Source organism: Burkholderia ubonensis, from assembly GCF_001718695.1.
Lineage (GTDB): Bacteria > Pseudomonadota > Gammaproteobacteria > Burkholderiales > Burkholderiaceae > Burkholderia > Burkholderia ubonensis_B.
The window spans coordinates 1,425,678-1,536,452 of record NZ_CP013420.1 but is presented as its reverse complement, the minus strand read 5'-3'; the positions used below and the strand labels follow the sequence as shown (position 1 = coordinate 1,536,452).

The following is a 110,775-nucleotide window of genomic DNA, read 5'->3' as shown; positions in this document are numbered from 1 at the left end:
CGCCTGCAGCGCCTGACCGGCCTCGAGCAGGACAAGATCATCGGTGAATACCGCGACGTGATGGCGCAGATCGCAGACCTGCTGGATATCCTGTCCCGACCCGAGCGGATCACGGTGATGATCGGCGAGGAGCTGACCGCCGTGAAGGCCGAATTCGGCGACGCGCGCCGCTCGAAGATCGAGCTGAACGCGACCGAGCTGAACACCGAAGACCTGATCACCCCGCAGGACATGGTCGTCACGATGTCCCATTCGGGCTACGTGAAGTCGCAGCCGCTGTCCGAGTACCGCGCGCAGAAGCGCGGCGGCCGAGGCAAGCAGGCGACGCAGATGAAGGAAGACGACTGGATCGAGACGCTCTTTATCGCGAACACGCACGACTACATGCTGTGCTTCTCGAACCGCGGCCGCGTGTACTGGGTCAAGGTCTACGAGGTGCCGCAGGGCTCGCGCAATTCGCGCGGCCGCCCGATCGTCAACATGTTCCCGCTGCAGGACGGCGAGAAGATCAACGTCGTGCTGCCGGTCAAGGAATTCTCGGCCGACAAGTTCGTGTTCATGGCGACGTCGCTCGGCACCGTGAAGAAGACGCCGCTCGAGGCGTTCAGCCGCCCGATGAAGAAGGGCATCATCGCGGTCGGCCTCGACGACGGTGATTACCTGATCGGCGCGTCGATCACCGACGGCGCGCACGACGTGATGCTGTTCTCCGACGCCGGCAAGGCGGTGCGCTTCGACGAGAACGACGTGCGTCCGATGGGCCGCGAGGCGCGCGGGGTGCGCGGGATGCAGCTCGAGGACGGCCAGCAGGTCATCGCGATGCTGGTCGCGGGCAGCGAGGAGCAGTCGGTGCTCACCGCGACCGAGAACGGCTACGGCAAGCGCACCCCGATCACCGAGTACACGCGTCACGGCCGCGGCACGAAGGGCATGATCGCGATCCAGACGTCCGAGCGCAACGGCAAGGTGGTCGCCGCGACGCTCGTCGACGCCGAGGACCAGATCATGCTGATCACCACGGCCGGCGTCCTGATTCGCACGCGCGTTTCGGAGATTCGCGAAATGGGGCGCGCCACGCAAGGTGTTACACTCATCAGCCTCGACGAGGGTACGAAGCTCTCCGGCCTGCAGCAGATCGCGGAAGCCGAAGATGGCGACGGCGAGGCCGACGAGGCGTCGGACGGCGAAGCCTGACCAAGGATGTGACTCTCGAGCGGCCGCAGGCAGGCGCGCAACGCGAACAAGCGCGCCGCGTGCGGCGAAGTACCCATTCATATTTCCAAGAAGGGAGTGATGATGCAAAAGCAATTCAAGCGACTGGTCCTGCTGGCTGCACTGGTGCCGACGTTCGCGATGGCGCAATCGCTGTCGAACCCCGCGCCGGCTCCGGCGGCAGCTGCGCCGATCGACGCCGACAAGAAGGCTGCGATCAAGGACCTGCTCGACGCGATCGACGCGCCGAAGCTCGTGTCGGCAATCGGCAACAGCGCTGAAATGCAGGCGAAGCAACTGGTGCCGGCGATCCTGTCGGACGCGCTGTCGGAAAACAAGACGCTGAACGACAAGCAGAAGCAGGCTGCGGTCCCGACGCTGCAGAAGAACGCGGTGCCGAAGCTGGTCGACGGCGCGGGCAAGGTGTTCTCGACGCAGGCGTTCAACAACGACGCGATGCAGGCTCAGTACGACGCGTACGCGAAGTACTACAGCACGTCGGAGATCAAGGACCTGACGACGTTCTACAAGAGCACGACGGGCCGCAAGTTCATCCAGGTGCAGGATCAGGTCGGCCGCGACGTGGTCAACGGCCTGATGCAGAAGTACATGCCGCAAGCGATCCAGGCGACGCGCGCGCAGGCTGACAAGGAAGTTTCCGCAGTCAAGCCGGGCAAGTAAGCCGTCGCGGTCCGCCCCCGGCCGCGCGGCCGGGTTTGGCGGGAGCCTGACGACAGTGCGATAATGGCCGTTTGCGCGTGAGCGCAAGCGGCCATTCCTTTTCTGGCGCGGTTCCTTTGCCGGCGGCGAGCCGGCCGCGTCCCTCCCGAGGTTTTCACGATGCGCGTCTTTAATTTCTCCGCCGGCCCCGCGGCGATGCCCGAGGAAGTGCTGCGGCAAGCCGCCGACGAAATGCTCGACTGGCATGGCAGCGGCATGAGCGTGATGGAGATGAGCCATCGCGGCAAGGAATTCATGTCGATCCACGAAACGGCGCTCGCCGACCTGCGCGAGCTGCTCGACGTGCCGGCGAGCCACCGGATCCTGTTCCTGCAGGGCGGCGGCATCGCGGAAAACGCCGTCGTGCCGATGAACCTGCTCGGGTCGCGCAAGACGGCCGATTTCGTGGTGACGGGCTCGTGGTCGCAAAAGTCGTTCAGCGAGGCGAAGAAGTACGGCACGCCGCATCTCGCCGCGACCGGCAAGACCGACGCCGGCTACACGCGCGCGCCGGCCCGTGCCGAATGGCAGCTGTCGGACGATCCCGCCTACGTGCACCTGTGCACGAACGAGACGATCGACGGCGTCGAGACGTTCGAGATTCCGGATCTCGGCGACGTGCCGCTCGTCGCGGACGTGTCGTCGCACATCCTGTCGCGCCCGATGGACGTCGCGAAGTACGGCGTGCTGTTCGGCGGCGCGCAGAAGAACATCGGGATGGCGGGCGTCACGCTCGTGATCGTTCGCGAGGACCTGCTCGATCGCGCGCTGTCGATCTGTCCGTCCGCATTCGAATGGAAGACGGTCGCCGCGAACAACTCGCTGTACAACACGCCGCCGACCTACGCGATCTACATCGCGGGCCTCGTGTTCCAGTGGCTGAAGCGGCAGGGCGGCCTGAAGGCGATCGAGGCCCGCAACATCGAGAAGGCGAAGCTGCTCTACGACACGATCGACGCGAGCAGCTTCTATTTGAACAAGGTCGAGCCGGCGGCGCGTTCGCGGATGAACGTGCCCTTTTTCCTGGCCGACGAAACGCGCAACGAAGACTTCCTTGCCGGCGCAAAGGCGCGCGGGCTGCTGCAGCTGAAGGGCCACAAGTCCGTCGGCGGCATGCGGGCGTCGATCTACAACGCGGTGCCGCTCGAGGGCGTGAAGGCGCTCGTCGAGTATATGAAGGATTTCGAGCAGCACCGCGCCTGACGGCGCCGGTGCTGGTCAACAGCACGGCAAAACGCATGGACGACGAACTGAATTCCCGCCTGAAACCGCTGCGCGACCGCATCGATGCGATCGATGCGCAGCTGATCGAGCTCCTGAACCAGCGCGCCGCGGTGGCGCTCGAGGTAGGCGAGGTCAAGAAGCACTTCAACGCGCCGGTGTTCCGGCCGGAACGCGAGCTGCAGGTGATCAACCGCCTGCAGGACATGAGCGCGGGGCCGCTTGCGAGCGAGCACATCAGCGCGATCTGGCGCGAGATCATGGCCGCGAGCCGCGCGCTCGAGCAGACGATCCACGTCGCGTTCCTCGGGCCGGTCGGCACGTACAGCGAACAGGCGATGTTCGAGTATTTCGGCCAGTCGATCGAAGGACTGCCGTGCCCGTCGATCGACGAGGTGTTCCGCTCGGTCGAGGCGGGCGCCGCGGCGTTCGGCGTCGCGCCGGTCGAGAATTCGACCGAGGGCGCGGTGTCGCGCACGCTCGACCTGCTGCTGCAGACGCAGCTGCTGATCAGCGGTGAACTCGCGCTGCCGATCCACCACAACCTGCTCACGCAGAACGGCACGCTCGACGGCGTGAAGCGCGTGTGCGCGCACGCGCAGGCGCTGGCCCAGTGCCAGCAATGGCTGTCGGCGAACGCGCCGCAACTCGAGCGGCAGGCGGTCGCGAGCAATGCCGAGGCGGCGCGCCTCGCGGCGGCCGATCCGACGGTTGCAGCGATTGCCGGCGACCGCGCGGCCGCGCATTACGGCCTGCAGATCGCGTTCTCGCTGATCCAGGACGATCCGCACAACCGCACCCGTTTCGTGATCGTCGGCAAGCAGCCGGCGGGGCCGAGCGGCCACGACCAGACCTCGCTGATCGTGTCGGTGAAGAACGAGCCGGGCGCGGTGTTCAAGCTGCTCGAGCCGCTCGCGCGGCACGGCGTGTCGATGACCCGCTTCGAGTCGCGCCCGGCGCGCGTCGGCACGTGGGAGTACTACTTCTACATCGACATCGAAGGGCACCGGGACGACGCGTCGGTCACGGCCGCGCTCTCGGAACTCGGCCGGAAGGCCGCGTTCCTGAAGATTCTCGGTTCGTATCCGCGCGCGCGCTGACGCGGCGCGCGTCGCGGTCGTGCCGGCGCGCATCGCGCCGGAGTGGGCAAGGCAGGCCGGTCGGCGCTGCCGAAGGCGGGGCGGAGGACGACGTTCGGCGCATCGCGCCGGCCGCCGGTCCGCCCGGAATCTGGACTCTCGCGTAGCGCGGCATCGGCCGCCACGCGCAACTTGGCTCTTGTCGTGTCAGGCTTTGCATTCAACAAACTGGTCATCTTCGGCGTCGGCCTGATCGGCGGATCGCTGGCCCGTGCGCTGCGCGAGCGCGCGCCGGGCGGCGCGGGCGAGATCGTCGGCGTCGGTCGCTCGCCGGCGTCGGTCGAGCGGGCGGTGTCGCTCGGCGTGATCGATCGCGCCGCGGCGCTCGACGACGATGCGCAATTGCGCGACGCGCTCGCCGGCGCCGATCTGGTGCTGCTGGCCGCGCCGGTCGCGCAGACGGGCCCGCTGCTCGCGCGCATCGCGCCGTGGCTCGACGATGCGACGATCGTCACCGACGCGGGCAGCACCAAATCGGACGTGGTGGCCGCCGCGCGCGACGCGCTCGGTGCGCGCCTCGCGCAGTTCGTGCCCGGGCATCCGATCGCCGGGCGGGAATCGAGCGGCGTCGAGGCGGCGCTGCCGGACCTGTACGTCGGCCGCAACGTCGTGCTGTGCCCGCTGCCGGAAAATCCGGCGGCGTCGGTCGCGCGGATCGACGCGATGTGGCGAGCGACCGGCGCCGACGTGCGGACGATGAGCGCGCAGCAGCACGATCGCGTGTTCGCGTCGGTGAGCCATCTGCCGCACGTGCTGTCGTTCGCGCTCGTCGAGCAGATCCTCGGCGAGGCGGACGCGGAACTGAAATTCTCGTATGCGGCGGGCGGGTTCCGCGATTTCACGCGCATCGCCGCATCGAGCCCCGAAATGTGGCGCGACATCTGCGTCGCGAACCGCGCCGCGCTGCTCGACGAGCTCGACGGCTACACGCGCGTGCTCGAACGGCTGCGGGCCGCGATCGACGCCGGCGACGGCGCGGCGCTCGAAACCGTGTTCGCGCGTTCGCGCGCCGCGCGCTCGGCGTGGCAGGAGCGCGGCGGCAAGCACGCGCCCGGCGAGCCGGCCCCCGGACAGCCAGCCCAAACGATCAGGAAATAACAGGAAGCTCCCATGGAATATCTCGATCTCGGCCCGTACTCCAGCGCATCGGGCACCGTGCGCCTGCCCGGCTCGAAGAGCATCTCGAATCGCGTGCTGCTGCTCGCGGCGCTCGCCGAAAGCGAAACGACGATCACCAATCTGCTCGATTCCGACGACACGCGCGTGATGCTCGATGCGCTCGGCAAGCTCGGCGTACGGCTCGCGCGCGACGGCGACACCTGCGTCGTCACCGGCACGCGCGGCGCGTTTACCGCGAGGACGGCCGACCTGTTCCTCGGCAACGCGGGCACTGCGGTGCGGCCGCTCACGGCGGCGCTGGCGGTCAACGGCGGCGACTATCGCGTGCACGGCGTGCCGCGCATGCACGAGCGGCCGATCGGCGATCTCGTCGACGGCCTGCGGCAGATCGGCGCGCAGATCGACTACGAGCAGAACGAAGGCTTCCCGCCGCTGCGCATCAAACCGGCGTCGATCAAGGTCGACGCGCCGATCGTCGTGCGCGGCGACGTGTCGAGCCAGTTCCTGACCGCGCTGCTGATGACGCTGCCGCTCGTGAAGGCGCCGGACGGCCGGATCGTCGTCGAGGTCGACGGCGAACTGATCTCGAAGCCGTACATCGAGATCACGATCAAGCTGATGGCGCGCTTCGGCGTGAGCGTCGAGCGCGACGGCTGGCAGCGCTTCGTCGTGCCGGCCGGCGTCCGCTACAAGTCGCCGGGACGGATCATGGTCGAGGGCGACGCGTCGTCGGCGTCGTACTTCCTCGCGGCCGGCGTGCTCGGCGGCGGCCCGCTGCGCGTCGAGGGCGTGGGGCGCGCGAGCATCCAGGGCGATGTCGGTTTCGCCAATGCGCTGATGCAGATGGGCGCGAACGTGACGATGGGCGACGACTGGATCGAGGTGCGCGGCATCGGCCACGACCACGGCAAGCTCGAAGCGATCGACATGGATTTCAACCTGATTCCCGACGCGGCGATGACGATCGCGGTCGCGGCGCTGTTCGCCGACGGCCCGAGCACGCTGCGCAACATCGCGAGCTGGCGCGTGAAGGAGACGGATCGCATCGCGGCGATGGCGACCGAGCTGCGCAAGGTCGGCGCGACCGTCGAGGAAGGGCCGGACTACCTGGTCGTCACGCCGCCGGAAAAGCTCACGCCGAACGCGGCGATCGACACGTACGACGATCACCGGATGGCGATGTGCTTCTCGCTCGTGAGCCTGGGCGGCGTGCCGGTGCGCATCAACGATCCGAAGTGCGTCGGCAAGACGTTCCCCGACTATTTCGACCGCTTCACCGCGCTCGCGAAAGCCTGACCCCGTACTTCCGATGAAATCCAACCGACCCTTTCACCCGACCCCGGTCATCACGATCGACGGCCCGACCGCTTCCGGCAAGGGCACCGTCGCGGCGCTCGTCGCCGCCCACCTCGGCTTTCACCTGCTCGACAGCGGCGCGCTGTACCGTCTCGCCGCGCTGGCGAGCATGCGCTACGACATCGCGGCCGAGGACGTCGACGCGCTCGTGAAACTGATCGACGATCTTCATATCACGTTCCGCGAAGGCTGCGCGCAGCTCGACGGCGCGGACGTGTCGAACGACATTCGCGCGGAAGCGGTCGGCAATCGCGCGTCCGCGATTGCCGTGCACGCGCCGGTGCGCACCGCACTCGTTGCCCGCCAGCGCGCGTTCCGCAAGACGCCGGGCCTCGTCGCGGACGGCCGCGACATGGGCACGGTGATCTTCCCGGACGCCGTGCTGAAGGTGTTCCTGACGGCCAGCGTGGAGGCGCGCGCGGCCAGACGGCATAAGCAATTGATGCAAAAAGGTTTTTCTGCTAATATTGATGACTTGCTCCGGGATCTCCGTGAGCGCGACGCGCGCGACAGCAATCGCGCGGCCGCGCCGCTGAAGCCCGCGGCAGATGCCAAGCTGCTCGATACGTCGGCGCTTTCGATCGACCAGGCGGTCGATCAGGTGCTGCAGTGGTACCGGGCGCTCGGCCAGCCCGCCTGAAAGGGCGGGTGTGCGGCAGTAGGTGCTCCGCGCGTGAGCGTGGAGCGTGTGTTGAACCCTTAACCCCGTGTGGCTTTCGCTCTGGCCCTCGTAGCCGACCATTCCGGCCGGCGCGGCCCTACGATCCACGCACAATCCGATTTTTATGTCCGACCTGCAAACCTCCAACCCGAATACCGAATCCTTTGCGGCTCTGTTCGAAGAGTCGCTGACCCGCCAAGACATGCGCGCCGGCGAAGTGATCTCCGCCGAAGTCGTGCGCGTCGACCACAACTTCGTGGTCGTCAATGCAGGCCTGAAGTCCGAGGCTTACATTCCGATCGAGGAATTCCTGAACGATCAGGGCGAGGTTGAGGTGCAGGCGGGCGATTTCGTGTCCGTCGCGATCGACGCGCTCGAAAACGGCTACGGCGACACGATCCTGTCGCGCGACAAGGCGAAGCGCCTTGCATCGTGGCTGTCGCTGGAAAAGGCACTCGACAACAACGAACTCGTCACCGGCACGATCACCGGCAAGGTGAAGGGCGGCATGACCGTGATGGTCAACGGCATCCGCGCGTTCCTGCCGGGTTCGCTGGTCGACACCCGTCCGGTCAAGGACACGACCCCGTACGAAGGCAAGACGCTCGAATTCCGCGTCATCAAGCTCGACCGCAAGCGCAACAACGTCGTGCTGTCGCGCCGCGCAGTGATCGAAGCGACCCAGGGCGAAGAGCGCGCGAAGCTGCTCGAGACGCTGAAGGAAGGCGCGATCGTCAACGGCGTGGTCAAGAACATCACCGACTACGGCGCGTTCGTGGACCTCGGCGGCATCGACGGCCTGCTGCACATCACCGACATCGCATGGCGCCGCGTGCGTCACCCGAGCGAAGTCCTGTCGGTTGGCCAGGAAGTCACCGCGAAGATCCTCAAGTTCGACCAGGAGAAGAACCGCGTCTCGCTGGGCATCAAGCAGCTGGGCGACGATCCGTGGGAAGGCATCTCGCGCCGCTACCCGTCGGGCACCCGCCTGTTCGGCAAGGTCACGAACATCACCGACTACGGCGCATTCGTCGAAGTGGAATCGGGCATCGAAGGCCTGGTCCACGTGTCGGAAATGGACTGGACGAACAAGAACGTCGCTCCGTCGAAGGTTGTCCAGCTGGGCGACGAAGTCGAAGTCATGGTCCTCGAGATCGACGAAGACCGTCGTCGTATCAGCCTCGGCATGAAGCAGTGCAAGCCGAATCCGTGGGATGACTTCAGCCGCAACTTCAAGAAGGGCGACAAGATCACGGGCGCGATCAAGTCGATCACCGACTTCGGCGTGTTCATCGGTCTGCCGGGCGGCATCGACGGCCTGGTCCACCTGTCGGACCTGTCGTGGAGCGAAGCTGGCGAAGAAGCGGTTCGCAAGTACAAGAAGGGCGACGAAGTCGAGGCAATCGTGCTCGGCATCGACGTCGAGAAGGAGCGCATTTCGCTCGGCATCAAGCAGCTCGAAGGCGACCCGTTCAGCAACTACGTTGCAATGAACGACAAGGGCTCGATCGTTGACGGCGTGGTGAAGTCGGTCGACGCGAAGGGCGCGGTCATCACGCTGACGGGCGACATCGAAGGCTACCTGCGTGCGTCGGAAATCTCGCAGGATCGCGTCGAAGATGCACGCAACGTGCTGAAGGAAGGCGACAAGGTCAACGCGATGGTGATCAACATCGATCGCAAGTCGCGCGGCATCAACCTGTCGATCAAGGCGAAGGATTCGGCCGAGCAGCAGGAAGCGATCCGCGGCCTGCAAGCCGACACCAGCTCTGCCGCGACGGGCACGACCAACCTCGGCGCGCTGCTGAAGGCCAAGCTCGACGGCCAGAACCAGTAAGCCTTACGAGGTCTGCTGAAGTATGACCAAATCCGAGTTGGTCGCGCAGCTGGCATCGCGATTTCCGCAACTTGTCCTCAAGGATGCGGATTTCGCGGTGAAAACGATGCTCGATGCGATGTCCGATGCTCTGTCCAAAGGGCATCGCATCGAAATTCGGGGTTTCGGCAGCTTCGGTCTCAACCGTCGCCCGGCCCGCGTCGGTCGCAACCCGAAGTCGGGGGAAAAAGTGCAGGTGCCCGAGAAGTTCGTGCCGCACTTCAAGCCCGGCAAGGAATTGCGCGAACGCGTCGACGGCCGTGCAGGTGAGCCGCTGAAGGCCGACGAGCCGGACGACGATCGCTGAACGTCGCCCGGCCCGCCCGGAACCCATCCGGCAAAGGCTGAAGAAGAGCGCCCCTTGCGGGCGCTTTTTTTATTTTTGCGGCACGTGTCCGATGCGCGCGGGTTCGTGCATGCATCGGATGCGCTGACGCAGAAACGCATCCTTTACAATACGGGTCGATTCGGCGCGGCGAAGGGGAGTCGCGCGCGCCGCGGCGAAATCTCAATCATCGAGAGGGCTTCATGAAATTTATCGTCTGGCTGATCCGGGTATTGGTGTTCGTGCTGTTGCTGGTGCTCGCGCTGGCCAATACGCAAACCGCGACGCTGAATTTCCTCGCCGGCTACGCATGGCAAGCTCCGCTGATCCTGATCGGCCTCGCGTTCTTCGGCGTCGGGCTGATTGCCGGCCTGCTGTCCGCGGTGCCCGCGATCTTCCGCATGCGCGTCGAGAACGGGCGCCTGAAGCGCGATCTGCGCGCGGCGCGCGAAACTCCGGCCGTCATCGACCAACCGCCGATGCCGCCGGTCATTTAACGACCTTTCAAGCCGCGCGAAGGCTGCGCGGTTTTCGTTTCCGCTTCGATATTTCGCATGGATCTGGATTTCTGGTGGTTGCTCGCGATTCCGGTCGCATTCGCACTCGGCTGGGCGGCGTCACGCTATGACCTGAAGAGTCTCCTGTCGGAGAGCGCGAACCTGCCGCGCTCGTATTTCCGCGGCCTGAATTTTCTGCTGAACGAACAACCCGACAAGGCGATCGACGCGTTCATCGAGGTCGCGAAGCTCGACCCCGAAACGGTCGAGCTGCACTTCGCGCTCGGCAACCTGTTCCGCCGTCGCGGCGAAACGGATCGCGCGATTCGCGTGCACCAGAACCTGCTGAGCCGCACCGACCTGCCCGTCAACGAACGCGACCACGCGCTGTACGAGCTCGGCCAGGACTTCCTGAAGGCCGGCCTGCTCGATCGCGCGGAAGAAACCTTCCACATGCTGGTCGAAGGCGACCGTGCACTCGGCGCGCAGCGTGCGCTCCTGACGATCTACGAGATCGAGAAGGACTGGAACAAGTCGATCGAAACCGCGAAGCGCATCGAGTCGATGGGCGCGGGTTCTCTCGGCACCGAGATCGCGCAGTTCCACTGCGAGCTCGCGCAGGAGGCGCTGCAACGCAAGAACGCGGCGGCTGCCACGGAGCAGCTGCGGCTCGCGCTGGCCGCGAATCCGCAGAACGTCCGCGCGACGATCCTGTCCGGCGACGCCGCGGCGGCGGCCGGCGACCATGCGGCCGCGATCGACCACTGGAAACGCGTCGAGTCGCAGAACCCGGCCTACCTGCCGCTCGTCGCGGACAAGCTGATGAAGGCTTATGTCGCGCTCGACCGGGCCGGCGAGGGCGCCGAGCTGCTGATGGACTATGTCGACCGCTACCCGTCGAACGACCTGCTCGACACGGCGTACCAGCACATCGCCGGACTGCGCGGCCAGGATGCCGCGCACCTGCTCGCGCGCACGCAGATGGAAAAGTCGCCGAACCTGTCGGGCATGCTGCACCTGCTCGACGCGCAGATCGCGACGGCCGACGAAGCGCGCCGTAAGGAACTTGAAATGATGCGTGCGCTGATCAAGCAGCGCACCAAGAATCTGCCACGGTATACGTGCCAGAATTGCGGTTTCCGGGCGCGGCTCTTCTACTGGCAATGCCCCGGATGCAGCGGCTGGGAAACCTATGCGCCGCGTCGCGTCGAACCCGCCGTGCCGAACTGATCGAGGCCGGCTGGGCGAAACGCGATGCGGACGCCGCCGGGCGCGGCCCGGCGGCCAAGTTAGTCAATCACCGGGAACCATCACCGGAACATCTATGAAAATCACCATCATCGGCACCGGTTACGTCGGTCTCGTCACGGGTTCCTGCCTGGCTGAGATCGGCCACGACGTCTTCTGCCTCGACGTCGATCCGCGCAAGATCGACATCCTGAACAACGGCGGCATGCCGATTCACGAACCCGGCCTGCTGGACATCATCGCCCGCAACCGCGCGGCCGGGCGCCTGCGCTTCTCGACCGACGTCGAGGCGAGCGTCGCGCACGGCGAGATCCAGTTCATCGCGGTCGGCACGCCGCCCGACGAGGACGGCTCGGCCGACCTGCAATACGTGCTCGAAGCGGCGCGCAACATCGGTCGCCACATGACCGGCTTCAAGGTGATCGTCGACAAGTCGACCGTGCCGGTCGGCACCGCGCAGCGCGTGCGCGGCGTGGTCGACGAGGCGCTGGCCGCACGCGGCCTGGCGGGCAGCGTCGCGCACCGGTTCTCGGTCGTGTCGAATCCCGAATTCCTGAAGGAAGGCGCGGCGGTCGAGGACTTCATGCGTCCGGATCGGATCATCATCGGCGTCGACGGCGACGAGACGGGCGAGATCGCGCGCGAGAAGATGAAGAAGCTCTACGCGCCGTTCAACCGCAACCACGAGCGCACGATCTATATGGACGTGCGTTCGGCGGAATTCGCGAAGTACGCGGCGAACGCGATGCTCGCGACGCGCATCTCGTTCATGAACGAGATGTCGAACCTGGCCGACAAGGTCGGCGCCGACATCGAGGCCGTGCGCCGCGGGATCGGCTCCGATCCGCGCATCGGCTATCACTTCCTGTATGCGGGCGTCGGCTACGGCGGCTCGTGCTTCCCGAAGGACGTGCAGGCGCTGATCCGCACCGCGAGCGAAAACGGCCAGCCGCTGCGCATTCTCGAGGCAGTCGAGGAGGCGAACCACGCGCAGAAGGCCGTGCTGCTCGGCAAGATCGAGCACCGCTTCGGCGCGGATCTGACCGGCCGCGAGTTCGCGGTCTGGGGCCTCGCGTTCAAGCCGAACACCGACGACATGCGCGAGGCGCCGAGCCGCCGCCTGATCGCCGAGCTGCTCGAGCGCGGCGCGACGGTGCGCGCATACGATCCGGTCGCGATCGACGAGGCGCGCCGCGTGTTCGCGCTGGATCTCGGCGCGGGTTCGGACGCGCTGTCGCGCCTGCACTTCGTCGACACGCAGGACGTGGCGGTGACGGGCGCGGACGCGCTCGTGATCGTGACCGAATGGAAGGAATTCAGGAGCCCCGACTTCAACCGGCTCAAGGCGGAGCTGAAGGCGCCGGTGATTTTCGACGGCCGCAACCTGTACGAGCCGGAAGCGATGGCCGAGCTCGGCATCGATTACTACGCGATCGGACGCCCCCATGTCGACCCCCAGGCTGGCTCCCGTGGATGATCCGACGATGAGCGCCCCGCGCGAAGCGGCCCCGGTGCCGCGCGAACAACTGGCGGGCTCGCGCGTGCTGGTCGTCGGCGACGTGATGCTCGATCGCTACTGGTTCGGCAACGTCGACCGCATTTCGCCCGAGGCGCCGGTGCCGGTCGTGCACGTGCAGCGCCAGGAAGAGCGGCTCGGCGGCGCGGCGAACGTCGCGCGCAACGCGGTGACGCTCGGCGGCCAGGCGGGGCTCCTGTGCGTGGTCGGCTGCGACGAGCCGGGCGAGCGGATCGTCGAGCTGCTCGGCACGAGCGGCGTGACGCCGCATCTCGAGCGCGACCCGTCGTTGCCGACGACGATCAAGCTGCGCGTGCTCGCACGCCAGCAGCAGCTGCTGCGCGTCGATTTCGAGGCGACGCCGACCCACGAGGTGCTGCTGGCGGGTCTCGCGCGTTTCGACGCGCTGCTGCCGCAGCACGACGTGATCCTGATGTCGGATTACGCGAAGGGCGGCCTCACGCACGTGACGACGATGATCGCGAAGGCGCGCGCGGCCGGCAAGCCCGTGCTCGTCGATCCGAAAGGCGACGACTGGGAGCGGTATCGCGGCGCATCGCTGATCACGCCGAACCGTGCCGAGCTGCGCGAGGTCGTCGGGCAATGGAAGTCGGAAGACGACCTGCGCGACCGGGTCGCGAAGCTGCGTGCGTCGCTGGGCATCGACGCGCTCCTGCTCACGCGTTCGGAGGAGGGCATGACGCTGTTCTCCGACGCAGGCGAGCTGCACGCGCCGGCGCTGGCGCGCGAAGTGTTCGACGTGTCCGGCGCGGGCGATACGGTGATCGCGACGGTCGCGACGATGCTCGGCGCGGGCGTGCCGCTCGTCGACGCGGTCGTGCTGGCAAATCGCGCGGCGGGGATCGTGGTCGGCAAGCTGGGTACGGCCACGGTCGACTACGACGAACTGTTTCATTGAGCGCGGGCGGCGCGGTGCGACGAACGCGCGGCGTGCGGCCTCATTTCTCTTTTCAGGCAGGACGATCATGACCCTCATCGTCACCGGCGCAGCCGGTTTCATCGGCGCGAACCTCGTCAAGGCGCTCAACGAGCGCGGCGAGACGCGCATCATCGCGGTCGACAATCTGACGCGCGCCGACAAGTTCCGGAATCTCGTCGATTGCGAGATCGACGACTATCTCGACAAGACCGAATTCGTCGAGCGCTTCGCGCGCGGCGACTTCGGCAAGGTGCGCGCGGTGTTCCACGAAGGCGCGTGTTCCGACACGATGGAACACGACGGCCGCTACATGATGGACAACAACTTCCGCTACAGCCGCGCGGTGCTCGACGCGTGCCTCGCACAGGGCGCGCAGTTCCTGTACGCGTCGTCGGCGGCGACCTACGGCGGCTCGACGCGCTTCGTCGAGGAGCGCGAGGTCGAGGCGCCGCTCAACGTCTACGGCTATTCGAAGTTCCTGTTCGACCAGGTGGTCCGCCGCGTGCTGCCGAGCGCGAAGAGCCAGATCGCCGGCTTCCGCTACTTCAACGTGTACGGCCCGCGCGAGACGCACAAGGGCCGCATGGCGTCGGTCGCGTTCCACAACTTCAACCAGTTCCGCGCGGAAGGCAAGGTCAAGCTGTTCGGCGAATACAACGGCTACGCGCCGGGCGAGCAGACGCGCGACTTCGTGTCGGTCGAGGACGTCGCGAAGGTCAACCTGTTCTTCTTCGATCATCCGGAGAAGTCGGGCATCTTCAACCTCGGCACGGGCCGCGCGCAGCCGTTCAACGACGTCGCGACGTCGGTGGTCAACACGCTGCGTGCGCTCGACAACCTGCCGCCGCTGACGCTCGCGCAGCAGGTCGAGCAGGGCCTGATCGAATACGTGCCGTTCCCGGACGCGCTGCGCGGCAAGTACCAGTGCTACACGCAGGCGGACCAGACGAAGCTGCGCGCGGCCGGCTACGATGCGCCGTTCCTGACGGTGCAGGAAGGCGTCGACCGCTACGTACGTTGGCTGTCCGGCCAGGTTTAAGCCGGCGCGTCGAATCCTTAGACTGGGTCTCACGGTCGGCGGCCGCCGGCCGTTTTTACCTTGGAGATCCGGAACATGATCAAGCAATGGTTCGCTGCGGCGGCCCTGCTCGGCGCGATCGCGTCGGCGTGGGCGGCTGTCGACGTCAATACCGCGGGCGAGGATGTGCTCATCGGCATCAAGGGCATCGGGCCCGCGAGAGCCAAGGCGATCCTCGACGAACGCAGCGCGCACGGTCCGTTCAAGAACGCCGACGACCTCGCGGCGCGCGTGAAGGGCATGGGCGGTCACACGGTCGAGCGGCTGCAGCGCGAAGGGCTGACGGTCGGCGCGGCCGGCGCAGGCGCCGCACCTGCGGCCGCCAAGCCTGCGGCCGCGCCGGCGACGACGCCGGCCAAACCGGCCGCGGCGCGCACCGCCCAGAAATAGCGCACCCGCGGCCGGGTTCGCGACGAGCTACGTGAAGCGGCTCCTTCAGGCCGTCATTGCGACGGCTTCCCGCGGCATGCCGCGGGTTTTTTGCGTGGACGTTCCGCCTGCGCGCCCATGCCGTCCCGGTGCCGGTATCCATCGCTGCAATGGGGGTAGGCGGCGCGCGCTTCTGCGCTGGTTTAAAATCCACCGATTGATCGGCCTCGCATTCACGATACCTCCATGGCTTACAAAACTATCGAAGACACGATCGGCAACACGCCGCTGGTGCAACTGGTCCGCCTGCCGGACGACGAGATTCGCGCGCGCAACAACGTGATTCTCGCGAAGCTGGAAGGCAACAACCCGGCGGGGTCCGTGAAGGACCGCCCGGCGCTGTCGATGATCCGCAAGGCCGAGGCGCGCAACCGCATCAAGCCGGGCGATACGCTGATCGAGGCGACGAGCGGCAACACGGGCATCGCGCTCGCGATGGCCGCGGCGATCCGCGGCTACAAGATGGTGCTGATCATGCCGGAGGACCTGTCGGTCGAACGCCGCCAGAGCATGGCGGCCTATGGCGCGGAAATCATCCTCACGCCGGTCAAGGGCGGGATGGAGCTGGCGCGCGATCTCGCGGAGCAGATGCAGCGCGAAGGCAAGGGCGTGATCCTCGACCAGTTCGCGAACATCGACAACCCGCTCGCGCACTATGAAGCGACGGGCCCGGAAATCTGGCGCGACACCGAAGGCCGCATCACGCACTTCGTGTCGGCGATGGGCACGACCGGCACGATCATGGGCGTGTCGCAGTATCTGAAGGAGCAGAACCCGAAGATCGAGATCGTCGGCGCGCAACCGGAAGAGGGCTCGCGCATCCCGGGCATCCGCAAGTGGCCGGAAGCCTATCTGCCGAAGATTTTCGATCGCAGCCGCGTCGACCGCGTCGAGAGCGTGGGCCAGGCGGCGTCCGAAGCGATGGCGCGCAAGCTTGCGGCCGTCGAAGGCATCTTCGCCGGCATTTCGTCGGGCGGCGCGTGCGAGGTCGCGATGCGCATCGCGCGCCAGGTCGAGAACGCGACGATCGTGTTCATCATCTGCGACCGCGGCGACCGCTATCTGTCGACGGGCGTATTTCCCGCGTAAGCGAGACCCGACGCATCAAACGAAGAAGCCCCGCGATTGCGGGGCTTCTTGCTGATGGCCGGAGCGCTTACTGCGCGGCCTGCGGCGGGTTCGCGGCGGCGGGCCTGAGCGCGCCGGTCGCTTCCATCTGCGCCTTCACGCTCTCGCCGAGTTGGTAGACCGCGAGCGCATAGAAGAAGCTGCGGTTGTAGCGCGTCAGCACGTAGAAATTCTTGAGGCCGAGCAGGTATTCGGTCGCGCGTCCCGGCGACGGCAGATCAACCACGGTGACCGGCGTGTCCGCCTCGGCGGCGATGTCGATCGACGGCTCGTTGAGCGTCAGGCCCGCGCGCAACAACTGCGACAGCGTCCAGTGCGGTTCCGGCTGCCCGTCCGCGGCGGCCTGCGCGATGCCCTGGCTGCCGATGTCGGGCGCGATCTGCCAGACCACCGGGCGATTGTTTTCCCAGCCGTGCTGCTTCAGGTAGTTCGCGACGCTGCCGATCGCGTCGGCCGGGCTGTTGCGCAGGTCGACGTGGCCGTTGCCTTCGTAGTCGACCGCGTATTCGCGGATGCTGCTCGGCAGGAACTGCGGGATGCCGATCGCGCCCGTGTACGAGCCGAGCACGGTCGTCGGGTCGAGCTGGCTGTCGCGCGTCCAGACGAGGAAGTCCTCGAGGTTCTTGCGGAACGTCGCCTGGCGGCTGTCGCGATTCGGCGTGTCCGGATAATCGAAGGTGAGTGTCGTCAGCGCGTCGAGCACGCGGAAGTTGCCCATGTAGCGGCCGTAGATCGTCTCGACGCCGATGATGCCGACGATCACCTCCGGCGGCACGCCGAATTCCTCGGATGCGCGCTGCAGCGTCGCCATGTTCGCTTTCCAGAACTTCACGCCCGCGTTGATGCGGATCGGCTCGATGAAGCGCGAGCGATACACGCGCCAGTTCTTCACCGTCGGCGACGGCGCGGGCTTCACGAGCTTGACCGCGGTCGCCGAGTAGCTCACGCGCCCGAACAGCGCGCGCAGGCTGGCCGGATCGAAGTCGTGGCGGCTCGCGATCTCGTCGATGAATGCATCGACCTGCGCGTTGTTCGCATAACGCTGCGGGACGATCTCTTCCTCGAAGGTCTGGCCTTGCGGCGTCGGCTGTTGCGGCTGGGCCTGCGCGACACGCGTGCCGGCGGACGCCGCCGGTTGCGTTTGCGCGCCGGCCGGCGCGGCGGACAGCGCGGCGGCGAGGGCGATGGCAACGAGTGGGAGGCGAACGCGGTACGGCGCGGAGAAGGGTGCGGCAGGCTTCTTGTAATTCATGACGAACCGGGGCGGACAAGGCAGTGTGTTCGGCGCAGTATACCCGACGCATCCGCCGCGCCGGGGTGAACCGGCGCCCCGTTGTGGTAAGTTAGCGGCGAATTCGCGACAGACGATGGACCTCATTGATGGAGACCTGCGGCGCGCATGCGCCGCGGACGACGCTTATGGCAACCGCCTTCTTTACGCACCCCGACTGCATGCTGCACGAGATGGGGGAATGGCATCCGGAGTGTCCGGCACGCCTGTCGGCGATCCAGGACCAGCTGATCGCGAGCCGCATCGACGACCTGATCGCGCACGAGACCGCGCCGTTCGCGAGCGAAGTGGCGCTCGCGCGCGTGCACACGCAGGCGCATATCGACTACATCCGCGGCATGGCGCCGGCCGACGGCTATGCCGAGATCGATCCCGACACGCTGATGAATCGCAATACGTGGCGCGCGGCGCTGCGCGCGGCCGGCGCCGCGATCGCGGCGACCGACGCGGTGATCGAGGGGCGCTACGGCAATGCGTTCTGCAGCGTGCGACCGCCCGGCCATCACGCGGAGCCGGCGCGCGCGATGGGCTTCTGCTTTTTCAACAACGTCGCGATCGCGGCGCGGCATGCGCTCGACGTGCACGGCCTCGAGCGCGTCGCGATCGTCGACTTCGACGTGCATCACGGCAACGGCACCGAAGCCGCGTTCGCGAACGACGCGCGCGTGCTGATGTGCAGCTTCTTCCAGCACCCGCTGTATCCGTTCTCGGGCACCGAGCATCAGGCGCCGAACATGGTCAACCTGCCGATGCCGGCGCGCAGCAACGGGATGGCGATCCGCGAGGCGGTCGACATGTTCTGGCTGCCGCGCCTCGATGCGTTCAAGCCGCAGATGCTGTTCGTGTCCGCGGGCTTCGACGCGCATCGCGAGGACGACATCGGCGGCCTCGGTCTCGTCGAGGCGGACTTCGAATGGCTGACCGCGCAGATCGTCGAGATCGCGCGCCGTCACGCGCAGGGCCGCATCGTCAGCTGCCTCGAGGGCGGCTACAACCTGTCCGCGCTCGGGCGCAGCGTCGTCGCGCACCTGCGCGTGCTGGCCGGCATCTGACGCCGCGGGCGTCCGGTCAGCGCAGCGGCGCGCGCGCGTGCAGCCACGCGATCAGCGCGTCGATCACCCGGTCGCGCTCGAGGTCGTTCATCGTTTCGTGAAAGCCCCCTTCGTAGAGGGTGAGCGTGCGGTCGGGCGAGCCGACGCGCGCGCCGAATGCGCGGCTGCCGTCCGGCTCGGCCAGCTTGTCCTCGGTGCCGTGGTAGACGAGCACCGGCACGCGCAGCGCGCCACGGCCCTGTTCGATGCGCGCCATCGCGTCGAGGATTTCCGCGCCGGTGCGTGCGGGCACCGCGCCGTGATGCACGAGCGGATCGGCGCGATTGGCCGCGACGACGGCCGGATCGCGCGACAGCAGCGCCGCATCGATGCGGATCGCAGGGAAGGTCGGCCACACGCGGCTGATGAAGCGGCTCACCGCAAGCATCCAGCGCGGCACGTCGCGGCCCGGCGCGAGCGCCGGGCTCGACAGCACGAGGCCCGCGAACGCGCGCCCGCGCGCCGCCGCGCGCTCGATCGCATACAGCGCCGCGACGGCGCCGCCCATGCTGTGCCCCATCAGGAACAGCGGCGCGCCGCTTCGCGCGGCTTCGTCGACGAGCGCGTCGGCATCGTTCAGGTAGCCGTCGAACCGTTCGACCCACGCGCGCTTGCCGGGCGACTGGCCATGCCCGCGCAGGTCGACCGCCAGCACGTCGATGCCGGCCGCGTTCAGGCGCGCCGCGAGCGCGTCGTAGCGCCCCGCATGCTCGGCGAGGCCGTGCACGAGCGCGACCGTCGCGCGCGGCGCAGCGGCGCCGTCGCCGGCCGGCCAGCGGTACGACGCCAGCTCCAGCCCGTCGACGGTGCGCAGCCGCCCCATCCGCAGCGCGCGCGTGGCGGGCGACCCGGATGACGCAGCGGCGGGTGCGGAGGCCGGGGTGGTGGTGGCGGTCATCTGGCGTGTCTCCTTCGATCGTTTGTCGTCGCGCTCCCGATCATAGGCGCCGCGCCGCCGCCGCGCGCCAGCGCTTTCCTCTAATTTCGTCTGGTTATGAAAAGATCGGAATCGATTATTAAGGGGAATGAGGGGTTTGCGGTAAAATCGCCGGTTATTCCGGATCCATCGGCGGCCGACTGGGCGGGCCTGCTCCCCAGCCGTCCGCCGTTTTGTTTACATGATCGAATTACGCAATCTGTCGCAGCGCTTCCCCGGCCCGAACGGCTGGGTCGAGGCGCTGCACAACGTCAACCTGACGATTCCCAAGGGCGAGGTGTTCGGCATCATCGGCCGCAGCGGCGCGGGCAAGAGCACGCTCGTGCGCACCATCAACCTGCTGACCCGGCCGACCGAAGGCAACGTCGTCGTCGGCGGGCGGGACCTCACGCTGCTGCCCACGCGCGACCTGCGCGAGGCGCGGCGCGAGATCGGCATGATCTTCCAGCACTTCAACCTGCTGTCGTCGCGCACGGTGTTCGACAACGTCGCGCTGCCGCTCGAGCTGGCCGGCGCGAGCCGCGCCGACATCGAGGCTGCGGTGCTGCCGCTGCTCGACCTCGTCGGGCTGTCCGCGCAGAAGGACCGCTACCCGGCGCAGATCAGCGGTGGCCAGAAGCAGCGCGTCGGCATTGCACGCGCGCTTGCGAGCCAGCCGAAAGTGCTGCTGTCCGACGAGGCGACGTCGGCGCTGGACCCCGAGACGACGCGTTCGATCCTCGACCTGCTGAAGCGCATCAATCGCGAGCTGGGTCTGACCATCGTGCTGATCACGCACCAGATGGAAGTGATCAAGCAGGTGTGCGATCGCGTCGCGGTGCTCGACGCCGGGCGCGTGGTCGAGGAAGGCCGGGTCATCGACGTGTTCCTGCAGCCGCGCCACGAAGTGACGCGCGCGCTGATCGGCGACGTGATCGCGCAGGAGCTGCCGCCCGCGCTGAAGGCGCGCGTCGCCGAGCGCCTCAAGACGGGCAGCGGCCATCTGCTGCGCCTCGCGTTCACGGGGTCGGGCGTCGACCAGCCGATCCTGTCGGAGACGATCCGCCGCTACGAGCTCGATTTCAACATCCTGCACGGCCAGATCGACGAGATCCAGGGCCAGGCGTTCGGTTCGCTCGCGGTGCTCGCGGGCGGCGAGCCGGGCAAGGTCGGACAGGCGCTCGCGTTCCTGCGCGAGCAAGGCGTGGTGGTGGAGGAGCTTTCGTATGTTGAGTGAAATGTTCGACATGTTCGTGCAGTCGTTCTGGGAGACGCTGATCATGGTCGGCATCTCGGGCGTGGTCGGCGCGCTCGTCGGGCTGCCGCTCGGCGTGCTGCTGTACCTGACCGATCGTCAGGGCGTGCTGCAGAACCTCTCGGTGAACCGCGTGCTCGGCGGCTTCGTGAACGCGGTGCGCTCGACGCCGTTCATCATCCTGCTGGTCGCGGTGATCCCGTTCACGCGGCTCGTCACGGGCTCGTCGATCGGCACCGCGGCGGCGGTCGTGCCGCTGACGCTCGCGGCCGCGCCTTTCATCGCGCGCCTCGTCGAGACCGCGCTGCGCGAGGTGGACCGCGGGCTGATCGAGGCCGCGCAGTCGATGGGCGCGACGACGTCGCAGATCGTGTTCAAGGTGCTGCTGCCGGAATCGCTGCCGGGCATCGTCGCGGGGCTGACGATCACGTTCGTGTCGCTGGTCGGCTATTCGGCGATGGCGGGCGCGATCGGCGGCGGCGGGCTCGGCGATCTCGGGATCCGCTACGGCTACCAGCGCTACCTGCCGGAAGTGATGTGGACGGTGGTCGCGATCCTGATCGTGTTCGTGCAGATCGTGCAGTCGTTCGGCGACTGGCTCGTGCGACGGCTCAGCCACAAGTAAAAAGAAAGCGACATCCGACGTGTTTGGGGGAATGACGATGCAACGACGGTTCATGCTGAAGTTCGCGGCGGCGCTCGGCGCGGCCGCGCTGTTCGCGGGTGCGCAGGCTCGCGCCGAGACCATCAAGGTCGGCGTGACGGGCGGCCCGCACGCGCAGGTGATGGAGGTGGTGAAGAAGGTCGCGGCGAAGGGGGCGGCCTCGACATCCGGATCATCGAATTCTCCGACTATGTGCAGCCGAACGCGGCGCTTGCCGCCGGCGACCTCGACGCGAACAGCTACCAGCACGCGCCGTACCTCGACGCGCAGGTGAAGGATCGCGGCTACAAGCTGATCAAGGTCGCGGAGACGGTGACGTTCCCGATGGGCATCTACTCGAAGCGCGTGAAAACGCTCGCCGAGCTGAAGCCCGGCGCGCGCGTCGCGATCCCGAACGACCCGACCAACGGCGGCCGCGCGCTGCTGTTGCTGCAGAAGCAGGGCCTGCTGAAGCTGCGCGCGGATGCGGGGCTGAAGGCGACGCCGCTCGACATCGTCGACAATCCGAAGAAGCTGAAGATCGTCGAACTGGATGCCGCGCAGATTCCGCGTTCGCTCGGCGACGTCGACGCAGCCGCGATCAACACGAACTTCGCAATGGAAGCGGGGTTGAAACCGCAACAGGACGCGATCGCGATCGAAGGGCCGAACGGTCCGTACGCGAACATCATCGCGATTCGCGACGCGGATCGGAGCAAGCCATGGGTCGCGAAGCTCGTCGCGGCCTATCATTCGCCCGAGGTGAAGCAGTTCATCGAGGGCAAATTCGGCGGCGCGGTGATCGCCGCCTGGTAACGCGTGGCGGACGGGACGCCCGGCGGTGATTAGAGGCCGTGATCGAAAACCCGGGCTTTGCGTCCGGGTTTTTTCTCTTTTAAAATAGAACGACCGTTCGCTATTGTCGGCCCACCGCGGAGGAGCAGTATCCTCGATAGCCACGATGGAAGGATCCGCTTGGCCGCGCAGTCACGAGGCCTCGCTATAAAATGGTCTCTGGTCGTATTCGTAACTTTGGAGCGTGTGCATGAAAATCCTGGTGCCAGTGAAAAGAGTGGTCGATTACAACGTGAAGGTCCGCGTGAAGTCGGACAACACGGGCGTCGACATTGCGAACGTGAAGATGTCGATGAACCCGTTCGACGAAATCGCCGTTGAAGAGGCGGTGCGCCTGAAGGAAGCGGGCGTGGCGACGGAAATCGTCGCGGTGTCGGTCGGCGTTGCGCAGGCGCAGGAAACGCTGCGCACGGCGCTGGCGATCGGCGCGGACCGCGCGATCCTCGTCGAGTCGAACGACAGCGTCGAGCCGCTCGCCGTCGCGAAGATCCTGAAGGCGCTGGTCGACAAGGAGCAGCCGCAACTGGTGATCCTCGGCAAGCAGGCGATCGACGACGATTCGAACCAGACCGGCCAGATGCTCGCTGCGCTCGCGGGCCTGCCGCAGGCGACGTTCGCGTCGAAGGTGACGATCGCCGACGGCCGTGCGACGGTCGCGCGCGAAGTCGACGGCGGCGCGGAAACGCTGTCGCTGACGCTGCCGGCGGTGGTCACGACCGACCTGCGCCTGAACGAGCCTCGCTACGTGACGCTGCCGAACATCATGAAGGCGAAGAAGAAGCCGCTGGAAACGGTCAAGCCGGAAGACCTCGGCGTGGACGTGACGCCGCGTCTGAAGACGCTGAAGGTGGCCGAGCCGCCGAAGCGCGCGGCCGGCGTGAAGGTGCCGGACGTGAAGACGCTGGTCGAGAAGCTGAAGACCGAAGCCAAGGTGCTGTAAGAGGGAGCGCAAGGAAATGACGATTCTGGTGATTGCAGAACACGACAACGCGTCGATCAAGGCCGCGACGCTGAACACGGTGGCGGCGGCGCAGAAGATCGGCGGCGACATTCACGTGCTGGTCGCGGGCCACAACGCGCAGGGCGCGGCGGACGCAGCAGCGAAGATCGCGGGTGTGTCGAAGGTGCTGCTGGCCGACGCGCCGCAGCTGGCCGAAGGCCTCGCGGAAAACGTCGAGGCGACGGCGCTGAACATCGCGAAGGATTACTCGCACATCCTCGCGCCGGCGACCGCCTACGGCAAGAACATCGCGCCGCGCATCGCCGCGAAGCTGGACGTCGCGCAGATCTCGGACATCACGGCGGTCGATTCGGCCGACACGTTCGAGCGCCCGATCTACGCGGGCAACGCGATCGCGACGGTGCAGTCGAGCGACCCGATCAAGGTGATCACGGTGCGTGCGACGGGCTTCGATCCGGTTGCGGCGGAAGGCGGCAGCGCGGCGGTCGAGAAGATCGACGCGGCAGCGGACGCCGGCAAGTCGCAATTCGTCAGCCGTGAAGTGACGAAGCTGGACCGTCCGGAGCTGACGTCGGCCAGCATCATCGTGTCGGGCGGCCGCGGCCTGGGCAGCGGCGAGAACTACACGAAGGTGCTGGAGCCGCTGGCCGACAAGCTGCAAGCGGCACTCGGCGCATCGCGCGCCGCAGTGGATGCCGGCTACGTGCCGAACGACTACCAGGTCGGCCAGACCGGCAAGATCGTCGCGCCGCAGCTGTACATCGCGGTCGGCATCTCGGGCGCGATCCAGCATCTGGCGGGCATGAAGGATTCGAAGGTGATCGTCGCGATCAACAAGGATCCGGAAGCGCCGATCTTCAGCGTCGCAGACTACGGTCTCGTCGGCGATCTGTTCACGCTCGTGCCGGAGCTCGTGAGCGCGCTGGGCTGATGCTGCGCGCCGCTGCGGCGGTGTGCATGTTCGAAGAGGGGGCGCGATGAGCGCCCCTTTTTTGTTGTGGTGTCGCTCGAGACGAGCGGCTGTCGTTGGCCGGGCATGGTCGCGATCGTACGGTGCCGTGTGGAACGGATCGTCGCGCACGCGCGATTGGCGGCGGCGACGCGCTCGACGGGCGACGAGCGCATGCGCCGGTTGGCTGTAGCCTCGTGGCGGGTCGCCGCTCGCACCGCCATTTTCGCTCGCCGAAACGAGAAAGGCGCCCGAGGGCGCCTTTCTTGCCGATGCAGCGGACCCGTATCGCCACGGGCCGTTCCGGCTTACGCGTAAGCGGGTCGCGGCTGGCCTGCCACGTCCTTCAGGTAACGGTGCACCGACAGGTCGTCCGCCTGGATCGCAGGCTTCTTGCCGGAAATCAGGTCGGCGAGCAGTTGGCCGGAGCCGCACGACATCGTCCAGCCGAGCGTGCCGTGACCGGTGTTCAGGAACAGGTTCGACACCGGCGTGCGACCGACGATCGGCGTGCCGTCCGGCGTCATCGGGCGCAGGCCGGTCCAGAACGTCGCCTTCGACGTATCGCCGCCGCCCGGGAACAGGTCGTTCACGCACATTTCGAGCGTTTCGCGGCGCGCGTCGCGCAGGTGCTTGTCGAAGCCGACGATTTCCGCCATCCCGCCGACGCGGATGCGCTGGTCGAAACGCGTGATTGCGATCTTGTACGTCTCGTCGAGCACCGTCGACACCGGCGCTGCCGCTTCGTCGACGATCGGCGCGGTGATCGAATAGCCCTTGAGCGGATACACCGGAATCTTCATCAGGTTCGCGATGAAGCGGGTCGAGTGCGAGCCGAGCGCGACGACATAAGCGTCAGCGCGCACCATCTCGCCGCCGCACTGCACGCCGGCGATCTTGCCGCCGGCGACCGCGAGCGCGTCGATCGGCGTGTTGTAGCGGAACTTGACGCCGAGCCCTTCGGCGAGCGCGGCGAGGCGCGTCGTGAACAGCTGGCAGTCGCCGGTTTCGTCGCCCGGCAGGCGCAGGCCGCCCGTCAGCTTGTGCGACACCGCGGCAAGCGCCGGCTCGGCGTTCTTCAGCTCGGCCGGCGACAGCAGTTCGAACGGCACGTTGGCGTCCTGCAGCACCGCGATGTCCTTCGCCGCGCCGTCGAGCTGCTGCTGCGTGCGGAACAGTTGCAGCGTGCCGCCCGTGCGGCCTTCGTACTCGATGCCCGTGTCGGCGCGCAGCGCCTGGATGCAATCGCGGCTGTATTCGGCGAGACGAACCATGCGGCCCTTGTTCACTGCGTAGCGCTCGGCCGTGCAGTTGCGCAGCATCTGCCACATCCATTGCAGCTGGAAGCGGGTGCCGTCGAGGCGGATCGCGAGCGGCGCGTGCTTCTCGAACATCCACTTGACCGCCTTCAGCGGCACGCCGGGCGCGGCCCACGGCGCCGCGTAGCCGGGCGAGATCTGGCCCGCGTTCGCGAAGCTCGTGTCGAGCGCCGGGCCGGCCTCCCGGTCGATCACCGTGACTTCATGACCGGCGCGCGCGAGGTAATACGCGCTTGCCACGCCCACTACACCGCTGCCGAGAACGACGACTCGCATAGCTGCTCCAGATGGAAGGACCAGTTCGAGGCCGGATGCACCCGCGGCTCCGTGTAACCTCTAGCTGATCTAGTTTTTTGCGCTATGGTATTGTCGAATGTGCAGTTTTTGTTATCGTATTTTTCGGCTTTTCAGCATAAACAAATGAGAACGCAACGCCAACCGGTGCGCACGCTCGACAAGCTCGACCGGCGCATCCTCAAACTGCTCCAGAACGACGGCCGGATGGCGATGAAGGATCTCGCCGAGCAGGTCGGACTGACCGTCACGCCGTGCATCGAGCGCGTGCGGCGCATGGAGCGCGACGGCGTGATCACCGGCTATCATGCGCGGGTCGATCCGGCCCAGCTCGGCGCGGCGCTGCTCGTGTTCGTCGAGATCACGCTCGGTCACAAGGGCGGCAACATGTTCGAGCAGTTCCGCCGGGAGGTGATGAAGATCGACGAGGTGCTCGAGTGCCATCTCGTGTCCGGTGATTTCGACTACCTGATCAAGGCGCGGATCGGCGAGATGGCCGACTACCGCAAGCTGCTCGGCGACATCCTGCTGCAGCTGCCGGGCGCGGTGCAGTCGAAGAGCTATGTCGTGATGGAGGAAATCAAGGAGACGCTGACGATTTCGGTCGACGAATAGATTGCCTGTCTCGCCTCCCTCGTTTCGCCCTTGTCTCGCTCTTGGCACGCTGCACTCAATACTGTATAAATATACAGTATTGAGTGCAGGTGACTGGGTGAGGCGATGGACGATCGATCCGATAATGAATTTCCGGTTGCGCCGCCCATGCCTCGCAAGGGGCGCGGGGCGGTCGACAACCTGCAGGGGCGGTACGAGATGGCGCTTCGCGAGGCGGTCGACGACGGCTGGACGCATGAGGCGGACGACGCCGATTTGCCGGCCCCGCTGCGCACGCAGGTATTCGAGGAGCGGGCGCGCAGCATCCTCACACGCAACCAGTCGCCCGACATTCCGTTCAGCGTGTCGCTCAATCCGTATCGCGGCTGCGAGCATGGCTGCATCTATTGCTTCGCGCGGCCGACTCACAGCTATCTCGGCCTGTCGCCGGGGCTCGATTTCGAGAGCCGCATCTATGCGAAGGTCAACGCGGCCGAACTGCTCGAGCGCGAGATTTCCAGAAAGCGCTACGTGCCGGAGCCGATCGCGCTCGGCGTCAATACCGATGCATACCAGCCGGTCGAGCGGGACCTGCGCATCACGCGCAGCGTGATTCAGGTCATGCACGATCACGGGCTGCCGTTCGCCGCGATCACCAAATCGTCGCTGATCGAGCGCGATCTCGACCTGCTGGCGCCGATGGCGGCGCGCGGGCAGGTGATGGCGGCGGTCACGATCACGACGCTCGACGCGGAACTTGCGCGCACGCTCGAGCCGCGCGCTGCGACGCCGGCCCGCCGGTTGCGCACGATCCGCGCGCTGCGCGACGCGGGGGTGCCGGTCGGCGTGAGCATCGCGCCGGTGATTCCGTTCGTTACCGAGCCGGACCTGGAGCGGGTGCTCGAAGCGTGCGCGGAAGCGGGCGCGACGCACGCGAGCTACATCATCCTGCGGCTGCCCTGGGAAGTTGCGCCGCTGTTCAGGAACTGGCTGACCGCACATTTCCCGGATCGTGCGGAGCGCGTGATGAACCGCGTGCGCGACATGCGCGGCGGCAAGGACTACGACTCGGATTTCGGCAAGCGGATGAAGGGCGAAGGGATCTGGGCGGATCTGCTGAAGCAGCGCTTTCGTCAGGCGGTCAAGCGGCTTGGGCTGAACGAACGTGCGAACGGCATTCTCGATCTGTCGCAGTTTGGAGGGGGCGGCCATCCGCGGGGCGGCCATCCGCGGGGCGGCCTTCCGGGGCCGGAGGTGGGAAGGGCGGCCGCCCCTCGATCATCAAACGCCCGTTCGCGCGATGACACGCAGTTGAGTCTCTTCTAGTTCCCGGCGCGCCGTCGAATAGGGCGCGACGCCGCCGGCGCAGCGGGCACCCGGCGCGTCGCTCCCGTGTATTTATTGCGAGATCTGCTTGGCCGCTTCGACCTGCGACTCGAAATACGTCTGGAACGAGAGCGCGAGCGCCGTCATCAGCAGGAACGCGCCGATCAGCAGCGAGAAGATCACGACGAAGATCACCGTCCAGCCTGAGCGGCTGTGCCTGCCGGTGTCCGCATTGAATTGCGCATCCCATTTTTCATCCGGACGCAAGCCGTAGACGAGGGCCGCGAGGAAGGCCGCCAGCAGCGAAATCGCGCCGGGCAGCGCCAGCCACCAGCCGAGGCCGGCGGTGCGCTGGGTCGCAGCGAGCAGCAGGAAGCCGGGAATGCCGACGATCGTCGCGAGCAGATGCGCCCAGCCATAGACGTCCCGAAAGCCGTACAGATAGAAGCGATGCGCGCCGATCGAGCCGAACAGGAACGCGAGGGCGGCGGTAAGCGTCTTGGAGCGGAAGCGGCGGATCGGGGCGGTGCTGCTGCTGGACATGGATGGGCGGGCGTAATGTCGTTGGAATGGGGCGTTGGAATGGACCGCCGCAGACGCGGCGCGGGCGTGCAGCCCGGCACGCATTCTACGATGCGGTGGTGGAGGCGGTCACCCCTGCTCTGCGTCAAGGTGCCGCATAGGTGATGCGGTAGATCGCACCCGCGTAGTCGTCGCTGACGAGCAGCGAGCCGTCGGGCAGCGCCAGCACGTCGGCCGGGCGGCCCCATACGGTGCCGTCGGGCCGCAGCCAGCCGGTCACGAACGGCGTTTGCTGCGCGTGGCTGCCGTCGGCGGACGCCACGACGCGCATCACGCGATAACCGACCTTGGTGCGGCGGTTCCACGAGCCGTGTTCGGCGATGAAGATGTTGTTGCGGTACGCGGCCGGAAACATCGAACCGGTGTAGAAGCGCATGCCGAGCGAGGCGACATGCGCGCCGAGCTTCAGCACGGGGCCCGTGTAGCGGCGGCACGCGTCATGGCTGCCGTACTCGGGGTCGGGCGTGTCGCCGCCGTGGCAATAGGGGAAGCCGAAGTCGAGGCCCGCGTGCGGCGCGCGGTTGAGCTTGTCGTCCGGCACGTCGTCGCCCATCCAGTCGCGGCCGTTGTCGGTGAACCACAGCTCGCCCGTGTCCGGATGCCACGCGAATCCGACCGTATTGCGCACGCCGCGCGCGACTACCTCCCGGTGACTGCCGTCCGGATTCATGCGCGCGATGACCGCGAACCGGTTGCGGTCGGCGAGGCATACGTTGCATGGTGCGCCGGTCGGCACGTACAGCCTGCCGTCCGGCCCGAACGCGATGAATTTCCAGCCGTGATGGTGCTCGGCCGGCAGCGCATCGGTGACGACCACATGCTTCGGCGGCGCGGCAAGCTGGTCGTCGATGCGGTCGAGGCGCACAATGCGCGATACGGCCGACACGTACAATGCGCCGTCCCGGTAGGCGACGCCGACCGGCATGTCGAGCCCGGACGCGATCACGTAATGCGCGCTGATCTGGCCCTCCCTCATCACGAGCGCGTGCACGCGGCCTTCGCGGGTGCCGACATACAGGATGCCGCGCGGCGACCAAGCCATTTCCCGTGCAGTCGGCACGGCATCAGTGAGCAGCGACACGTGGAAACCGGGCGGCACGACGAGTTCGCTCACCGGCAGGCCGGCGGCGAACGTCGTTGCGGAGGCGAGACAGGCGACGCCGGCAACGAGCGCCGCGACGCGGCGCTGCGCGCGGCGCGCCACGGCGCGAAGCGGCGGCATGGCGGCGGCGGACGGTCCTGGACAGGCCGATTGTATGCCCGGCGGTCGGGCGTTCGCGGATTTTTTGCGCGTAAGTGTTTGTTGTGCCTCTGGTTTCCAGCTATAATCGCACGTTTCAGTAGTTTCGAACCCGGTTTTCCCGAAGGATTTCATATGGTTATCATCCGTCTGGCTCGCGGCGGCTCGAAGAAGCGCCCGTTCTACAACATCGTCGCTACCGATTCGCGCAACCGTCGTGACGGCCGCTTCATCGAGCGCGTCGGCTTCTACAACCCGGTCGCTACGAAGGGCGAATCGCTGCGTATCGCTCAGGATCGCCTGACGTACTGGCAAGGCGTTGGCGCGCAACTGTCGCCGACCGTCGAGCGTCTCGTGAAGCAAGCGCAGAAGGCGCAGCCGGCTGCCTAACATGGCGCGGTGTGCCGGTCGTGCCGGCTGCGAGGTGCATTGATGGCGGGTCACGATTCCGGTAACGCGAAGCGCGGGCGAGCGTCGTTCGGCGCATTCGTCCGCAAGCCGGTCGAGCGCGGTACTGCCGCGAACGCCGGCACGGCTGCCGAGCAGGGCAGCCTCGAAGCGGTGCAAGCCTGGCCCGATGACGCCGTCGAGGTCGGAGCGGTGGTCGATGCCTACGGCCTGAAGGGCTGGGTCAAGGTGATGACCCACGCCGACGCCGGTCGCGGCGGCGACGCGCTGCTCAACGCGCGCCGCTGGTGGCTGGAAAAAGGTGCGGAGCGGCATGCCGTCCGCATCACGCAGGCGAAGACGCACGGCGACACGGTCGTCGCGCATCTCGCCGGTCTGGGCGATCGCGATGCCGCGCTGGCTTTGCGCGGCTTTCGCGTGTCCGTGCGCCGGGAAGATTTTCCGGCGCTGGACGCAGACGAGTTCTACTGGGTCGACCTGATCGGTCTCGACGTCGTCAACGAGCAATCGGTGGCGCTCGGGAAAGTGATCGGGATGATCGACAACGGCGCGCATTCGATCATGCGCATCGAATATCCGGCGACCGGGAAAGACGGCCAGCCGGCGCCTGCCGAGCGGCTGATCCCGTTCGTTGGCGTGTACGTCAAAACGGTCGATCAGGCGGCGCGTCGCATCGTCGTCGACTGGGAAGCCGATTACTAAATGAACCAGGTCACGGAGAGCGCGGTGCAGTTCGATGTCGTCACGCTCTTTCCCGAAATGTTCCGTGCGCTGACCGACTGGGGCATTACCAGCCGGGCCGTGAAGCAGGGCAGTTTCGGGTTGCGTACCTGGAACCCGCGTGACTTCACGACGAACAACTACCGCACGGTCGACGATCGGCCGTACGGCGGCGGTCCGGGCATGGTGATGCTGGCGAAGCCGCTCGAGGCTGCGATCGGCGCCGCGAAGGCGGCGCAGGCGGAGCAGGGCGTCGCGAGCCCGCGCGTGGTGATGATGTCGCCGCAGGGCGCGCCGCTCACGCATGAACGCGTCGTGCGGATGGCGCAGGAGCCGGGCGTCATCGTGCTGTGCGGCCGCTACGAAGCGATCGACCAGCGCCTGCTCGACCGCTGCGTCGACGAGGAAATCAGCCTCGGCGATTTCGTGCTGTCGGGCGGCGAGCTGCCGGCGATGGCGATGATGGATGCGGTCGTGCGCCTGCTGCCCGGCGTGCTGAACGATGCGCAGTCGGCCGTGCAGGACAGCTTCGTCGGCGGCCTGCTCGATTGCCCGCATTACACGCGGCCCGAGGAATACGAGGGCGTGCGGGTGCCGGACGTGCTGCTCGGCGGCCATCATGCCGAGATCGAGCGCTGGCGGCGCCAGGAAGCATTGAGGAATACGTGGCTGAAGCGTCCGGACCTGATCGACCGGGCGCGTCGCGACAAGTTGCTGAGCCGTGCCGACGAGGCGTGGCTCGCGAATCTCGCACGCGAAGCGAAGAACGCCTCCTGAGGCGGCTCTGGCGGGCGGGAATTGGCGGTGCCGTGCATGCGTGCGCGGCGCCTGATGTGAATCCATCCTCTATCGGGGCCGGGCCTGGAAACGGGCGGGCGCAAACGCCGACAAGATGGTTTTAGGAGTCAGTGATGAATCTGATTGCAAAGCTTGAGCAGGAAGAAATCGAGCGCGCGCTCGCAGGCAAGACGATCCCCGAATTCGCCCCGGGCGACACGGTGATCGTGAACGTGAACGTGGTTGAAGGTAACCGCAAGCGCGTTCAGGCTTACGAAGGCGTCGTGATCGCGAAGCGCAACCGTGGCCTCAACTCGGCGTTCATCGTCCGCAAGATCTCGTCGGGCGAAGGCGTTGAGCGTACGTTCCAGACCTACTCGCCGCTGCTGGCGAGCATCGTCGTGAAGCGTCGCGGCGACGTGCGTCGCGCGAAGCTGTACTACCTGCGCGAGCGTTCGGGCAAGTCGGCTCGAATCAAGGAAAAGCTGGTGTCGAAGGATCGCACCGCAGCTGTCCAGGCGTAAGAGCTGTAAGGAAAAAGCACCCACCCGGGTGCTTTTTTCATTCTGGCGCGACAATATGCTCGATACGACACGCGAACCCGAGAGTCCCATTGAATCGCCGCCTCATCATCGATCCCGAAGTGCTGCCGGTCGAAGGCACCGGCACCGGCTTGCCGTCCATCGATTCACGGTTGCTGACGCCGTCCGGCCTGCGCGAACGATTCGCGCGTACGCTCGAATGGAGCGTCGAGCCGGGCGAGGCGCGGCTGCAGGAAGGCGTCGATCCGCGCAGCGCGGCCGTGCTCGTGCCGCTCGTCGTCCGTGAAGCCGGCCTGACCGTGCTGCTCACGCAGCGTGCCGATCACCTGAACGATCATGCCGGACAGGTCAGCTTTCCCGGCGGCCGGCGCGAGCCGTTCGACCGTGACGCGACCGCGACGGCGTTGCGCGAGGCGAAGGAGGAGATCGGGCTCGCCGGCGAGCAGGTCGAGATCCTCGGCGCGCTGCCGGACTACCTGACGGGCACCGGCTTTTGCGTGACGCCGGTCGTCGGCCTCGTGCATCCACCCTTCACGGTGCAGGCGGATACGTTCGAAGTCGCGGAGATCTTCGAGGTGCCGCTCGCGTTCCTGATGAATCCGGCGAACCATCAGATCCGCACATTCCGTTGGGACGGCGGAGAGCGTCGTTTTTTTGCGATGCCTTATCCGCGCGGCGACGGGGGCGGGGATTACTTCATCTGGGGCGCAACTGCCGGCATGTTGCGCAATCTGTACCGCTTCTTGGCTGCGCACTGAGCGCGGGCGTCGTTCCGCGCGCGCGGCCGGCTGCTGGCCGCAGGCGTCGGCAGCCATGCCCGGCTTACGCTGTGCTATCGTTATGCAAAAAATGACATAACCCGAAGACGGCGCTACGCATGACTTTCTTTTCGGTTCTTCTCGCCCTCATCATCGAACAGGTCCGCGCGTTGTCGCCGAGCAATCCGGTGTTCGCCCTGTTTCAGTTTCATGCGGAAACCGTCGCGCATGGCCTCGACGCGGGCAAGCAGAAGCACGGCATCCTTGCCTGGCTCGCGGTCGTGCTGCCGTGGGTGCTGGTCGTCGCGCTGATCTATTTTCTGCTGTACAAGGTGAGCTTCGTGCTCGCGTTCCTGTGGAACGTCGCCGTCGTGTATTTCACGCTCGGCTTCCGCCAGTTCAGCCATTACTTCACCGATATTCATCTCGCGCTCAACAACGACGACGTGCCGCGCGCGCGCGAAATCCTGCACGAGTGGACGGGCATCGACACGGTCGACATGCCGGTCGGCGAGATCGTCCGCCATACGCTGATCCATGCGGTCGTCGCGTCGCATCGCCACGTGTTCGGCGTGTTCTTCTGGTACGTGCTGCCGGTCGGCCCGGCAGGCGCGGTGCTGTATCGCATTTCCGAATACCTGGCGCGCAGCTGGTCGACGCCGGCCGACGACCGCACCGCCGCCTTCTCGACGTTCGCACAACGTGCGTTCTTCGTGATCGACTGGGTGCCTTCGCGGCTGACTGCGCTGGGCTTCGCGATCGTCGGCAACTTCGAGGATGCGATCTACGCGTGGCGCAACCACACGCGCCAGTGGCCCGACCCGAACGACGGCGTGCTGCTGGCGGCGGGCAGCGGGGCGCTCGGCGCGCGGCTGGCCGGGCCGCTCGCCGAGCCGTCGAGCCTCGACGCGCTGGCGGTCGGTGACAGCGGCCCGTTGACGGTGGGCGACGATTGCACGCCGCGCACGCTGCAGTCGGCGGTCGGCCTCGTGTGGCGCGCGGTGATTCTGTGGATGATCCTGCTGCTGATGCTGACGATCGCGGTCTGGGTGTCCTGACGCAGGGCCCGGAACGGAGCGCAAAAGGCCGGCTCGACGCCGGCCTTTTTGCTGTGCGTCAGCCGTCGCGCGGCTCGCGCATGGCGCCGCAACGCCAGCAGGCGGTGAATTGCGCTTCGAGCGACTCGCCGCACTGCGGGCAACGCCAGGGCGTCGCGCCGGCGGCCGGCCCGCGCGATGCGGCGTCGAGCAGGCGCCGCGCAAGCGCTTCGTCGCGTTCGTCGTCGAGCCAGACTTCGGGCGCGCACGCATCGGCCGGCAGGCCGCCGAGCGCGCCCGTCGCATAGCGGTTGTGCAGCTCGCAGCCGACGCCGGCCCCCTCGAGGACGTTGGCCCAATGCTGCGCGGTCGCAAGATCCGGCGCCTTGAAACGCATCATCGCTCCTGTGGGTGATGGCCGGGCAACGGGCATTGCGCAGGGAAGGGCGGCTCGGCCGCGCAACGCGCCCCCGTGCGCGCCGGCCGGACGTCAACGCACGACCTGGCTTGCCTCGTGCACCAGTTGTGCGTACAACGCGTGCCGCGACGGCGCGATGCGGCCGTCGGCGACCGCTTCCAGGATCGCGCAGCCCGGCTCGTGCAGATGATGACAATTATAGAAACGGCAGTCCGCGAGCAGCGGGCGGAATTCCGGGAACGCGCGCTCGAGGCGCCCTTCCGTCAGATGATAGAGGCCGAATTCCTGGAAGCCCGGCGAATCGATCAGCGCGCCGTCGCTGCCGGGCAGCGGGTAGAGCCGCGTGAACGTCGTCGTGTGCCGGCCGCTGTTCAGTGCCGCGGAGATCTCGCGCGTCGCGGCTTCGGCGTCGGGCACGAGCAGGTTCACGAGCGTCGACTTGCCCATCCCCGACTGGCCGAGCAGGATCGTCGAATGGCCCGCCAGATGCGGCATCAGCTGCGCGCGCGCATCGTCGGGCGCACCCTTGACCGACAGCTCCAGCACGTCGTAGCCGAGCGCGCGATACGGCGCGAGCCGCTCGCGGGCGACCGGCAGCGCTGCCTCGACGTCGATCTTGTTCAGCACGACGAGCGGCTTCAGGTCGTTTGCCTCGGCGGCGATCAGCGCACGCCCGAGCAGGTCCTCGCTGAAATAGGGCTCGGTCGCGAGCACGATCAGCAGCTGGTCGAGGTTGGCCGCGAACAGCTTCGACTTGAACTGGTCGGAGCGGTACAGCAGATTGCGGCGCTCGCCGATCTCGACGATCACGCCCTGGTCGGCGGACGTGCGCTCGTAGGCGATGCGGTCGCCGACCGCGACGTCGCTTTTCTTGCCGCGCGGGAAGCACTGCAGCATCGGGCCGCCTTCGTCGGGCGCGACGATGTAGTGGCGGCCGTGCGCCGCGATCACGCGGCCTTCGGCGCGTGCCGCGCCCGGGGCGCGCGGGGCCGGCTTGCGGGGAGAGGTCGGCCGGCTCATGCGCGCTGCAGCAGCCGGTCGATCCGCTGCGACGCGGGCGGGTGCGAATAGTAGAAGGCCGTGTAGACCGGGTCGGGCGTCAGCGTCGACGCGTTGTCCTCGTACAGCTTCACGAGCGCGCTGACGAGATCCTGCGCGTCGGTCTGGCTGGCGGCGAACGCGTCCGCCTCGAATTCGTGCTTGCGCGACGTGAGGCTGCCGATCGGCGTCGCGAAGAACAGGAACACGGGGATCGCGAGGAAGAACAGCACGAGCGCCGCGCCGGCGTTGCTGGAGTCGAGCGACGGCGTGACGCCGAGCCCCGTATAGAACCACACGCGCTGCGCGAGCCAGCCGAGCAGCGCGAGCAGCGCGAGGCTCAGCACGAACGACACGAGCATGCGCTTCATCACGTGGCGGCGCTTGAAATGGCCGAGCTCGTGCGCGAGCACGGCCTCGATCTCCTCGCCGGACAGCCGCGCGAGCAGCGTGTCGAAGAACACGATCCGCTTGGACGCGCCGAAGCCGGTGAAGTATGCGTTGCCGTGCGCGGACCGGCGGCTGCCGTCCATCACGAACAGGCCCTTTGCCGCAAAGCCGCAGCGCTTCATCAGCGACTCGATGCGCTCGCGCAGCGCGTCGTCCTTCAGCGGTTCGAACTTGTTGAAGAGCGGGGCGATGAAGCTCGGGTAGATCAGCAGCACGAGCATCTGGAACGCGACCCAGACGATCCACGTCCACAGCCACCACAGGCTGCCGGCCTGGTTCATCAGCCACAGCACGACGAACAGCAGCGGCAGGCCGAGCGCGGCGCCGAGCAGCACGTTCTTCAGCATGTCGGTGAAGAACAGGCGCTTGGCCATCCGGTTGAAGCCGAAGCGCTGCTCGATGCCGAACTGGCGGTAATACTCGAACGGCACGTCGACCACGCTCGTGATCGCGAACACCGCCGCGACGAGCGCGACCTGCTGCCCGTAGCCGCGGCCGAGCCAGCCGGACAGCAGCGCATCGAGCGCGCCGACGCCGCCGAGCAGCGTGAGGCCGACCAGCACGGCCGCGCTGACGACGATCTCGAGCATCGTCAGCCGGGTGCGCTCGACCGTGTAGTCGGCCGCGCGCTGGTGTGCGGACAGCGGGATGGTCGCGCTGAAGCGGGCAGGGACGCGGTTGCGGTGCGCGGCGACGAAGCGGACCTGCCGCGACGCGAGCCACAGCTTGGTGACGACCATCGCGAGCACGGCGAGCGCGAACAGCAGGGTGAACGAAAAAGGTGACATCGAAGGCGCCAAAGGGTTCTATGCGAGAATTATATGTTCTTGCGGACCGGGCCCGCTGACGCGAAACCCGCCGCCGGGGCGGCGCCGTGCGCCGCCCGCCATTTTCCAGGATGACTCATGACCGATACCCCCGCTTCCGCCAGCCAGCCCGAACTCGTGCGCAACGAGTTGAACCTCGTCTGGCTCGACATGGAAATGACGGGCCTCGACCCGGATAACGACCGCATCATCGAGATCGCGGTCGTCGTGACCAATTCGACGCTCGAGATCGCGGTCGAAGGCCCGGTGTTCGCGATCCACCAGAGCGACGCGACGCTCGCGAAGATGGACGACTGGAACAAGAACACGCACGGCCGCTCGGGCCTGATCGATCGCGTGCGTGCATCGACCGTGACCGAAGCGGACGCCGCCGCGCAGCTCCAGGCGTTCCTCGCGCAGTACGTATCGCCCGGCAAGTCGCCGATGTGCGGCAACTCGATCTGCCAGGACCGCCGCTTCATGGCGCGCTGGATGCCGGACCTCGAGCGCTTCTTCCACTACCGCAACCTCGACGTCAGCACGCTCAAGGAGCTGTGCCGCCGCTGGCAGCCGGCGATCTACAAGGGCTTCCAGAAGCGCGCGATGCATACGGCGCTGGCCGACATCCACGAGTCGATCGACGAGCTGAAGTACTACCGCGAGCATTTCCTGATCCCGGCCACGCCGGCGCCGGCCGGCGAATCCGCGCCGGCCGCCTGAGCGGGCCGGCACTCTGCGCCGCGTCAGCGCGGCGCGCGCTGCGCGCTCTTCGGCCGGAACGCCGCGACCACCGCGGCGTTCGTCTCGATGTACGGGCCGCCGATCAGGTCGATGCAGTAGGGCACCGCGGCGAAGATGCCGGGCACGGTGGGCCGGCCGTCCGCGTCGCGCAGCCCTTCGAGGGTTTCCTTGATCGATTTCGGCTGGCCCGGCAGGTTGATGATCAGCGCCGCGTGGTCGGCTGTCTCGCGGATGACCGCGACCTGCCGCGACAGGATCGCGGTCGGCACGAAATTCAGGCTGATCTGCCGCATCTGTTCGCCGAATCCCGGCATTTCCTTCGTCGCCACCGCGAGCGTCGCCTCGGGCGTCACGTCGCGGCGCGCCGGGCCGGTGCCGCCCGTCGTCAGCACGAGGTCGCAGCCGGCCGTGTCGACCAGCTCGACGAGCGTCGCGGAGATCGTCGCGGCGTCGTCCTGGATCAGCCGGGTCTCCGCGCGCCACGGCGAGCTCAGCGCGGCGGCGAGCCAGTCCTGCAGCGCCGGAATGCCCTTGTCCTCGTAGACGCCCGTGCTCGCGCGGTCGCTGATCGACACGAGGCCGACCACCAGCTCGTCGGGATGGTTACGCTTCGTCGCCATGATCCTCTCCGGCGGACTCGTCTTCCTCGTCGTCCGCGTCGGGCGCGCCGCTCGCGATCTTGATCCACTGGAACAGCTCGCGGAAGTAGCGCGGCGGCTTGTTCTGCTGCGCCTCCCTGCGGGCGTTGCGGATCAGCGTGCGGCCTTCCTGCACGTCGGCGTCCGGATGCTGGCGCACGAATTCGGTCAGCGCGGCGTCGTCGGCCAGCAGCTGCTCGCGGGTGCGTTCGATCCAGTGCAGGCGGGCCGTCGCGGCCTTGTTCACGCCGCGCTGCGCGTCGAGCGCGGTGCGCAGCGCCGCCGTCTCGTCGTCGGTCAGCGAGCGCATCACGCGGCCGACGTACTGGAGCTGGCGGCGCTTGCCTTCGTGATCGGTGATGCGGCGCGCTTCGCGCACCGCATCACCGAGGTCTTCGGGCATCGGCATGCGCTTGAGCGCATCCTTCGGCAGGTCGACGAGCGCCTGGCCGAGTTCCTGCAGCGCGTGCATTTCGCGCTTCAACTGGGATTTGCTGGGGCGATCGTAGCCGTGGCCGGCGTCGTCGTCGGCGTGCTCGATCGGCTGAATACGGGTTTTGCGTGTCATGGGCGGCATTGTATCGCGCCGCGGCCGCCCCAAGCTTCTCCATTACGGTGTCCCGGCCCCCACGCTCACTGCGTTCGCTGCCCCCCGAGGGGGCGATCGGTGCGCTTGGGGCGGCCCGGCGCACACTGCACACTGATATGATCGCGGCATACGACATTTTGAACACGCGGGCCGCGAGCCCGCCACCGGATAAAACGAAGATGGCTGCCAATCTCGACACGCAAGCGCGCTATTTCCCGCATACGCAGGATCAGCTGAAAGAAATCGCCTCGGACATCCTCCGGCACGCGAAGGCGCTCGGCGCGTCGGACGCCGCGACCGAAATCTCCGAAGGCGACGGCCTGTCGGTGTCGGTGCGCCGCGGCGAGGTCGAGACGATCGAGCACAATCGCGACAAGATGGTCGGCGTGACCGTGTTCATCGGCAAGAAGCGCGGCAATGCGAGCACGTCGGACTTCTCGCCGGCCGCGATCAAGGATACCGTCGCCGCCGCGTACAACATCGCGCGCTTCACCGCCGAGGACGACGCGGCCGGGCTCGCCGAGGCCGAGCTGCTCGAGACGGCGCCGCGTGACCTCGACCTCTATCACCCGTGGGAGCTGTCCGCCGACGACGCGGTCGAGATTGCCCGCCGCGCGGAAGACGCCGCGTTCGCGGTCAGTCCGCAGATCCGCAATTCGGAAGGCGCGAGCGTGTCCGCGCAGCATTCGCAGTTCGTGCTCGCGACGTCGCGCGGCTTCCTCGCCGGCTACCCGTATTCGCGCCATTACATCGCCTGCGCGCCGATCGCGGGCAGCGGCCGCCACATGCAGCGCGACGACTGGTACACGTCGAAGCGCAGCGCGGCCGACCTCGCGGCGCCGGAAGCGGTCGGGCGCTACGCGGCCGAGCGCGCGCTCGCGCGGATGGGCGCGCGCCGCCTCGACACCCGCAAGGTGCCGGTGCTGTTCGAGGCGCCGCTCGCGGCCGGGCTGCTCGGCGCGTTCGTGCAGGCGGTGAGCGGCGGCGCGCTGTACCGCAAGACCTCGTTCCTCGTCGACAGCCTCGGCAAGCCGGTGTTCGCGCCGCACGTGCAGATCGTCGAGGACCCGCACGTGCCGCGCGCGATGGGCAGCGCGCCGTTCGACGAAGAAGGCGTGCGCACGCGCGCGCGCAGCGTCGTCAAGGATGGCGTCGTCGAGGGCTATTTCCTGTCGACCTACTCGGCGCGCAAGCTCGGCACGCAGACGACCGGCAACGCCGGCGGCTCGCACAACCTCGCGCTGCGCAGCAGCAACACGCAGTCGGGCGACGATTTCGACGCGATGCTGAAGAAGCTCGGCACGGGCCTGTTGCTGACCGAGCTGATGGGGCAGGGCGTGAACTACGTGACGGGCGACTATTCGCGCGGCGCGGCGGGGTTCTGGGTCGAGAACGGCGTGATCCAGTACCCGGTCGAGGAGATCACGGTCGCGAGCACGCTGCAGGAGATGTTCCGGCACATCGTCGCGATCGGCGCGGATTCGATCGTGCGCGGCACGAAGGAAACCGGCTCGGTGCTGATCGAGCAGATGACGATCGCCGGGCAGTAGGCGGCGCGGCGTCGGCCGCGACCAAATGAAAAGCCCGACCGGCGCGCATGCACCGGTCGGGCTTTTTGTCGTGTGCCGCGCGTCAGTCGCGCTTGCGCGCGTAGACGACGAACGCGTAGCCGAACGTGTTCGGCGCGGCGGCCTGGTGCGGATCGCGCGACACCTCCTGCCACTGCGCGGGATCGGGGGCGGGGAACGACGCGTCGCCGTCGAAGTCGGCGTCGATCTCGGTGACGACCAGCTTGTCGGCGAGCGCGAGGCCTTCCGCGTAGAGCTGCGCGCCGCCGATCAGGAACGCTTCGGGCGCGCCGTCGCGTGCGGCGAGCGCGAGCGCGTCGGCGAGCGACGTGACGGTGTCGCAGCCGTCGAAGCGGCGCGACCCGTCGCGCGTGACGACGATGTTGCGGCGCCCCGGCAGCGGCCGGCCGATCGATTCGTGGGTCTTGCGGCCCATCACGATCGGCGCGCCCATCGTCGTGCGCTTGAAGAAGGCGAGATCCTCGGGAAGTTTCCAGGGCAACTGGTTGTCGCGGCCGATGATGCCATTGCGGGCGCGCGCGACGATCAGGGTCAGCGTCGTCATGAAGGTCGGGGAGAAGTGAAGCGGAATGGCGCCGATTCTACCGGAACGGCGGCGCCGTCAGCGCCGTGCCGATGCACGCGCATCGGCGCCGCCGCGCGTCGAATAAAAAGAGTGCCCGCCGGGGGACGGACACAGAAAAGCTGCGCGTCGCGACGGCGACGCGGGTCGCACGGTCTGCAGCGGGCGTTCGATACGGGATGCTCATCGAGTGGCCGGCATGCGAGGTCGTGTACCGGCTATTGATGCGTGCGATGCGTCGTGCCGCCGGCCATCGCGTGCTGCGTATCGACGGGCAGCGGCAACGGAGCGGGCGGTGGCGTCGGCCGCGCGAGTTCGTCCCACAACGTCACCGACAGCGCGTCGGTCGACCGCGCTCCGACGGCGGCGACCAGCTCGAAGCCACCCGCGCCGTCGTGCCGCAGGCCGTCGCCGGCCGGCACCGCGCGCTCGTGCATCGCGCGTTGTTGCGCGCACACCGATGTGAACGGGCACGCGAGCGCGAACGCAATCACGAGCCGCACGCAAGGCAATGAAAAACGTGTTCGCATGGCCACCTTCTCCGCTTCGTGATGATTCAGCGAAATGCATGCCATCGAACGCGATCGGTTGTCGCGCCTGCGATTGAGCGATATGCATCGTGAATGGCGCGCGAAAATGCCGGGAAATGTTTCAGTCGTGAAACGGCGGGGCTCGGGAATACTGCGGATTCAATCGACTCGCTTCACGGATGAAAATCAGTGCGTGTGTCGATGCATTGGATGGCCGCTGCGTAGCGGTTTTATGCAGAGGATTGACTTGCATCGACCATCGAGCGATTTGGCCGTTCGCCGCTTCGCGCTGCAACCGACCTGTCGTATTCAGCGCCTATAACAAGCTGTGTTGATCAGAAAAATAGTGGACGCGAGATAAGCGCCATCATGCGCGGCCCGACGTGGTCGCGTATCGGCATGGCGAATCGAGCTGCTTCGGCTGCCCCGATTCGATCCTTTTCGCACGTCGCTTGACGTGTGCGGCAATCGTCAGACGGTTGATGAACGGGGTGGGCATATGGAAGCCGAAGCACGGCACGTGATCTATTTCTCCCGGGAACCGAGCGATGCGTTGCGCGGGCACCTCGACGCACGCGGCTGGCGCGTCGATCTCGTTGAAACCGTGCGCGACATGCGGCGCGTCGTGCAGCACGGCGTCGCGACGGCCGGGCTGCTCGAATTCTCGTCGGGTTTCAAGCCGGCCGACCTGCGCGAGCTGGAGCCCTGCCTGACGATTCCGCATATCGGCTGGATCGCGGCGACGCTGCGAGACCAGTTGCAGGACGCCGCGCTGCGGCACCTGATTCGCGACTATTGCTTCGATTACGTGACGATGCCGTTCGAGACGTCGCGCATCGTCGAGACGATCGGCCATGCGCACGGGATGGTCGCGCTGACCGATCCGGTCACGCCGCAGCCGGGCGCCGGGCGCGGCGAAGGCGAGATGGTCGGCACCTGCGAGGCGATGCTCGCGCTCTTCAAGATGATTCGCCGGGTCGCGACGACCGATGCGCCGGTGTTCATCTCCGGCGAGTCGGGCACCGGCAAGGAGCTGACGGCCGTCGCGATCCACGAGCGCTCGCCGCGCGCGCAGGCGCCGTTCATCGCGATCAATTGCGGCGCGATACCGTCGACGCTGCTGCAGGCCGAATTGTTCGGCTACGAGCGCGGCGCGTTCACCGGCGCGAACCAGCGCAAGACCGGCCGCGTCGAGGCCGCGCACGGCGGCACGCTGTTCCTCGACGAGATCGGCGACCTGCCGCTCGAAAGCCAGGCGAGCCTGCTGCGCTTCCTGCAGGAGGGCAAGATCGAGCGGCTCGGCGCGCACGCGTCGATTCCGGTCGACGTGCGGGTGATCTGTGCGACCCATGTCGATCTCGTGGCGGCGATGCGCGAAGGGCGCTTTCGCGAGGACCTGTTCCACCGGCTGTGCGTGCTGAAGATCGAGGAGCCGCCGCTGCGCGCGCGCGGCAAGGACATCGAGGTGCTCGCGCGGCACATGCTGGAACGCTTCAAGGGCGACTCGCACCGCCGCCTGCGCGGCTTTTCGCCCGACGCGATCGCGGCGCTGTACGGCTATCCGTGGCCGGGCAACGTGCGCGAGCTGATCAATCGCGTGCGCCGCGCGATCGTGATGTCGGAAGGCCGGACGATCACGGCGGCGGATCTCGAGCTGGGCGACTATGCGGTGCTGGCGCCGGTGTCGCTCGTCGAGGCGCGCGAGGCGGCGGAACGGCAGGCGATCGAGCATGCGCTGCTGCGGCATCGCGGCCGGTTCGCCGACGCGGCGCGCGAGCTCGGCGTGTCGCGCGTCACGCTGTACCGGCTGATGTGCGCGCACGGGATGCGCGAGCGCGGCGATGCCGCGTTGGCCGGGTTCTCTGCGCCGCTGCCGGAGCTTCCGCGGCACGCTTGCTAGAATTGGCGGGTGCGGCCGCCCTCGCGGCCGAAGGAACCTGCATGAAACAGTATCTCGATCTCGTTCGCACCATTCTCGACACCGGCACCTGGCAGGAGAACCGCACGGGCATCCGCACCATCAGCATGCCCGGCGCGATGCTGCGCTTCGACCTCCAGCAAGGCTTTCCGGCCGTGACGACGAAGAAGCTCGCGTTCAAGTCCGCGATCGGCGAGCTGGTCGGTTTCCTGCGCGCGTCGCGCAGCGCCGCCGATTTCCGCGCGCTCGGCTGCAAGGTGTGGGACGCCAATGCGAACGAGAACGCGCAATGGCTCGCGAATCCGTACCGGCAGGGCGTCGACGATCTCGGCGACGTGTACGGCGTGCAATGGCGCCGGTGGCCCGGCTACAAGGTGCTCGACGCGGGCGCCGACGCGCAGATCGCCGACGCGACCGGCCGCGGCTTTCGGATCGTCGCGCGTTTCGACGAGGACGGCGCGCCGAAGGTGCTGTTGTACAAGGCGATCGACCAGTTGCGTGAGTGTCTCGACACGATCATGCAGGACCCGGGCAGCCGCCGCATCCTGTTCCACGGGTGGAATCCGGCGGTGCTCGACGAGATCGCGCTGCCGGCCTGCCACCTGCTGTACCAGTTCCTGCCGAACGTTGCGAAGCGCGAGATCTCGCTGTGCCTGTACATCCGCAGCAACGACGTCGGACTCGGCACGCCGTTCAACCTGACGGAAGGGGCCGCGCTGCTGTCGCTCGTCGGCCGGCTGACCGGCTATACGCCGCGCTGGTTCACGTATTTCGTCGGGGACGCGCACATCTACGAGAACCAGCTCGACATGCTGCAGCAGCAGCTCGCGCGCGAGCCGTACGAGAGCCCGCGGCTCGCGATCGCCGATCGCGTGCCGGAGTATGCGCAGACGGGCGTGTACGCGCCCGAATGGCTGGAGAAGGTCGAGCCGTCCGACTTCTCGCTCGTCGGCTACCGGCATCATGAGCCGCTGACCGCGCCGATGGCCGTCTGAGCGGCGACGCAAGGCCGTACGCCGCGTAGCGCGGCGCGCACGACGGAATGACGAAGGCCCGACCGGGAACGGTCGGGCCTTTTCGTTTGCTGCGCCGCCGGTTACTGGCGGTGTCGCTCCTCGTGGGCGGCGGGCGGTGGGTTGCTCGGATGCGGCGCTTCGACGTGCGGCGCCGGCTGCGGGCGGGGCTCCACGTGCGGCGCGGGCATCGACGGTCGCGGCTCCATGCGCGGCGCCGGTTGCGGCCGCGGCATCTCATGCACGACGGGCGCCGGCGGCCGGTACTCGCTCACATGCGGCGGCGCGACTTCGCGGTGCGGCGCGGGCTGCGCGAAGTCGGCGCGCGGCTGCGGCGCGGGCGCCGGGCGTTCGGCGTGCGGTTGCCCATGCTGGGCCGGCGCGGAGAAATCGGCGTGCGGACGCGGCTGCTGCATCTGCGCGGACGTGTCGAAGCGGGGCTGCGGTGCTTCGTGCGGCGTGGGCTGCCGCTCGCCCGGTTGCGCGCCGGCCGGGGTTTGCGGACGCGGCGTCGGCGCTGCAGCGCGGACCGGCGGCAGCGCGTTCTGTCCGGCAGCGTGCAGCGCCGTCGGCGGGTTCGGGCGCTGCCGGTCCATCGGAGTATGCGGCTGCATCCAGACGGGCGCAGGCGCAGCTGCGGCATGCGCGCCGTCGTGCGCGGCCGGGCTGTTGCCGGCCGTCGGCGGATGCGGGGCGCCATTGCCGGCGCCCACGGCCTGATGCTGAGCGGGGCCGGGCGCTTGGGCCGCGGCGCCGTTCGCGAAGTGCGCGGCGTTCGGCGCTGCTGCGTTCGGCGTCCGCTCGCCGTTGGGCATGCCCGGCGCAGGTTCGCTCCGTGCGCCCGGTTCAGGCGCGCCCGGCATACGTGCGTTCGGCGTCGGCACGCCGGGCCGGGCCGCTTGTGCCATCCCCGCAGCCGGCTGGCCGGCAGTCGCCCCATGCGCCGGTTGCACGACCGGGCCGTGCGGATTGACGAGCTGCACGTTGCGCATCGCCCAGCCGCTCTCGTGCGGATTGCCGGGTATCTTGACCGGGCGCGGCGTGTAGTCGGGCGGCACGCTGGTTTTCACCACCGGTGCGCCCGCGCCGGGCACGCGTGCGCCTTGCTGGACCAGATGCTCGGCCGCCCGGTCGCGGAACGCGGGCGGCACGGCCGGGTTGCGCGTCGCGACGACCGGATGCTGCGCGACGGCGGCCGGCGGACGATAGGCGGCGTTGCGCAGCCCGCCGGTGAAGCTCTGGCGCACCGGCGCGATGCCCGGCGTACCCGGCGTCACGTGCGCGTTGCGCCACTGCTGCGGGTCGACGTGCTGGGCGACGTGCGCGACCGGCTGGCCGTGCACGAACGCGGTCGCGGGCACGGCCGTGATCGCATGCGGCGCGCGGTAATTGATGTACGTGTTGTTGATGTTGGTGATGTTCGTCACGTTCACGGTCTTGTTCACGTTGACGTTGTTCACCACGATGTTCCGGTTCACGCGGTCGTAGTAATGCGGGCTCCAGCCGCCCCAGCCCGGATGCCAGCGTTCGCCCGGGCCGAGCGGGAACCACGCGCAGCCCGCCGCGGCGACGCCGCCGACCGTGAGCCCGATGCTCCAGTCGAACCCGCCGCCGCCGCCCACGAACGCGACGAGCGCCGGCGCATAGACGGGCGGCTCGCTGACGACGACCGGACCGGGCACCCACGCCCAGCTGTCGTCGACGTAGGCCCAGCGGCCGTAGTGATACGGCGCGAAGCCCCACGGCGCGTCGTCGACCCAGGTCCAGCCCCACGGCGCCTGCCAGATCCAGTGGCCGTCGTGGTACGGCGCCCAGCCCTCCGGCACGTCGTTCGGCACCCACGTTGCGCCGTAGGTCGGGTTCTCGCGCCACGTGCCGTTCGCGTCGAGGTCCTGATAGCCGGGAATGTCGCGCGACACGTAGCGGGCCGACACCGAGCGGTCTTCGCCGGCGTCGCGGCCGGCGGCCCATTGGTCGAATGGATCGAGGCCCGGCGTCGGCGCCTGCTGCGCGACCTGCAGGCTGGTGCCGGTGAACACGACCTGCTGCCCGGCCGACAGCGGGTACTGGCCGTTGTCGCCGTAGACGGTCGCGCTGCCGCGCCGCACGGTGACCGTCGTGCTCGCGCCGTTCGGCGCGACGTCGACGCGGTAGTCGCCGGGGCCGGCGATGCCGAGCGCGAGGTTCGGCGTGTCGATTTCATATGACGTGCCGGGCGGCAGCGAACGCACGTGCGTCGACACGGAGCCGAGGCCGACCTTCAGCTGCGTCGTCGTGTCGTCGAGATTCATCACCGACAGGCTCGTCGATTCGCCGAGCCGCACGGCGGTCGAGCCGATGTGCAGCTCCGAGCGCGCTCCCGCGTCGTTCCACAACTGGTCGCCGGTGGTCAGCGGCCGGTTCACGGCGGCGTACGACCACGTATCGGTGCCGGCCGGCTCGGTCGTCACGGCGCCCGACAGGTAATTGAGCCGCGCGACGCGCCCGGGCGGATCGCCGCCCGCTTGCCGCGCGGCGGCCGCATACGGCGGCGCGGCGGTGGATTGCGCAAATGCGGCGGGCAGGCTCGCCAGTGCGGCGAACGCGAGCAGGGCGCAGCGGGCGGTACGCCTGAGCGTGAACAGGGAGTCCATCATGAGCGTCATCGTCGTTATCCCGGCGCGGCGATTCGTGCCGTTGAATTCACAATATCCGCTCCGGCTGTTTCAGTGCTCTGTGTTTTGTAAGTCCGACCGCATCCGATGTAACAAAACCTGTCCAGCGGCCGCGGTTGTCGTCTGCGCGCAATGTGCGCGTCAAGCGGACGTAAGCCAGTCGTCGAAAACGCGCTGGCCGGACACGGTCACGCGCAGCACGCGCGGCCGCTCGGTGCGCTCGACCCAGCCCTGCGCGCAGAAGCTGTCGAGCAGCGCCGCGCCGAGCGCGCCGCCGAGGTGCGAGCGGCGCTCGCTCCAGTCCAGGCAGCCGCACGCGAAGCGGCGCCGGCGCGTGCGCTGCTGCGCGACTTCGATGCCCCAGCGCGCGAGCGCCTGCGTGCCGAGCTCGGTCGCGTCGACCGCGTCGCCTTGCGTGTCCAGCCAGCCGCGCGCGGTGAGCGCGTCGAAGATGCGCACGGCGAGCTCGCCCGCCATGTGGTCGTAGCAGGTGCGCGCGTAGCGCAGCTCGGCGGGCACGGCGCGCGACGGCGGCGGAACCGGCCGGTGCGGCGCGGCCGTGCGGGCGACGTTCGCGAGCGCCTCGAGCGACGCGGCGATGTCGGCGGACGCGATCCGGTAATAGCGGTGCCGGCCGCGGACGTCGAGCGCGAGCAGCCCGCCTTCGGTCAGGCGCGCGAGGTGCGCGCTGGCGGCGGACGGCGACAGCCCGGCGACCAGCGTGAGCTCGCCGGCGGGGCGGGCGCTGCCGTCCATCAGCACCCACAGCATCGCGGCCCGCCCGGGGTCGGCGATCAGCGCGCCGATGCGGCTCAGGCCCGGAAAATGGTGGTCGTCGGAATCGGTCATCGTGGCGCCTCGGAGAAGGGGGATGTGTCGCAGTGTAGGCGCTGACGGCATTCGATGTTTCGCGTCGGGCCGAAATGTCGAATGCAGAGGGCTGCTGGCAGAGGGCCGGCGGCCCCGCGCGTACAATGGCCGGGCGCGGCGGCAGTGGGGCCGCCGCACGTGAAACGATGCGACGATGAAGACGATTTTCTGCATGCTGGCGGCCGCGCTGGTCTGCGCGGCTTGCGCACAGGGTGGCGCGAGCGCCGCGGACGAACGCGGCAGCCATATCGAGATGTACGGCGTGATCGACCAGGGCGTGACGGTGCGCCGCTGACCGGCGGCACCGTCCGTCCGGCATGACCCGCTCCTGCGCGCCGGGCCGGGCGGCGCCGCCGCGACGCATTGTCGCAGCGCACCGTATAATGGCGCCGTTTGCAGCGCCCCCGCCGCCTGGAGTCAACAAGATGTCCGCCTCGTCCCCCGCCACCGCGACCCTCGATCGCAACGAAACCGTTTTCCGCTTCCTCGCCGAGCCGTCGTCCGTGAACTTCGGTGGCAAGGTGCATGGCGGTGCGCTGATGAAATGGATCGACGAGGTCGCCTACGCGTGCGCGGCAGTCTGGTCGAGCCGCTACTGCGTGACGGTCAGCGTCGGCAACATCCGCTTCCAGCGTCCGATCATGGTCGGCAACCTGGTCGAGCTGAAGGCGCGCGTCGTCGCGACGGGGCGCACCAGCATGCACATCCACGTGTCGGTGCACGCCGGCGATCCGAAGGGCGGCGTGCTGCGCCAGACGACCGACTGCCTCGTCGTGTTCGTCGCCGTCGACGAGAACGGCAACCCGCTGCCGGTGCCGCCGTTCGTGCCGGAGACCGACGAGCAGAAGCGCCTCGCGAAGTACGCGATGGACGTGCGCGCCGCGCTCGACAAGATCGTCGAGATGAAGCCCGAAGAGGTCGCGAAGGGCACGGTCTGACGCAAGCGCCGCCGTGCGGGACCCGTCGCGCGCCGCCGCGCGATGCCGGCGGCGCGCGACGCGCGCGTCAGCGCGCCCCGATCATCTGCTCGGGGCGCACCCATTCATCGAATTCCGCGTCGGTCAGATAGCCGAGCGCGAGCGCGGCGGCCTTCAGCGTCGTGCCTTCCTTGTGCGCCTTCTTCGCGATCTGCGCGGCCTTGTCGTAGCCGATGTGCGGATTGAGCGCCGTCACGAGCATCAGCGATTCGTTGAGCAGCAGGTCGATGCGTGCGCGGTTCGGCTCGATGCCGACCGCGCAATGGTCGTTGAAGCTCTGCGCGCCGTCGGCGAGCAGCCGCACCGATTGCAGCACGTTGTGCGCGATCATCGGCCGGAACACGTTCAGCTCGAAATTGCCGCTCGCGCCGCCGACGTTTACCGCGACGTCGTTGCCGAACACCTGGCAGCACAGCATCGTCACGGCTTCGGACTGCGTCGGGTTCACCTTGCCCGGCATGATCGAGCTGCCCGGCTCGTTCTCGGGAATCGACAGCTCGCCGAGCCCGCAGCGCGGCCCGCTCGCGAGCCAGCGGACGTCGTTGGCGATCTTCATCAGGCTCGCCGCGACGGTCTTCAGCGCGCCGTGCGCGAACACCAGCGCGTCGGCGGCCGCCATCACCTCGAACTTGCTCGGCGCGCTCACGAACGGCAGCTTCGCCAGGCGGCCGATTTCGTCGGCGACGCGCGCCGCGAATTCCGGATGCGCGTTCAGCCCGGTGCCGACCGCGGTGCCGCCGAGCGCGAGCTCGTACAGGTGCGGCAGCGCCGATTCGACGTGCCGGATGCCTTGGTCGAGCTGCGCGACGTAGCCGGAGAATTCCTGGCCGAGCGTGAGCGGCGTCGCGTCCTGCAGGTGCGTGCGGCCGATCTTCACGATTTCGGCGAACGCCTTCGACTTCGCGTCGAGCGTCGCGCGCAGCGTGCGCAGCGCAGGCAGCAGGTGGTTGACGATCGCATACGCGGCGGCGACGTGCATCGCGGTCGGGAATACGTCGTTCGACGACTGGCCGCGGTTCACGTCGTCGTTCGGATGAACCTTGCGCGCTTCGCCGCGCTCGCCGCCCATCAGCTCGCTTGCGCGGTTCGCGATCACCTCGTTGAGGTTCATGTTGGTCTGCGTGCCGGAGCCGGTCTGCCAGACCGCGAGCGGGAATTCGCGCGGATGCTGGCCCGCGATGATCTCGTCGGCCGCCGCGATGATCGCGTGCGCCTTGTCGTCGGCCAGCACGCCGAGCGACTGGTTCACGGCCGCCGCCGCGCGCTTCACGATCGCGAGCGCGTGGATCAGCTCCGGCGACTGCTTCTCGGTCGAGATCCGGAAATTCTGCAGCGAGCGCTCCGTCTGCGCGCCCCAGAGCCGGGCGGCCGGCACGGCGATCTCGCCGAACGTGTCGCGTTCCATCCGAACTGCTTCGTTCATGATGCACTCCTCTTCGAAAGGGGGAAAGGCCGCGCGGCGCGCGGCGTCGGGCGTATCGTGGGCAGGCCGCGCCGCTCGTGCGCGGCGTCTCTTCGGCGGGCCCGGCGCAGGCCCGTGATCTGCGTAATCCGAGTGAACAGCCGCTAGCATAGCGCCGGCGGCGGTTTTGCGCCGTCGGGCGCGCTCACGCGCGCAGCGTGGCGAGCGACGCGCTCTTGCGGTGGAAGCGCCACGCCATCAGCGCGGCGACGCTCGCGAGCCCGGCCGCCAGCCCCCACCACAGGCCGCGCGCGCCGAGACCCGCGTGGAACGCGAGCCAGTAGCCGGTCGGAAAGCCGATGCCCCAGTAGCCGAGGGTGGCGGCGAGCATCGGCACGCGCGTGTCCTTCAGGCCGCGCAGCGCGCCGGAGCCGACCGTCTGCATGCCGTCGACGATCTGGAACACCGCGGCGATGCCGAGCAGCGACGCGGCGAGCGACACCGTGGCGGCGTTGGCGGGGTCGTCGAGGCGCAGGTAGAGGCTGACGATCGTGTGCGGCGCGACGATCATCACGAGGCCCGACAGCGACATGAACGCGACCCCGAGCCCGAGCGCGACGAAGCCCGCGTGCCGCGCGGCCACGGCGTTGCCCGCGCCGGCCCAGTAGCCGACCCGGACGTTGGCCGCCTGGCCGATCGCGAGCGGCACCATGAACGATACCGACGCGACGTTCAGCGCGATCTGGTGCGCGGCGAGCGACGTCGCGCCGAGCACGCCGACCGTGAGGCCGGTGGCGAGGAACAGCGTCGATTCGACCCCGTACGTGATCGCGACCGGCCAGCCGATGCCGATCAGCTCGCCCATCGTCGGCAGCTTCGGACGCGACACGGTCACGAAGTGCTTGAACCGCTGGCGGCCGTGCAGCAGCCACACGAGCGCGAGCGCGGTGAGCCAGATCGTGATCGTCGTCGCGACCGCGGAGCCGAGAAAGCCGAGCCGCGGCAGCCCGAACGCGCCGTGGATCAGCCCGTAGTTCAGCACCGCGTTGACGCCGACGCCGCCGATCGATACCCACAGCAGCCGTCGCGCGGCGCCGATCGCGGGCAGGAACGAGCGCATCAGGCCGACGCCGATCAGGCTGCCGAGCGCGGCGAAGCGCAGGATGCCCGTGTACTCGCCGACGTTGCGCGCGAGCGCCGGCGGCTCGTGGAACATCAGCAGGATCGGCTCGGAAAGCGACAGCGCGACGATCGCGGGGATCGCGAGCAGCACGGACAGCGCGAAGCCCGTCCAGTAGATGTGCGGCACGCGATGATCGGCTTGCGCGCCGCGCGCGTGCGCGACGCTGACGCTGATCGACGACAGGACGCCCTGCAGCACCGTGACGATGACGAAGAAGAAGTTCGCGCCGAGGCCGCCCGCCGCGAGCGAGTCGGGGCCGAGCGAGCCGAGCAGCACGGTGTCGGTGACGCTCATCGCCATCTGCGACAGTTGCGCAATGGCGAGCGGGGCGGCGAGGCGCGCGGTATCGGCGGCGTGACTGGACAGGGAGGGCGGCGCGGCGGCCGTCCGCGAGAGACCGGAATGCGACATGGGATGGGCGCTCGCGCGGCGACAGGCCGGCGCTGTCCGTATTTATTTTGAGAGACGCCTAGCTTACGGCTTTCTGCGAATGGTGTCGAACGCGCGCGCCGATGGCCATGTCGGGCTCAGGGGCACCGCTACGCGCCGTGCACCGCGATGCGCGTGTCGCCGAGCAGCACGACCTGGCCTGCGCGGATCTTGCAGGTCTTGCGGAGTTCGACTGCGCCGTCGACCTTCACCGCGCCGGACGCGACGATTCCCTTCGCGGAGCCGCCGCTGTCGGCGAGGCCGGTGATCTTCAGGAGGTTGTGCAACTCGACGAATTCGCCGGTCAGCGTGAAATCCAGATTGGGCATGACGAGGAAAGCGCGCGCGGCGCGGGATGAATCGCCCCGCATCATACGGCAGCAACGCGGGCCGCGCGAGTGCGCCGGCCTGTTGTTAGCGTCTGTGAGCGATTCGTCAGCAAATGAAACGGTGGGTAACAGTCTGCGAGATTCGAGAACCGGTGCCGCCGGGCGCGGGTCTTTCATCGTGCCTGCTGCGTGTTGCGGCAGGTCACGCGACGGAGCGTATCGATGCGTTCCGCGCCCGCAACTTCTTGAGGAGGATTGTCATGTCCACGATTCGTACGATGCTGATCGGTGCCGCGCTGACGGCGTTCGCGACCTCGGCTGCGTTTGCGCAGACGGGAACGGCCGCGCAGGGCACCGCCGGTGCCGGCGTGCAGACCCAGGCGCCGGGCGCAGGCGAGGGCGCCGGTGCGAACGTGTCGGGCAACGCGGTCGGCGGTGCGACCGATACGGCGGCTTCGTCGGTCCATTCGACCAAGAAGCACATGAAGCACACGACGAAGTCGGCCAAGCATCGTGCCGGCACGACCAAGTCGAAGGTCGGCGACGAAGCCGTGGAAGGCGGCGCTTCGGCTGCCGGCGGGACGCAGTAAGCGGTGTCGGGCCGCCGCTCGCCGCTCGCCCCGGACGGCGCGGCGTGACGATGTGGCGGCGTGGCGGCGACACTCGCGCGGCCCGGTTCGCTTGATGCGAGCCGGGCCGCGCTTCATTCGGGCAGAGCGGCGCTCAGGGCCGCCGCTGTTCCGGCCCCGGTGCCGGGCGCGCGGCGACCGGCGCGAAGACGCTGCGCAGCCACGCGGCGAGCCGTGCGAACACGTCGTACGGTTCCTCGACGAAGATTTCCGGCTTCAGGAGCCGCAGGTATTCCATGATCTGCTGCGCTTCCGCCTTCTGGAACGAGCCGTGCGCGAGCGCCAGCCGCAGCAGCCCGCGCAGTTCGCCGAGCTTGTCGCGCGCCGTGCTGCCGACGCTCATCTCGCACGCGAGCTTGGCTTCGTAGATCCGCTGCCGCAGCGATTCCGCGAGCCGCCACGCGGGCGTCTGCATCTGCTCCTCGAGCGCCTGGATGTCCAGCACCGCGCTCTTGATCTGCGCGGCGAGCGGATCGATCAGGGTCGCATCGCCCTGCGCTTCGGCGACGATCGCCTTCGCCCAGTCGCGGCACGCCTTTGCCAGCTCGTCGGGCGTCCATTCCGAGCGCGACGCGAAGCCGAAGCCGAATTCGCCGGCCTGCCGCATCAGGATCGCGACCACGTCCGGGAATTCCTTGTCGAGCGTGCGCTTGGCCCACGCATACTGGCCGCCCTCCAGCATGCGCTGCACGGCGTGCTCGGTGAGCGGCACCATGTTGTCGAGCAGTTTTGCGCGCAGGAAATCCTCGAACGACGGCGTCGCGAATTGCGGGTCGAGTTTCAGCGACACGCGCACGAATGCGTCGTAGTCCTTGCGCAAGGACGCGAGCGTGTCGTCCTTGAGGGAAAGGGTGATCTGGCCCATGAATCGTCTCGGTGGCGGCCCGCGCCGGCCGGATGCCGGGGTCTCGCGCGCCGGCGCCGGCGCGTCGTCGACGGTCCGGCGCGCGCCGGGACCGACGGCGGGTCTTCAACCGTTTATCGGCCGGGCGGCGCGAAACTTGAGCGGGATGTGCGCTCGCGTGTTCCGGCGCCGGTTCAGCCGGGCAGCCAGCCGTGTGGCAGCACCACGCCCTGCCAGAAGAAGAACACCGCGAGCCCGGCCGCGATCGTCACGAGCGGCCGGCGCGTCGCCGCCGACACGAGCACCGCGGCGAGCGCGCCGACGAGCTGCGGATTGCGCCACGTCAGCTCGGCCGCGCCGCCGTGCGGCGACACGGTCATCGGCACGATGATCGCGGTCAGCACGGTGACGGGCACGAAGCCGAGCGCCGTGCGCGCGAGCGGCGGGAACGTCAGCCGCTCGCCGAACAGGAACAGCGTCGCGCGGATCGCATAGGTGATGGCGGCCATGCCGAGGATCAGCAGCGCGTAGCTCACGATGCGGCCTCCGGGTGCGAGCCGGCGCGTGCGCGGTCCTGCAGCAGCGTCAGCGCGACGCCGACGACGACGCCCGCCGCGACCGCGCCCAGCAGGCCGAGCTTGTACGGCCAGCCCTGCCAGTAATACGCGAGCACGCCGGCCGTCGCGGCGGCCGAGAAATAGCGCAGCGTGCCCAGTTGTGGCACGACGATCGCGATGAAGGTCGCCGCCATCGCGAAGTCGAGACCGAGCGACTGGAGCCCCGGGAATGCCGAGCCGAACCCCAGGCCGGCGAGCGTCCAGATCTGCCAGTTCACGTACATCGCGAGTCCCGAGCCGAAGAAGTAGTGCGGGCCGATCGCGCCCGGCGGGAAATGCCGGTAGTGCGCGTACGCGACCGCGAACACCTCGTCGGTCATCAGCGCGCCGAGCGTCGCGCGCCAGCGCAGCGGCAGGTGGGCGACGTACGGCGCGAGCGTCGCGCTGTACAGCAGGTGGCGCAGGTTGACGATCAGCGTCGTCGCGAGCACGACGACGAAGCTCGCGCCGCCCGCGACGAGCCCGAGCGCGATGAACTGCGCGGAGCCGGCGAACACGGTCAGCGACATCAGCGCGCCGTGCCAGCCGGCGAGCGGGCCGCCGGCGACGAGCGTGCCGAAGATCACGCCGAACGGCGCTGCGCCGACCATCATCGGGATCGTGTCGCGGGCGCCGTCGAGCGATTCGGTCAACGCACGGCGCGGCGGTGCGGAGGAAGTGGGTGTCGGGTTCAAAGTGCGCGTCTCCATGACGACGGAGGATAGCGGGGCGAGGCGCGTCGCGGCTTGTACGTTCTTGCGGCGGCGCGGGGCGCTGGCGCGGGCGCCGGTGGGCGGCGCAAGACGCGTGCCGAGTAGGATGGGGGTTTGGTTGTGCTTGGTTCGGTTGCGGTGGAGGCGCAGTCGGCGGTAGTGGTGGACGCCGAAGCGAACCTGAACTGGAACTGGAACTGGAACTGGAACTGGAACTGGAACTGGAACTGGAAGCGGAACCCGAAGCGAAACCGGAATCCGAGGCGAAACCGGCGCCGTAGGCGAACGAGGCGTATGCCTCAGCGCGTCTGCCAGCGCCCCGGCGGCACGCCGAACATCCGCCTGAAGTGGCGGGTGAAATGGCTCTGGTCGACGAAGCCGCTGGCCGCGGCAACCTCGGCGACGGCCACGCCCGCGCGCAGCGGCGCGAGCGCGCGCTGCAACCGCAGCTGGTTGCGCCACGCGTGCGGCGGCATGCCGGTCGTGCGCGTGAACAGGCGCGCCGCGTGGAACGGCGACAATCCCGCCGCCTGCGCGATCTCGTCGAGCGTGACCGTGCCCGTCAGGTCGGCGGCAAGCCGCTCGCGCATCGCTTCGACGCGCGGTTCGTCCGCGGCGAGCGCGTGCGGTTGCAGCCGCGCGTCGGCATGACGCGCGATCAGCGTCGAGAACGCGTCGAGCATCGCCGTCTCGGCGGCGAGCGGGTCGTAGACCGGGAGCGCGCCGGCGTGCGCGGAATGCAGGGCATCCGCCGAATCCACGCGTTCACCCGCCACGCACTCGCTCCCGGCCTCCATCATCCGGTGCGCCCGCGCGACCCGGGCCGCGAGATCCGGATCGCGGATCACGTCGTGCGGAAACCACGGCGCATCCTGCGGGCGTCCGGCGATCGCGCTCGCGAGCGACCGGATGAACTCGACCGGCACGTAGCAGACCCGGTAGCGCCAGCCGTCGTCGGCCGCGCGCGAGCCGGTGTGCACTTCGCCGGGATTGATCACGGGGACGGTGCCCGTTTCGGCGATATGGCCGGCGCCGCGACAGACATAGCGTTCGGCGCCCGCTTCGATCACGGGGACCGTGTATGCGTCGTGCCAGTGCGGCGCGAACGTGTGGTCGCGATAGGTGGCCGTGACGAGATCCGCGTCCGGCAGGAGCGGGGTGCGCCAGTAGCGGGCGGAATCGGGAAGGCGGGCAGCGGGCATGGTGGGGCGCGAAGCGGTCGATCCGACAGTGTATCGTTCGTGCGCGCGGCCCGCGTGCGCCTACTTGACGGGGATCGGCGTGGCGGCCGGCACCGGCACCGCGGTCACGCTGTTCTTCGGGCTGCCGCTGACGACCCGGTCGCTGTAGGTCAGGTAGACGAGCGTGTTGCGCTTCTTGTCGACCACGCGCACGACGTGCAGCGTCTTGAAGATGAACGACATGCGCTCGCTGAACACGTCGGTCTGCTGCTTGAGCGGGCCGGTGAAGCTGATCGGGCCGACCTGCCGGCACGCGATCGACGCCTCGCTCGGATCCTCGGCGAGGCCGAGCGAGCCCTTGATCCCGCCGGTGCGCGCGCGCGACACATAGCAGGTCACGCCGGCGACGAGCGGATCGTCGTAGGCCTCGACGACCACGCGGTCGGAACCCGTCAGGCGGAAATTGGTGTTGACGCTGCCGACTTCCTCCGCGTGCGCGAGCGGCACGGCGGCAACGGCGGATAGCAGCAGGGCGGAACGAGCGGCGTAAAGGAGGCGATGCTTCATCGACGTGGCCGGATGCAAATGGGAGACAGAGACTCTAGCATGCGCCGCCGCGGCGAACGGGCGCCGGAAAAACAAAAGGCCCGTCGCTTGACGGGCCTTTCGCTGTTTGGCTCCCCGACCTGGGCTCGAACCAGGGACCTACGGATTAACAGTCCGGCGCTCTACCGACTGAGCTATCGGGGAATAAATCGGTATCTTCTGCGTTTGGCGGCCATCAAAAAACCCGTCCACTTTCAACGGGCTCTTTCATTTTTGGCTCCCCGACCTGGGCTCGAACCAGGGACCTACGGATTAACAGTCCGGCGCTCTACCGACTGAGCTATCGGGGAACAAACAGCAGAGAAACGAGATTTTATGGAGTGGCTTCTGACCTGTCAATACCTTTGGGCGGCGACATGCAAAATTTTTTGCGGCGCCGCTGCTGGATCAGCGCTCGAGCAGGTGCAGCTTTTCCTGCACGTCCTTCCACTCGTCCGCGTCGGCCGGCGCCGGCTTCGTCTTCGTGATCGACGGCCAGTTCTTCGCCAGCTCGGCGTTCAGCGCGGTGAACTGCTGCTGATCGCCCGGAACGTCTTCTTCGGCATAGATCGCATTGGTCGGGCACTCGGCGACGCACACGGCGCAGTCGATGCACTCGTCCGGATCGATGGCGAGAAAGTTGGGACCTTCACGGAAGCAATCCACCGGGCATACATCCACGCAATCCGTGTATTTGCACTTGATGCAGCCTTCGGTCACAACGTGAGTCATTAAAGCGCTCCTGCTTGGCGGTCGGTATATATGGGGTGGCGTATGCGCCAAAAGCGGCATTGTAACTGATGCGCAAAACCCGCATGACGTGGTCGGCTTTCCGGCTTATACCGTTTCGTGATTAGTTTATGGGGCGATGGCGGACCTGCGCGGCGACGGCGCCGCCGCACGCGCGCGCCGGACGGCTTCACGATGGTCCGGCCCGCATTCGGGTAACATGGCCGGCAGGCCGGGCGGCGCGCGGTGCGCCGGGGCCGGTTCCGAAATTGGCGGTGCCGTCACCATGATCATCACTTCGCTGCTCGACACGGATCTCTACAAGTTCACGATGATGCAGGTCGTCCTGCATCACTTCCCGGCCGCAAGCGTCGAATACCGCTTCAAGTGCCGCACGCCCGGCGTCGATCTCGTGCCGTACATCGACGAGATCCGCGACGAGGTGCGCGGCCTGTGCGCGCTGCGCTTCACCGACGTCGAGCTCGACTACCTGCGCCGGATGCGCTTCATCAAGAGCGACTTCGTCGATTTCCTCGCGCTCTTTCACCTGAACGAGAAATACATCTCGATCACGCCGTCGCCGAAGGGCAACGGCGAGATCGACGTCGAGATCAAGGGGCCGTGGCTGCACACGATCCTGTTCGAGATCCCGGTGCTCGCGATCGTCAACGAGGTGTACTTCCGCAACACGCAGCGCGAGCCCGACTACCGCGAGGGGCGCGGGCGGCTGGGCGAGAAGATCAAGCTGCTCGGCGCGAAGCCGGAATTCGCCGACTGCAAGATCGCCGACTACGGCACGCGCCGGCGCTTCTCGAAGGTGTGGCACGAGGAGGTCGCGCGCACGCTGCGCGACGGCCTCGGGCCGCAGTTCGCCGGCACGAGCAACGTGCTGTACGCGATGAAGCACGGCATCACGCCGCTCGGCACGATGGCGCACGAATACCTGCAGGCGTGCCAGGCGCTCGGCCCGCGGCTGCGCGATTCGCAGATCTACGGCTTCGAGATGTGGGCGAAGGAATACCGCGGCGACCTCGGCATCGCGCTGTCGGACGTCTACGGGATGGATGCGTTCCTGCGCGACTTCGACATGTACTTCTGCAAGCTGTTCGACGGCGCGCGCCACGATTCGGGCGATCCGTTCGAATGGGGCGAGCGGATGATCTCGCACTACGAAGCGAACCGCTGCGACCCGCGCACCAAGGTGCTGGTGTTCTCCGACGCGCTCGACATCCCGAAGGTCATGCAGCTGTACGAACGGTTCCGCGGCCGCTGCAAGCTCGCGTTCGGCGTCGGCACCAACCTGACCAACGATCTCGGCTACGTGCCGCTGCAGATCGTGATCAAGATGGTCCGCTGCAACGGCCAGCCGGTCGCGAAGCTGTCCGACTCGCCGGGCAAGAGCATGTGCGACGACAAGGCGTATCTCACGTACCTGCGCCAGGTGTTCGGCATTGCGCAGCCGGCCGAGGACGACGCGTCGCAATAGTGGTCGGCCTTTTGGCCGTTCGGCGGAAGGTGCGTGGCGCGAGGGGCGGCCGGTATAATCCGACGGTATCGCCCGCCAACGTCACGAGGACCGTTCATGGACACTTCCGCTGCCCGTCGCCAGATCCTCGCGCGCATCCGCGCCGCGCAGGGGCGTGCGGCCGAGCCGGACGCGACGGAGCGCGAAGGTGTCGACGACTACCTCGCCCGTCATCCGCAAGGCCCGCGTCCGCCGGCGCCGGCCGACCTGGTCGCCGCGTTCGTCGACGAAGCGACGAAGCTCGCGACGACCGTCGACGAAGTCGCGACGCTGGCCGACGCACCCGCCGCCGCGGCCCGCTACCTGTTGGCGCACGGCCTGCCGATGCAGGCTGTCGCGTGGCGCACGCTGGCCGATCTCGACTGGGCGGGCGCGGGGCTGGCCGTCGAATGCCGCAAGCCGGCCGACGGTGATCTCGTCGGCCTGACCGGCTGCTTCTGCGCGACGGCGGAAACCGGCTCGCTGGTTCTGCTGTCCGGTCCCGATACCTATGCGTCGGCCGGCCTGCTGCCCGAGACGCACATCGCGATCGTGCCCGCGTCGCGGATCGTTGCCGGCCACGAGGACGCGTTCGCGCTGATCCGCGCGGAGCGCGGCGAATTGCCGCGTGCGGTCAATTTCGTGTCCGGCCCGTCGCGCACGGGCGACATCGAGCAAACCATCGTGCTGGGCGCCCACGGCCCGTACCGCGTCCACGTGATCGTCGTACGGGGCGCGTGACGCGCCCGCTGCATCCACCCCTGTTCAACAAAGGAAGTTCCGCATGAAACGACATGCCGCCTGGGCGGGCATGGCGTCGGGGGCTGCGCTTGGCGCCGCTCCCGCGCTCGCATCGGCCGCGACGCTCGACGGCGCCACGCTGTCCGCACTGTGGGGCGTCCCGTTCGCCGGGATCCTGCTGTCCATCGCGCTGTTCCCGCTCGTGGCTCCAGTGTTCTGGCATCGCCACTTCGGCAAGATCGCGGCCGCGTGGGCCGTCGCGTTCCTGGTGCCGTTCGCCGTCGTGTTCGGCGCGGGCACCGCGCTCGGCACGCTCGTGCACGCGCTGCTCGAGGAGTACGTCCCGTTCATCGTGCTGCTCACCGCGCTCTATACGGTCGCGGGCGGGATCTGCGTGAACGGCAACCTGCACGGCACGCCGAAGCTCAACACCGCGATCCTCGCGCTCGGCACGCTGCTTGCCAGCGTGATGGGCACGACCGGCGCCGCGATGCTGCTGATCCGGCCGCTCCTGCGCGCAAACGACAATCGCAAGCACGTCGTGCACGTCGTGATCTTCTTCATCTTCCTCGTCGCGAACGCGGGCGGCTCGCTGTCGCCGCTCGGCGATCCGCCGCTGTTCCTGGGCTTCCTGAACGGCGTGAGCTTCTTCTGGACGACGACGCATCTCGCGCTGCCGATGCTGTTCATCTGCGCGGTGCTGCTGACGATTTTCTTCGTACTCGACACGTATTACTACCGCAAGGGCGGCGAGGAGCGGCCGGTCGCGCTCGACCCGACGCCCGACGGCGGCGGGCTGTCGATCGACGGCAAGATCAACTTCGTGCTGCTCGCGGCGGTGGTCGGCCTCGTGCTGATGAGCGGGATCTGGAAGCCCGGCGTCACGTTCGACGTGTGGGGCACGCACGTCGCGCTGCAGAACCTGGTCCGCGACGTCGCGCTCGTCGCCGTGACGTTCGCGTCGCTCGCGCTGACGCCGCGTTCCGCGCGCGAGGGCAACGCATTCAACTGGGCGCCGATCGAGGAGGTCGCGAAGCTGTTCGCGGGCATCTTCGTGACGATCGCGCCGGTGATCGTGATCCTGCGCGCGGGCGCGGACGGCGCGTTCGCGCAGATCGTCCATCTCGTCACGGGGCCGGACGGCAAGCCGGTCGACGCGATGTACTTCTGGGCGACGGGCCTGCTGTCGTCGTTCCTCGACAATGCGCCGACCTACCTCGTGTTCTTCAACCTCGCAGGCGGCGACGCGCAGTCGCTGATGACCACCGGCGCGACGACGCTCGCGGCGATTTCCGCGGGCGCGGTGTTCATGGGCGCGAACAGCTACATCGGCAATGCGCCGAACTTCATGGTGAAGGCGATCGCCGAGTCGCGCGGCGTGAAGATGCCGAGCTTCTTCGCGTATCTCGGCTGGGCGGTCGTGATCCTGGTGCCGGTGTTCCTGCTGACGACGTGGCTGTTCTTCACGGCGTAAGCTGACGGTTTTCAACAAGGAGCGGGTGGCCGGCGAACGAGCCGCCCGCGGCATGCGGAGATGGCGATGCAGAAGATCCTGGTCGCGCGTCCGATCTTCCCGGACGTGATCGAACGGCTCGAGCAGTATTTCGAAGTCGACTGGAACAATGGCGATGCGCTCGCGCCCGACGCGCTCGCCGCGCGCCTGGCCGACAAGGACGGCGCGTTGACGGCGGGCGACCCGATCGGCGCGGCCGCGCTCGCGGCGGCGCCGCGCCTGCGCGTCGTGTCGAACATGGCGGTCGGCTACAACAACTTCGACATGGCTGCGTTCGACGCGGCGAACGTGCTCGGCACCAACACGCCGGACGTGCTGAACGAATCCACCGCCGATTTCGGCTGGGCGCTGATGATGGCAGCCGCGCGGCGCATCGCCGAAGCCGAGCACTGGCTGCGCGCCGGGCGCTGGCAGAAGTGGGAATACGACGGCTTTCTCGGCCACGACATCTACGGCTCGACGCTCGGCATCATCGGCATGGGCCGTATCGGGCAGGCGCTCGCGCGCCGCGCGCAAGGCTTCGGCATGCAGGTGATCTATCACAACCGGTCGCGGGTCGCGCCCGAGATCGAAGCGGCGCTGAACGCCGAGTACGTGTCGAAGGAGGCGCTGCTGTCGCGCGCCGACCACGTCGTGCTCGTGCTGCCGTATACGAAGGACAGCCACCACACGATCGGCGCGGCCGAGCTCGCGCTGATGAAGCCCACCGCGACGCTGACCAACATCGCGCGCGGCGGGATCGTCGACGACGCGGCGCTGGCGGCCGCGTTGCGCGACCGGAAGATCGCCGCGGCCGGCCTCGACGTGTACGAGGGCGAGCCGAGCGTGCATCCGGCGCTGCTCGAGGTGCCGAACGTCGTGCTGACGCCGCACATCGCGAGCGCGACCGAGAAGACCCGCCGCGCGATGGCGAACCTTGCCGCCGACAACCTGATCGCCGCACTGGGCGAAGGGCCGCGCGCGGGGCGTCCGCCGAATCCGATCAACCCGGACGTGATCGGGAAGACGCGAGCATGACGATCACGTTGTTGCTCGCGGCGGTCGTCGTGCTGGCCGTTGCACTGGCGGTGGCGGTCGTCTCGATCGTGCGGGGCGGCGGCCGCCACGACGACGTGGCGGTGCTCGGCGACCAGATCGAGGACGCCGCGCACGCGCAGGCGCGCGCGGTCGAGCGACTCGAGCGCGAACTGCGCGGCGAGATCGTCGAGGGCGCGCGCGGCTCGCGCACGGAGCTGGCGGGCAGCTTTGCGCGGCTGCAGCAGACGCTCGCCGCGCAGCTCACGAGCGTCGCTACCGTGCAGAACAACCAGATCGACGGTTTCGCGCAGCAGCTCGCGAAGCTCGTCGCAGGCAACGCGCAGCAGTTCGACGCAATGCGCGACAGCCTGCAGCGCCAGGCGCAGCAGGCGCGCGAGGAGCAGAGCGCGGCGCTGCGGATGTTCGGCGACACGCTGAACCGCCAGCTCACGCAGCTGACCGAAGCGAACGACCGCCGGATCGGCGAAGTGCGCGCGACGCTCGAACAGCGCCTGAAGGAAATCGAGACGAACAACGCGGCGAAGCTCGAGGAGATGCGGCGCACCGTCGACGAGAAACTGCACGCGACGCTCGAGCAGCGGCTCGGCGAGTCGTTCAAGCTGGTATCCGACCGGCTCGAGCAGGTGCATCGCGGGCTCGGCGAGATGCAGACGCTCGCGGCCGGCGTCGGCGACCTGAAGAAGGTGCTGACCAACGTGAAGACGCGCGGCACCTGGGGCGAAGTGCAGCTCGAGGCGCTGCTCGAGCAGATGCTGACGCCCGACCAGTACGCGAAGAACGTCGCGACCGTGCCGAAGAGCAGCGAGCGGGTCGAATTCGCGATCAGGTTGCCGGGGCGCGATGCCGGCGCGAGTGATGCGCCGCCGGTCTGGCTGCCGATCGACGCGAAATTCCCGCGCGAGGATTACGAGCGGCTGATCGACGCGCAGGAGCGGGCCGACGCGGCCGCGGTCGACGAGGCTGCGCGCGCGCTCGAGTCGCGCGTGCGGGCGGAAGCGCGCACGATTGCCGAGAAGTACGTCGCGCCGCCGCACACGACCGATTTCGCGCTGCTGTTCCTGCCGACCGAAGGGCTGTACGCGGAGATCCTGCGCCGCCCGGGGCTGACCGACCTGCTGCAGCGCGATTACCGCGTGACGGTGGCGGGCCCGACGACGCTCACCGCATTGCTGAACAGCTTGCAGATGGGCTTCCGGACCCTCGCGATCGAGAAGCGTTCGAGCGAGGTCTGGCAGGTGCTCGGCGCGGTGAAGACGGAATTCGGCAAGTTCGGCGACGTGCTCGCGCGCACGAAGTCGCAGTTGGAGACGGTCACGCGTTCGATCGAGGCGGCCGAGCAGCGCACGCGCGTGATGAACCGCAAGCTCAAGCAGGTGGAGGCGCTGCCGGGCGATACGGCGGCCGGCCTGCTGGGCGCGGACGGCGTCGATCCCGACGACGCGTGACCGGCGTCGGTCACGCGAGCCGTCATTGAAACGAAAATGGGCGCGATGAGCGCCCATTTCTTTTGACGGCTGCGGCGGAGGCAGCCGGGTTCAGCGCCCGGCGAGCGTTTCCAGTGCGTCGCCGGTTACGCGCACGATGCGCCAGTCCGGCAACACGGTCGCGCCCATCTTCTCGTAGAAATCGATCGCGCGCTGGTTCCAGTCGAGCACCGACCATTCGAAGCGTGCGCAGCGGCGCTCGACGGCGAGCGCGGCAAGCTGCCGGAGCATCGAGGTGCCGAGGCCCGTGCCGCGCTGCGACGGCTGCACATAGAGATCCTCGAGATACAGGCCGCGGCGGCCCACGAACGTCGAATAGTTGTGAAAGAACAGCGCATACGCGACGAGCGCGCCGTCGCGTTCGGCGACGAGCGCTTCGCCCGCCGGGTGCGCGCCGAACAGCGCGTCGGCCAGATCGGGCTCGGTTGCGACGAACAGGTGCGTGAGCTGTTCGAATTCCGCCAGCTCGCGCATCAGCGCTAGGATCGCGCCGACGTCCCGGGCCTCGGCCGCGCGGATCAGCGGGCTGCCGCTCACGCTTCCTCCGGCGGGTCGGACAGCACGATCTCGATGCCGCCGAAGCGCGCCGCAACCCAGTTGTATGCGTGGCAGGCGATCCACAGCAGCACGAAGCCGACCACCGCGTTCAGCAGCAGCGCGCTCAGGATCGTGCTCAGTTCGACCATCCCGAAGCGGACGTACGCGACGAGAATGCCGAGCAGCACGATCGGTACGCTGAACGTCAGGTAGACGAGGATCAGCGCCTTGGCGGTCTGTCCCGCGGCGATCGACGAAATTTGTTTCTTCATGTGCGGATTGCCCCCGTAGTGATACCGATAAATGGAATTCAGATCAGGCCGTCGAACGGCAGGATGTCGACCGGCGCGCCGGCGTCGACCGCGCCCGCGTCGTGGCCGAGAACGATGAAGCAGTTGGCGGCCGCGAGCCCGCTCAGCGACGCGGAGCTCTGCGAGCCGGCCGGCGCGACCTGCCAGCCGCCGTCGGTGGCGCGCGTGGCGACGCCGCGCAGGTATTCGGTCCGGCCCGGCCGCTTCTTCAGCGGCTGCGTGCTGAGCGCGGTGTACAGCGCGGGCGGCGGCGTCTGTGCGCCGGCCATCGCCAGCAGTGCAGGGCGGACGATCGCGTAGAACGTCACCGCGGATGCCACCGGGTTGCCGGGCAGGCCGAAGAACAGCGCGCCGCGTTCGCCGGCGGACGGCGGCGCGAGCGTGCCGCACGCGAGCGGCCTGCCGGGGCGCAGCGCGAGACTCGCGAACGTGACGTCGCCAAGCCGCGCCATCACGTCGCGCGTGAAATCCGCCTCGCCGACCGATACGCCGCCCGACGTGATCACTGCATCCGCGTGCGCGGCGACCGCGTCGCGCAGCGCCGCTTCGAGCGCGGCCGGGTCGTCGCGGACGATGCCGAGATCGAGCGGTTCGGCGTTCAATCGGGCGAGCATCGCGACGAGCATCCCGCGATTGCTGTCGTACAGCGTGCCGCGGTCGAGCGGCGTGCCCGGCGCGCGCAATTCGTCGCCGGTCGAGAACACGGCGACGCGCAGGCGGCGGCGCACGGTCACGTCGGCGTGGCCGAACGATGCGAGCAGGCCGAGGTCGGCCGGGCGCAGGATGCGGCCCGCGGCGAGCGCGCAGGCGCCGCGCGCGAGATCCTCGCCGGCCTTGCGGCAGTTCGCGCCGCGCGACACGTCGCACGCGGCGAACCGGATCGCGCCGTCCAGGGCGGTCACGCGCTCCTGCGGGATCACGGTGTCGCATCCGGCCGGCAGCGGCGCGCCCGTCATGATGCGGATGCAGCCGCGCGCGGGCACGGCGCCGTCGAACGGGTGGCCGGCGAACGCCGCGCCCGCGATCGCGAGCGTCACGTCGCCGTCCGGCGACGCGTGCGCGCATTCGCCGCCGTCGAACGCGTAGCCGTCCATCGCCGAATTGTCGTACGCGGGGATGTCGAACGGCGCCGTCACGTCGGCCGCGAGCACGCGGTCGAGCGCGTCGCGCAGCGACACCGTGTCGCATGCGTCGACCGCCGCCGCGCAGCGGCACGCGAGCGCCTGCGCGTCGGCGAGCGACAGCGGCGCGTCGTGGTCGGCTGCGGATCGGGAGGCGGGCGAGGATTGCGTGGTCATGAGTCGGACTGCGCCGCGAGGCTTATCGGGTTGGTGGCCGGGGTGCGTGGCCGGCTGGGCGACGGCGGCGCGTATGCGCGGGTCGCAGGCGGCGGGCGGCGCGCGGGAACCGGGCCGGCGCGGTCAGCGACGGGCGAGCGCGGCGAGTTCCTGCCAAGAGTTGGCATTGTAAAACGCACGCTCGTCATGAAACTCGACTTCGACCGCCTTGTGGCGCGCGTACCACGCACGCACTTTGCGGTCGCCCGCGTCGAGCCGCGCCGCGAGATCGTCGGCCAGCGACGTGCGCAGCAGCGCGAACGTCGGCTGCGGAGCGCGCTGGCGCTGCGCGTCGACCGTGACCGCCATCGCGATGTCGGCGTGCTGCGCGACGAGCGCCGCATGGAGCCGCGCGACCAGATCCTCGGGCAGGTACGGCGAATCGCACGGTGCGCACGCAACGAGCGGTGCGCGCGCCGCGCGCATGCCGGCGAGCAGGCCCGCGAGCGGGCCGGGGAAGTCGTGCGTCGCATCGGGCACCACGCGCGCGCCGAACGGCGCGCCCAGTTCCGCATAGCGCTCCGGATGGCGGTTCGCGCTGATCAGCATTTCGTCGACCTGCGGCGCGAGCCGGCGCAGCACGTGCAGCGCGAGCGGCGTGCCGTCCAGCAGTTGCAGGCCCTTGTCGACGCCGTCCATGCGCGTCGCGCGGCCGCCCGCGAGCAGCAGGCCGGCGATCGACGGGAGCGGGGCAGCGGCCATCGCGCGTCAGCCGCCGATGTACGACATTTCGACGCGCTTGCCCGCGCGCTCGGCCGCCGTGTCGGCCATGGCGCTGCCGCGCAGTTGCGAGTAGCGGTCGGTGCGGGCCTGCCAGATGCGCGCGATCGCGGTGGCGATCTCGGCGTCGCTCGCGCCGTTGCGCACCAGCGCGCGCAGGTCGTGGCCGGCCGTCGCGAACAGGCACAGGTACAGCTTGCCTTCGGTCGACAGGCGCGCGCGCGTACAGTCGCCGCAGAACGCCTGCGTGACGCTGGAGATTACGCCGATCTCGCCGCCGCCGTCCGCGTAGCCCCAGCGCTGCGCGGTTTCGGCCGCGGTGTGGGATTCGAGCGGCACGAGCGGGAAATGCTCGGCGATGCGCGCGACGACGTCGGCGGACGGCAGCACCTCGGTCATGTTCCAGCCGTTCGACGTGCCGACGTCCATGTATTCGATGAAGCGCAGCACGACGCCGGTGCCGCGGAAGCGCGCCGCCATCGGCAGGATCTCGCTGTCGTTGGTGCCGCGCTTCACGACCATGTTGACCTTGACCGGCTCGAGGCCGGCGGCCTGCGCGGCGAAGATGCCGTCGAGCACGTCGGCGCTCGCGAAGTCGGCGTCGTTCATGCGCCGGAACAGCGTGTCGTCGAGCGCGTCGAGGCTGACCGTCACGCGCTTGAGCCCGGCGTCCTTCAGCGCGCGCGCCTTGCGGGCGAGCAGCGAGCCGTTGGTGGTCAGCGTCAGGTCGAGCGGGCGGCCGTCGTGGGTCGTCAGGCGCGCGAGGCGTTCGATCAGGAATTCGAGGTTCTTGCGCAGCAGCGGCTCGCCGCCCGTGATGCGGATCTTCTCGACGCCGTGCGCGACGAACAGCCGTGCGATCCGCTCGATTTCCTCGAGCGTCAGCAGCGCGCTATGCGGCAGGAACGGGTAATCCTTGTCGAACACCGCGCGCGGCATGCAGTACACGCAGCGGAAGTTGCAGCGATCCGTCACGGAGATGCGCAGGTCGCGCAGCGGACGCGCAAGCGTGTCGTGCAGCAGGCCATCCGGGGTGTGCGCGGCGCCGGAGACGTCCGGCAACCCGCTGACGTCGGCGAGGGGAATGATGCGTCGGGACATATCTAAAGAAGTGCGAGCCGGGCTTGTATTCTAGCCGCAAGCGGTGTTTCGGGCTGGTGAGCGCAAACCCGCGGTACGAAAAAGAAAAAGCCCGCCGAAGCGGGCTTTCTCGGGCTGCGACGCGCTTAACGCTGCGACGTCTCGACCTGCTGCATCGGCGTCGTGTCGACCGGCGGCAGCGCCTTGCGCTCACGCGGCACGCGAGCCGGCCGCGGGAGTTGCGCGGCGGCGTCCTGGGCGGCGCGGAACTTGTCGGCGTCCGTGTTTACCCACACCAGACCGGCCTGTTCCAGTACGACCTCGAGGCCGGCCGAAACGGGCGCAGCAGCCGCAGGAGCCGGCGTCGCGGGTGCCGGCGCTGCAACGGTTTCGACCGGGGCAGCTTCGACGCGAGCAGCTTCGACCGGGGCCGCTTCGACGCGAACCGGCTCGGCCGGGGCCGGTGCGGCTTCGACTGCGACGACCGGTGCCGGCGCGGCGTGCTCGACGGGCGCGGACTGCGGCGCTTCGACGGCAGCCGGCTCGGCCGGCACTTCGAATGCGTCGGTCGGCGAAACCGCGACCGGCGCCGGGCCTGCTTCCACAGCGGCGGCCGGGGCGACCGATGCCGTTGCGGCTGCCGGAGCGGCGATGGCCGGCTCCAGCGGCGCGACCGGCGTCGCTTCGACGCGTACCGGTGCCGGTTGCGGCTCGACTGCGGCCGGTGCGGCGGCTTCGGCGTGCTGCTCGACCGCGGTTTCGGCCACGACGGCGCCTGCTGCCGCGACGGCAGCCACGGCGACCGGTGCAGCCGCTGCGGCCGTATGAGCCGGTGCTGCTGCGCTCGACTCGGTCGCTACTTCCTGCACGGCGGCTTCATCGCCGACGCCTTGCTCGGCGACTGCGCCGTCTTCCTCGCGCTCGCGACGACCGCCGCGGCGGCCGCGACGGCGGCGGCGGCGCTCCTCGCCACTGGCTTCCGCGTCGGCTGCCGCATCTGCGCCGGGCAGCGCAACTGCGGCGGCCTGGTCGGCTTCCTCGTCCGGATGGCTTTCGCCGCGGGTGACCGTTTCGAGCGTGGCCGCATGCTGGGTCGGCTTGCGGCGCTCGCCGCGCTCGCGACGTTCGCCGCGTTCCTGGCGCTCGCCGCGACCGGTCGCCTCGACGGCTTCCGGCTGCTCGCCGCGCTCGCGCGGTTCACGGGGTTCGCGGGCCTCGCGCGGCTCGCGGATTTCACGCGGTTCACGCGGCTCGCGGCCTTCGCGCGGGCCTCGGCCTTCGCGACCTTCGCGGCCCTCACGACCTTCGCGGTTCTCGCGCGGTTCGCGGCCTTCACGCGGCTCGCGAGCCTCGCGCGGTTCACGACCTTCGCGCGGTTCACGCGGCTCGCGCGCTTCCTTGCCTTCGCGCTCGAGGCGCGGCGATTGGCCGCGGCCTGCCGGTGCCTGGTCGCGTCCGCCCTGAGCCTGCGGGCCGCCACGACGGTTACGGTTGCGATCGCCGCCGCGCTGCTCGGGCTTCTCGGTGCGCTCGCGGGCCGGGCGGGCAGCCGGTTCGCTGACCGGGGCCGGTGCGACCGGCGCGGGCGCCGGTGCCGCCGCCGGCGCCATGCCGAACAGGCCCTTCAGCCAGCCGATGATGCCGCCGCTTGCAGCGGCGACCGGGACGGGCGCGGGCGTCGGTGCGGCCGCGACCGGCTCGGCCGGACGCTGCGGCGCCGGGCTCGGCGCCGGACGCTCGGGCGTGATGCCCTTGACCGCGGCTTCCTGCTTCGGCTTCACTTCGGCGGCGCGCTTGCTGTAGCCGGTTTCCGATTCCAGCTCGCGGGCAGCTTCCTCGGCCATCTTCCACGATGCGCGCGGATCGTCGAGGCGCGCGTCGTCGTGACGCAGGCGCTCGAGCTTGTAGTGCGGCGTATCGAGGTGCTTGTTCGGGATCAGCACGATGCCGACCTTGAAGCGCGACTCGATCTTGTTGATTTCCTGGCGCTTTTCGTTGAGCAGGAAGGCGGTCACCTCGACCGGCACCTGGCAGTGGATTGCCGCGGTGTTTTCCTTCATCGCTTCTTCCTGAATGATCCGCAGGACTTGCAGCGCGGACGATTCGGTATCGCGGATATGGCCGGTGCCGTTGCAGCGCGGGCAGGTCACGTGGCTGCCTTCGGACAGCGCCGGGCGCAGCCGCTGGCGCGACAGCTCCATCAGGCCGAAGCGCGAGATCTTGCCCATCTGCACGCGGGCGCGATCATGCTTGAGCGCATCCTTCAGGCGCTGCTCGACCTCGCGCTGGCTCTTGGCCGATTCCATGTCGATGAAATCGATCACGATCAGGCCGCCGAGGTCGCGCAGGCGCAGCTGGCGGGCGACTTCGTCGGCCGCCTCGAGGTTGGTGCGAGTCGCCGTTTCCTCGATGTCCGCGCCCTTGGTCGCGCGCGCCGAGTTCACGTCGATCGCGACGAGCGCCTCGGTGTGGTCGATCACGATCGCGCCGCCCGACGGCAGCGGCACCGTGCGCGAATACGCGGTCTCGATCTGGTGCTCGATCTGGAAGCGGGAGAAGAGGGGCACGTCGTCGTGGTAGCGCTTCACCTTCGACACGTTGTCCGGCATCACGATGTCCATGAACGCACGGGCCTGATCGTGGATCTCGGTCGTGTCGATCAGGATTTCGCCGATGTCCGGCTGGAAATAGTCCCGGATCGCGCGGATCACGAGGCTCGATTCCAGGTAGATCAGCATCGGCTCGCCCGAGCGGCCGCTCTGCGACGCGGCTTCGATCGCGCGCCACAGCTGCAGCAGGTAGTTCAGGTCCCACTGCAGTTCCTCGGCGCTGCGGCCGATGCCCGCGGTGCGGGCGATCATGCTCATGCCGTCCGGAATCTGCAGCTGCGCCATCGTTTCGCGCAGTTCCTGGCGCTCGTCGCCCTCGATGCGGCGCGACACGCCGCCGCCGCGCGGGTTGTTCGGCATCAGCACGAGGTAGCGGCCGGCGAGCGAGATGAACGTCGTGAGCGCCGCGCCCTTGTTGCCGCGCTCTTCCTTCTCGACCTGGACGATCAGCTCCTGGCCTTCGCGCAGCGCGTCCTGGATGCGCGCGGAGCGCATGTCGACGCCTTCCTTGAAGTACTGGCGGGCGACTTCCTTGAACGGCAGGAAGCCGTGGCGGTCTTCGCCGTAGTTGACGAAGCAGGCCTCGAGCGAGGGCTCGATGCGGGTGATGACGCCTTTGTAGATATTGCCTTTGCGTTGTTCGCGCCCGGCGGTCTCGATATCGATGTCGATGAGTTTTTGCCCATCGACGATGGCGACGCGCAGCTCCTCCTGCTGCGTCGCATTGAACAGCATGCGTTTCATGAACGACTCCAGGCGGCTCTGCTGCCGGCGCCTCGCGGTTGTCAGCCGCAAGGGCGGGAACGACGGCAGGCCGCGCCTTGTTGTGTTGTCACAAGCACGCTGGAGCGGGATCGATGGCGGGGAGAATTGCCTGAAGAGGCGCTTGGGTCCCGAACGACGGGGCCGGCGGCCATAGGGCACCTGCGAACACGGCTTCAAAGCACGGCGTCCACACTCCGCACGCTGCACAAGCGCGCTAAGCCTCAGACCGGGCACTGCCGCGGGCGCGCACAGAAAGTCGCGCGCGCCGACGGGCGGCAGATGCTGCGGCTTGGGCCGCAGCGGGGAGTATCGAATCCAGCCCGACTTTCCCGCCTGGGGTGTTCTTCCTTGGTTTGACGTCGCCAGTCCCCGCACGCTTCGCGGGGCCAAATCGGGCGCAACGCCGTTTTTCGCAACCGGCAGCCGGGTCGGACGCGTCGCGCCGCCCGGCTGCCAATTAAATTCTTTTCAACCAACTTTCCGTTACCGCGGCGCCTTGCCGACCGAATCCGCCTGTGGGCGTGATCCCTGCCGGCGGCCGGCGCCGTGCGTGCAACTTGCTGCTTCTCTTTGTTCGGGGCGAGCAGCCAGCCCCCGGCGCAAGTAAAATGACGGTTTGCGCTTGCGCCTTGCCCAATCCGTCCGGCCGGCCGATCAGGCCGCCCGCAACGTCAGGCTGGGCAAAATTATATTCAGTATGAATGAGTTAGGCAAAATATCCCAGAATTCGGTCGCAAGCGGCCAGGTCTCGATGGTCGAGATCGATGAAACTGCCGCGGGTCAGCGGATCGACAATTTCCTGTTGCGCGTCTGTAAAGGCGTGCCGAAAAGCCATATTTACCGGATCCTGCGCAGCGGGGAAGTCCGCGTGAACAAGGGCCGGGTCGACGCGCAGTACCGGCTCGCGCACGGCGATATCGTGCGGGTGCCGCCGGTGCGGATGGCCGCGGCCGATCTCGCGCGCGCCGACACGCCGGTCGTGCCGCCCGCGCACTTCGATGTGCTGTTCGAGGACGACGCGATGCTCGTGATCGACAAGCCGGCCGGCGTCGCGGTGCACGGCGGCAGCGGCGTCGCGTTCGGCGTGATCGAGCAGCTGCGCCAGGCGCGCCCGCGGGCGAAATTCCTCGAGCTGGTGCATCGCCTCGACCGCGAGACGTCCGGCGTCCTGATGCTCGCGAAGAAGCGCGCCGCGCTCGTCGGCCTGCACGAGATGATCCGCGAGAACCGGATGGACAAGCGCTATTTCGCGTGCGTGCACGGCGAGTGGCAGTCCGACTGGGGCCGCCGCCGCGCGGTGAAGGCGCCGCTGTTCAAGTACACGACCCCGGAAGGGGAGCGCCGGGTGCGCGTGCAGGACGACGGCCTGCCGTCGCACACCGTGTTCAACCTCGTCGAGCGCTGGCCCGACTATGCGCTCGTCGAAGCGGAACTCAAAACGGGTCGGACCCATCAGATTCGCGTGCATCTCGCGCATCTCGGCCTGCCGATCGCCGGCGACGCCAAGTATGGCGATTTCGCACTGAACAAGGCGCTGTCGCGCGCGAACGCGCAGCCGTCGCTGAAGCGCATGTTCCTGCATGCGCACCGGCTGCGGCTCGCGCATCCGCTGACCGGCGAGGCGCTGCAGTTCGACGCGCCGCTGCCGGACGAATGCCGGCGCTTCCTCGACCAACTGAGCGCATTGCGCGATACCGCTTGAACCGCATGGCACGACAGCAATTCGACCTGATCGTCTTCGACTGGGACGGCACGCTGATGGATTCGACGGCGCACATCGCCTTCAGCATCCAGGCGGCATGCCGCGATCTCGGCTTGCCCGCGCCGTCCGACGAGGCGGCCCGCTACGTGATCGGCCTCGGTCTGCGCGACGCGCTGCAGATCACGGCGCCGACCCTCGATCCGTCCGACTATCCGCGGCTCGCCGAGCGCTACCGCTATCACTACCTGATCAAGGACCAGCGCATCGAGCTGTTCGCCGGCGTGCGCGAACTGCTCGCGGAGCTGCGCGACACCGGCTACCTGCTGGCGGTCGCGACCGGCAAGGGCCGGGTCGGGCTGAATCGCGCGCTCGACCAGGCGAAGCTGACGAGCCTGTTCGACGCGACGCGCTGCGCGGACGAGACGTTCTCGAAGCCGCATCCGGCGATGCTTCAGGAACTGGGCCGGGAACTGGGGCAGGATCTGGCGCGCACCGTGATGATCGGCGACACGACCCACGACCTGCAGATGGCGGCCAGCGCGGGCGCGGCCGGCATCGGCGTCGCGTACGGCGCGCACTCGGCCGCCGCGCTCGCCGCGCTGGCGCCGCGCTTCGTCGCGCCGGACGTCGAGGCGCTGGCCGGCTGGCTGCGGGAGTTCGCATGAGCGCAGCCGTTCCCGCCCCGGACGCGGTGCGCGTCTGCGCATCGGACGCGCTGGCCGACGGCGGCGCCGGCGTGCGCGTGGACGCGACGCTGCGCGGCGAGCAGGCCGTCGTGTTCTTCGTGCGCTACGACGGCCGCGCGTACGGCTACCTGAACCGCTGCGCGCACGTGCCGATGGAGCTCGACTGGGCCGAGGGCCAGTTCTTCGAATCGTCGGGCTTATACTTGATGTGCGCGACGCATGGCGCGATCTATGCGCCGGACACCGGCAAATGTGTCGGCGGCCCGTGCCGCGGCGGCCGCCTGCGGCCGGTCGAGGTCGACGAGCGGGACACGCCCGACGGCCGCGCGGTATTCTGGGTGCCCGACGCCGATTTGCGTCCCGCCACGACTGACTGACGACAACCACGCATGGCCGACCAACCGACGACCCCTCCCGATTCCTCCTCCCGCCCCGATGGCCGCGAACCGAACTGGGAGCGCGCGGCGCTCGAGCGGATCGCGCTCGCGGCGGTGAAGGAGCAGCGAGCGGCGCGGCGCTGGAAGATCTTCTTCCGCTTCGCGTTCCTCGGCGTGTTCCTGCTGCTCGCGTTCGCGCTGATCGATTTCTCGAGCGATGCGAAGTTCTCGACGACGAGCGGCCGGCACACGGCTGTCGTGACGATCGACGGCGAGATCGCGGCCGGCGTCAACGCGAACGCCGACGACATCAACACGGCGCTCAACGCCGCGTTCGACGACGACGGCACGGTCGGCGTCGTGCTGCAGATCAACAGCCCGGGCGGCAGCCCGGTGCAGGCGGGCATGGTCTACGACGAGATCAAGCGCCTGCGCGCGAAATACCCGAGCAAGCCGCTGTACGTGGTCGTGACCGACATGTGCGCGTCGGGCGGTTATTACATCGCGGCGGCGGCTGACCGGATCTACGTCGACAAGGCGAGCATCGTCGGCTCGATCGGCGTGCTGATGGACGGTTTCGGCTTCACCGGCCTGATGAACAAGCTCGGCATCCAGCGGCGCCTGCATACGTCGGGCGAGAACAAGGGCTTTTACGATCCGTTCTCGCCGGAAACCCCGAAGATGGACACGCACGCGCAGGCGCTGCTCGATCAGGTGCATGCGCAGTTCATCAAGGCGGTGAAGGACGGGCGCGGCGCGCGCCTGCGCGAGACGCCGGACATGTTCTCGGGCCTGTTCTGGACCGGCGAGAAGGGCGTCGAGCTCGGGCTCGCGGACGGCTTCGGCACGACCGACTCGGTCGCTCGCGACGTGCTGAAGGCGCCCGACCTCGTCGACTACACGGTGAAGGAGAGCCTGACGAACCGCGTCGCGCGCAAGTTCGGCGCAGCGGTCGGCAATGCCGCGATGAAGGCGCTGGCCTCGGGCGCGCAGCTGAGCTTGCGCTAGGGGCGGTTCGCGCGCCGGGCGAGAGCCGGCGCGGGTTCCGTCGTCAGTTCGCCAGTAACAGGAAGATCGCAGGGCGCTTGTGCAGATCGGGCACCGGCGCCTTTTTCCATTCCGCCACGGAGCGGCTCGCGATGGTCTCGGTCGCGAGCGTCAGGTCGGCCGCGACGCAGATCAGCGTCGACGGCGCGCAGGTCGCGACGAGCGTGTCGAGCATCGCGTGATTGCGGTACGGCGTCTCGATGAAGATCTGCGTCTGGCGCGCCTTGCGCGACAGTTGCTCGAGCTCGCGCAGCCGCTTCGCGCGTGCGCCCGCGTCGACCGGCAGGTAGCCGTTGAACGCGAAGCTCTGGCCGTTCAGGCCGGACGCCATCAGCGCCAGCAGGATCGAGCTCGGCCCCACGAGCGGCACGACCTTCACGCCGCGCTCGTGCGCGCGGCGCACCAGCAGCGCGCCCGGGTCGGCGACGGCCGGGCAGCCGGCCTCGGACACGAGCCCGGCGTCCGCGCCGGCCAGCACCGGCGCGAGCAGCCGGTCGATCTCGCCGGCCGGCGTGTTGACGTTCAGCTCACGGATCTGGATTTCCTGGATCGGCCGCGTCGTGCCGATCTTCTTCAGGAACGCGCGCGTGGTTTTCGCGTTTTCGCCGATGTAGTAGCCGAGCGTGCCGGCTTGCGCCTGCACGGCGGCGGGCAGCACGGCGGCCAGCATCGATGCGTCGCCGTCGCCGAGGGTGTTCGGCACCAGGTAGAGCGTGCCGGCCGTCATGCGCGGTCTCCGCGGGCGGCGAACAGCGGGTAGTGCGCGGCGCGCAGCATCCGCGTCAGCGCGATCAGCGGCAGCCCGACGAGCGCGGTCGGGTCGTCCGAGTCGATCGCGTCGAGCAGCGCGATGCCGAGCCCCTCGGATTTCGCGCTGCCGGCGACGTCATAGGGCGTTTCCGCCCGCAGGTAGGCGTCGAGTTCGGTCTCGGGCAGCGTGCGGAAGCGCACGCGCGTGACGACGTCCTCGTTCTGCGATTCGCCGGTGCGGCTGTCGTACAGGCTGAGCGCGCTGTGGAATTCGACCTCGCGGCCCTGCATCGCGACGAGCTGCGCGAGCGCGCGCTCGTGCGTGCCGGGCTTGCCGATCTGCAGGCCGTCGAAGGTCGCGACCTGATCGGAGCCGATCACGAGCACGCCGTCCGGCGCATCGATCGTGGCGGCAACCGCGCGCGCCTTCGCGCCGGCGAGGCGCAGCGCGGTCGCGGCGGGCGTCTCGCCGGGCAGCGGGGTTTCGTCGAGGTCGGGCGACATGACGTCGAACGGCACGCCGAGCCGCTCGAGCAGCGCGCGGCGGTAACGGGAACTGGAGGCGAGAATCAGCCGCGGCGAGCGGCAAAAGGTGTCCGGCATGGTCGGTTGGTGATGAGTCGTCGGAGCGCGACGCGACGGCGCGCGCGGGCGTAAGCTTAAGTGATTGACCGGAAAAGGTAAAACGGGTATGCTTTCCCGCTTTTCATCGGCAGGCTCCTGGTTGGGCGTCTGCCGGGTCTTCGGAAGTTCACGGCGCACGGCCGGATCGATACGCAGGAGCGCACATGAGCACCTCTTCTGGCAAACCTGCGGTTTCGCTCGATCCGCACGCGGTCGACCTGTTCGAATTCGCCCGCAGCGGGCGGCAGGCGGCCGGCGCGGTGCGCCTTTCGCAGCTGCCGCGCATGTTAAACGAAGTGCCGGCGGACGCGCCAGATCGCGACACGGTCTTTACCTGGCAGGCGGAAGGGTTCACCCAGAACGAGCTGCAGGACGACGGCGCCGAGGGGCAGCAGCCTTATCTGCGCCTTGCGCTGCACGGCCATGCGTGGCTCACGTGCCAGCGCTGCATGAGTCCGTGCGATCAGGCGTTCGACGTCGACATGACGTACCGGGTCGTCGCGACCGAAGAAGAAGCTGAAGAATTTCCGCTCGACGACGATGAAGCCGATGTGATCGTGGGCTCCCGCCAGTTCGATCTCGTCGACTTGATCGAGGAGGAGTTGCTGCTTTCGCTGCCGCTCGTGCCCAAGCACGAGGTTTGCCCGGCGGTTCACGAAAGCCTCGTGTCGGGTGCGAGCGGTCCCTCGGACGAATCGGACGAAGCGTCCGAAGAAGACGGGGACGAAGGCAAACAGCCGAATCCGTTTGCAGCGCTCGAAGCGCTGAAGAAGGGCGGGGACGGCAACAAGAAACACTGAGCAGTGTGGCGCGGGAAGGCGTAGGGCCGTGGGCCAGGGTAGTCAAGCGCCGGATCGGGCTGTGTTAGAATCCGGAAAATTTTTAGGAGTTAGTCATGGCAGTCCAGCAAAACAAGAAGTCGCCGTCGAAGCGCGGCATGCATCGTTCGCACGATTTCCTGACGGCAGCGCCGCTGGCAGTCGAGCCGAGCACGGGTGAAGTGCACCTGCGTCACCACATCAGCCCGAACGGCTACTATCGCGGCAAGAAAGTCGTCAAGACGAAGAACGACTAAGCGTCATGTCACGCGTGCTGCGATCGCCGTTCGCGTGACCACTGGTTCGCTTGACACTTTCCTGGCTCAACAAAAAGGCGGCATTCAACTGCCGCTTTTTTGTGCCTGAAATTCGTCGCATTCCATGACTGTAAAGCTCACAATCGATTGCATGGGAGGCGACCACGGCCCGTCCGTGACCGTTCCCGCGGCAGTCAAGTTCGTTCGCGCGCACCCCGATGCGCACCTGATGCTCGTCGGCATCGAGAGTGCGATCCGTGCGCAGCTCAAGAAGTGCAAGGCGCTCGACGACCCTGCGCTGACCATCGTGCCCGCCACCGAGGTCGTGGCGATGGACGATCCGGTCGAAGTGGCACTGCGCAAGAAGAAGGATTCTTCGATGCGCGTCGCCCTCAACCAAGTCAAGGAAGGCCAGGCCCAGGCCTGCATCTCCGCCGGCAATACCGGCGCGCTGATGGCCGTTTCCCGTTACGTGCTCAAGACGCTGCCCGGCATCGAGCGGCCCGCGATCGCGTTCGCGCTGCCGAACCCGACCGGCTACACGATGATGCTGGACCTCGGCGCGAACGTCGATTGCGAACCGCAGCACCTGCTGCAGTTCGCGGAGATGGGGCACGCGCTCGTGGCGGCGCTCGAGGGCAAGGAACGGCCGACCATCGGCCTCTTGAACATCGGCGAAGAGGTCATCAAGGGCAACGAGACGATCAAGCGCGCGGGCGAACTGCTGCGCGCAAGCACGCTCAATTTCCGCGGCAACGTCGAAGGCAACGACATCTACAAGGGCACGGTCGACGTGATCGTGTGCGATGGCTTCGTCGGCAACGTCGCGCTGAAGACGTCCGAAGGCCTCGCGCAGATGCTGTCCGACATCATCCGCGAGGAATTCGGCCGCTCGCTGCTGTCGAAGCTGATGGCCGTGCTCGCGCTGCCGGTGCTGCTGCGCTTCAAGAAGCGCGTCGACCACCGCCAGTACAACGGCGCGGCGCTGCTGGGCCTGAAGAGCCTCGTGATCAAGAGCCACGGTTCCGCGGACGCCTACGCGTTTGAGTGGGCGATCAAACGCGGGTATGATGCCGTCAAAAATGGCGTCCTGGAGCGCCTCGCACGCGCGATGGCGGATAATTCCGGATCGCTCGGCGACGCCGGGCATGACGCGAGCGGCGCAGGCCACGCGAGTCCCGCCGCAGGCCAGCACGCCGAGCCCTCCGCTGCGCTATCCTCTAAAGCATAAATGGCCCAATCGACTCTCTATTCCCGCGTGCTCGGCACGGGCAGCTTCCTGCCGCCCGACCGCGTCACGAACCAGCAGCTGGCCGATCGTCTCGCGAAGGACGGCATCGAGACGAGCGACGAGTGGATCGTTGCGCGCACGGGCATCCATGCGCGCCACTTCGCCGCGCCGGACGTCGCGACGAGCGACCTCGCGCTTGAAGCGTCGCGGCGCGCGATCGAGGCGGCCGATATCGATCCGCAGTCGATCGACCTGATCATCGTCGCGACTTCGACCCCCGATTTCGTGTTCCCGAGCACCGCTTGCCTGCTGCAGAGCAAGCTCGGCATCAAGAACGGCGGCGCCGCGTTCGACGTGCAGGCCGTGTGTTCCGGCTTCGCGTACGCGATGGCGACGGCCGACAGCTTCATCCGCAGCGGCCAGCACCGCACGGCGCTCGTCGTCGGCGCGGAGACGTTCTCGCGCATCCTCGACTTCAAGGACCGCACGACCTGCGTGCTGTTCGGCGACGGCGCGGGCGCGGTGATCCTGTCCGCCTCCGAAGAGCCGGGCGTGCTCGGCAGCGCGCTGCACGCGGACGGCAGCTACGCGGAAATTCTCTGCGTGCCCGGCCACGTCAGCGGCGGCGTGGTCGCCGGCAACGCTTTCCTTCATATGGATGGCCAGGCCGTGTTCAAGCTCGCGGTCAACGTGCTCGAGAAGGTCGCGATCGAGGCGCTCGCCAAGGCGAACCTCGCGCCCGAGCAGGTCGACTGGCTGATTCCGCATCAGGCCAACATCCGCATCATGACGAGCACCTGCCGCAAGCTGGGCCTGCCGCAGGAGCGCATGGTCGTGACGGTCGGCGAACACGGCAACACGTCGGCCGCGTCGATTCCGCTCGCGCTCGACGCCGCGGTGCGCGACGGCCGCATCAAGCGCGGCCAGCACGTGCTGATCGAGGGCGTCGGCGGCGGCTTCACGTGGGGCGCGTCGGTGTTCCGCTTCTAAGCCGTCACACGCGACTGTCACACGCGACTGCTGCGCGTGCCTGCTGCGCGCGCTCCCATCCGGCGCGCCGTGCGCGCGCGCCGTCCGAATCGATTCAATTGGGGACGATATGAAATTTGCGTTCGTTTTTCCGGGGCAGGGCTCGCAGTCGGTCGGCATGCTCAATGCATTCGCCGATCTGGCTGTCGTGCGCGAAACGCTCCAGGAAGCGTCCGATGCGCTCAATCAGGATCTCGGCAAGCTGATCGCCGAAGGTCCGGCTGACGAGCTGAATCTCACCACCAACACCCAGCCCGTGATGCTGACGGCCGCGTATGCGTGCTACCGCGCGTGGCAGCAGGCGGGCGGCCCGGCGCCGTCGATCGTCGCCGGCCACAGCCTCGGCGAATACACGGCGCTGGTTGCCGCCGGTGCGATCGCGTTCAAGGACGCGGTGCCGCTCGTGCGCTTCCGCGCGCAGGCGATGCAGACCGCGGTGCCGGTCGGCCAGGGCGGCATGGCCGCGATCCTCGGCCTAGACGACGACACGGTGCGTGCGGTGTGCGCCGAAGCCGCGGAAGCGGGCGTCGTCGAAGCGGTGAACTTCAACGCGCCGGCGCAGGTCGTCATCGCCGGCAACAAGGCGGCCGTCGAGAAGGCCTGCGAGATCGCGAAGGCGAAGGGCGCGAAGCGCGCGCTGCCGCTGCCGGTGTCGGCGCCGTTCCACTCGTCGCTGCTGACGCCGGCATCGGACCAGCTGCGCGACTACCTCGCGACCGTCGACGTGAAGGCGCCGCAGATCCCGGTGGTCAACAACATCGACGTCGCGGTCGTGAGCGATCCGGCCGCGATCAAGGACGCGCTGGTGCGCCAGGCCGCGGGCCCGGTGCGCTGGGTCGAATGCGTGCGGCACATCGCCGGCACGGGCGTCACGCACGTGATCGAATGCGGCCCGGGCAAGGTGCTCGCGGGCCTCACGAAGCGCATCGACGCCAACCTGACGGGCGCGTCGGTGTTCGATCCGGCGTCGCTCGACGAAGCGCTCAAGCTGGCGACCGCCTGACCCGGCGGCGCCTTTCCACCAGAGACGGATATTCGATCCATGGAAAAGACTCTCGATAAACAGGTTGCGATCGTGACCGGCGCGTCGCGCGGCATCGGCCGGGCGATCGCGCTCGAGCTGGCGCGCCTGGGCGCGACGGTGATCGGCACGGCCACGAGCGAATCGGGCGCGTCCGCCATCACCGCGGCCTTCGCGGAAGCGGGCGTCACGGGCCGCGGCGCGGTCCTGAACGTCAACGACGCGGCGGCGGCCGAAGCGCTGATCGACGCGACGGTCAAGGAATTCGGCGCGCTGCACGTGCTCGTGAACAACGCGGGCATCACGCAGGACCAGCTCGCGATGCGCATGAAGGACGAGGACTGGGACGCCGTGATCGACACCAACCTGAAGTCGGTGTTCCGCCTGTCGCGTGCGGTGCTGCGCCCGATGATGAAGGCGCGTGGCGGCCGCATCATCAACATCACGTCGGTGGTCGGCTCGGCCGGCAACCCGGGCCAGGCGAACTACGCGGCCGCGAAGGCCGGCGTCGCGGGCATGACCCGCGCGCTCGCGCGCGAGATCGGCAGTCGCGGCATCACGGTCAACTGCGTGGCGCCGGGCTTCATCGACACCGACATGACGAAGACGCTGCCGGAAGAACAGCAGGCCGCGCTCAAGACCCAGATTCCGCTCGGCCGCCTCGGCAGCCCGGAAGACATCGCCCATGCCGTCGCGTTCCTCGCATCGCCGCAGGCCGGTTACATCACCGGCACGACGCTGCACGTGAACGGCGGCATGTACATGTCGTAAGGATTTTCGTTTACCATCCGCGCCGTATCCGGTTATTGGCGGATCGGCGCTTGATCGACCATCAAGCCAACGCGCGTTTTGGCCGGCAGCAAACCTGATAAAATGCGCGCACTTGTAAATCTGAACTTTCCCTCGGAGGGGTAATGGACAATATCGAACAACGTGTCAAGAAGATCGTCGCTGAGCAACTGGGCGTCGCAGAAGCCGAGATCAAGAACGAAGCTTCGTTCGTGAACGACCTGGGTGCAGACTCGCTCGACACCGTCGAGCTGGTGATGGCCCTGGAAGACGAGTTCGGCATGGAAATCCCGGACGAAGAAGCCGAGAAGATCACGACGGTTCAGCAAGCGATCGACTACGCTCGCGCAAACGTCAAGGCGTAAGCGCCGTCCGCGCTTTTCGCGACTGTCGCATTTGACGCGCCATCCTGCCGGCATCCTCGCCGGACGGAGTAACAGCCACAGGGCTTGCAGGGCTGGTTCCTGTGGCCGCTGTGGCTTTTGTTTTTGTCATCCGGAAAAGAGGTTACCGTGAGCCGCCGTCGTGTTGTCGTTACAGGCCTGGGGCTGATTTCGCCTGTTGGCAATAGTGTTGCCGACGGCTGGGCCAATCTCGTCGCCGGCAAGTCCGGCATCGCCACCGTCACCAAATTCGATTCGTCGAACCTGGCCGTGCATTTCGCGGGCGAGGTGAAGGGCTTCAACGCCGAGGAATACATCCCGGCGAAGGAAGCCCGCAGCATGGACACCTTCATTCATTACGGCATTGCCGCCGGCATGCAGGCGTTCAGGGACAGCGGGCTGGAAGTGACCGAAGCCAATGCGGAACGCATCGGCGTGATGGTCGGCTCCGGCATCGGCGGCCTGCCGATGATCGAGGACACCCATCAGACCTACGTCGATCGCGGCCCGCGCCGGATTTCGCCGTTCTTCGTGCCGGGTTCGATCATCAACATGATCTCGGGCCACCTGAGCATCATGTTCGGCCTGAAGGGCCCGAACCTCGCGGCCGTCACGGCCTGCACGACCGGCCTGCACAGCATCGGTCTCGCCGCGCGCCTGATCCAGGCCGGCGACGCCGACGTGATGGTCGCGGGCGGCGCCGAATCGACGGTGTCGCCGCTCGGCATCGGCGGCTTCGCGGCGGCGCGTGCACTGTCGACCCGCAACGACGATCCGGCGACCGCGTCCCGTCCGTGGGACAAGGAACGCGACGGCTTCGTGCTGGGCGAGGGCGCGGGCGTGATGGTGCTGGAAGAGTACGAGTCGGCGAAGGCGCGCGGCGCGAAGATCTACGCGGAAGTCGCGGGCTTCGGCATGACGGGCGACGCGTACCACATGACCGCGCCGAACATGGACGGCCCGCGCCGCTGCATGGTCGCGGCACTGCGCGACGCCGGCATGAACCCGGACGAGGTCCAGTACCTGAACGCGCACGGCACGTCGACGCCGCTGGGCGACAAGAACGAATCCGATGCCGTCAAGGCTGCGTTCGGCGACCACGCGTACAAGCTCGTCGTGAACTCGACGAAGTCGATGACGGGCCACCTGCTGGGCGGCGCGGGCGGCCTCGAATCGGTGTTCACGGTGCTGGCGCTGCACAACAACGTGTCGCCGCCGACGATCAACATCTTCAACCAGGATCCGGAGTGCGATCTCGATTACTGCGCGAACACCGCGCGTGACATGAAGATCGACGTGGCCGTGAAGAACAATTTCGGCTTCGGCGGCACCAACGGCACGCTGGTGTTCAAGCGCGCCTGACGCGGAATCGCTTGACGAATCCTGTCGGAATCACGGCCGGGTGCCCGCAGCGTTTCGCGCTGCGGGCCTCGGCCGTGTTGTACGTAGTGCTGGCCGTTTTCATCGCGGCGGCTGCAGTGGCGGTGCACCTGTTCGTCGCGCCGCGCGCCGGCGGCGCGGCCGGGGCGGGGGCGCTGGCCGTGACGGCGGCGCTGCTGGCCTTCGGCGTGGCGCGTGCTTGCGCGCGGCGACTGCCGGCCGAGGTGCGGATCGATGCGCTCGGCGAGGTTGCGGCATTCGGTCGCGCCGGGCAATTGCTCGCGCGCGGCCGTGTGACCGGTTACGCTCACTGGAGCAGCCTGCTGCTCGTGCTGTCGGTCGGGCAGGGCGGACGCCGCGCGCGTCCGTTGCTGATTCCGGCCGATGCGCTCGACGCGCCGTCGTTCAGCGCGCTGTCCGTGCTGGCGAGGACTGCGACGGCGGCGCGGCCGACGTGACGGCGCGGCCGTTACGCATCGTAACCAGCGGCCGGCGCGGGAACGCTACAATAGCCCTCCGCGTTGCATCCCTAGTTAACGGATTTGTCAGGTGAGTGAAAAAGAAATCGATCAGGTTCTGGTCGAGCGCGTTCAGAAAGGCGACAAGGCGGCGTTCGAACTCCTGGTCTCCAAATACCACCGCAAGATCATTCGGCTGATCTCGCGTCTCGTGCGGGACCCCGCCGAGGTCGAGGATGTGGCCCAGGACGCGTTCATCAAGGCGTACCGCGCGCTGCCGCAGTTCCGCGGCGAGTCCGCGTTCTACACGTGGTTGTACCGGATTGCCGTGAATACGGCGAAGAACTACCTTGCGACGCAGGGCCGCCGGGCACCGACCTCGACCGAGGCGGATGCCGAGGAGGCGGAAACTTTCTCCGACGCAGACCAACTAAGGGATATCAACACGCCTGAGTCGGTGTTGATGAGCAAGCAGATTGCCGAAACGGTCAATGCTGCAATGGCCGTTCTGCCCGAGGAGCTGCGCCAGGCGATCACGCTGCGCGAGATCGAAGGCCTGAGCTACGAGGAAATCGCGGAAATGATGGGCTGCCCGATCGGGACGGTCCGTTCGCGGATTTTCCGGGCGCGCGAGGCAATCGCGGCAAAATTGCGTCCGCTGCTCGATACGCCCGAAGGCAAGCGCTGGTAAGCGCAGCGGGCGGACCGGCGCGGTCGGGGTCCAGTTACGATAGAGTCGTGAAGTCACGACGGGGTGTGCAAGATGGGGAGCATCATGGGGTCGGTCAATACGCAGTCGCAGGCGTGTCCGCGCGGCGAACGCCTTTCCGCTCTGGTCGACGGCGAAATGTTCGACGGCCCGGATCACGGGCAGTTTCTGGCTGAGCTCGACCGCGCGGATCGCGCTGCGTGGGCCCACTACCACCTGATCGGCGACGCGCTGCGCTCGGACGAGCTGGCGCTGGCGCCGGCGATGAGCGCGTCGTTCACCGCGCGCCTGTCGGTGCGACTCGAAGCCGAGCCGCATCTGCTCGCGCCGGCCGCCGCGCCGGTTTCCCGCAGGCTGCTGTCGCTGCGCCGGCGCGTCGTGCCGGCCTTCGCGGTTGCAGCGGCCGCCGCGACGCTGACGTGGATCGTCGTCCCGCAGATGCAGACGGCCGGCGCGCCGGGCGCCGTCCAGGTCGCATCGGCCGGTGCGACGCAGCAGAACGGCCTGCAGCGCGTGACGGTTGCGCAGGCGCCGTCGCAGCAGGGGCTGCAGGAGGCGAACATCATTCGCGACGCAAGCCTCGACCAATACCTTGAAGCGCATCAGCAATTCGCGCAGCAGCCCGTCGTCACGGGCTCGATGCCGCTGATTCGCGCTGCCGTGACCACGACGACGCCAAGCCAATACCCGATGCGGACATTGCGGTTGAATCACGCCATCTCCGGATGGAAGCGGCTGCCGGCCCTCCTGCTTTGCGCAGCCGCGTTGTTGTCCGTTCAATCCCTTCACGCCAACGCCCAGCAGCCGGACGATCCCGTCGCGACCCGCAAGGCCGCCGCGGACTGGCTCGACCGCATCCAGCAGGCGGCGCAGCAGCAGAGTTACGAAGGCACGTTCGTCTACCAGCGAGGCGGATACGTGCAGTCGTCGCGGATCGCGCATGTCGCTTCCCGCGACGGCGAATTCGAGCGGATCGAGAGTCTCGACGGCAAGCCCCGCAAGCTGCTGCGGCACAACGATGAGCTGTACACGTTCGTGCCCGAGCGCAAGCTGTGCGTCGTCGAGCGCCGGCAGGCCCGCGACTCGTTCCCCGCGCTGCTCGGCGCGAGCGGCGAGCACGTGATGTCGGTCTACGACGCGAAGCTGCTCGGCAAGGATCGCGTGGCGGGGCTCGACGCACAGGTCGTCGAACTGGCGCCGAAGGACGGGTACCGCTTCACCTACAAGCTGTGGGCCGACGCCCGCACCGGCCTGCTGCTGCGCTCGCAGACGCTCGATGCGAGCGATCACGTGCTCGAGCAGATCGCGTTCTCCCAGTTGCGGATGGGGGGCGCGGGCGCAGCCGACAAGTCGGCGATCATGTCCGGCATGCGCAATCTGAGCGGCTGGACGGTCGTGCGCCCGCCGGTTGCGCCGGTCGACATGGAGGCGCAGGGCTGGCAGCTCGCGCCCAGCATCGCCGGCTTCCAGAAGATCCGCGAGGTGCGGCGGCCGATGGCCGCGCGCGATGCGGGCGACCCGCCGATTCCGGTCGATCAGGCCGTCTTTACCGACGGGCTCGCGACGGTCTCGGTGTTCGTCGAGCCGGCCGAGAAGAATACGCGCAAGGAAGGCGCGGGCAGCACCGGCGCGACGCACGTGCTCGTCAAGCGCCGCGGGGGCTACTGGATCACCGTGCTCGGCGAAGTGCCGCCGGCCACGTTGCAGCAGTTCGCGTCTGCCATAGAATACAAGGCTTCCAAGTAACGCTACGGCTCCCGACATGACGAAAATCACGCTGCGCAAAGTGCTCGCGGCGGCGGCGCTGTGTGCCTGCCTGCCGTTCGTCCCGCAAACCGCGTCCGCTGTCACGCCTCCCCCGGGCAGCCTTCCCGATTTCGCGGACCTGGTCGAGAAGGTCGGGCCGGCCGTCGTGAACATCCGGACGACTGCCAACGTACCGACGGGCGGCCCGCGCGGCGTGCTCCCGCCGGGCTTCGACAATGGCGACATGTCGGAATTCTTCCGCCGCTTCTTCGGCATTCCGCTGCCGCAGGCGCCCGGCAACCCGAAGAACGCGCCCCAGCCCGACAATCCGCCCGACACCGAGCAGAACCGCGGCGTCGGCTCGGGCTTCATCGTGTCGGCCGATGGCTACGTGATGACCAATGCGCACGTCGTCGACGATGCCGACACGATCTATGTGACGCTGACCGACAAGCGCGAGTTCAAGGCGAAGCTGATCGGCGTCGACGATCGCACCGACGTCGCGGTCGTCAAGATCCAGGCGTCGAACCTGCCGGTCGTCGCGATCGGCGATTCGAACAAGGTGCGCGTCGGCGAGTGGGTCGTCGCGATCGGCTCGCCGTTCGGCCTCGACAACACGGTGACGGCCGGCATCGTCAGCTCGAAGAGCCGCAACACGGGTGACTACCTGCCGTTCATCCAGACCGACGTGGCCGTGAACCCCGGCAACTCCGGCGGCCCGCTGATCAACATGCAGGGCGAGGTGATCGGCATCAATTCGCAGATCTACAGTCGCACGGGCGGTTTCATGGGCATTTCGTTCGCGATCCCGATCGACGAGGCGATGCGCGTGGCCGACCAGCTGAAGGCGACCGGCAAGGTCACGCGCGGCCGGATCGCGGTGGCGATCGGCGAGGTGACGAAGGACGTGGCCGACTCGATCGGCCTGCCGAAGGCGGAGGGCGCGCTCGTCAGCAGCGTCGAGCCGGGCGGGCCGGCCGACAAGGCGGGCGTCCAGCCGGGCGACATCATCCTGAAGTTCAACGGCAGGCCGGTCGACACGGCGTCGGATCTGCCGCGCATGGTCGGCGACACGAAGCCGGGTGCGAAGGCGACGATCAACGTGTGGCGCAAGGGTCAGGCGCGCGATCTGCCGATCACGATCGCCGAGACGCCGGCCGATACGACCGCGAAGGCCGATCCGGGCAAGAAGCCGCCGCAGAAGCCGCGCCAGAGTAATGCGCTCGGCTTGACGGTCAGCGACATTCCGGCCGACCAGCTGAAGGCGCTGAAGCTGAGGAGCGGCGTGCAGGTCGACGGCGTCGACGGTCCGGCGGCGCGCGCGGGGCTGCAGCGCGGCGACATCGTGCTGCGCGTCGGCGACACCGACATCACGAGCGCGAAGCAATTCGCCGACGTCACCGCCCAGCTCGATCCGCAAAAGGCGGTCGCGGTGCTGGTGCGGCGCGGCGACAATACGCAGTTCTTCCCGCTGCGTCCGCGCCAGAAGTAGCGCGCGATGTTCACGCTCTACGGCCGCGGCTGGTGCCATCTGTGCGACGACATGCGCGACGCACTGGCGCCGGTGGCGGCCGAATTCGGCGTGGCGGTCGACTACGTCGACATCGACGCGGACGCGGCGCTCGTCGCCCGCTACGACGAGGACGTGCCGGTGCTGCTGCTGGATGGCGCGGAAGTGTGCCGCCACCGCTTCGACGAGATGCGGGTGCGGAACGCGCTCGCCGCCCGGCGCTGAGACCCGGCGGCAGCCGGTCGCCAAAATGCCGCCCGGCGGGGGGCTTTTCGGCTAAAATAAGCCGTTTTTTCACCGACTTACAAGGCGTGCTCCGCAGTCGTCGAGCGCGCCTTTTTCGCTTGATCGGCACTGAATGGATCATATTCGCAATTTCTCGATCATCGCGCACATCGACCACGGCAAGTCGACGCTCGCGGATCGCATCATCCAGGTATGCGGCGGCCTGACCGACCGTGAAATGGAAGCGCAGGTGCTCGACTCGATGGATCTCGAGCGTGAGCGCGGCATCACGATCAAGGCGCAGACTGCCGCGCTGTCGTACCGCGCGCGCGACGGCAAGGTGTACAACCTGAACCTGATCGACACGCCGGGGCACGTCGACTTCTCGTACGAAGTCAGCCGCTCGCTGTCCGCGTGCGAGGGCGCGCTGCTGGTCGTCGACGCGAGCCAGGGCGTCGAGGCGCAGACGGTCGCGAACTGCTACACGGCGATCGAGCTGGGCGTCGAGGTCGTGCCGGTGCTGAACAAGATCGACCTGCCGGCCGCGAACCCCGAGAACGCGATCGCCGAGATCGAGGACGTGATCGGCATCGACGCGATGGACGCGACGCGCTGCAGCGCGAAGACGGGTCTCGGCGTCGAGGACGTGCTCGAATCGCTGATCGCGAAGGTGCCGCCGCCGAAGGGCGATCCGGACGCGCCGCTGCAGGCGCTCATCATCGACTCGTGGTTCGACAACTACGTCGGCGTCGTGATGCTCGTGCGCATCGTCAACGGCACGCTGCGTCCGAAGGAGAAGATCAAGCTGATGGCGACCGGCGCGCAGTACCCGGTCGAGCACATCGGCGTGTTCACGCCGAAGTCGCGCAATCTCGAATCGCTGTCGGCGGGGCAGGTGGGCTTCATCATCGCCGGCATCAAGGAGCTGACCGCCGCCAAGGTCGGCGATACGGTTACGCACGCGGCCAAGTCGGCCGCCGAGCCGCTGCCGGGCTTCAAGGAAGTGAAGCCGCAGGTGTTCGCGGGCCTGTACCCGGTCGAGGCGAACCAGTACGACGCGCTGCGCGAGTCGCTGGAAAAGCTCAAGCTCAACGACGCGTCGCTGCAGTACGAGCCGGAAGTGTCGCAGGCGCTCGGCTTCGGTTTCCGCTGCGGCTTCCTCGGGCTGCTGCACATGGAGATCGTGCAGGAGCGGCTCGAGCGCGAGTTCGACATGGACCTCATCACGACCGCGCCGACCGTGGTCTACGAGGTCGTGCAGAGCGACGGTTCGACGATCCGGGTCGAGAACCCGGCGAAGATGCCGGAGCCGCCGAAGATCGCCGAGATCCGCGAGCCGATCGTCACCGTGAACCTGTACATGCCGCAGGACTATGTCGGCTCGGTGATCACGCTGTGCGAGCAGAAGCGCGGCTCGCAGATCAACATGCAGTACCACGGCCGCCAGGTGCAGCTCACGTACGAAATCCCGATGGCCGAGATCGTGCTCGACTTCTTCGACCGGCTGAAGTCGGTGTCGCGCGGCTACGCGTCGATGGACTACGAGTTCAAGGAATACCGCTCGTCGGACGTCGTGAAGGTCGACATGCTGATCAACGGCGACAAGGTCGATGCGCTGTCGATCATCGTGCACCGTTCGCAGTCGCAGTATCGCGGCCGTGAAGTCGCCGCGAAGATGCGCGAGATCATCCCGCGCCAGATGTACGACGTGGCGATCCAGGCCGCGATCGGCGCGCACATCATCGCGCGCGAGAACATCAAGGCGCTGCGCAAGAACGTGCTCGCGAAGTGCTACGGCGGCGACATCACGCGGAAGAAGAAACTGCTCGAGAAGCAGAAGGAAGGCAAGAAGCGGATGAAGCAGGTGGGTTCGGTCGAGATTCCGCAGGAAGCGTTCCTGGCGATCTTGCGCGTCGAAGACAAATAACAGGACTGATCCTTTTATGAATTTTGCGCTGATTCTTTTTGTGCTCGTCGCACTGACGGGCGTGGCGTGGGTTGCGGACAAGATGGTGTTCCTGCCGCAGCGCCGGCGGGCGGCCGATGCGGCGGTCGACGCGTTCGACCAGCAGCAGTCGCGCATCGACAAGCGTTACGCCGACGAGAACGCGGTGCAGACCCGTTCGAAGCTGCGCGACGAGAAGCTGCGCCAGCCTTGGTGGCTCGAGTACACCGCGAGCTTCTTCCCGGTGATCCTCGCGGTGTTCGTCGTGCGTTCGTTCATCGTCGAGCCGTTCAAGATCCCGTCGGGCTCGATGGTGCCGACGCTGCTCGTCGGCGACTTCATCCTCGTCAACAAGTTCGACTACGGCCTGCGCATGCCGGTCACGAACACGAAGCTCACGCAAGGCCGTCCGCTCGAACGCGGCGACGTCGTCGTGTTCCGCTACCCGAAGGACGAGTCGGTCGACTACATCAAGCGCGTGATCGGCCTGCCGGGCGACACCGTCGCTTACCAGGACAAGCAGCTGACGATCAACGGCAAGCCGGTGCCCGAAACGCCGCTGGCCGACTACTTCGACGAAGAGCGGCAGAACTACGCGAAGCAGTTCGAGGAGTCGCTCGGCGGCCGCAAGAACGCGATCCTCAACAACCCTGCCGTGCCGCCGTTCGTGATGGGCGCATACGACTATCCGTATCGCGACAATTGCACGTACAACAGCCGCGGCGTGATCTGCAAGGTGCCGGCGGGCCACTACTTCATGATGGGCGACAACCGCGACAATAGCGCGGACAGCCGCTACTGGGGCTTCGTGCCGGACCAGAACATCGTCGGCCGCGCGTTCTTCATCTGGATGAACTTCGGCGACCTGAAGCGGATCGGCTCCTTCAACTGATCCCGATCGATGCACGCGCAATATGCGGCGCCCGGGCCGCGCCGCGTATTGCCGAACTACTTTAAGAACCGGCGGTAACACCGCTTCGTCATGCCTTTTCGGGGCCGGCTGCGTCGTTTCGGCGCGACCGGCGCCCGCGTTATACTCCTGCACATGCCCCTATCTCAGTTGGAAAGCCGGCTGCGCTATGAATTTCGCAATGCGGAATTGCTGCGCCAGGCTTTGACCCATCGCAGTCACAGTGCCACGCACAACGAGCGGCTCGAGTTCCTCGGCGATTCCGTTCTCAATTGCGCGGTGGCCGCTCTTTTGTTCCAGCGTTTCGGCAAGCTGGACGAAGGCGATCTGTCACGGGTGCGGGCGAACCTCGTCAAACAGCAGTCGCTGTACGAAATTGCTCAGGCCCTGAATATTTCCGACGGATTGCGGCTGGGCGAGGGCGAGCTGCGCAGCGGCGGGTTCCGCCGGCCGTCGATCCTCGCGGACGCGTTCGAAGCCATCATCGGGGCCGTGTTCCTCGATGGCGGCTTCGAAGCCGCCCAAGGGGTGATCAAGCGGCTCTACATCCCGATTCTCGACCACATCGATCCGCGCACGCTCGGCAAGGACGCGAAGACGCTGCTGCAGGAATACCTGCAGGGGCACAAGATCGCGCTGCCGACCTACACGGTCGTCGCGACGCATGGTGCGGCGCACAATCAGCAGTTCGAGGTCGAATGCACGGTGCCGAAGCTGGACGTCAAGGTGTCCGGTTCCGGCGCGAGCCGTCGCGCGGCCGAGCAGGCCGCCGCGAAGAAGGCGCTCGACGAAGTGGTCGCGGCCGCGCCGATGCTGGCCGCGAAGCCGAAACGTTCGAAGAACGCACGCGCGGCCAAGCACGTGGAGCCGGAAATCGTGCCCGGCGTGAAAGGCGTGCAGGAAGCGCTCGACCTGCGCTCGCCGGAGCGGAAAGAGCGCGCCGCGGCGCGCGCCGAAGCGAAGGCCGCGGCGGCTCCGGCAGCCGCGAGCAGCGTGGCGGAGGCGGTCGAGCGCGCGGCGCAGGCGCCGGTGGCCGCGATTCGCGCCGCGCATGTCGAGCATGGTGCGGACAAGGCCGAGCGGGCGGCGAAGCCGGCGACGGACAAGCCCGCGGACCGTGCCGATGCCGCGCAGAAACCCGCCGACAAGGCCATCGAGCGAACCGATGCCGCCCCGCGTGCAGCCGACAAGCCTGCCGACCGCGCCGACTCTGCGCCTCACGCGGCCGAGAAGGTCGAGAAGGCCGCCGAGCGCGCCGCGCCGCGCGTGCGCGACGTGACGACGCCCGGCCAGGACGCGTCGTCCGGCGAAACGAGCCTCGCCGCTGCGCCGGCGCGCGTGGCCGATGCCGGTCACTGAATTGCCCATCGTTCGTGCCGCGCGCCGCGCGGCCGGTTCCGAACCTGTCTCCCAATCGATATGAACGCTACCGCTCCCACTGGTTTCCGCTGCGGCATGATCGCGATCGTGGGCCGTCCGAACGTCGGCAAGTCGACGCTGATGAACGCGCTCGTCGGCCAGAAGATCAGCATCACGTCCCGCAAGGCGCAGACGACCCGCCACCGCATCACCGGTATCAACACGACCGAAGACGCGCAATTCATCTTCGTCGATACGCCCGGCTTCCAGACCCGCCACAGCACCGCGCTGAACCGCTCGCTGAACCGCGCGGTCACGTCGACGCTGACGTCGGTCGACGCGATCCTGTTCGTGATCGAGGCCGGCCGCTTCGGGCCGGACGACCAGAAGGTGCTCGACCTGATCCCGCCCGGCGTGCCGACGCTGCTGATCGCGAACAAGCTCGACCGCGTGAACGACAAGACGACGCTGTACCCGTTCATGCAGAAGGTGAGCGCGCTGCGCGAGTTCACCGAGATCGTGCCGCTGTCGGCGAAGCACGTGGAAGACATTCAGCGCCTGATGGAGACGGTCAAGCCGTACCTGCCTGAAGGCGAGCCGATCTACGGCGAGGACGACCTGACCGACCGCAGCTCGCGCTTTCTCGCAGCCGAGATCCTGCGCGAGAAGGTGTTCCGCTGGACCGGCGACGAGCTGCCGTACACGAGCACGGTCATTATCGACAAGTTCGAGGAGGAAGGGCGGCTGAAGCGCGTCTTCGCGACGATCCTCGTCGAGCGCGATTCGCACAAGGCGATGGTGATCGGCAAGAAGGGCGCGAAGCTCAAGCAGATCAGCACCGAAGCGCGGATGGACATGGAAAAGCTGTTCGACGGCCCCGTCTATCTCGAGACCTTCGTCAAGGTGAAGAGCGGCTGGGCCGACAACGAAGCGGGGCTTCGTGCCTATGGGTACGAATGACGCGCTGGCGTCGACCGAAGACGCGGTAGCGGCGAGCGCTGACGCGCCGCCGCCTGCCGCGCCCCCCGCACCGCCGAAGGCGCGGCGCGCGACCTCGCGCACGTCCGATTTCCGCGTCGCCGAGCAGCCGGCGTTCGTGCTGCACAGCTATCCCTATCGTGAAACGAGCCTGATCATCGACGTGCTGACGCGCGATCACGGCCGGCTCGCGCTCGTCGCGAAAGGCGCGAAGCGCCCGCATTCCGCGCTGCGCGGCGTGCTGCAGACGTTCCAGCCGCTGCTGCTGTCGTGGTCCGGCAAGTCCGAGATGCGCACGCTGACGGGGGCCGAGTGGGTCGGCGGGATGCTGCCGCTCGCCGGCGACGCGCTGCTGTGCGGCTTCTACGCGAACGAACTGCTCGTCAAGTTCTGCGCACGCGAAGATCCGCAGCCGCCGCTCTTCAATCATTACGTCGTGACGCTCACGCGCCTCGCGCATGGCGAGCCCGCGGTGCAGGTGCTGCGCTCGTTCGAGCGCGTGCTGCTGCGCGAAACGGGCTATGCGATGGCGCTGAACCGCACGGTCGCGCGCCGCGCGGTCGAGGCCGACCGCCTGTACGTGTTCGATCCCGAGCGCGGCGTGCGCGGCGCGGACGACGACGTGCCGTCGCACTGGCCGGTGGTTTCCGGGCAGACGTTGCTCGACATGGAGCAGGACGATTACCATCGAGCCCAGACCGTCGCGCAAAGCAAGACGCTGATGCGCTTCCTGCTGAACACCTATCTCGGCGGCACGCCGCTCGCGACGCGCCAGATCCTGATCGACCTGCAAAATCTATGAGCTTCTTCCTGACTTCGCCCACCGCCATCGATCTCGGCGTCAATATCGACCACGTCGCGACGCTGCGCAACGCGCGCGGCACGAGCTATCCCGACCCGGTCCGCGCGGCGCTCGCCGCCGAAGAGGCCGGCGCCGACGCGATCACGCTGCACTTGCGCGAAGATCGCCGGCACATCGTCGACGCGGACGTGCGCAAGCTGCGCCCGCTCCTGAAGACGCGCATGAACCTCGAATGCGCGGTGACGGCCGAGATGCTCGACATCGCGTGCGAGGTCAAGCCGCACGACGCGTGCCTCGTGCCCGAAAAGCGCGAGGAGCTGACGACCGAAGGCGGTCTCGACGTCGCGGGGCGCTTCGAGGCCGTGCGTGCCGCGTGCCGGCAACTCGCCGACGCGGGCGTGCGCGTGTCGCTGTTCATCGATCCGGACGAGACGCAGATCCGCGCCGCGCACGAAGCGGGCGCGCCGGTGATCGAACTGCACACGGGCCGCTACGCCGACGCGCACGACGCGGCCGAGCAGCAGCGCGAATACGAGCGGATCGTCGCGGGCGTGCAGGCGGGCGCGCAGCTCGGCCTGAAGGTCAACGCGGGGCACGGCCTGCATTACACGAACGTGCAGCAGATCGCCGCGATCGACGGCATCGTCGAGCTGAACATCGGCCACGCGATCGTCGCGCATGCGATCTTCGCGGGCTGGGACAACGCGGTGCGCGAGATGAAGGCGATCATGGTCGCGGCGCGCGTCGCGGCGCTGCACGGCGGCGCGCGCTGACGATGCGTTCCGTGCGCGCCGGCTCGGCTTGCCACCCGGCATCGTTCGTGCATCGCGGCGCGCGCTGACATGGCGATCTACGGCATCGGCACCGACATCGTCCAGGTGAGCCGCATCGCGGCAGTGCTCGAGCGCACCGGCGGCCGGTTCGCCGAGAAAGTGCTGGGGCCCGACGAGCTGCGCGTGTTTCACGCGCGCCGCGCACGCTCCGAGGCGCGCGGCATCGCGTTCCTCGCGACGCGCTTTTCCGCGAAGGAAGCGTTCTCGAAGGCGATCGGGCTCGGCATGCACTGGCCGATGACGTGGCGCGCGCTGCAGACCCTCAATCAACCGAGCGGCGAGCCGTATGTCGTCGCGTCCGGCGAGCTGGCCGACTGGCTTGCGGCGCGCGGCATCGCCGCCCGCGTGACGGTCAGCGACGAGCGCGACTACGCAGTGTCGTTCGTGATCGCCGAGACCAACTTGCCTGCGGCAGCCCCGCCGGCTCCACGAACTTCTTCCTGACGGATTCCCGATTCGATGAAAACGACTCCCGGCCCGGTCATGCTCGACGTCGTCGGCACGGCACTGACGCGCGACGATGCGCGCCGTCTCGCGCATCCGAACACCGGCGGCGTGATCCTGTTCGCGCGGCACTTCCAGAATCGTGCGCAGCTGACTGCGCTGACCGACGCCATTCGCGCGGTCCGCGAGGACGTGCTGATTGCCGTCGATCACGAGGGCGGCCGCGTGCAGCGCTTTCGCACCGACGGCTTCACGGTGCTGCCCGCGATGCGCCGCCTCGGCGAGCTGTGGGACCAGGACGTGCTGCAGGCGACGAAGGTCGCGACCGCGGTCGGCTACGTCCTCGCCGCGGAGCTGCGCGCATGCGGGATCGACATGAGCTTCACGCCCGTGCTCGACCTCGACTACGGCCACTCGAAAGTGATCGGCGATCGCGCGTTCCATCGCGATCCGCGCGTCGTGACGATGCTCGCGAAAAGCGTGAACCACGGGCTCTCGCTCGCCGGCATGGCGAACTGCGGCAAGCATTTCCCCGGGCACGGTTTCGCGGAAGCCGATTCGCACGTCGCGCTCCCCACCGACGACCGGCCGCTCGACACGATCCTCGAGCAGGACGTCGCGCCCTACGACTGGCTCGGCCTGTCGCTGGCGGCGGTGATTCCGGCGCATGTGATCTACACGCAGGTCGACGCGTGGCCGGCCGGTTTCTCGCGGGTCTGGCTGCAGGACATCCTGCGCGGCCGGCTCGGCTTCACCGGCGCGATCTTCAGCGACGACCTGTCGATGGAGGCCGCGCGAGAAGGCGGCACGCTGACGCAGGCGGCCGAGGCCGCGCTTGCGGCCGGGTGCGACATGGTGCTGGTTTGCAACCAGCCGGATGCGGCCGAAGCCGTGCTGAACGGATTGAAGACGCAGCCGTCGCCGGACTCGGTGCGACGCATCAAGCGGATGCGCGCGCGCGGCAAGCCGGCCAAGTGGGACAAGCTGATCGCGCAGCCCGAGTATCTCAGTGCGCAGGCGCTGCTGCGCGACGCGTTCGCGTAAGCGCGCGACGCGAAGCAGCCGCGCAACTCGCGCGGCTTCGAGAGGCCGGTCAGCCTGACCGACGCAGCCCGATCAGCAGGCGCTGATCGGGCTGTTTCATTCGTGGCGGCGCGTTTCCGCGCCGCGCTGCCTCATTCCACCTTCATTCGCTGCAGCTTGTTGTACAGCGTCTTCGGGCTGATGCCGAGCAGCGTCGCCGCGCGATGGCGCGTGCCGCCGACCGCATCGAGCGTCGCGCGGATCAACAGGTCCTCGACGTCCGACAGCGGCGTGCCGACCTTGATCTGCACGCTGCTGCCGTTCAGCGCGGCGCCCGCCGAGAAGCCTGCTTCGCCGGCGCGCAGCGTGTCGATGAAGTCGCCGGACGCGTCGTACGCGAAGCGCACGCGCTCCTGCAGTTCGCGCACGTTGCCCGGCCACTCGTAGGACAGGCATTCGCGCACGAAACCCGGCGCGGCGCGCTTGTCGGTCGTGCTGCGGCCGGTCGCGCGCGCTTCGCGGTTCAGTTCGTCGATCAGCGCATCGGCGATCGACAGCGCATCGCCGTCGCGTTCGCGCAGCGGCGGCATCGAGATCGACGCCGCGTCGAGGCGCAGCCACAAATCTTCGCGCAGCGTGCCGTTCGCGACCGCTTCGCGCGCCGGGCGGCGCGTGGCGGCGATCAGCCGGAAGTCGCTCGCGACCGGGCTCGTGCCGCCGATGCGCATGAAGTTCTGCGAATCGAGCGCCTGCAGCAGCGCTTCCTGCAGCACGAGCGGCAGCGCGGTGATCTCGTCGAGGAACAGCGTGCCGCCGCTCGCCTGCTCGAACAGGCCGGATTCGCGCCGCTCGGCGCCGTCGTACGCGCCGCGCTCGTGGCCGAACAGCACGCTGTCGAGCGCCGCGCCATGGCGTCCGACCTGCGCGAGCGTGCGGCAGTCGAACGCGACGAACGGCCCCTTGCGGCGGCGGCTCAGGTCATGCAGCGTGCGCGCGGCCAGCTTCTTGCCGGTGCCGGCCTCGCCCGAGAACAGCACGGCCGTCTCGGTGCGCGCGTTGTGCTCGATCATGTCGTACACGTGCTGCATGGCTTCGCTGCGGCCGACCAGCGCGCCGAAGCGGCCGAGGTTGCGCAGCGATGCGCGCAGCGACTGCACTTCGTCGATCAGTTCGTAGGGCCGGGGAATGCGCGCGAGCAGGCTGCGCAGGCGCGGAATGTTGATCGGCTTGAGAAGGTAGTCCCAGATTCCGTGGCGCAGGCCTTCGATCGCGCTTTCGACCGTCGCGTTGCCGGTCAGCACGATGACCGGCAGCGAGCCGTTCGGCTGCTGCTGCGGCAGGTGCTGAAGCAGGTCGAACCCGCTGCCGTCCGGCAGGTTCAGGTCGACGAGGACGACGTCGGGGATCGAGCGGCCGAGCGCGGTGCGCGCTTCGGCAAGCGACGTGGCCGTGTCGACCGAGAAGCCGTCGGCGGCGAGAAGCGCGGTGAGGCCGGACAGGCTGTTGGGATCGTCTTCGACAATCAGGGCATGTGGCATGGTGGACGCGTGTCGTTCAAGAGAGGCGGGCCATCGGCCAAAAATCCGCAGCCGCATTTCGAGATTAAAAACTGATTTTATGCCCCGGCGAACGCGTAACGAAGATTATTTCTCCATCGCTGTAAAACAGTTACCGATGATACAAATTGAATATCTTTATGCGTCGCTTTTGTGGTGCATTCCAGTGTCGGGCTACGGCGTCCTGTTGGCGCCGACAAAACAAAAGCGCCCCGAAGGGCGCTTTGTTCGATGCGGAAACCGCCCGGCGCTTACGCGCGGCTGCGGTATTCGTGCGTACGCGTGTCGATTTCGATCTTGTCGCCGGTGTTGCAGAACAGCGGAACCTGCAGTTCGAAACCGGTTGCGAGCTTCGCGTTCTTCAGCACCTTGCCCGACGACGTGTCGCCCTTGACGGCCGGCTCGGTGTAGGTGATTTCGCGCACGAGGACCGTCGGCAGTTCGACCGAGATCGCCTTCTCGTTGTAGAACACGACTTCGCACGCCATGCCGTCTTCGAGGTAGTGGAGCGCGTCGCCCATCATTTCCGCTTCGACTTCGTACTGGTTGTAGTCGGCGTCCATGAACACGTACATCGGGTCGGCGAAGTACGAGTACGTCACTTCCTTGCGGTCGAGCACGACGACGTCGAACTTGTCGTCGGCCTTGTAGACCGACTCCTGGCCTGCGTTGGTCAGCAGGTTCTTCATCTTCATCTTGACGACGGCGGCGTTACGGCCCGACTTGTTGTATTCCGTCTTCGAGATGACCCAAGCGTCGCTGCCGATCTGCACGACGTTGCCTACGCGGAGTTCCTGTGCGGTTTTCATAAAAACACTGTCCTGATCAAATCAAATAAATAGGTGCCTGAGCGTTGCGCAACGGGTGACGGCGCCCAAGCGGGTGCGTTCCGGGCGGGCGCCAAAAGCAAGCGCTTGCGTGGTCAGCCGTCGGATAACCATTTATTTTAACTGAGATTTTGCGTATTCGGCCAGCTTTCCGGCGAGATCGCCGACGGCCGCCAGCGCGTCGGCCCAATCGGCCGCATTCGCCTGCAGCGCCGCGCGGTGCTGCCAGAAATCGGCCCAGTCGGGCGTGCCCGCGCCGTTCCATGCGTGCCAGAAGCGAGCGAGGGCGTCGCGCGGCGCGTCGGCGAGGCCGGCGCCGACGTGCGCGAGCGCGGCGTCGAGCTTCGGCAGGTGCGCGTCGTCGGCCTGCGGATAGATGTGCCACACGAACGGCTTGCGCGCCCATTGCGCGCGGACGAACGAATCCTCGCCGCGCACGAAGTTCAGGTCGCCGATCCACAGCAGCGGATCGTAGTCAGACTGCGGGACGAACGCGAGCCCGTACGCGGTGAGATTGCCGCGGCTCGCCCGTGCGCCGGCGCCGAATGATTCAACCCCGAAAAAGCGCGCGACGGCGGGCGACACGCGCCCCTCCGGCACGAGCGCGACGACCGGCGCCGGGCCGTCGCGCCATTGCGCGAGAAGTGCGTCGACGGCCGGATTCTCGTACGCGAACAGGCTGACGACCGTCGTGCCCGGCGCGGGCGGCGCGTCGCCCGTCGTGCGCCGCCACCAGGCGGCACGCGCGTGCGCGTCGGCGTCGAAGGCCGCGCGGCGCGCGTCGAGGTCGCGTTCCTTCAGCACGCCGCCGGTGCCGGCCGACAGGCCGGGGAAGAAGAACGTCTTGACGAGCGGGTAGCGCGGATGCGGTGACGGCCGCAGATGGAAATCGGCAACCCAGTCCTCGGCGCTCAGGTATTCGAGGTTGATCCACACGGGCCGGCGCTCGCGGCGCGCCATCGCCGCGAGATACGGGCCCGGCAGCTCGCACGCGAACGCCTCGATCACGACGTCGGCGATCTCGATCGCGTCGCCGACCTCGGCGTGCCAGTGCTCGATCACGACCCCGTCGGCGGTCTGCCGCAGCGCGTCGGGCTCGACGCCGGGCAAGAGGCGCGCGAACGTGCGCAGGTCGTCGACGATGAGCCGCACCTGCCAGCCGTGCTCGTGCGCGAGCTGGCGCGCGAGGCGCCAGCACACGCCGATGTCGCCGAAGTTGTCGACGACGGTGCAGAAGATGTCGCAGGCGACGGTTTCGTCCGGCGCGCGCGGGGTCGGGTCGTGGGGGCGGGGGGCGGTGCGTGGCATCGAAGCGGGCAGGTGGAATGCTCTAAACTGGCGATTCTAATAGACCCGTTCGCGCGCCTCGCGGCGCCCGGATCACGCATGACATCCCCAGAAGCCTCCGCAGCTCCGTTCGAACCGAAGAAGATCCTCGCGCAACTGCCGCACCTGCCCGGCGTCTACCGCTATTACGACGCGGCCGGCGCGGTGCTCTACGTCGGCAAGGCGCGCGACCTGAAGAAGCGCGTGTCGAGCTATTTCACGAAGACGCAGCTGTCGCCGCGCATCGCGATGATGGTCACGCGCATCGCGCGCGTCGAGACGACCGTCACGCGCTCGGAAGCCGAAGCGCTGCTGCTCGAGAACAACCTGATCAAGGCGCTTGCGCCGCGCTACAACATCCTGTTTCGCGACGACAAGTCGTATCCGTACCTGAAGCTGACCGCGCACCGCTTTCCGCGGATGGCGTATTACCGCGGCGCCGTCGACAAGCAGAACCAGTATTTCGGGCCGTTCCCGAGCGCGTGGGCCGTGCGCGAGAGCATCCAGATCCTGCAGCGTGTGTTCCAGCTGCGCACCTGCGAGGATTCGGTGTTCAACAACCGCACGCGGCCGTGCCTGCTGCACCAGATCGGGCGCTGCACCGCACCGTGCGTCGGCGCGATCGCCGAAGAGGACTATGCGCGCGACGTGTCGAACGCCGCGCGCTTCCTGCTCGGCCGGCAGTCCGAAGTGATGAAGGAGCTCGAGCAGAAGATGCACGGGTTCGCGGCGGAGCTGAAGTTCGAGCAGGCGGCGGCCGTGCGCAACCAGATGAGCTCGCTCGCGACCGTGCTGCATCAGCAGGCGATCGAGGTCGGCAGCGACAGCGACGTCGATATCCTCGCGGTGGTCGCGCAGGGCGGGCGCGTGTGCGTGAACCTCGCGATGGTGCGCGGCGGCCGGCATCTCGGCGACAAGGCGTATTTCCCGACGCACGTCGAGAGCGCGTTGACGCTTGCGGAAGGCGGGCTCGACGACGAGGCCGAGCCGGCGGCCGAGGCGCTGCCCGGCCAGCCGGCGGACGACGCGGGCGGCGCGCGCAATGCGCAGGCGTCGGTCGAGTCCGAGGTGCTCGACGCGTTCATCGCGCAGCACTATCTCGGCAACCGCGTGCCGCCGGTGCTCGTCGTGAGCCATGCGCCCGCGAGCCGCGACCTGCTCGACCTGCTGTCCGAGCAGGCCGGCCACAAGGTGTCGCTGGTGCGGCAGCCGCAGGGCCAGCGGCGCGCGTGGCTGTCGATGGCCGAGCAGAACGCGGCCCTCGCGCTCGCGCGGCTGCTGTCCGAGCAGGGCTCGCAGCAGGCGCGCACGCGCGCGCTCGCCGATACGCTCAGCTACGAGAACGACGACCTCGCGCATCTGCGGATCGAGTGCTTCGACATCAGCCACACGATGGGCGAGGCGACCCAGGCTTCGTGCGTCGTCTATCACCATCACAAGATGCAGTCCGGCGAATACCGGCGTTACAACATCACCGGCATCACGCCCGGGGACGATTACGCGGCGATGCGGCAGGTGCTGACGCGCCGCTACGAAAAGATGGTCGAGCAGGCGGCGCAGGCCGCGGCCGCCGACGACGCGGCCGGCATCGACGGCGAGACGACGCGCCAGGCCGAGGCCGCCAGCCTGTTGCCGAACATCGTGCTGATCGACGGCGGCAAGGGGCAGGTCGAGATCGCGCGGCAGGTGTTCACCGAGCTGGGCCTCGACACGTCGATGCTGGTCGGCGTCGCGAAGGGCGAGGGGCGCAAGGTCGGGCTCGAGACGCTCGTGTTCGCCGACGGCCGCGCGCCGCTCGAGCTCGGCAAGGAGAGCGCCGCGCTGATGCTCGTCGCGCAGATCCGCGACGAGGCGCACCGGTTTGCGATCACCGGGATGCGCGCGAAGCGGGCGAAGGCACGCCAGACGTCGCGGCTCGAGGAGCTCGAAGGGGTCGGCGCGAAACGCCGGCAGCGGCTGCTCGCCCGCTTCGGCGGGCTGCGCGGCGTCGTCGCGGCGAGCGTGGACGAACTCGCGAGCGTCGAGGGCATTTCGCGCGCGCTCGCCGAGCAGATCTACAGGCAGTTGCACTGACAAGGCGCCGCCGCCCGCCTCGCTTGTGGCAGGGCGGTCGACGCGGCACAATTGCGAATCCTTTACTGTCCCGGATGCCATGCCGTTCAATTTCCCGATTTTCCTGACGTGGGTACGGATCGTGCTGATTCCGCTCGTCGTCGGCGTGTTCTATCTGCCGGACACGGTGATGGGCGGCGCGCACCGCAATCTCGCGGCGGCGCTGATCTTCATCCTCGCCGCGCTGACGGACTGGTTCGACGGCTACCTGGCGCGCAAATGGAATCAGACGTCGTCGTTCGGCGCGTTCCTCGATCCGGTCGCGGACAAGCTGATGGTGACGGCCGCGCTGCTGATCCTCGTGCAGATCGCGCGGGTCGACGCGGCGATCGCGCTCGTGATCGTCGGCCGCGAGATCGCGATCTCGGCGCTGCGTGAATGGATGGCACAGATCGGTGCGTCGAAGAGCGTCGCGGTGAATCAGCTCGGCAAGTTCAAGACCGCATGCCAGATGGTCGCGATTCCGATGCTGCTGTACTTCGGGCCGCTGCCGCTCGGTTTTGCGACGCTCGACACGCGCGTGTGGGGCGAGTGGCTGATGTATCTCGCGGCGGTGCTGACGATCTGGTCGATGCTGTACTACATGAAGCTCGCGTGGCCGCAGATTCGCGAGCGCGGCGGCGCGTAAGGGCTTGGTAGCGGCTGCTTGCGGTGTCGGTGCCGAAGGTTTTTGGAAAAAGGGCGCGAAAAACCCTTGACACCCGGATGAGCCTTCGACATAATTTCGCTTCTCCGCTGCACGACGAAGTGAGTGCAGCGAAGCAGAAGCAATATGCGGGAGTAGCTCAGTTGGTAGAGCGCAACCTTGCCAAGGTTGAGGTCGCGAGTTCGAGACTCGTCTCCCGCTCCAGGTTTTTGGCGGCGCGTTGTACGGCAGGCGTCGCAGTTGCAGGACAATGCGGGAGTAGCTCAGTTGGTAGAGCGCAACCTTGCCAAGGTTGAGGTCGCGAGTTCGAGACTCGTCTCCCGCTCCAGGTTTTTTGGCGGCGCGTTGTACGGCAGGCGCCGCAGTTGCAGGACAATGCGGGAGTAGCTCAGTTGGTAGAGCGCAACCTTGCCAAGGTTGAGGTCGCGAGTTCGAGACTCGTCTCCCGCTCCAGACACTGGGGAAGCAACGCTTCCCTTTTTATTTGATGGGCCGACGGTCATCAAAGAAATCTGTTGCTTGCCGGCACGGCGAGTGAACAGTCCGCTTACGGCGCGATAGCAAAGCGGTTATGCAGCGGCCTGCAAAGCCGTTTAGGCCGGTTCGACTCCGGCTCGCGCCTCCAAGTAGGAAGAGAAAAAGCCCTGAGAAATCAGGGCTTTTTCTTTTTCCGGCGCTCGCGCGGCGTTATCTTCAGCGACCATCCGCGTCCTCGCTCACCCATCCACCGGCTGCATCGGCGTGTCCAGCTTCAGTTGATAAAACGCCGCGTCGAGCCAGCGCCCGAACTTGAATCCCGCTTCGGCGATCGTCCCCGAATGCACGAAGCCGACACGCGTATGCAGCGCGACGCTGCCCGCGTTGGTTGCATCGATGCAGCCGACCAGCACGTGTACCTCGGCATCGCGCGCACGCTTGATCAACTCGCGCAGCAGCAACTCGCCGAGCCCGCGGCCACGCTGTTCGTGATGCACGTACACGCTGTGCTCCACCGTGTACTTGTACGCGGGGAATGCACGGAACGTGCCCCAGCTCGCGAACCCCAGCAGGCGGCCCGACGCATCGACCGCGCCGACGACCGGAAAGCCGCCTGCGCGCTTCGTCGCGAACCATGTCGCCATCGCCTGCGGGGGGCGCGGCGCGTAGTCGTACAGGGCCGTGGAATTGACGATGGCCTCGTTCAGGATGTCGAGGATGGCTGCCGCATGCTCGGCCTCGCTGCAATCGACGAAGCGCACGTCGTCGTGCGTGTTCGGCGAATTCATGTGGACTCCTGCACCGGTCGGCTCCGGCTTTGAACGGATGCCGCGCCGCGCATGCCGACCGCGGCGGTGGCATCGCAGATCGCGACGACATAGCGCGCGCCTTGCGCCGTCGGGTTGCTGAAGACCAGCGGCTGATCGAGCCGCATCGCCAGGCAGTCGCCGTCGCGAAGCGCGTGGAGCGCGTCGCCCAACGTGACGTCGACGCGTCCGTCGAGCACCCATACCTGCTGATGCAGCGCGCTGTCGCGGCCGCCCGTGTCGTACGCGACGCGCGCGCCGGGCGGGAAATCGACTTCGACGAGCTGGAGCGGCGACGGCCAGCCGGGCGGCGACAGATTGCGCCGCAGATAACCGGACGCCGGATCGCGCCATTCCGCTTGCTGTGCGCGCTTGACCAGCGGCTGCGCGGGCGCGTCGTCGCGCTCGCCGCCGAACAGCGCCGCCAGCGACACGCCCAACCCGGCGGCGAGCTTGTCGAGCACGACCGCCGTCGGGCTGGCCGCACCGCGCTCGATCAGCGAGATCATCGACCGGCTGACGCCGCTGCGGGCGGCCAGCGCATCGAGCGTGTAGCCTCGTAACGTGCGCAAGTCTCGCACGCGGCGGGCGATCCGCTCGTTGATGCCTGCATCAGGCGCGGGAAGGGTAGTCGCTTCTTGCATGATGGACGGATTCTCCATCAAGCTGGAATATGGTGTCAACGAAATCACGGGCTGCCAGACTCCCGATTCGCAGTCCGCCCGAATACTTGCTCCGCGCGCAGCGCCAGCGTAATATACGAAACGACTACATTTCGTTTAATTGGAGCCATATGGGCATCATCAAGATTTCCGAGCACATGCACGAACGGCTGCGCTCGACCAGCACCGCGCTGAGCCGGTCGATCAACGCGCAGGCCGAGCACTGGCTGCGCGTGGGCATGCTCGCGGAACTCAATCCGTCGCTGTCCTATGGCGATATCTGCCGGATGCTGATCGAATCCGAGGCGCGCGGCGGCGACGCCGGTACGGCGCAGCCGGCCGCTCGCGACATCGAGCAGGTGGCGTAATGGCGAAGCGCGACATTCCCATCCGCGGCGCCGCCGACATCGCGAAGTCGCGCGAAGCCGCGAAGCTCGCGTCGCAAGTGCTGACGATGATCACCGACTACGTGAAGCCGGGCGTCACGACCGACGAGCTCGACGCGCGCTGCCGCGAATACATCATCGACGAACTGCACGCGATTCCAGCCAACATCGGCTATCACGGCTATCCGAAAACGCTGTGCACGTCGGTCAACCACGTGGTCTGTCACGGCATCCCGTCGTCGCGGCCGATGCGCGACGGCGACATCGTGAACCTCGACATCGCGGTGATCAAGGACGGCTGGTTCGGCGACACGAGCCGCATGTACTTCGTCGGCGAGCCCGGCGAACTCGCGCGGCGTCTGGTGGCGGCCACCTACGAGGCGATGCACGCGGGCATTCGCGCGGTGCGTCCGGGCGCGACGCTCGGCGACGTCGGCTATGCGATCCAGCAGGTCGCGCATCGCGAAGGCTTCAGCGTTGTGCGCGAATACTGCGGGCACGGAATCGGCGACGTGTATCACGACGAGCCGCAGGTGCTGCACTACGGCCGCCCCGGCACCGGCGTGCCGCTGCGCCCCGGGATGATCTTCACGATCGAGCCGATGCTCAACGCGGGCAAGCGCGACACGCGCGTGCTGGCCGACGGCTGGACGGTCGTCACGAAGGACCATTCGCTGTCCGCGCAGTGGGAGCACATGGTCGTGGTGACGGAGCAGGGCGTCGACGTGCTGACCGACGACGTGAAGCCGCACGCGTTCGCCGCGCTGACCGGCACGCAGGCGGCCTGACGCGCACGCCGCCAACGACGACGAGCCCCGGTCCGGGGCTCGTTTCATTTGGGCTTGCGCCTAGCGCTTGCGCCTAGGCTGACGCTTGCGCTCCTCACGCCACCGGCGTGGTTGCTACCCGCAGCATCACGCTGCTCGCTCGCGCGCCTTCTCCCACGCGTGCTCGACGAACACGCGGCACAACGCTTCCATCCCTTGCCGATCCTCGTCGTCGAAGCGCGCGGCGACCGGGCTGTCGACGTCCCACACGCCGATCAGCGTGCCGTCGCGCGCGACGAGCGGCACGACGATTTCGGATTCCGACGCCGCGTCACATGCGATGTGGCCCGGGAACGCGTGCACGTCGCGCACCACCTGCGTCTCGCGCGTCTGCGCGGCCGTGCCGCACACGCCCTTGCCGAGCGCGATCCGCACGCAGGCGGGCTTGCCCTGGAACGGGCCGACCACGAGCTCGGCACCGTCGAAGAAATAGAAGCCGGCCCAGTTGAGCCGGTCGAGCGAGTGATAGACGAGCGCTGCGAAGTTCGCGGCGTTGGCGATCAGGTCGCGTTCCGATTCGACGAGCGAGCGGGCCTGCTCGACGAGCGTCGCATATTGATCGGGCTTGGAGGCGTGCGGGTCGTTGGACAGCGTGAACATGGCTGGAATGCGCAAGGGTGGTCGAAAGTGCGCGATGCGCGCATGCGGCAGTCTACGGCACATGCCGCTGACGCGCAGCGCGCGCCCTTGCGCACGCGAATGCGCAAGCTGGCGCCGCGGGTTCAGTCGGGCTCGAGCTCGGCAAAGCGCTGCGCCAGGAAATCCAGCAGCGCGCGCACTGCCGGCAGCAATCCGCGGCGCGACGCGAACACCGCATGCACGATCTCGCGGCGCGGCGCCCAATCCGGCAGCACGGCGGTCAGCGCGCCCTGTGCGATCGCGTCGCGCACCATCATCGTCGGCAGCTGCACGATGCCGACGCCGGCGGCCGCGGCCGCGCGCAACGCGAGCATCCCGTCCGTGACGAGTCTCGGCTGGTGATGAATCTCCGCGCGGGCGCCGTCGGGCCCCTGCAGCCGCCACACGTGCGCGGCCTGCGGTGCGCCGAGGTCGAGGCTCGGCAGGCGGGCGAGGTCGGCAGGCACGGCCGGCATGCCGCGCTCGCGCAGCAGCGCGGGGCTCGCGACCAGGCATTGCCCGCGCTCGGCCAGCACGCGCAGCGCGAGTTCGCTGTCCTCGAGCGGCGGCGGGCGCACGCGCAACGCGACGTCGATCCCTTCGCCGACCACGTCGACGCGCCGGTTGGTCGCTTCCAGATGAATCTCGACGCGCGGGCACGCGTTCATGAACGCCGCGATCATCGCGCCGACGAGCGAGTCGAGCAGCGCGACCGGGCAGGTGACCCGCACGATGCCGCGCGGCTCCTCGTGCAGCAGCGCGATCGCCTCGTCGGCGGCGTCGGCCTCGACGAGCATCGCGCGGCAATGCGCGTAGTAGGTCTGGCCGACTTCGGTCACCGTGAAGCGGCGCGTCGAGCGCTGGATCAGCCGCATGCCGACGCGTGCCTCGAGCAGTCCGATGCGCCGGCTCAGCTTCGATTTCGGCATGTTCAGCGCACGGCCCGCCGGCGCGAAGCCGCCGTGGTCGACCACCTGCACGAAGTAGTAGAGATCGTTCAGATCCCGCCGGCTATCGTTCATCAAATAGAACGCTGAGTGTGATTTTCGCAGTCTACCGGATCGATCGTTCCGATTCTATATTCCTATCCAGGATGCGAAACACGGGTTTCGCCGCAATTCGGAGAGGAAGATGAAGAAGATCCAGGGTGTGTACAGTGCGCCGCGCGGCCATTGGGTCGGCGACGGGTTTCCGGTGCGCTCGATGTTCAGTTACCAGTCGCACGGCGCGCATCTGAGCCCGTTCCTGCTGCTCGACTACGCGGGCCCGGCGACGTTCGAGCCGGGTTCGGGTTCGGCCTCGGCGCCGCGCGGCGTCGGCCAGCATCCGCACCGCGGGTTCGAGACGGTCACGATCGTCTATGACGGCGAGGTCGCGCACCGCGACTCGACGGGCGCGGGCGGCGTGATCGGCCCCGGCGACGTCCAGTGGATGACGGCCGCGAGCGGGATCCTGCACGAGGAATTTCACTCGGAGGCGTTCACGAAGCGCGGCGGGCCGCTCGAAATGGTGCAGCTGTGGGTGAACCTGCCCGCCGCGGACAAGATGGGCGCGCCGGGCTACCAGACGCTGCTGAACGCGGACATCCCGGTGGTCGAGCTGCCGGAAGGCGCGGGCCGCGTGCGGATCATCGCGGGCGAACTCGACGGGCGGCGCGGCCCGGCCCGCACGCACACGCCGATCGACGTGTGGGACGTGCGGCTCGCGGTGGGCGGTCGTGCGCGGTTTCCGGTCGCGGAAGGGCGCACGCTCGCGGTGGTCGTGCTGAGCGGCACGGTGCTCGTGAACGGCGAAACGGTCGCGCGCGAAGCGCAGTTCGTGCAGTTGAGCCGAGACGGCCGTGACGTCGAGCTCGAAGCGAACGGCGACGCGAAGCTGCTGATCCTGAGCGGCGAGCCGATCGACGAGCCGGTCGTCGGCTACGGGCCGTTCGTGATGAACTCGCAAGCGGAGATTCGCGCCGCGATCGACGACTTCAACGGCGGCCGCTTCGGACGGATGCCCGCATGACGTACGGCCCCGCGCAATGCGGGGCTTTCTGCATGTGCGCGGCGGCGCGGGCGCAGCGGCCGCGCTTCGAGGCATAATCGTCGATTGCCGTGCGCCGGCCGGCGCGCCCGAAACAGCACCGAGGACCGCCCATGAACGCTTCCGCATCCGCCATCTCCCCGCGTGCCGCCGACCTGGACTGGCGCTGGAAAGCCTTCGACGCGCTGTCGGCGCGCGAGGTCTATACGATTCTCGAGGCGCGCAGCGCGGTGTTCGTCGTCGAGCAGAATTGCGTGTACCGCGACATCGACGACGCGGATCAGGCGGCGTGGCATCTGGCCGCGTACGACGAAGCGGGCCGGCTGGCCGGCTACCTGCGCGTGCTGCTGCCCGATGCGCAGGATCCCGACATTCGGATCGGCCGCGTGCTGACGACTGCAGCGTTCCGCGGCGCGGGCCTCGGCAACGCGCTGCTGTCGCGCGCGCTCGAGCACATCCGCGCGCAATGGCCCGACACGCCGGTCAGCCTGCATGCGCAGGCCCATTTGCAGCGCTTCTACGGCGCGTTCGGCTTCGCGCCGAGTTCCGACGTGCACGACGAGGACGGCATTCCGCACGTGTGGATGACCCGCGCGCGCGGCTGACGCGCGGCGCGGCGTGCCGGGATCAGTGGGCGTTGCGCGTGGCCGCCGGCCGCGCGGCGCTGCGCGCAGCGGCGCGCTCGTCGATCAGCCGGCCGCGCGCGGACAGCCGCAGCCAGTGGCGCAGCGCGATCACCGCGCCGATCACGCTCATCATCGAGCCCGGAATCCACAGCAGCAGGCCGCCGATCTGCTGGTCGCGCAGCGGGCTCAGCCACGTGAACGCGCGGCCGCAGATCGAGTAGATCGGATACAGCTCCTGCGGCGTGAAGAAGATCATCGCGCCGAGCACGATCTGCGGCGGGATCGCCGCGACGACGACCAGGATCCGGCGCCCCGGCGCGAGCCGCGCGGGCGGCGCCGGGCGCGGATCGACGACGAGCCACCAGAACAGCAGGCCGTCGATCACCATGCTCCAGTTCATCACGCGATACAGGCGCCAGTCGAGCATCGCGACGAAGTGGATCGGCGACAGCAGCCAGAAATAAATCAGCCCGACGAACAGCACGACCGCGACGACCGGGTTGAACACGACGTCGAGCGTCGCGCGCACCGGCCGCCACGCGAGCGCGGGGCGCACGAAGCGCTGCCGCCAGCGGAACGGAATGCCCGCGCGGATCGCCGCGCCCGGATACGCGAGCGCGATGAAGAACGGCCCGAGATGATGCAGCACGAGGTGCTGCGCGCGATGCAGGAAGAACTCGTGCTCGAAGAAGTAGTCGAGCCGCGTGTGCAGCGCGACGTACAGCGCCGTCAGCCCGAGCCAGAACGAGAACTGCCGCAGCGGCGTGACCCGGGCCTTCTTCACGCCGCGCGCGAACAGCACGCCGGCCGCCAGCACCGCGACGACCACGGTCGGCGACGGTTCCCACGGATCGAGCCAGTACAGGAGATCCATCGCGCGGCGTTACTTCGCCTGGGCGGGCGACTTCACCGCGAACGGCGTGTCGAGCGTCTCGCCGTCGGAGAATTTCAGGCGCACGCGCACCGTGTCGCCGGGCTTGATCGCGTGCTTCGGCTCTTCGAGCATGAAGTGGTAGCCGCCCGGCGCGATGTCGACCTTGCCGCGCGCGGGAACCGTCAGCTTGTCGACCATCTCCATCTTCTGCGTCGAGCCGTTCGAGACGGTCTGGTGCAGCATCGCCATCCCGTAGTCGGGGCTGTCGACGTCGACGAGGTCGACCGGCTTGTCGCTCGTGTTGACGAGCGTCACGTAGCCGCCCGCGGGCAGCTTGTTCGGCAGCCAGCGCACCCAGCCGTTCTGCGCGGAGATCGCGCCGGCGGCGTACGCGTGCGCGCCGACGGACAGCGCGGCGAGGAGGGCGAGCGTCTTGAGGATCGTTTTCGGCTTCATGTCTGGTTCACGTGGTGGGGGCAGTGTCGATGATCCGGCGCACATCGGCGGCGATGGCGTCGGGCTTGTCGCGGTCGGTCGCGAGCAGACGCGCGCGGCCGCTCGCGTCGAAGATGTAGACCGCCGAGCTGTGCGTCACTTCGTAGCCGCCCGACGGATCGCGTTGCTCCATCTGGTACGCGACCCGATAGCGCTTCGCGAGCGATTCGATCTGGCGGTCGGTGCCCGTCAGGCCGCGCGCGTGCTCGGCGTCGAACGCGGCGACATACGACTGCATCGCCTGCGGCGTGTCGCGCGCGGGGTCGACCGACACGAACAGGATGCGCACGTTGCGCGCCTGCGGGCCGAGTTGCGCGAGGACTTCCATCAGCCGCGCCATCGTTTCGGGGCAGACGTCCGGGCAGTGCGTGTAGCCGAAATAGACGAGCGAGACGCGG

General features: G+C 68.0%; 113 protein-coding genes, 6 tRNA genes and 2 pseudogenes (2 of these 121 running past the window's edge). 78 read left to right on the top strand and 43 right to left on the bottom strand.

Annotation, left to right across the window (positions count from 1 at the left end; all coding sequences use genetic code 11):
• The 16 genes from gyrA to cysM form a co-directional block, all read left to right on the top strand.
• On the top strand, positions 1-1,194 hold the final stretch of the coding sequence (gene gyrA / locus WJ35_RS06940; protein ID WP_029226461.1) for a DNA gyrase subunit A. The gene continues 1,410 nt to the left of window position 1, outside the view; the window shows 1,194 of its 2,604 coding nt (coding positions 1,411-2,604); its start codon lies off the left edge, out of view; it ends in the stop codon at positions 1,192-1,194.
• A gap of 102 nt (positions 1,195-1,296) precedes the next feature.
• Positions 1,297-1,893: a DUF2059 domain-containing protein gene (locus tag WJ35_RS06935; protein ID WP_060231254.1), complete on the top strand. Its 597-nt coding sequence runs from the start codon at positions 1,297-1,299 to the stop codon at positions 1,891-1,893.
• Between the two features lie 159 nt (positions 1,894-2,052).
• Positions 2,053-3,135 (top strand): 3-phosphoserine/phosphohydroxythreonine transaminase, encoded by a 1,083-nt coding sequence (gene serC, locus WJ35_RS06930; RefSeq protein WP_060231215.1) that lies wholly within the window; start codon positions 2,053-2,055, stop codon positions 3,133-3,135.
• Positions 3,136-3,170: 35 nt separating this feature from the next.
• On the top strand, positions 3,171-4,253 hold the full coding sequence (pheA, locus tag WJ35_RS06925) for a prephenate dehydratase (protein WP_060231252.1): 1,083 nt from the start codon (positions 3,171-3,173) through the stop codon (positions 4,251-4,253).
• A gap of 183 nt (positions 4,254-4,436) precedes the next feature.
• On the top strand, positions 4,437-5,390 hold the full coding sequence (locus WJ35_RS32045) for a prephenate dehydrogenase (RefSeq protein ID WP_060231214.1): 954 nt from the start codon (positions 4,437-4,439) through the stop codon (positions 5,388-5,390).
• A gap of 12 nt (positions 5,391-5,402) precedes the next feature.
• Positions 5,403-6,707: a 3-phosphoshikimate 1-carboxyvinyltransferase gene (gene aroA / locus WJ35_RS32040; protein ID WP_060231212.1), complete on the top strand. Its 1,305-nt coding sequence runs from the start codon at positions 5,403-5,405 to the stop codon at positions 6,705-6,707.
• A gap of 13 nt (positions 6,708-6,720) precedes the next feature.
• Positions 6,721-7,407 (top strand): (d)CMP kinase, encoded by a 687-nt coding sequence (cmk, locus tag WJ35_RS06910; RefSeq protein WP_060231210.1) that lies wholly within the window; start codon positions 6,721-6,723, stop codon positions 7,405-7,407.
• A gap of 145 nt (positions 7,408-7,552) precedes the next feature.
• Positions 7,553-9,265: a 30S ribosomal protein S1 gene (gene rpsA, locus WJ35_RS06905; RefSeq protein ID WP_010091744.1), complete on the top strand. Its 1,713-nt coding sequence runs from the start codon at positions 7,553-7,555 to the stop codon at positions 9,263-9,265.
• A 22-nt stretch (positions 9,266-9,287) separates the two neighbouring features.
• Positions 9,288-9,611 carry an integration host factor subunit beta gene (locus WJ35_RS06900; protein WP_010091745.1) on the top strand — a complete coding sequence of 108 codons (324 nt, stop codon included), beginning with the start codon at positions 9,288-9,290 and terminating at the stop codon, positions 9,609-9,611.
• A 221-nt stretch (positions 9,612-9,832) separates the two neighbouring features.
• Entirely contained in the window at positions 9,833-10,126 is a 294-nt protein-coding gene (locus WJ35_RS06895) for a LapA family protein (RefSeq protein ID WP_010091746.1), read from the top strand.
• A 57-nt stretch (positions 10,127-10,183) separates the two neighbouring features.
• Positions 10,184-11,356 carry a lipopolysaccharide assembly protein LapB gene (lapB, locus tag WJ35_RS06890; RefSeq protein ID WP_060231208.1) on the top strand — a complete coding sequence of 391 codons (1,173 nt, stop codon included), beginning with the start codon at positions 10,184-10,186 and terminating at the stop codon, positions 11,354-11,356.
• 94 nt (positions 11,357-11,450) lie between these two features.
• Complete coding sequence (locus tag WJ35_RS06885) at positions 11,451-12,851, top strand: UDP-glucose dehydrogenase family protein (protein ID WP_042583420.1); 1,401 nt, start codon at positions 11,451-11,453, stop codon at positions 12,849-12,851.
• A 7-nt stretch (positions 12,852-12,858) separates the two neighbouring features.
• Positions 12,859-13,809 carry a D-glycero-beta-D-manno-heptose-7-phosphate kinase gene (gene rfaE1, locus WJ35_RS06880; protein ID WP_042584544.1) on the top strand — a complete coding sequence of 317 codons (951 nt, stop codon included), beginning with the start codon at positions 12,859-12,861 and terminating at the stop codon, positions 13,807-13,809.
• Between the two features lie 67 nt (positions 13,810-13,876).
• On the top strand, positions 13,877-14,869 hold the full coding sequence (gene rfaD / locus WJ35_RS06875; protein WP_010091750.1) for an ADP-glyceromanno-heptose 6-epimerase: 993 nt from the start codon (positions 13,877-13,879) through the stop codon (positions 14,867-14,869).
• A gap of 75 nt (positions 14,870-14,944) precedes the next feature.
• Positions 14,945-15,298, top strand: a complete 354-nt coding sequence (locus WJ35_RS06870) for a ComEA family DNA-binding protein (protein WP_060231206.1) — start codon at positions 14,945-14,947, stop codon at positions 15,296-15,298.
• A 225-nt stretch (positions 15,299-15,523) separates the two neighbouring features.
• Entirely contained in the window at positions 15,524-16,426 is a 903-nt protein-coding gene (cysM, locus tag WJ35_RS06865) for a cysteine synthase CysM (protein WP_060231204.1), read from the top strand.
• A 67-nt stretch (positions 16,427-16,493) separates the two neighbouring features.
• On the opposite strand, the gene mltB is transcribed toward cysM, so the two are convergent.
• Positions 16,494-17,717 (bottom strand): lytic murein transglycosylase B, encoded by a 1,224-nt coding sequence (mltB, locus tag WJ35_RS06860; protein WP_060231203.1) that lies wholly within the window; start codon positions 17,715-17,717, stop codon positions 16,494-16,496.
• Positions 17,718-17,884: 167 nt separating this feature from the next.
• On the opposite strand from mltB, the gene WJ35_RS06855 reads away from it, so the two are divergent.
• On the top strand, positions 17,885-18,808 hold the full coding sequence (locus WJ35_RS06855) for a histone deacetylase family protein (RefSeq protein ID WP_060231250.1): 924 nt from the start codon (positions 17,885-17,887) through the stop codon (positions 18,806-18,808).
• Positions 18,809-18,824: 16 nt separating this feature from the next.
• On the opposite strand, the gene WJ35_RS06850 is transcribed toward WJ35_RS06855, so the two are convergent.
• The gene (locus tag WJ35_RS06850) at positions 18,825-19,745 is read right to left on the bottom strand and encodes an alpha/beta hydrolase (protein ID WP_060231200.1); all 921 of its coding nucleotides are present in this window, start codon (positions 19,743-19,745) and stop codon (positions 18,825-18,827) included.
• Positions 19,746-19,965: 220 nt separating this feature from the next.
• On the opposite strand from WJ35_RS06850, the gene WJ35_RS06845 reads away from it, so the two are divergent.
• The 5 genes and pseudogenes from WJ35_RS06845 (at position 19,966) to WJ35_RS06825 (ending at position 24,408) form a co-directional block, all read left to right on the top strand.
• Entirely contained in the window at positions 19,966-21,000 is a 1,035-nt protein-coding gene (locus tag WJ35_RS06845; protein ID WP_059896817.1) for a methionine ABC transporter ATP-binding protein, read from the top strand.
• A complete protein-coding gene (locus tag WJ35_RS06840) occupies positions 20,990-21,643 on the top strand; it encodes a methionine ABC transporter permease (protein WP_010091758.1) in 654 nt (217 codons plus the stop codon). Before WJ35_RS06845 ends, WJ35_RS06840 begins: the two co-directional genes overlap by 11 nt.
• 37 nt (positions 21,644-21,680) lie before the next feature.
• Positions 21,681-22,477, top strand: a pseudogene (locus WJ35_RS06835) (MetQ/NlpA family ABC transporter substrate-binding protein).
• A 229-nt stretch (positions 22,478-22,706) separates the two neighbouring features.
• Entirely contained in the window at positions 22,707-23,456 is a 750-nt protein-coding gene (locus WJ35_RS06830) for an electron transfer flavoprotein subunit beta/FixA family protein (RefSeq protein WP_069238952.1), read from the top strand.
• 16 nt (positions 23,457-23,472) lie between these two features.
• Positions 23,473-24,408: an electron transfer flavoprotein subunit alpha/FixB family protein gene (locus WJ35_RS06825; protein WP_069238951.1), complete on the top strand. Its 936-nt coding sequence runs from the start codon at positions 23,473-23,475 to the stop codon at positions 24,406-24,408.
• 326 nt (positions 24,409-24,734) lie between these two features.
• On the opposite strand, the gene WJ35_RS06820 is transcribed toward WJ35_RS06825, so the two are convergent.
• Entirely contained in the window at positions 24,735-26,021 is a 1,287-nt protein-coding gene (locus WJ35_RS06820; protein ID WP_060234573.1) for a D-amino acid dehydrogenase, read from the bottom strand.
• Between the two features lie 144 nt (positions 26,022-26,165).
• Here WJ35_RS06820 and WJ35_RS06815 point away from each other — a divergent pair, with 144 nt between their 5' ends.
• Both WJ35_RS06815 and WJ35_RS06810 read left to right on the top strand, forming a co-directional pair.
• On the top strand, positions 26,166-26,654 hold the full coding sequence (locus WJ35_RS06815) for an Lrp/AsnC ligand binding domain-containing protein (protein WP_017333107.1): 489 nt from the start codon (positions 26,166-26,168) through the stop codon (positions 26,652-26,654).
• 105 nt (positions 26,655-26,759) lie between these two features.
• Positions 26,760-27,959 carry a PA0069 family radical SAM protein gene (locus WJ35_RS06810; protein ID WP_060234572.1) on the top strand — a complete coding sequence of 400 codons (1,200 nt, stop codon included), beginning with the start codon at positions 26,760-26,762 and terminating at the stop codon, positions 27,957-27,959.
• Positions 27,960-28,031: 72 nt separating this feature from the next.
• Here WJ35_RS06810 and WJ35_RS06805 read toward each other — a convergent pair whose 3' ends face one another.
• Positions 28,032-28,502 (bottom strand): NINE protein, encoded by a 471-nt coding sequence (locus WJ35_RS06805; RefSeq protein ID WP_010091767.1) that lies wholly within the window; start codon positions 28,500-28,502, stop codon positions 28,032-28,034.
• 124 nt (positions 28,503-28,626) lie between these two features.
• A complete protein-coding gene (locus WJ35_RS06800) occupies positions 28,627-29,763 on the bottom strand; it encodes a PQQ-dependent sugar dehydrogenase (protein WP_060234571.1) in 1,137 nt (378 codons plus the stop codon).
• A 153-nt stretch (positions 29,764-29,916) separates the two neighbouring features.
• Between WJ35_RS06800 and rpsP the strand changes: the two genes are divergently transcribed.
• The 6 genes from rpsP to WJ35_RS06770 all read left to right on the top strand — a co-directional run bounded on the left by rpsP (position 29,917) and on the right by WJ35_RS06770 (position 34,044).
• On the top strand, positions 29,917-30,171 hold the full coding sequence (rpsP, locus tag WJ35_RS06795; protein WP_010091769.1) for a 30S ribosomal protein S16: 255 nt from the start codon (positions 29,917-29,919) through the stop codon (positions 30,169-30,171).
• Between the two features lie 42 nt (positions 30,172-30,213).
• Entirely contained in the window at positions 30,214-30,891 is a 678-nt protein-coding gene (rimM, locus tag WJ35_RS06790; RefSeq protein WP_060234570.1) for a ribosome maturation factor RimM, read from the top strand.
• Entirely contained in the window at positions 30,892-31,686 is a 795-nt protein-coding gene (trmD, locus tag WJ35_RS06785; protein ID WP_010091771.1) for a tRNA (guanosine(37)-N1)-methyltransferase TrmD, read from the top strand.
• Positions 31,687-31,820: 134 nt separating this feature from the next.
• Complete coding sequence (gene rplS / locus WJ35_RS06780; RefSeq protein ID WP_010091772.1) at positions 31,821-32,210, top strand: 50S ribosomal protein L19; 390 nt, start codon at positions 31,821-31,823, stop codon at positions 32,208-32,210.
• A gap of 89 nt (positions 32,211-32,299) precedes the next feature.
• A complete protein-coding gene (locus tag WJ35_RS06775; RefSeq protein ID WP_069238950.1) occupies positions 32,300-32,986 on the top strand; it encodes a CoA pyrophosphatase in 687 nt (228 codons plus the stop codon).
• 119 nt (positions 32,987-33,105) lie between these two features.
• A complete protein-coding gene (locus tag WJ35_RS06770) occupies positions 33,106-34,044 on the top strand; it encodes a CobD/CbiB family protein (protein ID WP_010091774.1) in 939 nt (312 codons plus the stop codon).
• A 58-nt stretch (positions 34,045-34,102) separates the two neighbouring features.
• Here the strand turns inward: WJ35_RS06770 and WJ35_RS06765 are convergent, their stop codons facing one another.
• The 3 genes from WJ35_RS06765 to WJ35_RS06755 all read right to left on the bottom strand — a co-directional run bounded on the left by WJ35_RS06765 (position 34,103) and on the right by WJ35_RS06755 (position 36,717).
• A complete protein-coding gene (locus WJ35_RS06765) occupies positions 34,103-34,420 on the bottom strand; it encodes a putative signal transducing protein (protein ID WP_060234582.1) in 318 nt (105 codons plus the stop codon).
• Between the two features lie 93 nt (positions 34,421-34,513).
• Positions 34,514-35,461, bottom strand: coding sequence for a ribosome small subunit-dependent GTPase A (gene rsgA / locus WJ35_RS06760; protein ID WP_010091776.1), 948 nt, complete (start codon positions 35,459-35,461; stop codon positions 34,514-34,516).
• Complete coding sequence (locus tag WJ35_RS06755) at positions 35,458-36,717, bottom strand: M48 family metallopeptidase (protein WP_042583438.1); 1,260 nt, start codon at positions 36,715-36,717, stop codon at positions 35,458-35,460. Before WJ35_RS06755 ends, rsgA begins: the two co-directional genes overlap by 4 nt.
• Before the next feature lie 117 nt (positions 36,718-36,834).
• On the opposite strand from WJ35_RS06755, the gene orn reads away from it, so the two are divergent.
• Positions 36,835-37,455 (top strand): oligoribonuclease, encoded by a 621-nt coding sequence (orn, locus tag WJ35_RS06750; RefSeq protein ID WP_010091778.1) that lies wholly within the window; start codon positions 36,835-36,837, stop codon positions 37,453-37,455.
• A 23-nt stretch (positions 37,456-37,478) separates the two neighbouring features.
• Here the strand turns inward: orn and mog are convergent, their stop codons facing one another.
• Together mog and yjgA are read right to left on the bottom strand one after the other, a co-directional pair.
• Positions 37,479-38,096 (bottom strand): molybdopterin adenylyltransferase, encoded by a 618-nt coding sequence (gene mog / locus WJ35_RS06745; RefSeq protein WP_080434911.1) that lies wholly within the window; start codon positions 38,094-38,096, stop codon positions 37,479-37,481.
• Entirely contained in the window at positions 38,080-38,682 is a 603-nt protein-coding gene (yjgA, locus tag WJ35_RS06740) for a ribosome biogenesis factor YjgA (protein ID WP_272481901.1), read from the bottom strand. Before yjgA ends, mog begins: the two co-directional genes overlap by 17 nt.
• A 200-nt stretch (positions 38,683-38,882) precedes the next feature.
• Here yjgA and pmbA point away from each other — a divergent pair, with 200 nt between their 5' ends.
• Positions 38,883-40,253, top strand: a complete 1,371-nt coding sequence (gene pmbA, locus WJ35_RS06735; protein WP_045567827.1) for a metalloprotease PmbA — start codon at positions 38,883-38,885, stop codon at positions 40,251-40,253.
• 82 nt (positions 40,254-40,335) lie between these two features.
• Here the strand turns inward: pmbA and WJ35_RS06730 are convergent, their stop codons facing one another.
• Both WJ35_RS06730 and WJ35_RS06725 read right to left on the bottom strand, forming a co-directional pair.
• Positions 40,336-40,836, bottom strand: coding sequence for a dihydrofolate reductase (locus WJ35_RS06730; protein WP_069238949.1), 501 nt, complete (start codon positions 40,834-40,836; stop codon positions 40,336-40,338).
• Between the two features lie 236 nt (positions 40,837-41,072).
• On the bottom strand, positions 41,073-41,384 hold the full coding sequence (locus WJ35_RS06725) for a hypothetical protein (RefSeq protein WP_069239413.1): 312 nt from the start codon (positions 41,382-41,384) through the stop codon (positions 41,073-41,075).
• Positions 41,385-41,883: 499 nt separating this feature from the next.
• Here WJ35_RS06725 and WJ35_RS06715 point away from each other — a divergent pair, with 499 nt between their 5' ends.
• Together WJ35_RS06715 and WJ35_RS06710 are read left to right on the top strand one after the other, a co-directional pair.
• Positions 41,884-43,284, top strand: a complete 1,401-nt coding sequence (locus tag WJ35_RS06715; protein WP_060234566.1) for a sigma-54 dependent transcriptional regulator — start codon at positions 41,884-41,886, stop codon at positions 43,282-43,284.
• Positions 43,285-43,325: 41 nt separating this feature from the next.
• Positions 43,326-44,297 (top strand): thymidylate synthase, encoded by a 972-nt coding sequence (locus WJ35_RS06710; RefSeq protein WP_060234579.1) that lies wholly within the window; start codon positions 43,326-43,328, stop codon positions 44,295-44,297.
• Between the two features lie 101 nt (positions 44,298-44,398).
• Here the strand turns inward: WJ35_RS06710 and WJ35_RS06705 are convergent, their stop codons facing one another.
• A complete protein-coding gene (locus tag WJ35_RS06705; protein ID WP_069239412.1) occupies positions 44,399-46,948 on the bottom strand; it encodes a DUF6600 domain-containing protein in 2,550 nt (849 codons plus the stop codon).
• A gap of 162 nt (positions 46,949-47,110) precedes the next feature.
• A complete protein-coding gene (locus WJ35_RS06700) occupies positions 47,111-47,818 on the bottom strand; it encodes an ArsR/SmtB family transcription factor (protein WP_069238948.1) in 708 nt (235 codons plus the stop codon).
• Between the two features lie 175 nt (positions 47,819-47,993).
• Here WJ35_RS06700 and WJ35_RS31770 point away from each other — a divergent pair, with 175 nt between their 5' ends.
• Both WJ35_RS31770 and WJ35_RS06695 read left to right on the top strand, forming a co-directional pair.
• Positions 47,994-48,134: a hypothetical protein gene (locus tag WJ35_RS31770; protein WP_175550627.1), complete on the top strand. Its 141-nt coding sequence runs from the start codon at positions 47,994-47,996 to the stop codon at positions 48,132-48,134.
• Between the two features lie 130 nt (positions 48,135-48,264).
• Positions 48,265-48,777 (top strand): acyl-CoA thioesterase, encoded by a 513-nt coding sequence (locus tag WJ35_RS06695; protein ID WP_010091795.1) that lies wholly within the window; start codon positions 48,265-48,267, stop codon positions 48,775-48,777.
• 67 nt (positions 48,778-48,844) lie between these two features.
• Here the strand turns inward: WJ35_RS06695 and fumC are convergent, their stop codons facing one another.
• The 3 genes from fumC to WJ35_RS06680 all read right to left on the bottom strand — a co-directional run bounded on the left by fumC (position 48,845) and on the right by WJ35_RS06680 (position 52,159).
• Positions 48,845-50,239, bottom strand: a complete 1,395-nt coding sequence (fumC, locus tag WJ35_RS06690) for a class II fumarate hydratase (RefSeq protein WP_060234563.1) — start codon at positions 50,237-50,239, stop codon at positions 48,845-48,847.
• A 184-nt stretch (positions 50,240-50,423) separates the two neighbouring features.
• Positions 50,424-51,812 carry a multidrug efflux MATE transporter NorM gene (gene norM, locus WJ35_RS06685; RefSeq protein WP_060234562.1) on the bottom strand — a complete coding sequence of 463 codons (1,389 nt, stop codon included), beginning with the start codon at positions 51,810-51,812 and terminating at the stop codon, positions 50,424-50,426.
• A 128-nt stretch (positions 51,813-51,940) separates the two neighbouring features.
• Positions 51,941-52,159, bottom strand: coding sequence for an RNA-binding S4 domain-containing protein (locus WJ35_RS06680; RefSeq protein WP_029226469.1), 219 nt, complete (start codon positions 52,157-52,159; stop codon positions 51,941-51,943).
• A gap of 260 nt (positions 52,160-52,419) precedes the next feature.
• On the opposite strand from WJ35_RS06680, the gene WJ35_RS06675 reads away from it, so the two are divergent.
• Positions 52,420-52,749 carry a hypothetical protein gene (locus tag WJ35_RS06675; RefSeq protein WP_069238947.1) on the top strand — a complete coding sequence of 110 codons (330 nt, stop codon included), beginning with the start codon at positions 52,420-52,422 and terminating at the stop codon, positions 52,747-52,749.
• 133 nt (positions 52,750-52,882) lie between these two features.
• On the opposite strand, the gene WJ35_RS06670 is transcribed toward WJ35_RS06675, so the two are convergent.
• The 8 genes from WJ35_RS06670 to fdxA form a co-directional block, all read right to left on the bottom strand.
• Positions 52,883-53,653, bottom strand: coding sequence for a DUF4088 family protein (locus WJ35_RS06670; RefSeq protein ID WP_069238946.1), 771 nt, complete (start codon positions 53,651-53,653; stop codon positions 52,883-52,885).
• 173 nt (positions 53,654-53,826) lie between these two features.
• Complete coding sequence (locus WJ35_RS06665) at positions 53,827-54,168, bottom strand: AzlD domain-containing protein (RefSeq protein ID WP_010091801.1); 342 nt, start codon at positions 54,166-54,168, stop codon at positions 53,827-53,829.
• On the bottom strand, positions 54,165-54,938 hold the full coding sequence (locus tag WJ35_RS06660; protein ID WP_069238945.1) for an AzlC family ABC transporter permease: 774 nt from the start codon (positions 54,936-54,938) through the stop codon (positions 54,165-54,167). Before WJ35_RS06660 ends, WJ35_RS06665 begins: the two co-directional genes overlap by 4 nt.
• A gap of 302 nt (positions 54,939-55,240) precedes the next feature.
• The gene (locus WJ35_RS06655; RefSeq protein ID WP_069238944.1) at positions 55,241-56,143 is read right to left on the bottom strand and encodes an AraC family transcriptional regulator; all 903 of its coding nucleotides are present in this window, start codon (positions 56,141-56,143) and stop codon (positions 55,241-55,243) included.
• A 60-nt stretch (positions 56,144-56,203) separates the two neighbouring features.
• Positions 56,204-56,689, bottom strand: coding sequence for a CreA family protein (locus WJ35_RS06650; RefSeq protein ID WP_069239411.1), 486 nt, complete (start codon positions 56,687-56,689; stop codon positions 56,204-56,206).
• Between the two features lie 107 nt (positions 56,690-56,796).
• Positions 56,797-56,872, bottom strand: a tRNA-Asn gene (locus WJ35_RS06645).
• A gap of 70 nt (positions 56,873-56,942) precedes the next feature.
• A tRNA-Asn gene (locus tag WJ35_RS06640) sits at positions 56,943-57,018 on the bottom strand.
• A gap of 97 nt (positions 57,019-57,115) precedes the next feature.
• Positions 57,116-57,439 carry a ferredoxin FdxA gene (gene fdxA / locus WJ35_RS06635; protein ID WP_042583454.1) on the bottom strand — a complete coding sequence of 108 codons (324 nt, stop codon included), beginning with the start codon at positions 57,437-57,439 and terminating at the stop codon, positions 57,116-57,118.
• Positions 57,440-57,722: 283 nt separating this feature from the next.
• Between fdxA and pncB the strand changes: the two genes are divergently transcribed.
• The 5 genes from pncB (at position 57,723) to rmuC (ending at position 63,677) form a co-directional block, all read left to right on the top strand.
• A complete protein-coding gene (gene pncB / locus WJ35_RS06630) occupies positions 57,723-58,922 on the top strand; it encodes a nicotinate phosphoribosyltransferase (RefSeq protein ID WP_060234557.1) in 1,200 nt (399 codons plus the stop codon).
• A 96-nt stretch (positions 58,923-59,018) separates the two neighbouring features.
• Positions 59,019-59,681 carry a LutC/YkgG family protein gene (locus tag WJ35_RS06625; protein ID WP_042583456.1) on the top strand — a complete coding sequence of 221 codons (663 nt, stop codon included), beginning with the start codon at positions 59,019-59,021 and terminating at the stop codon, positions 59,679-59,681.
• Between the two features lie 43 nt (positions 59,682-59,724).
• Positions 59,725-61,155, top strand: coding sequence for a sodium:proton antiporter (locus tag WJ35_RS06620; protein ID WP_060234556.1), 1,431 nt, complete (start codon positions 59,725-59,727; stop codon positions 61,153-61,155).
• 66 nt (positions 61,156-61,221) lie between these two features.
• Positions 61,222-62,211: a 2-hydroxyacid dehydrogenase gene (locus tag WJ35_RS06615; RefSeq protein ID WP_060234578.1), complete on the top strand. Its 990-nt coding sequence runs from the start codon at positions 61,222-61,224 to the stop codon at positions 62,209-62,211.
• Positions 62,208-63,677, top strand: coding sequence for a DNA recombination protein RmuC (gene rmuC, locus WJ35_RS06610; protein ID WP_060234555.1), 1,470 nt, complete (start codon positions 62,208-62,210; stop codon positions 63,675-63,677). The genes WJ35_RS06615 and rmuC overlap by 4 nt, the downstream gene beginning before the upstream one ends.
• Positions 63,678-63,767: 90 nt before the next feature.
• Here the strand turns inward: rmuC and WJ35_RS06605 are convergent, their stop codons facing one another.
• The 6 genes from WJ35_RS06605 to WJ35_RS06580 all read right to left on the bottom strand — a co-directional run bounded on the left by WJ35_RS06605 (position 63,768) and on the right by WJ35_RS06580 (position 71,054).
• Positions 63,768-64,253 (bottom strand): GNAT family N-acetyltransferase, encoded by a 486-nt coding sequence (locus WJ35_RS06605; protein WP_060234554.1) that lies wholly within the window; start codon positions 64,251-64,253, stop codon positions 63,768-63,770.
• Complete coding sequence (locus WJ35_RS06600; protein ID WP_010091813.1) at positions 64,250-64,525, bottom strand: hypothetical protein; 276 nt, start codon at positions 64,523-64,525, stop codon at positions 64,250-64,252. Before WJ35_RS06600 ends, WJ35_RS06605 begins: the two co-directional genes overlap by 4 nt.
• A gap of 38 nt (positions 64,526-64,563) precedes the next feature.
• Positions 64,564-65,862 carry a gephyrin-like molybdotransferase Glp gene (glp, locus tag WJ35_RS06595; RefSeq protein ID WP_060234553.1) on the bottom strand — a complete coding sequence of 433 codons (1,299 nt, stop codon included), beginning with the start codon at positions 65,860-65,862 and terminating at the stop codon, positions 64,564-64,566.
• 123 nt (positions 65,863-65,985) lie between these two features.
• Entirely contained in the window at positions 65,986-66,603 is a 618-nt protein-coding gene (gene mobA / locus WJ35_RS06590; RefSeq protein WP_060234552.1) for a molybdenum cofactor guanylyltransferase MobA, read from the bottom strand.
• Positions 66,604-66,609: 6 nt separating this feature from the next.
• On the bottom strand, positions 66,610-67,722 hold the full coding sequence (gene moaA / locus WJ35_RS06585) for a GTP 3',8-cyclase MoaA (protein ID WP_060234551.1): 1,113 nt from the start codon (positions 67,720-67,722) through the stop codon (positions 66,610-66,612).
• A gap of 125 nt (positions 67,723-67,847) precedes the next feature.
• A complete protein-coding gene (locus tag WJ35_RS06580; RefSeq protein ID WP_069238943.1) occupies positions 67,848-71,054 on the bottom strand; it encodes an Rne/Rng family ribonuclease in 3,207 nt (1,068 codons plus the stop codon).
• A 718-nt stretch (positions 71,055-71,772) separates the two neighbouring features.
• On the opposite strand from WJ35_RS06580, the gene WJ35_RS06575 reads away from it, so the two are divergent.
• The 4 genes from WJ35_RS06575 to WJ35_RS06560 are packed head-to-tail and all read left to right on the top strand — an operon-like array spanning position 71,773 to position 74,848.
• Positions 71,773-72,777 carry an RluA family pseudouridine synthase gene (locus WJ35_RS06575; protein ID WP_010091821.1) on the top strand — a complete coding sequence of 335 codons (1,005 nt, stop codon included), beginning with the start codon at positions 71,773-71,775 and terminating at the stop codon, positions 72,775-72,777.
• 5 nt (positions 72,778-72,782) lie between these two features.
• Entirely contained in the window at positions 72,783-73,442 is a 660-nt protein-coding gene (locus WJ35_RS06570; protein WP_060234550.1) for an HAD-IA family hydrolase, read from the top strand.
• Complete coding sequence (locus tag WJ35_RS06565; RefSeq protein WP_010091823.1) at positions 73,439-73,840, top strand: Rieske (2Fe-2S) protein; 402 nt, start codon at positions 73,439-73,441, stop codon at positions 73,838-73,840. The genes WJ35_RS06570 and WJ35_RS06565 overlap by 4 nt, the downstream gene beginning before the upstream one ends.
• Positions 73,841-73,852: 12 nt before the next feature.
• Positions 73,853-74,848 carry a S49 family peptidase gene (locus WJ35_RS06560; protein WP_069238942.1) on the top strand — a complete coding sequence of 332 codons (996 nt, stop codon included), beginning with the start codon at positions 73,853-73,855 and terminating at the stop codon, positions 74,846-74,848.
• Positions 74,849-74,891: 43 nt separating this feature from the next.
• Here WJ35_RS06560 and WJ35_RS06555 read toward each other — a convergent pair whose 3' ends face one another.
• A complete protein-coding gene (locus tag WJ35_RS06555) occupies positions 74,892-75,614 on the bottom strand; it encodes an SAM-dependent methyltransferase (protein WP_010091825.1) in 723 nt (240 codons plus the stop codon).
• Positions 75,611-76,240: a Maf-like protein gene (locus WJ35_RS06550; protein WP_010091826.1), complete on the bottom strand. Its 630-nt coding sequence runs from the start codon at positions 76,238-76,240 to the stop codon at positions 75,611-75,613. The genes WJ35_RS06555 and WJ35_RS06550 overlap by 4 nt, the downstream gene beginning before the upstream one ends.
• Before the next feature lie 185 nt (positions 76,241-76,425).
• On the opposite strand from WJ35_RS06550, the gene WJ35_RS06545 reads away from it, so the two are divergent.
• The 22 genes and pseudogenes from WJ35_RS06545 (at position 76,426) to nagZ (ending at position 96,132) form a co-directional block, all read left to right on the top strand.
• Positions 76,426-77,061, top strand: a complete 636-nt coding sequence (locus WJ35_RS06545; RefSeq protein ID WP_010091827.1) for a DUF177 domain-containing protein — start codon at positions 76,426-76,428, stop codon at positions 77,059-77,061.
• Positions 77,062-77,156: 95 nt separating this feature from the next.
• Positions 77,157-77,336, top strand: coding sequence for a 50S ribosomal protein L32 (gene rpmF / locus WJ35_RS06540; protein WP_006401275.1), 180 nt, complete (start codon positions 77,157-77,159; stop codon positions 77,334-77,336).
• A gap of 124 nt (positions 77,337-77,460) precedes the next feature.
• Complete coding sequence (gene plsX / locus WJ35_RS06535) at positions 77,461-78,567, top strand: phosphate acyltransferase PlsX (RefSeq protein WP_060172073.1); 1,107 nt, start codon at positions 77,461-77,463, stop codon at positions 78,565-78,567.
• Entirely contained in the window at positions 78,568-79,557 is a 990-nt protein-coding gene (locus WJ35_RS06530; RefSeq protein ID WP_060234548.1) for a beta-ketoacyl-ACP synthase III, read from the top strand. It abuts the gene before it with no gap.
• A 109-nt stretch (positions 79,558-79,666) separates the two neighbouring features.
• On the top strand, positions 79,667-80,599 hold the full coding sequence (fabD, locus tag WJ35_RS06525; protein ID WP_060234547.1) for an ACP S-malonyltransferase: 933 nt from the start codon (positions 79,667-79,669) through the stop codon (positions 80,597-80,599).
• A gap of 39 nt (positions 80,600-80,638) precedes the next feature.
• Positions 80,639-81,388, top strand: a complete 750-nt coding sequence (fabG, locus tag WJ35_RS06520) for a 3-oxoacyl-ACP reductase FabG (RefSeq protein ID WP_010091831.1) — start codon at positions 80,639-80,641, stop codon at positions 81,386-81,388.
• A gap of 143 nt (positions 81,389-81,531) precedes the next feature.
• Positions 81,532-81,771 carry an acyl carrier protein gene (acpP, locus tag WJ35_RS06515; RefSeq protein ID WP_004197638.1) on the top strand — a complete coding sequence of 80 codons (240 nt, stop codon included), beginning with the start codon at positions 81,532-81,534 and terminating at the stop codon, positions 81,769-81,771.
• A gap of 147 nt (positions 81,772-81,918) precedes the next feature.
• Positions 81,919-83,151: a beta-ketoacyl-ACP synthase II gene (gene fabF / locus WJ35_RS06510; RefSeq protein WP_060234546.1), complete on the top strand. Its 1,233-nt coding sequence runs from the start codon at positions 81,919-81,921 to the stop codon at positions 83,149-83,151.
• 74 nt (positions 83,152-83,225) lie between these two features.
• Positions 83,226-83,627, top strand: a complete 402-nt coding sequence (locus tag WJ35_RS06505; RefSeq protein ID WP_415874000.1) for a hypothetical protein — start codon at positions 83,226-83,228, stop codon at positions 83,625-83,627.
• A gap of 91 nt (positions 83,628-83,718) precedes the next feature.
• Entirely contained in the window at positions 83,719-84,318 is a 600-nt protein-coding gene (gene rpoE, locus WJ35_RS06500) for an RNA polymerase sigma factor RpoE (RefSeq protein ID WP_060234544.1), read from the top strand.
• Positions 84,319-84,402: 84 nt separating this feature from the next.
• A pseudogene (locus tag WJ35_RS29665) lies at positions 84,403-85,020 on the top strand (sigma-E factor negative regulatory protein); the annotation flags it as partial.
• A gap of 6 nt (positions 85,021-85,026) precedes the next feature.
• Positions 85,027-86,082, top strand: coding sequence for a MucB/RseB C-terminal domain-containing protein (locus WJ35_RS06495; protein ID WP_060234543.1), 1,056 nt, complete (start codon positions 85,027-85,029; stop codon positions 86,080-86,082).
• A 16-nt stretch (positions 86,083-86,098) separates the two neighbouring features.
• A complete protein-coding gene (locus WJ35_RS06490) occupies positions 86,099-87,574 on the top strand; it encodes a DegQ family serine endoprotease (RefSeq protein WP_069238941.1) in 1,476 nt (491 codons plus the stop codon).
• Between the two features lie 6 nt (positions 87,575-87,580).
• Positions 87,581-87,817: a glutaredoxin family protein gene (locus WJ35_RS06485; protein ID WP_010091839.1), complete on the top strand. Its 237-nt coding sequence runs from the start codon at positions 87,581-87,583 to the stop codon at positions 87,815-87,817.
• Positions 87,818-87,950: 133 nt separating this feature from the next.
• A complete protein-coding gene (gene lepA, locus WJ35_RS06480; protein ID WP_069238940.1) occupies positions 87,951-89,744 on the top strand; it encodes a translation elongation factor 4 in 1,794 nt (597 codons plus the stop codon).
• A 16-nt stretch (positions 89,745-89,760) separates the two neighbouring features.
• Positions 89,761-90,654: a signal peptidase I gene (gene lepB, locus WJ35_RS06475; RefSeq protein ID WP_010091841.1), complete on the top strand. Its 894-nt coding sequence runs from the start codon at positions 89,761-89,763 to the stop codon at positions 90,652-90,654.
• 153 nt (positions 90,655-90,807) lie between these two features.
• Positions 90,808-92,031, top strand: coding sequence for a ribonuclease III (gene rnc, locus WJ35_RS06470; RefSeq protein WP_060234541.1), 1,224 nt, complete (start codon positions 90,808-90,810; stop codon positions 92,029-92,031).
• A gap of 60 nt (positions 92,032-92,091) precedes the next feature.
• Positions 92,092-92,991 (top strand): GTPase Era, encoded by a 900-nt coding sequence (era, locus tag WJ35_RS06465; RefSeq protein WP_010091844.1) that lies wholly within the window; start codon positions 92,092-92,094, stop codon positions 92,989-92,991.
• Entirely contained in the window at positions 92,978-93,811 is an 834-nt protein-coding gene (gene recO, locus WJ35_RS06460) for a DNA repair protein RecO (RefSeq protein ID WP_069238939.1), read from the top strand. Before era ends, recO begins: the two co-directional genes overlap by 14 nt.
• Entirely contained in the window at positions 93,808-94,584 is a 777-nt protein-coding gene (gene pdxJ, locus WJ35_RS06455; protein ID WP_069238938.1) for a pyridoxine 5'-phosphate synthase, read from the top strand. Before recO ends, pdxJ begins: the two co-directional genes overlap by 4 nt.
• A gap of 69 nt (positions 94,585-94,653) precedes the next feature.
• Positions 94,654-95,088 (top strand): holo-ACP synthase, encoded by a 435-nt coding sequence (acpS, locus tag WJ35_RS06450; RefSeq protein WP_010091847.1) that lies wholly within the window; start codon positions 94,654-94,656, stop codon positions 95,086-95,088.
• A gap of 15 nt (positions 95,089-95,103) precedes the next feature.
• Positions 95,104-96,132 (top strand): beta-N-acetylhexosaminidase, encoded by a 1,029-nt coding sequence (gene nagZ, locus WJ35_RS06445; RefSeq protein WP_060234539.1) that lies wholly within the window; start codon positions 95,104-95,106, stop codon positions 96,130-96,132.
• A gap of 131 nt (positions 96,133-96,263) precedes the next feature.
• On the opposite strand, the gene WJ35_RS06440 is transcribed toward nagZ, so the two are convergent.
• The 3 genes from WJ35_RS06440 to earP form a co-directional block, all read right to left on the bottom strand.
• Positions 96,264-97,649: a sigma-54-dependent transcriptional regulator gene (locus tag WJ35_RS06440; RefSeq protein WP_060234538.1), complete on the bottom strand. Its 1,386-nt coding sequence runs from the start codon at positions 97,647-97,649 to the stop codon at positions 96,264-96,266.
• A gap of 269 nt (positions 97,650-97,918) precedes the next feature.
• Positions 97,919-98,476, bottom strand: coding sequence for an elongation factor P (gene efp, locus WJ35_RS06435; protein ID WP_010091850.1), 558 nt, complete (start codon positions 98,474-98,476; stop codon positions 97,919-97,921).
• Positions 98,477-98,608: 132 nt separating this feature from the next.
• Positions 98,609-99,802 carry an elongation factor P maturation arginine rhamnosyltransferase EarP gene (gene earP / locus WJ35_RS06430; protein ID WP_060234537.1) on the bottom strand — a complete coding sequence of 398 codons (1,194 nt, stop codon included), beginning with the start codon at positions 99,800-99,802 and terminating at the stop codon, positions 98,609-98,611.
• A gap of 78 nt (positions 99,803-99,880) precedes the next feature.
• On the opposite strand from earP, the gene uvrC reads away from it, so the two are divergent.
• From uvrC to WJ35_RS06400, 6 genes are all read left to right on the top strand, one after another.
• Positions 99,881-101,893: an excinuclease ABC subunit UvrC gene (gene uvrC, locus WJ35_RS06425; protein WP_060234536.1), complete on the top strand. Its 2,013-nt coding sequence runs from the start codon at positions 99,881-99,883 to the stop codon at positions 101,891-101,893.
• 79 nt (positions 101,894-101,972) lie between these two features.
• Entirely contained in the window at positions 101,973-102,560 is a 588-nt protein-coding gene (gene pgsA, locus WJ35_RS06420) for a CDP-diacylglycerol--glycerol-3-phosphate 3-phosphatidyltransferase (protein ID WP_069238937.1), read from the top strand.
• A 146-nt stretch (positions 102,561-102,706) separates the two neighbouring features.
• A tRNA-Gly gene (locus WJ35_RS06415) sits at positions 102,707-102,782 on the top strand.
• 48 nt (positions 102,783-102,830) lie between these two features.
• A tRNA-Gly gene (locus tag WJ35_RS06410) sits at positions 102,831-102,906 on the top strand.
• Between the two features lie 49 nt (positions 102,907-102,955).
• Positions 102,956-103,031: transfer RNA gene (locus tag WJ35_RS06405), tRNA-Gly, on the top strand.
• A 98-nt stretch (positions 103,032-103,129) separates the two neighbouring features.
• A tRNA-Cys gene (locus WJ35_RS06400) sits at positions 103,130-103,203 on the top strand.
• A 91-nt stretch (positions 103,204-103,294) separates the two neighbouring features.
• On the opposite strand, the gene WJ35_RS06395 is transcribed toward WJ35_RS06400, so the two are convergent.
• On the bottom strand, positions 103,295-103,843 hold the full coding sequence (locus WJ35_RS06395; protein ID WP_069238936.1) for a GNAT family N-acetyltransferase: 549 nt from the start codon (positions 103,841-103,843) through the stop codon (positions 103,295-103,297).
• The gene (locus WJ35_RS06390; RefSeq protein ID WP_069239410.1) at positions 103,840-104,505 is read right to left on the bottom strand and encodes a helix-turn-helix domain-containing protein; all 666 of its coding nucleotides are present in this window, start codon (positions 104,503-104,505) and stop codon (positions 103,840-103,842) included. Before WJ35_RS06390 ends, WJ35_RS06395 begins: the two co-directional genes overlap by 4 nt.
• 149 nt (positions 104,506-104,654) lie before the next feature.
• Here WJ35_RS06390 and WJ35_RS06385 point away from each other — a divergent pair, with 149 nt between their 5' ends.
• Both WJ35_RS06385 and map read left to right on the top strand, forming a co-directional pair.
• The gene (locus WJ35_RS06385; RefSeq protein ID WP_014722737.1) at positions 104,655-104,891 is read left to right on the top strand and encodes a ParD-like family protein; all 237 of its coding nucleotides are present in this window, start codon (positions 104,655-104,657) and stop codon (positions 104,889-104,891) included.
• Entirely contained in the window at positions 104,891-105,697 is an 807-nt protein-coding gene (map, locus tag WJ35_RS06380; protein ID WP_011883982.1) for a type I methionyl aminopeptidase, read from the top strand. The genes WJ35_RS06385 and map overlap by 1 nt, the downstream gene beginning before the upstream one ends.
• Positions 105,698-105,823: 126 nt before the next feature.
• On the opposite strand, the gene WJ35_RS06375 is transcribed toward map, so the two are convergent.
• Both WJ35_RS06375 and WJ35_RS06370 read right to left on the bottom strand, forming a co-directional pair.
• Positions 105,824-106,336, bottom strand: coding sequence for a GAF domain-containing protein (locus WJ35_RS06375; RefSeq protein ID WP_069238935.1), 513 nt, complete (start codon positions 106,334-106,336; stop codon positions 105,824-105,826).
• A gap of 122 nt (positions 106,337-106,458) precedes the next feature.
• Complete coding sequence (locus WJ35_RS06370) at positions 106,459-107,376, bottom strand: LysR family transcriptional regulator (RefSeq protein WP_060234532.1); 918 nt, start codon at positions 107,374-107,376, stop codon at positions 106,459-106,461.
• A 109-nt stretch (positions 107,377-107,485) separates the two neighbouring features.
• Here WJ35_RS06370 and WJ35_RS06365 point away from each other — a divergent pair, with 109 nt between their 5' ends.
• Positions 107,486-108,364, top strand: a complete 879-nt coding sequence (locus WJ35_RS06365) for a pirin family protein (RefSeq protein ID WP_069238934.1) — start codon at positions 107,486-107,488, stop codon at positions 108,362-108,364.
• Positions 108,365-108,495: 131 nt separating this feature from the next.
• Positions 108,496-108,987, top strand: a complete 492-nt coding sequence (locus tag WJ35_RS06360) for a GNAT family N-acetyltransferase (RefSeq protein WP_069238933.1) — start codon at positions 108,496-108,498, stop codon at positions 108,985-108,987.
• Positions 108,988-109,009: 22 nt separating this feature from the next.
• Here the strand turns inward: WJ35_RS06360 and WJ35_RS06355 are convergent, their stop codons facing one another.
• The 3 genes in view from WJ35_RS06355 to WJ35_RS06345 are tightly spaced (at most 9 nt apart) and all read right to left on the bottom strand, a layout consistent with a single transcriptional unit that may run on beyond the window.
• Positions 109,010-109,882, bottom strand: a complete 873-nt coding sequence (locus WJ35_RS06355; protein WP_069238932.1) for a cytochrome c oxidase assembly protein — start codon at positions 109,880-109,882, stop codon at positions 109,010-109,012.
• A gap of 9 nt (positions 109,883-109,891) precedes the next feature.
• On the bottom strand, positions 109,892-110,338 hold the full coding sequence (locus tag WJ35_RS06350) for a copper chaperone PCu(A)C (RefSeq protein ID WP_069238931.1): 447 nt from the start codon (positions 110,336-110,338) through the stop codon (positions 109,892-109,894).
• Between the two features lie 7 nt (positions 110,339-110,345).
• Positions 110,346-110,775, bottom strand: partial view of an SCO family protein gene (locus tag WJ35_RS06345; protein ID WP_069238930.1) — the 3' portion only. 215 nt of this gene lie beyond the right edge of the window; the window shows 430 of its 645 coding nt (coding positions 216-645); its start codon lies beyond the right edge, outside the window; it ends in the stop codon at positions 110,346-110,348.

Bases quoted from the DNA above. Each gene is read 5' to 3' on its own strand.
- rfaD (WP_010091750.1), top strand. From the start codon at position 13,877: ATGACCCTCATCGTCACCGGCGCAGCCGGTTTCATCGGCGCGAACCTC.
- WJ35_RS06695 (WP_010091795.1), top strand. From the start codon at position 48,265: ATGTCCGCCTCGTCCCCCGCCACCGCGACCCTCGATCGCAACGAAACC.
- rfaE1 (WP_042584544.1), top strand. From the start codon at position 12,859: ATGAGCGCCCCGCGCGAAGCGGCCCCGGTGCCGCGCGAACAACTGGCG.
- cysM (WP_060231204.1), top strand. From the start codon at position 15,524: ATGGCTTACAAAACTATCGAAGACACGATCGGCAACACGCCGCTGGTG.
- WJ35_RS06810 (WP_060234572.1), top strand. From the start codon at position 26,760: ATGGACGATCGATCCGATAATGAATTTCCGGTTGCGCCGCCCATGCCT.
- fabD (WP_060234547.1), top strand. From the start codon at position 79,667: ATGAAATTTGCGTTCGTTTTTCCGGGGCAGGGCTCGCAGTCGGTCGGC.
- WJ35_RS06565 (WP_010091823.1), top strand. From the start codon at position 73,439: ATGAGCGCAGCCGTTCCCGCCCCGGACGCGGTGCGCGTCTGCGCATCG.
- WJ35_RS06830 (WP_069238952.1), top strand. From the start codon at position 22,707: ATGAAAATCCTGGTGCCAGTGAAAAGAGTGGTCGATTACAACGTGAAG.
- WJ35_RS06600 (WP_010091813.1), bottom strand. From the start codon at position 64,525: ATGAAGAAACAAATTTCGTCGATCGCCGCGGGACAGACCGCCAAGGCG.
- WJ35_RS06485 (WP_010091839.1), top strand. From the start codon at position 87,581: ATGTTCACGCTCTACGGCCGCGGCTGGTGCCATCTGTGCGACGACATG.
- WJ35_RS06650 (WP_069239411.1), bottom strand. From the start codon at position 56,689: ATGAAGCATCGCCTCCTTTACGCCGCTCGTTCCGCCCTGCTGCTATCC.
- WJ35_RS06895 (WP_010091746.1), top strand. From the start codon at position 9,833: ATGAAATTTATCGTCTGGCTGATCCGGGTATTGGTGTTCGTGCTGTTG.
- WJ35_RS06705 (WP_069239412.1), bottom strand. From the start codon at position 46,948: ATGGACTCCCTGTTCACGCTCAGGCGTACCGCCCGCTGCGCCCTGCTC.
- cmk (WP_060231210.1), top strand. From the start codon at position 6,721: ATGAAATCCAACCGACCCTTTCACCCGACCCCGGTCATCACGATCGAC.
- WJ35_RS06725 (WP_069239413.1), bottom strand. From the start codon at position 41,384: ATGCGAACACGTTTTTCATTGCCTTGCGTGCGGCTCGTGATTGCGTTC.
- WJ35_RS06845 (WP_059896817.1), top strand. From the start codon at position 19,966: ATGATCGAATTACGCAATCTGTCGCAGCGCTTCCCCGGCCCGAACGGC.
- plsX (WP_060172073.1), top strand. From the start codon at position 77,461: ATGACTGTAAAGCTCACAATCGATTGCATGGGAGGCGACCACGGCCCG.
- norM (WP_060234562.1), bottom strand. From the start codon at position 51,812: ATGTCGCATTCCGGTCTCTCGCGGACGGCCGCCGCGCCGCCCTCCCTG.
- WJ35_RS31770 (WP_175550627.1), top strand. From the start codon at position 47,994: ATGAAGACGATTTTCTGCATGCTGGCGGCCGCGCTGGTCTGCGCGGCT.
- rimM (WP_060234570.1), top strand. From the start codon at position 30,214: ATGGCGGGTCACGATTCCGGTAACGCGAAGCGCGGGCGAGCGTCGTTC.
- WJ35_RS06710 (WP_060234579.1), top strand. From the start codon at position 43,326: ATGAAACAGTATCTCGATCTCGTTCGCACCATTCTCGACACCGGCACC.
- WJ35_RS06855 (WP_060231250.1), top strand. From the start codon at position 17,885: ATGGCAACCGCCTTCTTTACGCACCCCGACTGCATGCTGCACGAGATG.
- WJ35_RS06840 (WP_010091758.1), top strand. From the start codon at position 20,990: ATGTTGAGTGAAATGTTCGACATGTTCGTGCAGTCGTTCTGGGAGACG.
- glp (WP_060234553.1), bottom strand. From the start codon at position 65,862: ATGACCACGCAATCCTCGCCCGCCTCCCGATCCGCAGCCGACCACGAC.
- WJ35_RS06580 (WP_069238943.1), bottom strand. From the start codon at position 71,054: ATGAAACGCATGCTGTTCAATGCGACGCAGCAGGAGGAGCTGCGCGTC.
- rnc (WP_060234541.1), top strand. From the start codon at position 90,808: ATGCCCCTATCTCAGTTGGAAAGCCGGCTGCGCTATGAATTTCGCAAT.
- lepA (WP_069238940.1), top strand. From the start codon at position 87,951: ATGGATCATATTCGCAATTTCTCGATCATCGCGCACATCGACCACGGC.
- WJ35_RS06365 (WP_069238934.1), top strand. From the start codon at position 107,486: ATGAAGAAGATCCAGGGTGTGTACAGTGCGCCGCGCGGCCATTGGGTC.
- pmbA (WP_045567827.1), top strand. From the start codon at position 38,883: ATGGCTGCCAATCTCGACACGCAAGCGCGCTATTTCCCGCATACGCAG.
- era (WP_010091844.1), top strand. From the start codon at position 92,092: ATGAACGCTACCGCTCCCACTGGTTTCCGCTGCGGCATGATCGCGATC.
- WJ35_RS06850 (WP_060231200.1), bottom strand. From the start codon at position 19,745: ATGACCGCCACCACCACCCCGGCCTCCGCACCCGCCGCTGCGTCATCC.
- WJ35_RS06675 (WP_069238947.1), top strand. From the start codon at position 52,420: ATGTCCACGATTCGTACGATGCTGATCGGTGCCGCGCTGACGGCGTTC.
- uvrC (WP_060234536.1), top strand. From the start codon at position 99,881: ATGACATCCCCAGAAGCCTCCGCAGCTCCGTTCGAACCGAAGAAGATC.
- WJ35_RS06570 (WP_060234550.1), top strand. From the start codon at position 72,783: ATGGCACGACAGCAATTCGACCTGATCGTCTTCGACTGGGACGGCACG.
- WJ35_RS06805 (WP_010091767.1), bottom strand. From the start codon at position 28,502: ATGTCCAGCAGCAGCACCGCCCCGATCCGCCGCTTCCGCTCCAAGACG.
- WJ35_RS06545 (WP_010091827.1), top strand. From the start codon at position 76,426: ATGAGCACCTCTTCTGGCAAACCTGCGGTTTCGCTCGATCCGCACGCG.
- recO (WP_069238939.1), top strand. From the start codon at position 92,978: ATGGGTACGAATGACGCGCTGGCGTCGACCGAAGACGCGGTAGCGGCG.
- WJ35_RS06660 (WP_069238945.1), bottom strand. From the start codon at position 54,938: ATGGAGACGCGCACTTTGAACCCGACACCCACTTCCTCCGCACCGCCG.
- WJ35_RS06625 (WP_042583456.1), top strand. From the start codon at position 59,019: ATGGACACTTCCGCTGCCCGTCGCCAGATCCTCGCGCGCATCCGCGCC.
- WJ35_RS06825 (WP_069238951.1), top strand. From the start codon at position 23,473: ATGACGATTCTGGTGATTGCAGAACACGACAACGCGTCGATCAAGGCC.
- fdxA (WP_042583454.1), bottom strand. From the start codon at position 57,439: ATGACTCACGTTGTGACCGAAGGCTGCATCAAGTGCAAATACACGGAT.
- mltB (WP_060231203.1), bottom strand. From the start codon at position 17,717: ATGAATTACAAGAAGCCTGCCGCACCCTTCTCCGCGCCGTACCGCGTT.
- WJ35_RS06655 (WP_069238944.1), bottom strand. From the start codon at position 56,143: ATGCCCGCTGCCCGCCTTCCCGATTCCGCCCGCTACTGGCGCACCCCG.
- WJ35_RS06350 (WP_069238931.1), bottom strand. From the start codon at position 110,338: ATGAAGCCGAAAACGATCCTCAAGACGCTCGCCCTCCTCGCCGCGCTG.
- WJ35_RS06550 (WP_010091826.1), bottom strand. From the start codon at position 76,240: ATGCCGGACACCTTTTGCCGCTCGCCGCGGCTGATTCTCGCCTCCAGT.
- serC (WP_060231215.1), top strand. From the start codon at position 2,053: ATGCGCGTCTTTAATTTCTCCGCCGGCCCCGCGGCGATGCCCGAGGAA.
- WJ35_RS06355 (WP_069238932.1), bottom strand. From the start codon at position 109,882: ATGGATCTCCTGTACTGGCTCGATCCGTGGGAACCGTCGCCGACCGTG.
- aroA (WP_060231212.1), top strand. From the start codon at position 5,403: ATGGAATATCTCGATCTCGGCCCGTACTCCAGCGCATCGGGCACCGTG.
- rsgA (WP_010091776.1), bottom strand. From the start codon at position 35,461: ATGAGCCGGCCGACCTCTCCCCGCAAGCCGGCCCCGCGCGCCCCGGGC.
- rpsP (WP_010091769.1), top strand. From the start codon at position 29,917: ATGGTTATCATCCGTCTGGCTCGCGGCGGCTCGAAGAAGCGCCCGTTC.
- WJ35_RS06870 (WP_060231206.1), top strand. From the start codon at position 14,945: ATGATCAAGCAATGGTTCGCTGCGGCGGCCCTGCTCGGCGCGATCGCG.
- WJ35_RS06555 (WP_010091825.1), bottom strand. From the start codon at position 75,614: ATGACGGCCGGCACGCTCTACCTGGTGCCGAACACCCTCGGCGACGGC.
- WJ35_RS06375 (WP_069238935.1), bottom strand. From the start codon at position 106,336: ATGTTCACGCTGTCCAACGACCCGCACGCCTCCAAGCCCGATCAATAT.
- WJ35_RS06885 (WP_042583420.1), top strand. From the start codon at position 11,451: ATGAAAATCACCATCATCGGCACCGGTTACGTCGGTCTCGTCACGGGT.
- WJ35_RS06495 (WP_060234543.1), top strand. From the start codon at position 85,027: ATGCGGACATTGCGGTTGAATCACGCCATCTCCGGATGGAAGCGGCTG.
- WJ35_RS06615 (WP_060234578.1), top strand. From the start codon at position 61,222: ATGCAGAAGATCCTGGTCGCGCGTCCGATCTTCCCGGACGTGATCGAA.
- WJ35_RS06360 (WP_069238933.1), top strand. From the start codon at position 108,496: ATGAACGCTTCCGCATCCGCCATCTCCCCGCGTGCCGCCGACCTGGAC.
- WJ35_RS06765 (WP_060234582.1), bottom strand. From the start codon at position 34,420: ATGCGTTTCAAGGCGCCGGATCTTGCGACCGCGCAGCATTGGGCCAAC.
- acpP (WP_004197638.1), top strand. From the start codon at position 81,532: ATGGACAATATCGAACAACGTGTCAAGAAGATCGTCGCTGAGCAACTG.
- nagZ (WP_060234539.1), top strand. From the start codon at position 95,104: ATGAAAACGACTCCCGGCCCGGTCATGCTCGACGTCGTCGGCACGGCA.
- acpS (WP_010091847.1), top strand. From the start codon at position 94,654: ATGGCGATCTACGGCATCGGCACCGACATCGTCCAGGTGAGCCGCATC.
- WJ35_RS06620 (WP_060234556.1), top strand. From the start codon at position 59,725: ATGAAACGACATGCCGCCTGGGCGGGCATGGCGTCGGGGGCTGCGCTT.
- WJ35_RS06670 (WP_069238946.1), bottom strand. From the start codon at position 53,653: ATGGGCCAGATCACCCTTTCCCTCAAGGACGACACGCTCGCGTCCTTG.
- WJ35_RS06370 (WP_060234532.1), bottom strand. From the start codon at position 107,376: ATGAACGATAGCCGGCGGGATCTGAACGATCTCTACTACTTCGTGCAG.
- WJ35_RS06815 (WP_017333107.1), top strand. From the start codon at position 26,166: ATGAGAACGCAACGCCAACCGGTGCGCACGCTCGACAAGCTCGACCGG.
- WJ35_RS06560 (WP_069238942.1), top strand. From the start codon at position 73,853: ATGGCCGACCAACCGACGACCCCTCCCGATTCCTCCTCCCGCCCCGAT.
- WJ35_RS06575 (WP_010091821.1), top strand. From the start codon at position 71,773: ATGAATGAGTTAGGCAAAATATCCCAGAATTCGGTCGCAAGCGGCCAG.
- WJ35_RS06935 (WP_060231254.1), top strand. From the start codon at position 1,297: ATGCAAAAGCAATTCAAGCGACTGGTCCTGCTGGCTGCACTGGTGCCG.
- rpsA (WP_010091744.1), top strand. From the start codon at position 7,553: ATGTCCGACCTGCAAACCTCCAACCCGAATACCGAATCCTTTGCGGCT.
- mobA (WP_060234552.1), bottom strand. From the start codon at position 66,603: ATGGCCGCTGCCCCGCTCCCGTCGATCGCCGGCCTGCTGCTCGCGGGC.
- lapB (WP_060231208.1), top strand. From the start codon at position 10,184: ATGGATCTGGATTTCTGGTGGTTGCTCGCGATTCCGGTCGCATTCGCA.
- rplS (WP_010091772.1), top strand. From the start codon at position 31,821: ATGAATCTGATTGCAAAGCTTGAGCAGGAAGAAATCGAGCGCGCGCTC.
- yjgA (WP_272481901.1), bottom strand. From the start codon at position 38,682: ATGACACGCAAAACCCGTATTCAGCCGATCGAGCACGCCGACGACGAC.
- WJ35_RS06385 (WP_014722737.1), top strand. From the start codon at position 104,655: ATGGGCATCATCAAGATTTCCGAGCACATGCACGAACGGCTGCGCTCG.
- WJ35_RS06820 (WP_060234573.1), bottom strand. From the start codon at position 26,021: ATGCGAGTCGTCGTTCTCGGCAGCGGTGTAGTGGGCGTGGCAAGCGCG.
- WJ35_RS06800 (WP_060234571.1), bottom strand. From the start codon at position 29,763: ATGCCGCCGCTTCGCGCCGTGGCGCGCCGCGCGCAGCGCCGCGTCGCG.
- pdxJ (WP_069238938.1), top strand. From the start codon at position 93,808: ATGAGCTTCTTCCTGACTTCGCCCACCGCCATCGATCTCGGCGTCAAT.
- moaA (WP_060234551.1), bottom strand. From the start codon at position 67,722: ATGTCCCGACGCATCATTCCCCTCGCCGACGTCAGCGGGTTGCCGGAC.
- mog (WP_080434911.1), bottom strand. From the start codon at position 38,096: ATGGCGACGAAGCGTAACCATCCCGACGAGCTGGTGGTCGGCCTCGTG.
- map (WP_011883982.1), top strand. From the start codon at position 104,891: ATGGCGAAGCGCGACATTCCCATCCGCGGCGCCGCCGACATCGCGAAG.
- fumC (WP_060234563.1), bottom strand. From the start codon at position 50,239: ATGAACGAAGCAGTTCGGATGGAACGCGACACGTTCGGCGAGATCGCC.
- WJ35_RS06770 (WP_010091774.1), top strand. From the start codon at position 33,106: ATGACTTTCTTTTCGGTTCTTCTCGCCCTCATCATCGAACAGGTCCGC.
- WJ35_RS06730 (WP_069238949.1), bottom strand. From the start codon at position 40,836: ATGACGACGCTGACCCTGATCGTCGCGCGCGCCCGCAATGGCATCATC.
- WJ35_RS06700 (WP_069238948.1), bottom strand. From the start codon at position 47,818: ATGACCGATTCCGACGACCACCATTTTCCGGGCCTGAGCCGCATCGGC.
- WJ35_RS06680 (WP_029226469.1), bottom strand. From the start codon at position 52,159: ATGCCCAATCTGGATTTCACGCTGACCGGCGAATTCGTCGAGTTGCAC.
- WJ35_RS06440 (WP_060234538.1), bottom strand. From the start codon at position 97,649: ATGCCACATGCCCTGATTGTCGAAGACGATCCCAACAGCCTGTCCGGC.
- WJ35_RS06530 (WP_060234548.1), top strand. From the start codon at position 78,568: ATGGCCCAATCGACTCTCTATTCCCGCGTGCTCGGCACGGGCAGCTTC.
- WJ35_RS06490 (WP_069238941.1), top strand. From the start codon at position 86,099: ATGACGAAAATCACGCTGCGCAAAGTGCTCGCGGCGGCGGCGCTGTGT.
- WJ35_RS06390 (WP_069239410.1), bottom strand. From the start codon at position 104,505: ATGCAAGAAGCGACTACCCTTCCCGCGCCTGATGCAGGCATCAACGAG.
- WJ35_RS06715 (WP_060234566.1), top strand. From the start codon at position 41,884: ATGGAAGCCGAAGCACGGCACGTGATCTATTTCTCCCGGGAACCGAGC.
- rpmF (WP_006401275.1), top strand. From the start codon at position 77,157: ATGGCAGTCCAGCAAAACAAGAAGTCGCCGTCGAAGCGCGGCATGCAT.
- trmD (WP_010091771.1), top strand. From the start codon at position 30,892: ATGAACCAGGTCACGGAGAGCGCGGTGCAGTTCGATGTCGTCACGCTC.
- pncB (WP_060234557.1), top strand. From the start codon at position 57,723: ATGATCATCACTTCGCTGCTCGACACGGATCTCTACAAGTTCACGATG.
- pgsA (WP_069238937.1), top strand. From the start codon at position 101,973: ATGCCGTTCAATTTCCCGATTTTCCTGACGTGGGTACGGATCGTGCTG.
- WJ35_RS06755 (WP_042583438.1), bottom strand. From the start codon at position 36,717: ATGTCACCTTTTTCGTTCACCCTGCTGTTCGCGCTCGCCGTGCTCGCG.
- fabG (WP_010091831.1), top strand. From the start codon at position 80,639: ATGGAAAAGACTCTCGATAAACAGGTTGCGATCGTGACCGGCGCGTCG.
- efp (WP_010091850.1), bottom strand. From the start codon at position 98,476: ATGAAAACCGCACAGGAACTCCGCGTAGGCAACGTCGTGCAGATCGGC.
- earP (WP_060234537.1), bottom strand. From the start codon at position 99,802: ATGCCACGCACCGCCCCCCGCCCCCACGACCCGACCCCGCGCGCGCCG.
- orn (WP_010091778.1), top strand. From the start codon at position 36,835: ATGACCGATACCCCCGCTTCCGCCAGCCAGCCCGAACTCGTGCGCAAC.
- lepB (WP_010091841.1), top strand. From the start codon at position 89,761: ATGAATTTTGCGCTGATTCTTTTTGTGCTCGTCGCACTGACGGGCGTG.
- pheA (WP_060231252.1), top strand. From the start codon at position 3,171: ATGGACGACGAACTGAATTCCCGCCTGAAACCGCTGCGCGACCGCATC.
- WJ35_RS06395 (WP_069238936.1), bottom strand. From the start codon at position 103,843: ATGAATTCGCCGAACACGCACGACGACGTGCGCTTCGTCGATTGCAGC.
- rmuC (WP_060234555.1), top strand. From the start codon at position 62,208: ATGACGATCACGTTGTTGCTCGCGGCGGTCGTCGTGCTGGCCGTTGCA.
- WJ35_RS06900 (WP_010091745.1), top strand. From the start codon at position 9,288: ATGACCAAATCCGAGTTGGTCGCGCAGCTGGCATCGCGATTTCCGCAA.